The sequence below is a fragment of the Pseudoalteromonas sp. SMS1 genome, from assembly GCF_021530565.1.
Lineage (GTDB): Bacteria > Pseudomonadota > Gammaproteobacteria > Enterobacterales > Alteromonadaceae > Pseudoalteromonas.
Genome location: NZ_JAKGBI010000002.1, coordinates 288,358 through 403,700 on the forward strand (window position 1 = coordinate 288,358; position 115,343 = coordinate 403,700).

General features: G+C 43.8%; 118 protein-coding genes and 6 tRNA genes (1 of these 124 running past the window's edge). 20 read left to right on the forward strand and 104 right to left on the reverse strand.

From position 1 onward, the window contains the following. Positions 1-93: 93 nt before the first annotated feature. From L1286_RS03045 to L1286_RS03080, 8 genes are all read right to left on the reverse strand, one after another. Positions 94-1,302: an ABC transporter permease gene (locus L1286_RS03045; RefSeq protein ID WP_235405446.1), complete on the reverse strand. Its 1,209-nt coding sequence runs from the start codon at positions 1,300-1,302 to the stop codon at positions 94-96. A gap of 11 nt (positions 1,303-1,313) precedes the next feature. Then, the gene (locus L1286_RS03050; protein ID WP_235405447.1) at positions 1,314-2,579 is read right to left on the reverse strand and encodes an ABC transporter permease; all 1,266 of its coding nucleotides are present in this window, start codon (positions 2,577-2,579) and stop codon (positions 1,314-1,316) included. Positions 2,580-2,653: 74 nt separating this feature from the next. Further along, entirely contained in the window at positions 2,654-3,343 is a 690-nt protein-coding gene (locus tag L1286_RS03055; protein WP_235405448.1) for an ABC transporter ATP-binding protein, read from the reverse strand. Between the two features lie 352 nt (positions 3,344-3,695). After that, positions 3,696-4,409: an ABC transporter ATP-binding protein gene (locus L1286_RS03060; RefSeq protein WP_235405449.1), complete on the reverse strand. Its 714-nt coding sequence runs from the start codon at positions 4,407-4,409 to the stop codon at positions 3,696-3,698. A gap of 325 nt (positions 4,410-4,734) precedes the next feature. After that, a complete protein-coding gene (gene metH, locus L1286_RS03065; RefSeq protein WP_235405450.1) occupies positions 4,735-7,362 on the reverse strand; it encodes a methionine synthase in 2,628 nt (875 codons plus the stop codon). Between the two features lie 11 nt (positions 7,363-7,373). Beyond that, positions 7,374-8,396 (reverse strand): homocysteine S-methyltransferase family protein, encoded by a 1,023-nt coding sequence (locus L1286_RS03070; RefSeq protein WP_442961664.1) that lies wholly within the window; start codon positions 8,394-8,396, stop codon positions 7,374-7,376. A 58-nt stretch (positions 8,397-8,454) separates the two neighbouring features. Next, positions 8,455-9,402 carry a homoserine O-succinyltransferase gene (locus L1286_RS03075; RefSeq protein ID WP_235405452.1) on the reverse strand — a complete coding sequence of 316 codons (948 nt, stop codon included), beginning with the start codon at positions 9,400-9,402 and terminating at the stop codon, positions 8,455-8,457. A gap of 287 nt (positions 9,403-9,689) precedes the next feature. Then, positions 9,690-9,881: a hypothetical protein gene (locus L1286_RS03080; RefSeq protein WP_235405453.1), complete on the reverse strand. Its 192-nt coding sequence runs from the start codon at positions 9,879-9,881 to the stop codon at positions 9,690-9,692. Positions 9,882-10,065: 184 nt separating this feature from the next. On the opposite strand from L1286_RS03080, the gene L1286_RS03085 reads away from it, so the two are divergent. Beyond that, positions 10,066-10,956 (forward strand): DMT family transporter, encoded by an 891-nt coding sequence (locus L1286_RS03085; protein ID WP_235405454.1) that lies wholly within the window; start codon positions 10,066-10,068, stop codon positions 10,954-10,956. A gap of 164 nt (positions 10,957-11,120) precedes the next feature. On the opposite strand, the gene L1286_RS03090 is transcribed toward L1286_RS03085, so the two are convergent. The 49 genes from L1286_RS03090 to L1286_RS03325 all read right to left on the reverse strand — a co-directional run bounded on the left by L1286_RS03090 (position 11,121) and on the right by L1286_RS03325 (position 47,922). After that, positions 11,121-12,131 carry a phage late control D family protein gene (locus tag L1286_RS03090; RefSeq protein ID WP_235405455.1) on the reverse strand — a complete coding sequence of 337 codons (1,011 nt, stop codon included), beginning with the start codon at positions 12,129-12,131 and terminating at the stop codon, positions 11,121-11,123. Between the two features lie 6 nt (positions 12,132-12,137). Next, a complete protein-coding gene (locus tag L1286_RS03095; RefSeq protein WP_235405456.1) occupies positions 12,138-12,350 on the reverse strand; it encodes a tail protein X in 213 nt (70 codons plus the stop codon). Further along, positions 12,350-12,802, reverse strand: a complete 453-nt coding sequence (locus tag L1286_RS03100) for a phage tail protein (RefSeq protein WP_063371549.1) — start codon at positions 12,800-12,802, stop codon at positions 12,350-12,352. Before L1286_RS03100 ends, L1286_RS03095 begins: the two co-directional genes overlap by 1 nt. A gap of 35 nt (positions 12,803-12,837) precedes the next feature. Then, entirely contained in the window at positions 12,838-16,410 is a 3,573-nt protein-coding gene (locus L1286_RS03105) for a phage tail protein (RefSeq protein WP_235405457.1), read from the reverse strand. Between the two features lie 146 nt (positions 16,411-16,556). Further along, complete coding sequence (locus tag L1286_RS24085; RefSeq protein ID WP_268831934.1) at positions 16,557-16,682, reverse strand: hypothetical protein; 126 nt, start codon at positions 16,680-16,682, stop codon at positions 16,557-16,559. Positions 16,683-16,687: 5 nt separating this feature from the next. Continuing rightward, positions 16,688-16,945, reverse strand: a complete 258-nt coding sequence (locus L1286_RS03110) for a phage tail assembly protein (protein ID WP_235405458.1) — start codon at positions 16,943-16,945, stop codon at positions 16,688-16,690. Positions 16,946-16,948: 3 nt separating this feature from the next. Beyond that, a complete protein-coding gene (locus tag L1286_RS03115) occupies positions 16,949-17,464 on the reverse strand; it encodes a phage major tail tube protein (RefSeq protein ID WP_081227770.1) in 516 nt (171 codons plus the stop codon). Next, the gene (locus L1286_RS03120) at positions 17,464-18,627 is read right to left on the reverse strand and encodes a phage tail sheath subtilisin-like domain-containing protein (RefSeq protein ID WP_235405459.1); all 1,164 of its coding nucleotides are present in this window, start codon (positions 18,625-18,627) and stop codon (positions 17,464-17,466) included. Before L1286_RS03120 ends, L1286_RS03115 begins: the two co-directional genes overlap by 1 nt. Before the next feature lie 164 nt (positions 18,628-18,791). Next, positions 18,792-19,127: a GPW/gp25 family protein gene (locus tag L1286_RS03125; RefSeq protein ID WP_235405460.1), complete on the reverse strand. Its 336-nt coding sequence runs from the start codon at positions 19,125-19,127 to the stop codon at positions 18,792-18,794. Between the two features lie 3 nt (positions 19,128-19,130). Continuing rightward, the gene (locus L1286_RS03130) at positions 19,131-19,430 is read right to left on the reverse strand and encodes a PAAR domain-containing protein (RefSeq protein ID WP_235405461.1); all 300 of its coding nucleotides are present in this window, start codon (positions 19,428-19,430) and stop codon (positions 19,131-19,133) included. Positions 19,431-19,433: 3 nt separating this feature from the next. Further along, complete coding sequence (locus L1286_RS03135) at positions 19,434-20,249, reverse strand: phage baseplate assembly protein V (RefSeq protein ID WP_235405462.1); 816 nt, start codon at positions 20,247-20,249, stop codon at positions 19,434-19,436. Positions 20,250-20,257: 8 nt separating this feature from the next. Further along, positions 20,258-20,830 (reverse strand): hypothetical protein, encoded by a 573-nt coding sequence (locus tag L1286_RS03140; RefSeq protein ID WP_235405463.1) that lies wholly within the window; start codon positions 20,828-20,830, stop codon positions 20,258-20,260. An 89-nt stretch (positions 20,831-20,919) separates the two neighbouring features. Beyond that, positions 20,920-21,201, reverse strand: a complete 282-nt coding sequence (locus L1286_RS03145; RefSeq protein ID WP_235405464.1) for a hypothetical protein — start codon at positions 21,199-21,201, stop codon at positions 20,920-20,922. A gap of 27 nt (positions 21,202-21,228) precedes the next feature. Then, positions 21,229-22,020, reverse strand: a complete 792-nt coding sequence (locus L1286_RS03150) for a hypothetical protein (RefSeq protein ID WP_235405465.1) — start codon at positions 22,018-22,020, stop codon at positions 21,229-21,231. Positions 22,021-22,078: 58 nt separating this feature from the next. After that, on the reverse strand, positions 22,079-22,306 hold the full coding sequence (locus L1286_RS03155; protein ID WP_235405466.1) for a phage tail assembly chaperone: 228 nt from the start codon (positions 22,304-22,306) through the stop codon (positions 22,079-22,081). 3 nt (positions 22,307-22,309) lie between these two features. Continuing rightward, positions 22,310-23,119, reverse strand: a complete 810-nt coding sequence (locus L1286_RS03160; RefSeq protein ID WP_235405467.1) for a hypothetical protein — start codon at positions 23,117-23,119, stop codon at positions 22,310-22,312. A gap of 14 nt (positions 23,120-23,133) precedes the next feature. Continuing rightward, positions 23,134-23,703 carry a phage tail-collar fiber domain-containing protein gene (locus L1286_RS03165; protein WP_235405468.1) on the reverse strand — a complete coding sequence of 190 codons (570 nt, stop codon included), beginning with the start codon at positions 23,701-23,703 and terminating at the stop codon, positions 23,134-23,136. After that, positions 23,703-25,007 (reverse strand): phage tail protein I, encoded by a 1,305-nt coding sequence (locus tag L1286_RS03170; RefSeq protein ID WP_235405469.1) that lies wholly within the window; start codon positions 25,005-25,007, stop codon positions 23,703-23,705. The genes L1286_RS03165 and L1286_RS03170 overlap by 1 nt, the downstream gene beginning before the upstream one ends. After that, entirely contained in the window at positions 25,000-25,899 is a 900-nt protein-coding gene (locus tag L1286_RS03175; RefSeq protein ID WP_235405470.1) for a baseplate assembly protein, read from the reverse strand. The genes L1286_RS03170 and L1286_RS03175 overlap by 8 nt, the downstream gene beginning before the upstream one ends. 1,096 nt (positions 25,900-26,995) lie before the next feature. After that, positions 26,996-27,433 carry a hypothetical protein gene (locus tag L1286_RS03180; protein WP_235405471.1) on the reverse strand — a complete coding sequence of 146 codons (438 nt, stop codon included), beginning with the start codon at positions 27,431-27,433 and terminating at the stop codon, positions 26,996-26,998. 14 nt (positions 27,434-27,447) lie between these two features. Beyond that, positions 27,448-28,929: a hypothetical protein gene (locus L1286_RS03185; protein ID WP_235405472.1), complete on the reverse strand. Its 1,482-nt coding sequence runs from the start codon at positions 28,927-28,929 to the stop codon at positions 27,448-27,450. 9 nt (positions 28,930-28,938) lie between these two features. Continuing rightward, on the reverse strand, positions 28,939-29,157 hold the full coding sequence (locus L1286_RS03190; protein ID WP_235405473.1) for a hypothetical protein: 219 nt from the start codon (positions 29,155-29,157) through the stop codon (positions 28,939-28,941). A 9-nt stretch (positions 29,158-29,166) separates the two neighbouring features. After that, entirely contained in the window at positions 29,167-30,354 is a 1,188-nt protein-coding gene (locus L1286_RS03195) for a hypothetical protein (RefSeq protein WP_235405474.1), read from the reverse strand. Continuing rightward, entirely contained in the window at positions 30,351-32,315 is a 1,965-nt protein-coding gene (locus tag L1286_RS03200; RefSeq protein WP_235405475.1) for a DUF4815 domain-containing protein, read from the reverse strand. Before L1286_RS03200 ends, L1286_RS03195 begins: the two co-directional genes overlap by 4 nt. A gap of 8 nt (positions 32,316-32,323) precedes the next feature. Further along, a complete protein-coding gene (locus L1286_RS03205) occupies positions 32,324-32,803 on the reverse strand; it encodes a hypothetical protein (protein ID WP_235405476.1) in 480 nt (159 codons plus the stop codon). Positions 32,804-32,984: 181 nt separating this feature from the next. Next, on the reverse strand, positions 32,985-33,839 hold the full coding sequence (locus tag L1286_RS03210; RefSeq protein WP_235405477.1) for a phage tail protein: 855 nt from the start codon (positions 33,837-33,839) through the stop codon (positions 32,985-32,987). Continuing rightward, entirely contained in the window at positions 33,824-34,663 is an 840-nt protein-coding gene (locus L1286_RS03215) for a baseplate assembly protein (RefSeq protein ID WP_235405478.1), read from the reverse strand. Before L1286_RS03215 ends, L1286_RS03210 begins: the two co-directional genes overlap by 16 nt. Positions 34,664-34,690: 27 nt before the next feature. Then, entirely contained in the window at positions 34,691-35,047 is a 357-nt protein-coding gene (locus tag L1286_RS03220) for a hypothetical protein (protein ID WP_235405479.1), read from the reverse strand. A gap of 7 nt (positions 35,048-35,054) precedes the next feature. Continuing rightward, positions 35,055-35,843 (reverse strand): hypothetical protein, encoded by a 789-nt coding sequence (locus tag L1286_RS03225; RefSeq protein WP_235405480.1) that lies wholly within the window; start codon positions 35,841-35,843, stop codon positions 35,055-35,057. A 143-nt stretch (positions 35,844-35,986) separates the two neighbouring features. After that, a complete protein-coding gene (locus tag L1286_RS03230) occupies positions 35,987-36,295 on the reverse strand; it encodes a tail fiber assembly protein (protein WP_235405481.1) in 309 nt (102 codons plus the stop codon). A gap of 1 nt (position 36,296) precedes the next feature. Beyond that, positions 36,297-37,154: a hypothetical protein gene (locus tag L1286_RS03235; RefSeq protein WP_235405482.1), complete on the reverse strand. Its 858-nt coding sequence runs from the start codon at positions 37,152-37,154 to the stop codon at positions 36,297-36,299. Position 37,155: 1 nt separating this feature from the next. After that, positions 37,156-37,710: a phage tail-collar fiber domain-containing protein gene (locus L1286_RS03240; RefSeq protein WP_235405483.1), complete on the reverse strand. Its 555-nt coding sequence runs from the start codon at positions 37,708-37,710 to the stop codon at positions 37,156-37,158. A 14-nt stretch (positions 37,711-37,724) separates the two neighbouring features. Continuing rightward, positions 37,725-38,615 (reverse strand): phage tail protein I, encoded by an 891-nt coding sequence (locus tag L1286_RS03245; RefSeq protein ID WP_235405484.1) that lies wholly within the window; start codon positions 38,613-38,615, stop codon positions 37,725-37,727. Further along, positions 38,608-39,639 (reverse strand): baseplate assembly protein, encoded by a 1,032-nt coding sequence (locus tag L1286_RS03250; RefSeq protein WP_235405485.1) that lies wholly within the window; start codon positions 39,637-39,639, stop codon positions 38,608-38,610. Before L1286_RS03250 ends, L1286_RS03245 begins: the two co-directional genes overlap by 8 nt. A 74-nt stretch (positions 39,640-39,713) precedes the next feature. Further along, positions 39,714-40,016, reverse strand: a complete 303-nt coding sequence (locus L1286_RS03255) for a hypothetical protein (protein WP_211034191.1) — start codon at positions 40,014-40,016, stop codon at positions 39,714-39,716. Positions 40,017-40,018: 2 nt separating this feature from the next. Continuing rightward, positions 40,019-40,915, reverse strand: a complete 897-nt coding sequence (locus L1286_RS03260) for a hypothetical protein (protein WP_235405486.1) — start codon at positions 40,913-40,915, stop codon at positions 40,019-40,021. Positions 40,916-41,013: 98 nt separating this feature from the next. Then, the gene (locus L1286_RS03265; protein ID WP_235405487.1) at positions 41,014-41,382 is read right to left on the reverse strand and encodes a hypothetical protein; all 369 of its coding nucleotides are present in this window, start codon (positions 41,380-41,382) and stop codon (positions 41,014-41,016) included. 12 nt (positions 41,383-41,394) lie between these two features. Continuing rightward, positions 41,395-41,976, reverse strand: a complete 582-nt coding sequence (locus L1286_RS03270) for a hypothetical protein (protein WP_235405488.1) — start codon at positions 41,974-41,976, stop codon at positions 41,395-41,397. 110 nt (positions 41,977-42,086) lie between these two features. Beyond that, entirely contained in the window at positions 42,087-42,548 is a 462-nt protein-coding gene (locus L1286_RS03275; RefSeq protein WP_235405489.1) for a hypothetical protein, read from the reverse strand. A 20-nt stretch (positions 42,549-42,568) separates the two neighbouring features. Then, positions 42,569-43,345 carry a hypothetical protein gene (locus L1286_RS03280; protein ID WP_235405490.1) on the reverse strand — a complete coding sequence of 259 codons (777 nt, stop codon included), beginning with the start codon at positions 43,343-43,345 and terminating at the stop codon, positions 42,569-42,571. A gap of 66 nt (positions 43,346-43,411) precedes the next feature. Next, on the reverse strand, positions 43,412-43,678 hold the full coding sequence (locus L1286_RS03285; RefSeq protein WP_235405491.1) for a hypothetical protein: 267 nt from the start codon (positions 43,676-43,678) through the stop codon (positions 43,412-43,414). 9 nt (positions 43,679-43,687) lie between these two features. Next, positions 43,688-44,242 (reverse strand): phage tail-collar fiber domain-containing protein, encoded by a 555-nt coding sequence (locus L1286_RS03290; RefSeq protein ID WP_063359592.1) that lies wholly within the window; start codon positions 44,240-44,242, stop codon positions 43,688-43,690. 26 nt (positions 44,243-44,268) lie between these two features. Then, positions 44,269-45,279 (reverse strand): phage tail protein I, encoded by a 1,011-nt coding sequence (locus L1286_RS03295; RefSeq protein ID WP_235405492.1) that lies wholly within the window; start codon positions 45,277-45,279, stop codon positions 44,269-44,271. 3 nt (positions 45,280-45,282) lie between these two features. Beyond that, entirely contained in the window at positions 45,283-46,119 is an 837-nt protein-coding gene (locus L1286_RS03300) for a baseplate assembly protein (protein WP_235405493.1), read from the reverse strand. Between the two features lie 120 nt (positions 46,120-46,239). Beyond that, entirely contained in the window at positions 46,240-46,488 is a 249-nt protein-coding gene (locus L1286_RS03305) for a hypothetical protein (RefSeq protein WP_141685420.1), read from the reverse strand. Then, positions 46,485-46,883: a 3TM-type holin gene (locus L1286_RS03310; RefSeq protein ID WP_235405494.1), complete on the reverse strand. Its 399-nt coding sequence runs from the start codon at positions 46,881-46,883 to the stop codon at positions 46,485-46,487. Before L1286_RS03310 ends, L1286_RS03305 begins: the two co-directional genes overlap by 4 nt. Next, positions 46,880-47,299: a glycoside hydrolase family protein gene (locus tag L1286_RS03315; RefSeq protein WP_235405495.1), complete on the reverse strand. Its 420-nt coding sequence runs from the start codon at positions 47,297-47,299 to the stop codon at positions 46,880-46,882. Before L1286_RS03315 ends, L1286_RS03310 begins: the two co-directional genes overlap by 4 nt. A 13-nt stretch (positions 47,300-47,312) precedes the next feature. Continuing rightward, complete coding sequence (locus L1286_RS03320; RefSeq protein ID WP_235405496.1) at positions 47,313-47,672, reverse strand: hypothetical protein; 360 nt, start codon at positions 47,670-47,672, stop codon at positions 47,313-47,315. Then, a complete protein-coding gene (locus tag L1286_RS03325; RefSeq protein ID WP_235405497.1) occupies positions 47,647-47,922 on the reverse strand; it encodes a helix-turn-helix domain-containing protein in 276 nt (91 codons plus the stop codon). Before L1286_RS03325 ends, L1286_RS03320 begins: the two co-directional genes overlap by 26 nt. 576 nt (positions 47,923-48,498) lie before the next feature. Between L1286_RS03325 and ettA the strand changes: the two genes are divergently transcribed. The 5 genes from ettA (at position 48,499) to L1286_RS03350 (ending at position 52,895) form a co-directional block, all read left to right on the forward strand. Continuing rightward, positions 48,499-50,163 (forward strand): energy-dependent translational throttle protein EttA, encoded by a 1,665-nt coding sequence (gene ettA, locus L1286_RS03330; RefSeq protein ID WP_235405498.1) that lies wholly within the window; start codon positions 48,499-48,501, stop codon positions 50,161-50,163. Positions 50,164-50,275: 112 nt separating this feature from the next. Continuing rightward, positions 50,276-50,638: a PilZ domain-containing protein gene (locus tag L1286_RS03335; RefSeq protein ID WP_235405499.1), complete on the forward strand. Its 363-nt coding sequence runs from the start codon at positions 50,276-50,278 to the stop codon at positions 50,636-50,638. A 16-nt stretch (positions 50,639-50,654) separates the two neighbouring features. Further along, positions 50,655-51,059 (forward strand): DUF350 domain-containing protein, encoded by a 405-nt coding sequence (locus tag L1286_RS03340; RefSeq protein ID WP_235405500.1) that lies wholly within the window; start codon positions 50,655-50,657, stop codon positions 51,057-51,059. Positions 51,060-51,068: 9 nt separating this feature from the next. Next, on the forward strand, positions 51,069-51,662 hold the full coding sequence (locus tag L1286_RS03345) for a DUF1190 domain-containing protein (RefSeq protein ID WP_235405501.1): 594 nt from the start codon (positions 51,069-51,071) through the stop codon (positions 51,660-51,662). Positions 51,663-51,725: 63 nt separating this feature from the next. Continuing rightward, positions 51,726-52,895, forward strand: a complete 1,170-nt coding sequence (locus L1286_RS03350; RefSeq protein ID WP_235405502.1) for a glutathionylspermidine synthase family protein — start codon at positions 51,726-51,728, stop codon at positions 52,893-52,895. A 49-nt stretch (positions 52,896-52,944) separates the two neighbouring features. Here L1286_RS03350 and L1286_RS03355 read toward each other — a convergent pair whose 3' ends face one another. Continuing rightward, positions 52,945-53,778 (reverse strand): CheR family methyltransferase, encoded by an 834-nt coding sequence (locus L1286_RS03355; protein WP_235405503.1) that lies wholly within the window; start codon positions 53,776-53,778, stop codon positions 52,945-52,947. A gap of 17 nt (positions 53,779-53,795) precedes the next feature. Then, the gene (locus tag L1286_RS03360) at positions 53,796-54,728 is read right to left on the reverse strand and encodes a chemotaxis protein CheV (protein WP_023397114.1); all 933 of its coding nucleotides are present in this window, start codon (positions 54,726-54,728) and stop codon (positions 53,796-53,798) included. Between the two features lie 140 nt (positions 54,729-54,868). On the opposite strand from L1286_RS03360, the gene flgA reads away from it, so the two are divergent. From flgA to flgN, 3 genes are all read left to right on the forward strand, one after another. Continuing rightward, the gene (gene flgA / locus L1286_RS03365) at positions 54,869-55,576 is read left to right on the forward strand and encodes a flagellar basal body P-ring formation chaperone FlgA (protein WP_235405504.1); all 708 of its coding nucleotides are present in this window, start codon (positions 54,869-54,871) and stop codon (positions 55,574-55,576) included. A 71-nt stretch (positions 55,577-55,647) separates the two neighbouring features. After that, a complete protein-coding gene (gene flgM / locus L1286_RS03370) occupies positions 55,648-55,971 on the forward strand; it encodes a flagellar biosynthesis anti-sigma factor FlgM (protein WP_235405505.1) in 324 nt (107 codons plus the stop codon). Then, the gene (gene flgN / locus L1286_RS03375; protein WP_235405506.1) at positions 55,964-56,392 is read left to right on the forward strand and encodes a flagellar export chaperone FlgN; all 429 of its coding nucleotides are present in this window, start codon (positions 55,964-55,966) and stop codon (positions 56,390-56,392) included. The genes flgM and flgN overlap by 8 nt, the downstream gene beginning before the upstream one ends. A gap of 69 nt (positions 56,393-56,461) precedes the next feature. Here flgN and L1286_RS03380 read toward each other — a convergent pair whose 3' ends face one another. Further along, positions 56,462-56,932 (reverse strand): LPP20 family lipoprotein, encoded by a 471-nt coding sequence (locus L1286_RS03380; protein WP_235405507.1) that lies wholly within the window; start codon positions 56,930-56,932, stop codon positions 56,462-56,464. A 124-nt stretch (positions 56,933-57,056) separates the two neighbouring features. Here L1286_RS03380 and L1286_RS03385 point away from each other — a divergent pair, with 124 nt between their 5' ends. Next, a complete protein-coding gene (locus L1286_RS03385) occupies positions 57,057-58,250 on the forward strand; it encodes a flagellar assembly protein T N-terminal domain-containing protein (RefSeq protein ID WP_235405508.1) in 1,194 nt (397 codons plus the stop codon). A 56-nt stretch (positions 58,251-58,306) separates the two neighbouring features. Here the strand turns inward: L1286_RS03385 and L1286_RS03390 are convergent. From L1286_RS03390 to L1286_RS03435, 10 genes are all read right to left on the reverse strand, one after another. Continuing rightward, positions 58,307-58,381, reverse strand: a tRNA-Arg gene (locus L1286_RS03390). A 166-nt stretch (positions 58,382-58,547) separates the two neighbouring features. After that, positions 58,548-59,189 carry a FlgO family outer membrane protein gene (locus tag L1286_RS03395; RefSeq protein ID WP_235405509.1) on the reverse strand — a complete coding sequence of 214 codons (642 nt, stop codon included), beginning with the start codon at positions 59,187-59,189 and terminating at the stop codon, positions 58,548-58,550. A gap of 5 nt (positions 59,190-59,194) precedes the next feature. Further along, a complete protein-coding gene (locus L1286_RS03400) occupies positions 59,195-59,851 on the reverse strand; it encodes a FlgO family outer membrane protein (protein WP_235405510.1) in 657 nt (218 codons plus the stop codon). An 11-nt stretch (positions 59,852-59,862) separates the two neighbouring features. Next, positions 59,863-60,453, reverse strand: coding sequence for a FlgO family outer membrane protein (locus L1286_RS03405; RefSeq protein ID WP_235405511.1), 591 nt, complete (start codon positions 60,451-60,453; stop codon positions 59,863-59,865). A gap of 124 nt (positions 60,454-60,577) precedes the next feature. After that, positions 60,578-63,448: a SpaA isopeptide-forming pilin-related protein gene (locus L1286_RS03410; RefSeq protein WP_235405512.1), complete on the reverse strand. Its 2,871-nt coding sequence runs from the start codon at positions 63,446-63,448 to the stop codon at positions 60,578-60,580. 56 nt (positions 63,449-63,504) lie between these two features. Beyond that, positions 63,505-64,317 carry a fimbrial biogenesis chaperone gene (locus L1286_RS03415; protein ID WP_235405513.1) on the reverse strand — a complete coding sequence of 271 codons (813 nt, stop codon included), beginning with the start codon at positions 64,315-64,317 and terminating at the stop codon, positions 63,505-63,507. Between the two features lie 7 nt (positions 64,318-64,324). Beyond that, complete coding sequence (locus L1286_RS03420) at positions 64,325-64,828, reverse strand: DUF4402 domain-containing protein (protein ID WP_235405514.1); 504 nt, start codon at positions 64,826-64,828, stop codon at positions 64,325-64,327. Between the two features lie 6 nt (positions 64,829-64,834). Further along, the gene (locus L1286_RS03425) at positions 64,835-65,428 is read right to left on the reverse strand and encodes a DUF4402 domain-containing protein (RefSeq protein ID WP_235405515.1); all 594 of its coding nucleotides are present in this window, start codon (positions 65,426-65,428) and stop codon (positions 64,835-64,837) included. 161 nt (positions 65,429-65,589) lie between these two features. Next, a complete protein-coding gene (locus tag L1286_RS03430; RefSeq protein ID WP_235405516.1) occupies positions 65,590-66,201 on the reverse strand; it encodes a hypothetical protein in 612 nt (203 codons plus the stop codon). Between the two features lie 231 nt (positions 66,202-66,432). Then, positions 66,433-67,284 carry a thymidylate synthase gene (locus tag L1286_RS03435; RefSeq protein ID WP_235405517.1) on the reverse strand — a complete coding sequence of 284 codons (852 nt, stop codon included), beginning with the start codon at positions 67,282-67,284 and terminating at the stop codon, positions 66,433-66,435. Positions 67,285-67,522: 238 nt separating this feature from the next. Here L1286_RS03435 and L1286_RS03440 point away from each other — a divergent pair, with 238 nt between their 5' ends. Then, positions 67,523-67,717 carry a hypothetical protein gene (locus L1286_RS03440; protein WP_235405518.1) on the forward strand — a complete coding sequence of 65 codons (195 nt, stop codon included), beginning with the start codon at positions 67,523-67,525 and terminating at the stop codon, positions 67,715-67,717. Positions 67,718-67,764: 47 nt separating this feature from the next. On the opposite strand, the gene L1286_RS03445 is transcribed toward L1286_RS03440, so the two are convergent. From L1286_RS03445 to rppH, 8 genes are all read right to left on the reverse strand, one after another. After that, complete coding sequence (locus L1286_RS03445; RefSeq protein WP_235405519.1) at positions 67,765-70,914, reverse strand: efflux RND transporter permease subunit; 3,150 nt, start codon at positions 70,912-70,914, stop codon at positions 67,765-67,767. 14 nt (positions 70,915-70,928) lie between these two features. Beyond that, the gene (locus tag L1286_RS03450; protein WP_235405520.1) at positions 70,929-72,656 is read right to left on the reverse strand and encodes an efflux RND transporter periplasmic adaptor subunit; all 1,728 of its coding nucleotides are present in this window, start codon (positions 72,654-72,656) and stop codon (positions 70,929-70,931) included. Positions 72,657-72,789: 133 nt separating this feature from the next. After that, positions 72,790-73,278, reverse strand: a complete 489-nt coding sequence (locus L1286_RS03455; protein ID WP_235405521.1) for a DUF411 domain-containing protein — start codon at positions 73,276-73,278, stop codon at positions 72,790-72,792. A 142-nt stretch (positions 73,279-73,420) separates the two neighbouring features. Further along, entirely contained in the window at positions 73,421-73,750 is a 330-nt protein-coding gene (locus L1286_RS03460) for a hypothetical protein (protein ID WP_235405522.1), read from the reverse strand. 187 nt (positions 73,751-73,937) lie between these two features. After that, positions 73,938-74,732: a prolipoprotein diacylglyceryl transferase gene (gene lgt, locus L1286_RS03465; RefSeq protein ID WP_235405523.1), complete on the reverse strand. Its 795-nt coding sequence runs from the start codon at positions 74,730-74,732 to the stop codon at positions 73,938-73,940. A gap of 9 nt (positions 74,733-74,741) precedes the next feature. Continuing rightward, complete coding sequence (locus L1286_RS03470; protein ID WP_235405524.1) at positions 74,742-75,554, reverse strand: sulfite exporter TauE/SafE family protein; 813 nt, start codon at positions 75,552-75,554, stop codon at positions 74,742-74,744. 159 nt (positions 75,555-75,713) lie between these two features. Continuing rightward, entirely contained in the window at positions 75,714-78,002 is a 2,289-nt protein-coding gene (gene ptsP / locus L1286_RS03475; RefSeq protein ID WP_235405525.1) for a phosphoenolpyruvate--protein phosphotransferase, read from the reverse strand. Positions 78,003-78,017: 15 nt separating this feature from the next. Further along, positions 78,018-78,536 (reverse strand): RNA pyrophosphohydrolase, encoded by a 519-nt coding sequence (gene rppH, locus L1286_RS03480; RefSeq protein WP_235405526.1) that lies wholly within the window; start codon positions 78,534-78,536, stop codon positions 78,018-78,020. Between the two features lie 431 nt (positions 78,537-78,967). On the opposite strand from rppH, the gene mutH reads away from it, so the two are divergent. Continuing rightward, on the forward strand, positions 78,968-79,642 hold the full coding sequence (gene mutH, locus L1286_RS03485; protein ID WP_328284186.1) for a DNA mismatch repair endonuclease MutH: 675 nt from the start codon (positions 78,968-78,970) through the stop codon (positions 79,640-79,642). A 66-nt stretch (positions 79,643-79,708) separates the two neighbouring features. On the opposite strand, the gene eno is transcribed toward mutH, so the two are convergent. From eno to rlmD, 5 genes are all read right to left on the reverse strand, one after another. Continuing rightward, complete coding sequence (eno, locus tag L1286_RS03490; protein ID WP_235405527.1) at positions 79,709-81,001, reverse strand: phosphopyruvate hydratase; 1,293 nt, start codon at positions 80,999-81,001, stop codon at positions 79,709-79,711. 157 nt (positions 81,002-81,158) lie between these two features. After that, complete coding sequence (locus tag L1286_RS03495) at positions 81,159-82,793, reverse strand: CTP synthase (protein ID WP_235405528.1); 1,635 nt, start codon at positions 82,791-82,793, stop codon at positions 81,159-81,161. Between the two features lie 110 nt (positions 82,794-82,903). Continuing rightward, complete coding sequence (gene mazG, locus L1286_RS03500) at positions 82,904-83,695, reverse strand: nucleoside triphosphate pyrophosphohydrolase (protein ID WP_235405529.1); 792 nt, start codon at positions 83,693-83,695, stop codon at positions 82,904-82,906. Positions 83,696-83,704: 9 nt separating this feature from the next. Next, positions 83,705-85,861 (reverse strand): GTP diphosphokinase, encoded by a 2,157-nt coding sequence (gene relA, locus L1286_RS03505; RefSeq protein WP_235405530.1) that lies wholly within the window; start codon positions 85,859-85,861, stop codon positions 83,705-83,707. 6 nt (positions 85,862-85,867) lie between these two features. Further along, positions 85,868-87,172, reverse strand: a complete 1,305-nt coding sequence (gene rlmD, locus L1286_RS03510; RefSeq protein ID WP_235405531.1) for a 23S rRNA (uracil(1939)-C(5))-methyltransferase RlmD — start codon at positions 87,170-87,172, stop codon at positions 85,868-85,870. Between the two features lie 82 nt (positions 87,173-87,254). Here rlmD and barA point away from each other — a divergent pair, with 82 nt between their 5' ends. Then, a complete protein-coding gene (gene barA / locus L1286_RS03515; protein WP_235405532.1) occupies positions 87,255-90,023 on the forward strand; it encodes a two-component sensor histidine kinase BarA in 2,769 nt (922 codons plus the stop codon). Between the two features lie 66 nt (positions 90,024-90,089). Here the strand turns inward: barA and L1286_RS03520 are convergent, their stop codons facing one another. From L1286_RS03520 to pspA, 8 genes are all read right to left on the reverse strand, one after another. Then, a complete protein-coding gene (locus L1286_RS03520; protein ID WP_063359553.1) occupies positions 90,090-90,431 on the reverse strand; it encodes a 4a-hydroxytetrahydrobiopterin dehydratase in 342 nt (113 codons plus the stop codon). A 10-nt stretch (positions 90,432-90,441) separates the two neighbouring features. Next, the gene (gene phhA, locus L1286_RS03525; protein ID WP_235405533.1) at positions 90,442-91,239 is read right to left on the reverse strand and encodes a phenylalanine 4-monooxygenase; all 798 of its coding nucleotides are present in this window, start codon (positions 91,237-91,239) and stop codon (positions 90,442-90,444) included. Between the two features lie 214 nt (positions 91,240-91,453). Beyond that, positions 91,454-92,632 carry a trans-sulfuration enzyme family protein gene (locus L1286_RS03530; protein WP_235405534.1) on the reverse strand — a complete coding sequence of 393 codons (1,179 nt, stop codon included), beginning with the start codon at positions 92,630-92,632 and terminating at the stop codon, positions 91,454-91,456. A gap of 176 nt (positions 92,633-92,808) precedes the next feature. After that, positions 92,809-93,834 carry a YcjF family protein gene (locus L1286_RS03535; RefSeq protein WP_235405535.1) on the reverse strand — a complete coding sequence of 342 codons (1,026 nt, stop codon included), beginning with the start codon at positions 93,832-93,834 and terminating at the stop codon, positions 92,809-92,811. After that, positions 93,831-95,240, reverse strand: a complete 1,410-nt coding sequence (locus L1286_RS03540) for a YcjX family protein (RefSeq protein ID WP_235405536.1) — start codon at positions 95,238-95,240, stop codon at positions 93,831-93,833. The genes L1286_RS03535 and L1286_RS03540 overlap by 4 nt, the downstream gene beginning before the upstream one ends. 54 nt (positions 95,241-95,294) lie before the next feature. Further along, on the reverse strand, positions 95,295-95,696 hold the full coding sequence (gene pspC / locus L1286_RS03545; RefSeq protein ID WP_235405537.1) for an envelope stress response membrane protein PspC: 402 nt from the start codon (positions 95,694-95,696) through the stop codon (positions 95,295-95,297). Continuing rightward, positions 95,693-95,926 carry an envelope stress response membrane protein PspB gene (gene pspB, locus L1286_RS03550; RefSeq protein ID WP_063359547.1) on the reverse strand — a complete coding sequence of 78 codons (234 nt, stop codon included), beginning with the start codon at positions 95,924-95,926 and terminating at the stop codon, positions 95,693-95,695. The genes pspC and pspB overlap by 4 nt, the downstream gene beginning before the upstream one ends. Before the next feature lie 79 nt (positions 95,927-96,005). Beyond that, the gene (pspA, locus tag L1286_RS03555) at positions 96,006-96,665 is read right to left on the reverse strand and encodes a phage shock protein PspA (protein ID WP_235405538.1); all 660 of its coding nucleotides are present in this window, start codon (positions 96,663-96,665) and stop codon (positions 96,006-96,008) included. Positions 96,666-96,848: 183 nt separating this feature from the next. Here pspA and pspF point away from each other — a divergent pair, with 183 nt between their 5' ends. The 6 genes from pspF to L1286_RS03585 are packed head-to-tail and all read left to right on the forward strand — an operon-like array spanning position 96,849 to position 103,256. Next, a complete protein-coding gene (gene pspF, locus L1286_RS03560) occupies positions 96,849-97,934 on the forward strand; it encodes a phage shock protein operon transcriptional activator (protein ID WP_235405539.1) in 1,086 nt (361 codons plus the stop codon). Between the two features lie 14 nt (positions 97,935-97,948). Then, complete coding sequence (locus L1286_RS03565; protein ID WP_235405540.1) at positions 97,949-99,592, forward strand: ABC transporter substrate-binding protein; 1,644 nt, start codon at positions 97,949-97,951, stop codon at positions 99,590-99,592. Next, the gene (locus tag L1286_RS03570; RefSeq protein ID WP_235405541.1) at positions 99,592-100,623 is read left to right on the forward strand and encodes an ABC transporter permease; all 1,032 of its coding nucleotides are present in this window, start codon (positions 99,592-99,594) and stop codon (positions 100,621-100,623) included. The genes L1286_RS03565 and L1286_RS03570 overlap by 1 nt, the downstream gene beginning before the upstream one ends. Next, entirely contained in the window at positions 100,610-101,503 is an 894-nt protein-coding gene (locus L1286_RS03575) for an ABC transporter permease subunit (RefSeq protein WP_235405542.1), read from the forward strand. The genes L1286_RS03570 and L1286_RS03575 overlap by 14 nt, the downstream gene beginning before the upstream one ends. Beyond that, complete coding sequence (locus L1286_RS03580) at positions 101,503-102,510, forward strand: peptide ABC transporter ATP-binding protein (RefSeq protein ID WP_235405543.1); 1,008 nt, start codon at positions 101,503-101,505, stop codon at positions 102,508-102,510. Before L1286_RS03575 ends, L1286_RS03580 begins: the two co-directional genes overlap by 1 nt. Beyond that, positions 102,495-103,256, forward strand: coding sequence for an ATP-binding cassette domain-containing protein (locus L1286_RS03585; RefSeq protein ID WP_235405544.1), 762 nt, complete (start codon positions 102,495-102,497; stop codon positions 103,254-103,256). Before L1286_RS03580 ends, L1286_RS03585 begins: the two co-directional genes overlap by 16 nt. 54 nt (positions 103,257-103,310) lie before the next feature. Here the strand turns inward: L1286_RS03585 and L1286_RS03590 are convergent, their stop codons facing one another. The 11 genes from L1286_RS03590 to L1286_RS03640 all read right to left on the reverse strand — a co-directional run bounded on the left by L1286_RS03590 (position 103,311) and on the right by L1286_RS03640 (position 112,763). Continuing rightward, the gene (locus L1286_RS03590) at positions 103,311-105,224 is read right to left on the reverse strand and encodes a SurA N-terminal domain-containing protein (protein WP_235405545.1); all 1,914 of its coding nucleotides are present in this window, start codon (positions 105,222-105,224) and stop codon (positions 103,311-103,313) included. Between the two features lie 161 nt (positions 105,225-105,385). After that, positions 105,386-105,658 carry a nucleoid-associated protein HU-beta gene (hupB, locus tag L1286_RS03595; protein ID WP_063359539.1) on the reverse strand — a complete coding sequence of 91 codons (273 nt, stop codon included), beginning with the start codon at positions 105,656-105,658 and terminating at the stop codon, positions 105,386-105,388. A 210-nt stretch (positions 105,659-105,868) separates the two neighbouring features. Continuing rightward, positions 105,869-108,238 (reverse strand): endopeptidase La, encoded by a 2,370-nt coding sequence (lon, locus tag L1286_RS03600; RefSeq protein ID WP_235405546.1) that lies wholly within the window; start codon positions 108,236-108,238, stop codon positions 105,869-105,871. A gap of 124 nt (positions 108,239-108,362) precedes the next feature. Next, positions 108,363-109,646, reverse strand: a complete 1,284-nt coding sequence (gene clpX / locus L1286_RS03605) for an ATP-dependent protease ATP-binding subunit ClpX (protein ID WP_063359537.1) — start codon at positions 109,644-109,646, stop codon at positions 108,363-108,365. A gap of 235 nt (positions 109,647-109,881) precedes the next feature. Next, positions 109,882-110,490, reverse strand: coding sequence for an ATP-dependent Clp endopeptidase proteolytic subunit ClpP (clpP, locus tag L1286_RS03610; protein WP_063359536.1), 609 nt, complete (start codon positions 110,488-110,490; stop codon positions 109,882-109,884). Between the two features lie 191 nt (positions 110,491-110,681). Continuing rightward, the gene (gene tig, locus L1286_RS03615; protein ID WP_235405547.1) at positions 110,682-111,989 is read right to left on the reverse strand and encodes a trigger factor; all 1,308 of its coding nucleotides are present in this window, start codon (positions 111,987-111,989) and stop codon (positions 110,682-110,684) included. 273 nt (positions 111,990-112,262) lie between these two features. Beyond that, positions 112,263-112,339, reverse strand: a tRNA-Pro gene (locus L1286_RS03620). Between the two features lie 22 nt (positions 112,340-112,361). After that, positions 112,362-112,438, reverse strand: a tRNA-Pro gene (locus tag L1286_RS03625). Positions 112,439-112,459: 21 nt separating this feature from the next. Further along, positions 112,460-112,535 (reverse strand) — tRNA-His (locus L1286_RS03630). Between the two features lie 24 nt (positions 112,536-112,559). Then, positions 112,560-112,636: transfer RNA gene (locus L1286_RS03635), tRNA-Arg, on the reverse strand. 50 nt (positions 112,637-112,686) lie between these two features. Next, positions 112,687-112,763: transfer RNA gene (locus L1286_RS03640), tRNA-Pro, on the reverse strand. 386 nt (positions 112,764-113,149) lie between these two features. On the opposite strand from L1286_RS03640, the gene folD reads away from it, so the two are divergent. Next, the gene (gene folD, locus L1286_RS03645) at positions 113,150-114,004 is read left to right on the forward strand and encodes a bifunctional methylenetetrahydrofolate dehydrogenase/methenyltetrahydrofolate cyclohydrolase FolD (protein WP_235405548.1); all 855 of its coding nucleotides are present in this window, start codon (positions 113,150-113,152) and stop codon (positions 114,002-114,004) included. Between the two features lie 18 nt (positions 114,005-114,022). Here folD and L1286_RS03650 read toward each other — a convergent pair whose 3' ends face one another. Further along, positions 114,023-114,433, reverse strand: coding sequence for a hypothetical protein (locus L1286_RS03650; RefSeq protein ID WP_235405549.1), 411 nt, complete (start codon positions 114,431-114,433; stop codon positions 114,023-114,025). Between the two features lie 556 nt (positions 114,434-114,989). Next, positions 114,990-115,343 carry the 3' portion of a RidA family protein gene (locus L1286_RS03655; RefSeq protein WP_235405550.1) on the reverse strand. It continues 114 nt past the right edge of the window, so only the last 354 of its 468 coding nucleotides appear in the window; its start codon lies off the right edge, out of view; its stop codon occupies positions 114,990-114,992.

Consider the following 115,343-nt stretch of genomic DNA (forward strand, 5'->3'; position numbering starts at 1 on the left):
AGGAACCAAATCGTGGGAATGAGGCAATGACTGGCAGATAGTGCGTAAATGACTGATGGGAGCCCAAATACATATAGATTGGGCTCCGTTAAATTATACAGAGCGAGTCGCTTCAGCAGGTGAGATACTCGCAGCGCGAATTGCAGGTTGCAATACGGCCAAAAAACCAGCTAGGAAGATAATTACACCGCCATAAACCAAATAAAGACCAGGGACCGGTTCTAATTGAAAATGTGCCACTAACAAATTATTTGCCACCACAGCCAACACCACACCCAAAACAATACCACATAGGTTTATAACTGCATTTTCAATAACATAATAGCGGACAATGGCAATTTGGCTTGCTCCTAGCGCTCTACGAGTGCCAATTTGTTTGCGCCTTTTCAAAATAGCAAAGCGTGTCTGACCAAACACACCAAGCATCGTTATGAGTGCGAGGCCCAAAACTACCGCTTTCAATGTACTATACGCCGCCACTTGAGCACGATATGCTTTTTCTCTCGAGTCCGTCATCACTTCTAAATGATCAACGGTACGTCTGGGCTCCTGCATAACAACATCCATCACGTCCTGCATACTTTTGTCGATGTTATCTCCTTGAATTCTTACTAATATAGAAACTTCCGGGGTAATGAAAACATTTGAAAACAACACATTAAAGCTTCTATTTTTCCAAAAGCTCCATGGGCCAATTAGATGCTCCACCACCCCCCTAACCGGTTGTGCATCCTCGTCAAGAAAAATAGTTTCCCCAATAACTTGCCGCCAATCGTCTGGGTATAACTGTTCAGCCAATACCTTCGTGATTATTACACCAGACGGCACATCTAACCCGAAATTATATAACCGTCGTTCATCATTAATTGTAAATCCTTCACCTGCAATTAGCTCTAGCCCCATTGTCTCTAGCGATTGATAACTACCAGAATAAAAAGCTGCTTTTGTCACGTAACCCACCGCATCTCGCTCCAAGCGAATCTCATGACCGGCGCCTCGCTCTGAAAAAGGAATGGAGCTAAGTGCAACAGCACCGCTTACGCTATCCAGTGCCTTGATTGCGTCTAAATCTCTAAACAAACTTGTTTTCTTTTCTTCTCGCGTGCCATGTAAAGACATTTGAAACCAAAACAGTTCGTTTTCAGCCAAGCCGCTGGGCACATTAATCTCATCGCTTTTTTGCAATAACATAAATACCGCATTCACCAATATTGTGAACGTCACTGCAATTTGTAGCATGAGCAATAACGGCGCCGTTTTTGCGCGTAGTAAGGACTTGATGATAGGTTGTAGATCTTTCATTTTATCGCTCCTTACAAACTTTTTAATTGGCTTGATGGTTGAATCTGACACGCCTTATAAATTGGGTATAAGCCAAAAACAGTACTGGCCAATACAGAGGAACCAATTGTCAGTAGCATCAATGACAAGTTCATTTCCATCAATCCAGCGTGTAGGTGGCTATATACTTCGGACGTGACATACAAGCCAAGCAGCGCGAGAACTAAACCAATCGCCCCGCCAGCTAAGCCAATAATTACTGTTTCACAAAAAAATTGCCTCGCGATATCGACTTTACTCGCCCCCACAGCACGCCGTAATCCCACTTCGGCGCCTTTACCATGGAACTTTGTCATCATCAAACTCATCGTATTTAGTAAACAAGCGATAAGAAAAGCCATTGCTAACCAGACCGCGATTCGCCCGTCTTTATTGACGACTTCGTTGTACTCTATAAACTCCGCCACATTCATGACACGGTTCATTTGTTCACGCTGGAAACGACCAAGTGCTTTCTGCTCTTGAGCATACCTATTTATGTATGCAAGGTAGTCATCACGAAGTTCTGCTGAGGCTAGCTCAACCCAATAGAACAGCCATACACATTCAGATGCTTTTAATGCGTTCAAATCAATCAGGTCAGCGCCCCCCCAACAGTAAACACTCCCATCAGTACCTGAGAGCCAATCATTGTTTATGCTGGACTGAAATGGCACAAATAAACCTCTCGGTTCTGAGTAAGAGTCTGAACGCTCGGTATAAAACCGAGGTAAAGGCAGCCATTCATCTAACACCCCAACAACCCGATAAATTAAACCGCCAATAACCACTTCTCGACCCAGTGAGTTCTCACCTTGAAATAACTGTTCATTTTTCTTTTTTGATAACACAACGATCTGACTGCCTTGACTATCATCACTTGCATCCCAGGGAGAGCCATATAAAAATGGCACGTTCAGCATACTAAAAAATTCATGCGTTGTTGGCCTAAGGTACGTCATCGTTGCTTGCCCGCGGGGCTGCGCTGCACTTCTCACCATCGCTTTGTGAAAACTAATGATGGTTTGTTTATGTGCTCTTTGATCTGTATATAAGTTTGTTGCATCCTGATAGGTCATAAAGATAGGAATATCTTCTTTGCCATCTTTCATTCGATACCCGACATTTGGATCCCAACTACTAAGATGAACCGTAAAAAGTCGATCGCTTTTACCGGGTACAGGGTCTTGAGTCATCATGTAGTTAACCGTGTACGTGATCATCGTCGCAGCAATGCCAATGGCAATTGTCGCAATCATTAAAAAACTCAACAAGGGCGTTTTTCTGATGCTTAGCATCGCTAGTTTAAAATAGTAAAGAAGCATACCTGTCCTCACGCAACCACTTTCTCAACTTGTTTACTTTCGGTCAGAACACCATCTTTGATCTCAACAATACGGTCTGCCTGTGCTGCTTGTTGTAAATCATGTGTAACCATTAAAATACTTGTACCCGACGCATTTATATCTTTGAGTAAAGACATAATCCCGTCAGCCATGTTTGAGTCCAAATTACCGGTGGGCTCATCGGCCAGTAAAAAGGCAGGGCTTCCAGCGAGCGCTCTGGCAATCGCGACACGCTGTTGCTGTCCCCCGGATAATTGTTGAGGGTAATGCGTTTGTCGATTTGCGAGACCCACTTGCGTTAATGCCTCAATCACTCGACTTTTGCGTTCTTTTGCTGAAAACGTACGATAGCGTAAAGGCATTTCGACATTGTCGAATAAATTCAATTCTGGTATTAAATTAAAACTTTGAAAAATAAATCCTATTTGTTCATTTCGAAGGCGTGACTTTTGCGTGTCTGATAAATGGGTCACATCCTGATTATTAAGAAAATAGCTGCCCTCGGAGTAGTCTTCGAGTAGCCCCGCTATATTCAGAAAAGTCGTCTTCCCCGATCCCGATGGGCCAACTACCGCCACAAAATCACCCGCTTCAATATCTAAACTAAAGGGCTGTAGCGCCTGAGTTTTAACAGTATCGGTTAAATATATTTTGGCAATATTTGACATTTTTAACATAATTATTCCTTGTAACTTGTGCTTAAACTGGTGAGGACTTTCCATCGCCCAAATGTGCTCAATTGCAATTTAATACGTTGATAAAAAACAATTTTAAATCAACCATCCACATTGTTCGTAAGAAATCAGTACCGACTGAGTACCACGCCCTGAAAGATACATAAATAGAACCTTAAAGTCACCAAAATAAAACAATAAGTTAATAAAGGTTGTCATCAAAATAATTGATAACCTGCTCACCCCATTTATCAGAGCACCTGATGACATCTTTGAAAATAGCCAATCCCGAAATTGAGTAGGGTCATTGTATGTACTGTGGCCAACACGTTTAGGCGCAAGCACTTCCCATTTGTTAGCTTAAGCCGCTTTCTGTGCGCCAGCGAGCAGCATAGTGCTTCACACTGCGTTCTTTTAAGATCCCGTCTCTTATTTCAATGGTGCGCTGTGCTCGCATCGCTAAAGTGGGGTCATGTGTGACCATTAGCAACGTCATACCTTGGCGATTTAACGCCATCAATATCGACATAATTTCTTCGGACTTAGTAGAATCTAAATTGCCTGTAGGCTCATCAGCCAACAGTATAGAGGGGTTACCAACAATCGCGCGAGCGATTGCCGCTCGTTGTTGCTGCCCACCTGATAATTGATGTGGTTTGTGATCTGCTCGACTAGCCAGCCCTACCGCTTCTAAAGCGCAGAGAACGCGGTGTTTGCGCAGCTTGGCAGAGAGCTTTCTATATCTCAGAGGAACTTCAACATTGTCATAGATATTTAGTTCAGGAATTAAATTAAAACTTTGAAATATATAACCAATTTTAGTATTTCTCAGTCGAGCTTTTTGCTTATCACTGAAAGCTAAAACTGACTCTCCGTCCAATAAGTAACGCCCGTAACAAGGGACTTCCAACAACCCGATGATATTTAAAAAAGTTGTTTTTCCGGCCCCGGAAGGACCAACAACAGAAATAAAATCACCTTGCTGTATGTCTAAGTTAAATGGCTGAAGGGCTTGCGTGTGTATCGTATCTGTTGTGTAACTCTTAACCACTTCAGACATACTAAGCATAGGCACATATCCCTAACTGAATTATTCAAACTTTTACTAACACAATATCATCTTTACACAACTAATCTCGACGACTCAACTTAAAACAGTCGCCACTTTTTTAAAAAGCCCCAACAAAATCCGCGGTAGAATATGATGTTATGGTTTTAACCCCCATTGAGCTGCTTGATATACGTGGCATGAACTTGCGTTTTGCAAGTCAGGCATACTGTTGCAGGTTGACGTTCAAACACCCGTCAACCAACATCAAAAATAGCCTTTCAAGGAGGTGAGTGCGCAGTACAGTATAGGTGTTGTACTGCGTATATCAGCTGCTGTCTGTGTACTACGCGTCATACCCTAAATTAGGTGACAACCAGCGCTCAGCTTCTTCCAACGGCATATTACTGCGCTTAGCATAGTCTTCGACCTGATCCTTTTGAATAGCAGCAACAGCAAAGTACTTCGAGTCAGGGTGAGAAAAATACCAACCAGAAACGGCAGCCCCAGGCCACATAGCGTAGGAGCTTGTCAGCTTCATACCGATGCGATTCTCAACATCTAAGAGCGCCCAAATTTTGCGCTTCTCAGTATGCTCTGGGCACGCTGGATAGCCAGGTGCGGGGCGAATGCCTTGATAGTTTTCTCGGATCAACTCCTCATTTGTGAGGTGTTCATCAGCGGCAAAACCCCAGTACGCTTTGCGCACTTGTTCATGCAGATACTCCGCAAACGCCTCTGCTAATCTATCCGCAACCGCTTTGACCATGATCTTATTATAATCGTCTTGCTGCGCATCAAACGCATCCGCGAGGGCATCTTCTTCAAGCCCCCCCGTCACTGCAAAAGCGCCAAAGTAGTCATCAACCCCTTTTGGCGCGATATAGTCAGCTAAGCAGTAATTTGGAAAATCAGTCTTTTCGGTTTGTTGGCGAAGCTGACAAGAGCGTAACAATACGTCGGAGCGAGACTCATCTTTATAGATTTCAATGTCGTCTTCCACACGATTAGCAGGAAACAACCCGATGACACCAAGAGGTTGTAACTTGCCGCTGCGCTCTAGGTCGTCTAGCATCGCATTCGCGTCTGCAAACAACTTTTTAGCCTCTTCTCCGACAATTTCGTCCTCAAGAATACGCGGATACTTACCCGCCAGCGACCACGTCATAAAGTACGGCGTCCAGTCGATATACTTGCGTAAAGTCTGAATGCTCACATCCTTAAACTCAGTGATCCCAAGTTTCTTCGGCTTGGGTGGTGTGTAATTATCCCAATCAAGTTTCACCGCATTATCACGTGCACGGGCCAAAGTAACAGGCTTTGAACGCGGCTTCTTACGCGCTTGTTGCTCACGTACTTTGACATATTCGTTGGCGGTTTTCTCTAAAAATGCCGGTTTTTGTGTGGCACTGAGTAGACTAGACACCACGCCTACTGCGCGGCTCGCATTATTCACATAAATAACGCCCTTGTCGTATTGAGGTTCAATCTTAACCGCAGTATGCGCTTTAGATGTTGTTGCACCACCAATTAGTAACGGTATTTCAAAGCCACGACGCGTCATTTCTTTTGCCACATGCACCATTTCGTCAAGCGATGGGGTGATAAGACCAGACAGTCCAATTGCATCGGCACTTTCCTCAATGGCAGTTTGTAATATTTTTTCTGCGGGCACCATTACCCCGAGATCAATGACTTCGTAGTTGTTACATTGCAGTACAACACCCACAATATTTTTGCCGATATCATGTACATCACCTTTTACCGTTGCCATGATAATTTTACCATTACTGGCGCCTTCTTCTTTCTCGGCTTCAATAAACGGGTCCAGATAAGCAACCGCACGCTTCATCACTCGAGCCGACTTAACAACTTGAGGTAAAAACATCTTACCGGCTCCAAATAAATCACCAACAACATTCATACCATCCATCAAAGGCCCTTCGATAACCTGAATGGGTTTATCAAAGCTTACACGGCACTCTTCGGTATCTTCTTCTATGTATTCAGTGATGCCTTTAACCAAAGCATGCTCTAGTCTCTTAGCTACTGGCCAAGTGCGCCACGCGAGATCTTCTTTCTTCTCAGCTTGTGCCATACCTGAGTATTTGGGGGCAATATCTACCAAACGCTCACCCGCCCCAGGGTCAGTGTTAAGGACCACGTCTTCAACGGCATTTCTCAATTCAAGCGGAATATCGTCGTATACAGCTAACTGGCTGGCATTTACAATCCCCATGTCCATACCTGCTTTTATCGCATGATATAAAAACACCGAGTGAATCGCTTCTCGCACAGGATTATTGCCACGAAATGAGAATGATACATTAGATACACCGCCAGACACCTTACAATGTGGCAGATTCTGTTTAATCCGACGTGTCCCTTCAATAAATTCAACAGCGTAGTTATCATGCTCTTCAATACCTGTTGCAACAGCAAAGATATTCGGGTCAAAAATGATATCTTCTGGTGGGAAGCCCAGTTCATCTACCAATATTTTGTAAGAGCGCTGACAAATTTCAAACTTACGGTCCGCGGTTTCAGCTTGACCAACTTCGTCAAACGCCATTACCACGACCGCGGCGCCGAAGCGCTTTAAGACTTTTGCTTGCTTTACAAAAGGTTCTCGCCCCTCTTTTAAAGAGATTGAGTTAACAATGGCTTTACCCTGAATACACTTCAGACCCGCGACGATGACATCCCATTTTGATGAGTCGACCATGATTGGGACTTTAGAAATCTCTGGTTCAGAGGCGATTAAGTTCAGGAATTTCACCATGGCCATTTTTGAATCCAACATGGCTTCATCCATATTGATATCAATGACCTGTGCGCCCCCTTCGACTTGCTCTCTCGCAACTTCCAGAGCGGTTTCGTAGTCTTCTTCTAAAATTAAGCGCTTAAAGCGCGCCGAACCGGTAACATTGGTTCTCTCACCGACATTGGTAAAAATGGCTGTAGATTGCGTCATAGTGATACTTCCTAATTCAGGTTACAGGCTTCTAAACCTGATAAGCGCATACGAACGTCGAGCTCGGGCAGTGGACGAGGCTGAACACGTGCTAGCTTGTCAGCAAAGGCTTTGATATGTTCTGGTGTGGTTCCACAACACCCACCTACGATGTTAATAAAGCCTTCCTGACCCCAATCAACTATCTCTACGCTCATTTCATCGGCTTCTAGATCATATTCACCAAATTCATTGGGTAAACCCGCATTCGGGTGCACCGAAGTATAGGTTTCACATACACGCGATAATTCTTCAACATAAGGACGTAAGAGATCTGGGCCTAAAGCACAATTAAGGCCAATTGAAATGGGTTTGATATGACGAATAGAGTTATAAAAAGCTTCTGTTGTTTGACCCGACAGTGTACGGCCTGAGGCATCGGTAATGGTACCTGAGATCATCACTGGTAATCGAACACCCGCTTGTTCAAACGCTTCTTCTACCCCGTAGGCAGCTGCTTTAGCATTGAGTGTATCGAAAATAGTTTCGATAAGAATTAAGTGTGCACCACCCTCTATCAAGGCAAGGGTCGATTCAATATATGCCTCCACCAGCGCATCAAACGTAACATTACGATAACCAGGATCGTTTACATCAGGAGAGATTGAACACGTTTTTGACGTTGGACCTAACACACCACCCACATAGCGCGGTTTACCCGGGTCTTTTGCGGTAAACTCATCACATACTTCGCGCGCTAACTTCGCCGACTCAAAATTTATCTCACGGCTTAAACTCGCCATGTCGTAATCTTCCATAGAAATTGTCGTCGAGTTGAAGGTATTGGTTTCAATAATGTCCGCCCCTGCCTCTAGGTACTCTCTGTGGATCTGTCGAATCACTTCGGGCTGCGTCAAACTCAATAAATCATTATTGCCCTTTATCAGCACATGCCAATCCTTGAAGCGCTCACCGCGATAATCTTCTTCTTCAAATTTGTGTTTTTGGATCATAGTACCCATTGCGCCATCTAAAATAACAATGCGTTCTTGCATGGTTTTTTTCAGGGCATCAGATACTGCTTGGCCATCAACTGGCTCAAATGGCACGCTGTTATTCGGCATAATTGTTAGTCCTTACGTCTTGGCTAACGAGATTAATATCGTAGGGGGTTGTTTGGTACACATAGTAGTTTAACCAATTTGAGAATAATAAAAAGGCGTGACTCTGCCAGGTTTTTGAAGGCTTGACACCCTGATCATCATTGGGGAAATAGTTCTCAGGTTTAGATGCATGCACGTCGTTGAGTAAGTCTCGTTGGTATTCTTTTTGAAGTGTATCTGCATCGTACTCTGGGTGTCCTGTAATATACACTTGACTCCCAGTTTTATTTTTCATTAGGTAGGCTCCAACCTTTTGCGAGCCAGCTAAGACAACTAAATCCTTGCAGTTATTGATCTGCTCAATATCGATATGCCCATAACGGGAATGCGGTACTAAAAACTCATCATCAAAACCGCGCGTAAGCGCCCCGTGGTCAAAATACACTTGATGTTTGAATACACCACACAATTTTTTTTCTTTGAGCGCTCTTTTTAAACCATGGTGGTGAAAGAGACCTGCATGCGCAGCCCAGCAAGAAAACAACGTTGAGGTGACATGGTGCTCCGCCCAATCAAAAAACTCTTGTAATTCTTGCCAATAGATAACCTCACTGTATTCGAGGTGTGCTAAGGGGGCACCCGTCACTATCAAAGCATCATAATTCTGCGCTTTTACTTCAGAGAAGTAGCGATAGAACATGTTCAAATGCTGCTCAGAGTTATCAGAGCTACGGTGCGTGTCTAATCGTAACAAATCCACATGCACTTGCAGCGGCGTATTTGCCAGCAAACGAATAAACTGCACTTCGGTCTCTACCTTATTGGGCATTAAATTCAGTATAGCTAACCGCATAGGACGGATTTCTTGAGACAAAGCTCGACTTTTGGGCATTACAAATACATTTTCATGTCGCAGCCTTGCAATGGCAGGCAATTCGTCTTTTACGGTGATTGGCATGAGACTCTTCCCCAATGAAGCATAAATTCGCGAAAACTATCTTGCTTGCCATTATGAACGAAAGCCCAAAAAATTCAACTTCTAGATGTACAGACGTCCAAATGAAGTAATAATCAGATCCATGGAATAAGTATGTGTGCTGAATATAATGCACTTGGATGAATTCATCGGGGGCCGTAAAGGAAAGGAGCGTGTATCAAGTATAAAAAACGAAGAGCATGACGTGTAACAATCATGCGATAAAGGGTGCGCTGTGAGTCGCACCCTGAGTTTATGCAAGTAGAGGACTAACTGATATAACCGAATGCTAAAACAGCCGCAAGGATAAGGCCCGCTGAAGAAAAGATGCCATATTCTATACTCACTTTTAGGCGATCTGCGCCTGCTTGTCTTGATTCCGAAAATGCCATAATCAAACAAGACACAAACATACTAAAGCTGAACAGAATTAAGTTTACTTGAATTGCATCGAGTACCATATTGTTCTCCAATGGGTGGCAAAGCGACCACACGTTAAGCTGACGACTATATCTACAAACAAAGTGTAGCAGCAAACCTTTTAAACTTTCAATAAAAACTGAAAGTTTAATTTAATACGGTTAATTGTTGCATCCCTAAGCGAAAAGATTACAGTACGAGCAATTAAGCAAGAACAATAAGAATATGATGGGCATTGGAGAGTTAGCAGCATTCACAGCAGCGGCAGTATGGGCGTTTTCAACGCTGCTATACAAGCGCTTTAGTCACCACTTAAATCCACTGGAATTAAATGTCGCCAAAGGCGTCATTGCATCTGTGCTGATGGCCGCAGTATTACTTTTAACGTGGGATAGTCAGCTACCCACAACTCAATTCAGTTGGGGATGGTTGATAGCCAGTGGCATTGTGGGCATCGCCATTGGGGACAGTGCTTACTTTGGTGCACTTCGTAATATTGGCCCTGCACGCACGTTGGTAATAGAGTCACTCGCCCCTGCGATTGCAGGACTGCTCAACATCGCCTTATTGGGCGTCTTTTTATCCCTTAGTGCATGGTTAGGCATACTACTTACTACCTTGGGTGTGATTATTGCGGTCAAGCCTAATCGAGCGCTTCCGACAGTAGATCGAAATACGTACCACAAAGGGGTTGTTTTCGCGCTTATTGCCGCAACCTGCCAAGCAGCAGGTATGGTGTTATCCAAAGGGGCATTAAATGATCAACACGTCAGTAGCTTGTGGGCTGCAACCATACGTTTAGTGTCTGGTACACTCGCGGTGGCGATTATCGTTGCCGCATTTAAACACAGCTCGTTACAACGCGCGATCACACTTCAGGGGATAGATAGTAAAAAGTGGTTATTTGCTGCAGTGTTTTTTGGCACATTCATCGGCTTATGGTTGCAACTAATTGCTGTAAACAACACCGATCCTGCGATCGCACAAACCATATTTTCTGCTGCACCACTGATGGTGATAACCATGAGCCTCATACGCAAAGAGCATATAACACATAACATGATATTGGGTGGCGTATTGGCGTTTGGCGGGATAGTTTTACTATTGAGTGGGTAGGAATAAGTTTAGGAAAGAGGCCATCGCAGTTAGCCTATGCATAGAGCAATGCACGTGAGCAGGCTAACTGGATGACCTTGGAGGTAGGAGGTGTGGAAGGATAAGCATCGCAAGAATAGCGATGCGATATGAAATTATTCATTTATAAAGAACGCATTAAGCGTTTATTCGGCCAAAGCTTCACAGCACACATAAGAGTAATACCCTTGGCCATTGATCACGTGTTCAACTTCATTGACGTACCAACGACCGTTAATTTCGTCAGCGACGTCTTCAATTTCAACCACACCGCCAGCAACTATGTCCGGTTTTCCAAAGGTGTGAAGTTGTACTGACTTGTGACTTCGTTTTAATTGATTTAATTTGCTGTTCGCAGCGGCCTGTGCGTTTGCTTCGTTTGAGTATACGTATGGTAGTACATGGGTCGGGGCGTTAGATCCAGCACTCACTGTCTTTAGCTCAGCAATATCAAAGTCATAGAACTTTGCTTTGACTTCGCCTACAGACTTATAGTGCTGAGCATTGAGCACCCAATTTGTCAGCCATTTTGGCCCCAGTGCCACCTCAGGCAAAGCTTGCCCGGATAATGAACGGCCAGTCCCTTTATTCATGAAAATCAATTTGTCATTGACGATTTTCATAAACGCATCATATTGCTCTGCTAACTTTGAAAGTAGCTGCATGTCGCTTTCGTTTTGCTCAATATGCGGTAACTGAATCGATTGATAACTATCTGCAATACATGGAGACAAACCATATTGGCCTGCGATTTCTGAAATCACATCAGCCAACATCAAGGGTGCTTCATCTGAACTGGGCCAAGATTTGAACTTCAGTGTTTTTAAATCCTGATCCCAAAGAACTTTATTACCATGCAGTTCAAGTGCCCTAACAGGGCCAATCAGCTGATATTCACCAACGCTGTACTTACCCATTTCAACAATCGGCGCACTGCTGTCGTCAGTGCCCTGTTTGTAGCCCATGCCAATTTCAAGATCTTCAGCACCTTGTGGCGCAGTGATTGGCAAGTTTCCTAAGTTGTCAAACTTTACATAACACGTGTCGCTTAACAGCCCCGTACGAAGGGTCACTCGTACTTCAGCAATGCGATCTCGAAGCTGTGCCCCAACCTCATTGCCGTTCGCTTTTACCGAGTAATGCGCCTGTAATTCCATGACCATTTACTCCCAAATATTGATCTCTTTACGTACTTTCGGTTTTGGTAAATCGGGTAGAAAAATTTCTATGTTTTCTGGATAGATAGGACCTAGCTCGGCAAGCCCATAATTGAACTCAAGAACACGCTCCACCATCCCCGAACTACGGCCATAGTGACGGAAACAAATTAAATCCAAGCAGTCTCCATCCCGTGTGACATACGTTACACCGCTCATTACTTAGCTCCTTCGTTTCCGTCATAACGGGAAAGTTTCATCGTAAATTGGATTTCTCGAGGAATGCCATCATTTAAAAATAGGGTGCGAGTTTCATTGATATCAGTGATCACCCACTTATCTAATACGCGCCCGACACTGGGACTAGATTTACCGCTCTCTTCTACATATGTCAGTGTTAACGGCTCACCTTTTGCAGCTTCAGCACGCATTTTATCCAGTTGCTTCAAGCCATCTTTTACCAACTGAGGAAAGATAGTCCCTTCGATTTCAAGCTCCTGCTTCCCCACCCCAACAAATTGCTGTACAGGTGTCGCTTGATCAGTTTGCGTATCGAGCGTTTTCCAGCGGTACTGTGTATTAAACTGGATTTTTTGATAGGCAGCTGTGCTCACAGAAAACTTGTATTTACCTAGCTGCATCATGTAGTTGGCATGATTTATCTTTGCCATTGAAAGCCCTCTTTAAAAAGCTTAAGGGGAACCCCTTAAGCTACTTCGTTGTAATACCGCGCACGATAATCTCGCACAGCTTGTTGTTGTTGCTGTTCCAGTATTTGCTTAACTTGGACAGCAATATCCTGCGCTTTCTCATCGCCGTTAGCATTCACCGTAATATTGGCATTCACCGTGACACTGCCTGCAAACGCCTTAGATTGCACCTCGCTGGTAACTTGGGGTTGCACACTGCTTTGTTGCGCTAAAGATTCAGGCTTGCTCACAGGTAAAGCTTTTGCCGCTCCTTGCTGAGTCGACTTTTCGGCTTCATCGTCGCCAAATAAGCTCGCGAAGAAATTGCCGCCGACTTGGGACATCGCCGCATTTGTTAAATAACCAGCAATAGGCCCTAGGAACTTGCCATACTTAGGAATTTTCCCGACTAAGTGCTCTACGCCTTCTGCACTTAACGCACCTGTTAACGTGCCACCGATAGTACGTGCTTTTTCTTGAGTAGACAGGTCATCATTGGCCGCAGCTTGATAAATGGTGTGGCCATTTAAAGCATGTCCCAACAATTGCGTTTGTTTAGACAATTGCGCTGACTTGCCCGCAGGTTTGCCAGACGCAGCATCTACCGCAGCCATCGTGCCAAGCACCATGTTTGCTTCATTAATGACATTGTCTTTAACAAACTGTAGGGGTGATCCTGCCTGCGTATTGGTGGTTGCCTCTTGCGCAAATTGCGTGTCAGCTTGCCCATCAGCCAAAGCTGAGACACTCGACGTACTAGACTCACTCACCGTTTGCGAGCTATCTTCTTTTGATTCGTCATCAAAGAACCAACCGCCTAGCGTATCACCTAGCCAACTCCCTGCTGATTCTCCTCCAAATGCGCCAATCGCACCGCCCACAATCCCGCCAAGCGCAGTACCTATAACTGGCACAACAGAGCCAATCGCGGCCCCCGCTGCAGCGCCTGCTAACGCGCCGCCCATTCCGCCGACGGCACCGCCAACACGGCTGGATTTTTCTTGTTTGCTTAAGGAGTCATCACTTAACGCGGAGTAGGCATCCATGGCCCCCATTGCAACAGTCAAAGGGGCATTTAACTTGCCTAAATACTTTGCAGGCCCTTTGGCCAAGCTTGACAGTACGCCTCCTTTTTTACCCACAAACTTACCCAACTTAGAAAATACCGAATCATTTGCCGCCTTGGGCGCTTTGTATGAAGTAGGTTTTTTCGCTTTAGGTTGTTTTGCAGGCTTGTCTGCTTTACGACTGGCAACTTGTTGGCCAGCTGGTTTAGCCTTACCGCCATCGAGCACTTTAAACGCAGGCTTCGCAGACTTTTTGCGCTTTGGTTGTTTAGATTTAGATGATTGATTTAATTTTTCAGCCTTTCGCTGGCGCGTATCATCCTCGTCATTTTGGGCGCGCTTCGCGCCTTTATTTGATTTGTTTCGTTTATTGGATTTTTTACGACTCTTTTTAGATTTTTTCTTAGACTTCTTAGGTTTTTCTTCTTGTTCATCATCGCCGTCAAACAGTGATTCTAAACCTAAGTCACCTAAGCCAAACTCGGCCAATAAATCAGGCACAGCCCCGGTTAATGAAGACAAATCTCCATTTAAAATACCTTTAAAGTCGAGCTTTTCAATCAGTGCGGAGTGCTTTGAAAATAGACTCGCCGCATCTTGCAAACCGAACGCGTTAAGCAATGCCGGCGCTTGCTGCATTAAGGAGCTGAGATCACCTTCTAAAATTGCTTTAGCATCCAGTTTTTGTAGGGCAGGTAAAGCAGCATCAAGTGTTGCACCCACTTCATCCAACCCTGCCGCTTTAAGCAAACCAGGCGCTGCTGACATCAAACTTGATACATCCCCACTGGCAATGCCTTTGAGATCTAACTGCTGTAGAGCTGGTAAAGCTGCACCTAGCGTTTCTGATGCTTCACCTAACCCCGCAGCCTTTAATAAACCAGGTGCCGCAGACAATAAGCTGGAAACGTCACCGTTAGCGATACCTTTCAAGTCTAATTGTTGCAGTGCCGGTAAGGCAGCACCTAATGTTTCAGACGCTTCATTTAATCCGACTGAGGCCAGTAAATCTGGCGCGGCGGTCATCAAGCTCGATACATCGCCACTTGCGATGCCTTTTAAGTCTAGCTGCTGAAGTGCTGGCAAAGCGGCACCGAGCGTTTCGGATGCTTCATTCAACCCCACTGAGGCCAGTAAATCTGGCGCGGCAGTCATTAAGCTCGACACATCGCCACTTGCTATACCCTTTAAATCCAACTGCTTTAATGCCGGTAAGGCGGCACTCAACGTCGTTGATACTTGCTCAAAGCCCGCAGATTTAAGTAGCTCAGGCGCGATGTCAACGACCTGACTTAAATCCCCATCAATTACCCCGGCTAGATCCAATTGCGAAAGAGCAGGGATATGCTGTGCTAAAGTTTGCTGAACCGCAGCGAGATCAACTGCTTTGAGTAATTCAGGGGCAGCCTGCTGAAGACTACTTAAATCCCCAGCCATGACCGCAGAAATATCTACTTGTTGAAGTGCTGGTAATGCATTTTCAAGCGTTTGTGCTGCGCTGGACATATCCAGTGCATTCAACACGTCAGGTGCGGCATCAACTAAACTTGATAAGTCACCATTTAAGAGCTCTTTTACATTGAGCGCCTCTACAACGGGCAGTGCACCTTCTAATGTTTTTGCCGCATCAGATAAATCAAATGCATTCAAAATTTTCGGTGCCGCGCTGACTAAGCTTGTCAAATCCCCTTCCAGTACCTCTTTAACATTTACAGAGGAGATAGCAGGCAGTGTTTGCTCAACAATTGCACTCGCTTCATGCATTCCCAGTGCATCAAGCACTTTAGGGGCGCCTTGAACAAATGCATTTAAATCTTGACCCAGTGCGATGTTGTCACTGCTTTGTGACAAACTTTTGGTCGCGCTATCTAGGTACGCATTAAACTGCGTCATTCCTAGCGCATCCACCAGCACAGGAGCGGCTTGTTGAATACTGTCCAGCTGCAAAGCCAATGTACTTTGCGCATCAGCACTGTTCACTTGAGCTGTGGCTGTGGCCAGCGACTCACTCAGCGCATTAATTGGTAAGTTATCGAATAGTTTAGGAATAGCGACTTGTAATTCAGCGAGGTCACTACTGGCTGCTGATTGCAATTGCTGGAAATCCAAGGCAGAAACTTGCTGTGCCAATGCCTTGATTGCGCCACTTAGGCCAGTACCATCACCAATTTTGGCGTCTACTTGCGCTTTTAACGTGTCTGATTCTTGCTCGGTTTGCGCCGCGGCTAACATCTGGGCGCTTTGCGTTACTGCCTGATTAGACTTCGCCTGTGCAGTTGAAAACTGCGTTAAGTGTTTTGAAATTACTTGACTTGTATTGCCAAGTAGCTGGTTTACATTAACATTCGCCAATTGCGAAATTACAGCCTGCAATGCATTCGTATCTAAAGGCTTTTGCGCTTTGACTAAATTAGCCAGCATACTGCCTAATTGAACATTTGGATCAACCTGATCCTGCTTAGGTAGGCGGTACTTTACTTTGTTCTTTGAACGGCCTTTATCAGACGATTCTTGATGTTTCATAATAATACCTAGGAAGAGAAATAAGCGGGAATTTATTGATTGCGCACTGCAACAGGTTGCAGCGCGCCAAGGTTGATAGCTCAAGACCCTAAAACTGCGCTTAAGTCCTTGAGCTATCAAACTTGCGCTGGTGAAAAAAAGGCGGGTTACCCCGCCTCTGTTGCTTCTTTGTAATCAATCGCTGCCTCGAACCACTCGATGAGTTCGTCTTCGGTCAGCGCATTGAGTTCTTGCAAGCCCCACCCTGTGTACTTAGCCAGGGCAATCACCATTGCTTTTAGACGCTTGGGCGGGATACGAGAAAAGCCTGGAGCGCCTCACGCAACTTAACGAAGTCGCTCCAATCTAGTTCTTCGATGATATCGGGAGACACTTCACACAAATGTGAGAAGTAACGGATTTCGCTTTCTGATTCGCTGATATCCGCTTTATCAACCATTAACCGATCGCGCACTTTAGGTCGTCTCATATTTAGTTCTGCATACTCATGCCCATCGACCGTAATAGGGAAAGTCAGTTTAATGATTTCAGTCATAGATTAAGCTCCGATTGTCTTGCGTAGGTTCGCCATATGATCAACACCCGCGATTTCACGGATATCGTTGTATAGGTCGATGTTGTAGATAACTTCGTTGTTAACTTCTAGCTTGTATTTTTGAACAGCATACTGCAGCGTCATTTTCGCTTCTTCGCCGTCTTTCCAGCTACCCATGTCAACTTCTTTAAAGAAGCCATGTAAAGTAACAACAACAGGCTCAGGTGCCGCACCTTGTTTTTGGATAGCGCCACGTGCAGTTAGGTTAATCGTTCTACCCGTACCGCCCCAGTCACCTAGCAGCTTCAGTACATCTGCATTGTACTCAAGTAACGTGATTGAACCTTCTAGCTTCTCTAGTTGACCAACATCTAACTCGATTGGTGCTTGGAAACCTGAAGTTACTTCACGTGTTTTCACGGTCACTTTTGGTAGTGAAATTTCGTCTGCAACGCCAAGGTAACCCTTACCATCTACAAACAGCTTTGATTTCTTTAGGATTTTTGGAGACATTGCCATTATACGATTTCCTCTAGGTAGTTGTTAGTTAGAATGCTCTTGAACGTGATGTGCTCAGCAGGTGTTGGTGGCGTGAAATCAAAGCTGAAGTACACTTTACCCGCTTGAATGTTTTCAGGTGTATTTAGGTCTTCATCAGCCCAAATTTGACCACCTAAAATTGCACCTTGTGCTTTTAGGCTATCAAGATAAGCTTGAACACTTTCAGTGACGTCTTTGATGTACGTTGACGTGATATTGCGGTCAACGGCCCACATGTGTGCACGAAGTAGAGAGTCATTAATCATGTCAGCTGTACGAACAACAGAAAGGAACGCCCACTTAGGATCCGTAGAACACGTACGGTTACCCCATAACTTAAAGCCATTTTGGCGAATGATTGTTGAAACTTCTTTTTCGTTTAGTAAATTAGCACGTGCATTTTTATCGCCAAGCTGGAAGTCAACTGGACGAGCAGTACCTACAATGCCATTCATCGCAGTGTTACTTGGGCTCCACCAGAAACCACGGTCGTTATCAGACTTAGCAATCATACCCGCAACACGAGCAGATGCAGGTTCGTTAACAAGTACACCCTCTTTGAATACTTTGACGTGCGGGTCAACAACGAAGATACGGCGTGATGAACAATCACCACGATAAGTGATAGCATCTGCATCGTTCGTATTTGGACCATCAGCAATGATAACTGCACGTAAACGCTCAGCAATACCTACTAGCTCTGCAACAACTGGGTTTGCAGCACCTGAAGGACGTTGATGAGTATAGCCAGGAGCCACTAGGATACGCGGCGTAACACCTAATACAGACTCTGCGCCCAAGAATGCGTGTGCACCTTCGTAGCCACCATCAGCAGCAACGCCGCCTTGGATGTTTGTCATAACTGCATTTTCATCTGCACCATCAACACGAACAACAACGACTACTGCGCCCGCTTGGTCAAAAATACCGTCAATTGCAGCAGGTAGTGTACCCTCAGTTCCCAACAACGCAGCTTCAGCGCGTTTACCAGCAATTAAAACCGGTGTGTTAAGTGGAAATTTATCAGCATCTGCTGCCGGAGCAGTACCAATCAGACCGATTACTGAGCTTTTTACTGTTTTAATAGGGCGCGTGCCAGATTGCGCCTCGATGACTTCTACACCGTGTAGAAATTGCGACATAGATATCTCCTTTAAAGGTATGTCAATTAGCTAATAAAAAAGCCATGCAACGCATCCTGATTTTTCAAGTGCGTTGACATGGCTTAAGATGAATTTATGTCTGCTTTATCAGAGCAGAAATAAGGATTTGTGAAATAGTTGAACAAAAAGTCAACTGTGATACTTTAGAGCTTGATCCCCTCAATGGTGACCGGCTCATTATTAATGAGGTAGAGTCCCTCAATCGTAATATCTAACTTGCCTTCACCTGCTGGGTGTACAGAAACGCCCTCAAGGCGAAAGCGTGGTTCCCACTTGTCTAGTGCATTGGCTATCGACATCGTAATGTCACCCACCAAAGTGTGAGAAAATGGACTATCTAATAGTTCAAATAGGCCGCAACCATAGTCACGTCGCATGACACGACTGCCAAGCGGTGTTGTGACAATATCGCGAATGCTTTGTTTCAGGTGATCAACGCCACCCAAAGGTTTGCCTGTTTCGGCATTCATGCCAATCATTATTTATCCTCCGACGGTAAAACTCCCTACCCCTATAGCGATTTTAGCGCCACAATTGGTAGGGTCACCAAGTCTTGCAACCGCTTTACCCCCAATGGTAAATGTGGATGCACCAGCCGCAACAACCATCCCTGAATGCTTCACCTTAGGGTCTGGTATATAAACATGCTCACTGACACTGTCACCCACCCGTAACACGGGCACACCACCCACAGTAAACTTAGGCCCAGAAGCGGAAATCGTGCCTGGCGCAAACCCTGCGTGAACATCTGTAATCGCGCCATCGACTGAAATTGCAGGCATAACTCACCCCTCTTGCGCACTAATATTCGCGCCATTTAGCTTGAGCGTTGCTGACGCTCGAACATCGACGTTACTGCCAGTCGCCGTAACTGCGACCGAATCGCCTTTAAGATTCAGAGCGCCTGCGGCAACAATATCAATGTTGGCACTGCCGTTTACTGACACATTGTCGCCCACGGTAACATCAGCGGTCCCCGTCACGTCGACTTGCGCCGCACCACCGATGTTGACTGTGGCATTGTTTACCACCTCAACATTCGCATCATTTCCCACTTTAATATTGGTGTCGTTATGACACTCAACATTGATATCCCCACCGCAATAAATATTGATCTTCGCTTGCGGATCAGATTGCGGCACAAAAATATCATAAGCATGATTTTCACGGTCATATTGGATGATGGCACCATCTTGATAGCAGGTACGTTGAACATGCTCTCTAGATTCAGGAGCCACAGCTTGTAACGCTTGGACTAAGCTTCCGCCCGCACTTGTCGCATCAGTAACATGGTTCATCTTATGATGAGGCTGTTGATGCCCATTGGCATATAAACTTCCAAGTACAACACCTTGCGCAGTATCACCACATGGCGATAGCACCATGACTTGCTCGCCCACTTCTGGTGCCTGCCACGTCATATCTTGGGCTGCCTGACTCGTGAGCCATGGCAGTTTCGCTGTCAGCCACTCCCCTATTCTCACTGTCACCCTAGCTAATTCGTAGTCCACCTCTTCCACCGTGCCCACGGAGATAAGCTTGGCAAAGCGATGCTGTAAATCAGAGGCAGCCAGTTCAGACTGCTGTCGATTAACTAACATGTTTCCTCCTAGGCCGGTGCGATAGTCTTACTAATTAGCTTGTATTCGCCCCCTTTAGGACCCAGGTATACCTCTTTAACTTGAGGACCTGGCGGGTCGTCTGGATACTCAACTTGATAATAAAATGCCCAATCCAACTGAGCTTTAGCAAGTGTTGTGCTCACCTGATGACTGAATGTAAAGTCACTTTTTTCAGCGATAAAGTGCTGCCAATAGGTGGGCATTTCGTCCACCATCACAAGTGCCTCACACTGACTTATCAATTGATCAAGTCTTTGCAACAGCTGTGCGTTATCGGCATCTTCCAACTCAATTTCTAGCTGCAGCTGTAACACTCTTCTATCGAGTGAATTTGGACTGAGGTTTTTGTTATACGACGGTCCATACGTCACGCCTTTGTCGGCGCCTTTTGCCTGCAGTTCACTGGCTTGACGTTCGCCTAGCAGCTTGACTGTCAGTTGGGCTTGCTGCGTCAGATCTGGGTAGGGTTGTGTGGCTTTTAACAGCCCCACTTGTGCCACCCCTTGAAGTCCAGATGATAAGCATTCAAGCACCTTATTAATTAAGGTACATCTTTGCATGAGGTTAATTACTCTTTAAAGTTAAAACTTGTGATGGTTGTGACTCGTGGGAAATCGGTGAGTCGAGAAGGACGAAATGCCCAAACAGGTTACCCAGGAAATGGAAAGCGCGCTTTTATTTCTGCCACCTTATCTAACCAAGCTTGTTTACTTGATTCGGTTTGATCATATTGCCATTCCATAAATAACGGGTCAGACTCTACAATGTAAGCCGTTCGACGCGCTTCCAATGCTTCACCTTGAGAGTATTCAAAGGTCAATTCATTGATGGGAAGATCAATTTCATTTGCGGTCAGAAATTGTGCTACCTGCGCAACACTTAAAACATCTCCGATAGATGCAATCAGGGTGTCATTATGTTTTATTTGCATAGATTTACTCCTTGTCACATCATCTGTTTAGGGCGTCAATTCTGCACGCAACTGCGAGATCGCAGAGGATACGTCAGCAGGTCTCGAGAATTCAGGATAAACACCCCACCCCGCAGTCTCAAAATCCACATAACCGCTGACTGTACCGAATAAACAAATCAATGCTTCACCTTCTTCTAACAGTGAGGTAGACAACGCAAGCTTCGTATGCGGCGCATAAAAAGACTTGGCAGTATTGTCCGCTTTTTGGCGATAACCCAGTAACTGCCAGCCATTGTTAAAACTTTTAACAGGCTGCATGGCGCCATCAACCGTCCCTGATAGCAACTTAAAATAGCATCCAGAAGTCATTGCTCCCTGCTGATAACGAGTGTTCCAGTTGTTATCAAGTCTCGCGGGATGATTGGCGTTATTTCGCTTCCATTTAATTCTCAAAATATGAAAAGCGCCATTAACATAGCCGTTGTAAACATTGCTGCGAAAATCTCGTGCAATGCCATTGCCAGTGTGATCCGTATCATTCGCTGCCGCCGCATAAATAGTGGCCTCTTTGATAACTTCAAATCTTTCTAAACCAATGGTGGTGAACTCTTTGATTGCGGTTCCGTTATCATTGGGTTCCATTCGCTGATTTTTACTCATCAAAATGTGAGAAAGTTCAGCTCGGGCACCATTCATGTAGTTATCGAATTTTGTTTCAGCAGACTGAATAGCAGAGTTAAGCACACCCAAATGTGCATTAACTGTTTCACTCATCGCGTTTGCTCGAGCAGCAACATGCGTGAGTCGTTCAGTTATGCTCATCGTTTCGTCAGACATAATAAATCCTACTCTTTAACGGCTCTATGAGAATATCAAAGCCGTATCATGTTTATCTTTACTCAGCTAGCTGGGGCCAAGTCACTTCTTCAGGGCTGGCAAAGCTATTTGGTAAATCACGTAATGCTTGGCGATATTCAACAAGAGCCGTCGGGACCATTTGAGAAGTTTCAAGCGCCCTCAATACCAGTAAGTCTGATTCAGCCAGCAAATTATCACGCTGTGATCTCACCGTCACCCAAGATATGTCTTCACCATGAGGCTCAGTTACCACATTATTTTCCATAGATTATTGCTCCCAAGTTGGCGCAGTTTGAGAAATTCTGTCAGCACAAGGTCGACCGTTTACTGAGCTGTATTCACATTTAGCCATGAATGCGCGACCTGAGCCACAATGAGGACGCGTGTCTACCTTCAGAGTCACTCGCGCACGGCCTTTACCATAGCCCTTGTTGATCTGTCTAAAGAACACAGTTAGGGTTTTTCCTACATCCGCAGAAGTAATCGGTATTTCACGAGGCTCTTCACCAGGTTCTGAGATATATATTGAAATGGCTGTTTCGTGCATGATTTTCTTCACTTCAATTTGTGCAGAAACGCAATCATGTGAAGACGTACCATTGATGACGATGTGGTCAACATACGAAGCCATACCTCTATGTGACATGACAAAGTCACAGTTAAAAGTGTCTCCATCCGAACCAAAGTGATCTCCAATATTTTGGGCATCAAATTCGACTAAATTGACGTAATAAGGAGGCTGTGGATTGGCACAGGTGCGGTAACTAGAGTCAGGACCATCCGACGCTGCAGTATATCCTCCAGAGTTCAAGCTTGATTTGAAGGAAAAGCGCTTTGTTAGTCCTTCCTTGTAGACATCAACACCATTGATTGTCTCCACAATGCCATTTTTTAGGTTTGTAAAATGCGTATTCAAGTCACTTTTTGCTTGTGTGACTTTAGTATCTACTTCTGCAGATTTAGTGTTAAGTGTTGAGTTAATATTATCAATTTGACCTTGAACGGTGTTGCATAGCGCATTAGAACGCGTCACCACAGCTGCCAATTGTTCTGTAATTGTTGTATGTTCGTTTGACATGGATTCTCTCTAATTTAGGATTGTGCATTTTCCAATGCTAGTATTCTAAGCTCTTGATTTAATTGACGGTGCATGGTGTCTAATTGCACCAAAGTCAAATCAGCCAGTTCGTTGTCTAGCAACACATTAAAGTTGTCGATACCTGGCTTTATTTCAACGCTATCAGAAGGCAGTTGAGCAAGGCTCAAAGTCACACTTTGTAAAATCTTGACATCAGGTGTTCTGTAGCCAAGCGTTCGGTTAGGCTCAGAATACACTCCCAACAAGATCAGGTTGTCATTGCTGCCTACAGGTTCATCTATTTGAATAAACACACCCACTTCTCGAATCGCATATTCGGGGACTGATATCTGTTTATCGAACAAAGCCACAACCGTTACTTGATGATTTTCATCCGTCTCGTAGTTATCGTCACGAATAGGCTGAAGTTCCTTAAGATTTTGCAAGCTAGTTTGGGTTTGAGTTGGTGTATAGCTTGCGTCACCAAATGCCATATGGCTTATTTGTGCTTTTTTACCATTGGCTTTGGCAGCCAATAAAGCATCTAAGCCAACTTGGGTAAACTGCAGCGTTAATGCAGACATTAGGCAGCTCCTTGTAAGTTAAAATGTTGAAAAATGATTTGCCGAGTAGCGCTTACTAAATACTCATTCCCAGTACCGCCACTTGGCAGGACCCCGTCACTGAAAACACGCATATTTGCAAAAAGGTGATTAGTCATCCCACCAAAAGCGCCATATGTTCCAAGCACTTCAGCCGGCTTAACCCCTGTTGCACACATAGCTACATAGGAAGACTGATGCGTATTTGTTGCGCCCGTAATCGACTTAGGGCCCCGTGATTGGGGCGGCACAACCCCTCTACCTTCAATGGCGATGTGGGCAGATTGGCCTAACCCCGTTACGCCGGAAAGCGCATTTGCACCTTGTGAATGTGGAGGTACGACCCCTTTTCCCGCAATTGCAAAGTGCCCTGATTGACATGTGCTTTTTGCACCGATAAGTGCGTGAGATTGCACCATACTTGGGGGTTTAACCCCCTCTCCAATTGGTGCGTCCGCACGTTGTAAAATCGCGGTTGAGGCCACGCCTGTCACTCCAGTACTTTCTGAAAATGCCAGCCCCAATTGCACGTCAATATGAATAGCACCACGTTTGACTGATTCGACAATACGACGCACACGTTTTAGCATTTGGGGGGTCAGCATTCCTTGCTGATGCTCATCCAAATTACTGTTTATCAATGCCCAGACCTGAACCGTGCCTCGGGCTAATTCCTCTGGATTATCGCCCTGCCACCATTCTCTAATTTCTGTTTTAATATTGAGACTATCGAGTGCCTTTTGCAGTGCATAGGGGGTGCCCTTAACTTGATGAACAGCAAAGGCATCTGCAATAACTTGCCTTTTGAGTGATTCACTCCACGCTTCATCCCATTCATCAACAGATACGGACCAAGCGAGCCAAGGTAACAACTCTGTAGGGCAAAGAAACGGATTCCAAAGGCTTGAGATGAGTAACCTTGCATCATTTCGAACACAGGCTGACTTCACCAAAGTCCTTTTTTCACTTTCGGACGCCGCGGTGCTCCACTGCTCAATTGGAATTTGCGCCGCTATTTCATCTAACTGATTAATGCTGCAAAACTCAGGCACATCAATCAGTGCGATTAATTGTGTTGTTTGGCATTGCTTTAAACAGGCAGGATCAGCAAGTACATCGCTCGGCTGTACTTTGCATAACTTTGCCAGCCAGACTAATTGAGCGTCGCTACGCGTATTCAGTTTAAGTAATGCGCACAATAACCGGCGGACCGAATTACTTGGCGCAATCATCTCACCCAACGCTTTAGTTAATGTTGTCGCGTTTGGAGGCAGTAACTTACTCATAGACATTTTCCATGGTCACGGAAACCGACGAACAATAAGGCGCTTCTGTAGCAGACGTCACAATATCTTCAACCGGGCTTAACAGCATCACATCTTCAACCCCAGATTGATGAAGCGCTGCATAGATCCCCGCACGCGTTACTTTTTTGCCGAGGAATTGCCTAGATTGACAATACGTGATGACCGCTTGTTTTGCAGTATGCACTAATGCTTCACCAGAAGGACCGTAGAGAACCGACAACTCAGCTTGAACTGAAAAGGGCTTAATTGCCGCTTTATGAACCGTCACTCTATCTCCTAGTGGCCTAACTTTAGAGGCGTGTTCGTCCACCTTGGGTTGCGCTCTTCCTTGAGCCGCAAAATACTGTTGAACCGTTTCTATTAGCGCATCGCTCGGACGACCATTGTCTGCATGACTCAAAACCGTCAATTCGATATCACATGGCTCAGGGCTCTGCACCGATACATCCTTAATGTCAGCATCGCAAGACATTGTATGATAAATATATGATTCACTGCTTCCTGCGGTATTCAAACCATTAAATGCTAGCTGAATACGCTGTCTAAAGGCATTGTCTGATTCCTGCGGTTGCACTTTTCGCGCTATGTTGTACCTCGCAGCAACGGCATCTAAATCATTGCCCTTCGCTGAGGCCAGCATGTTGCCCTGAATCGCATCATTGAGACTTTGAGATTGCAATAGTTGTTGATAAGCCAGGGTTTGTAAAAGCAATACAATCGGATCACTTTCCAATGAAAGCGCCGTTTCATACTGTGGGTTATCAAGTAGAAATTGGGTCTTTAACTGCTCATATAAAAGTTCAAAATCGAGCGATTTAATCAAATCTGGAACGGGAACTTTCGACAGGTCCAATTTAGTAAAACCACTCATAAAATATTTCCTTAAATAAAAAACCCACACCTAGATTGATGTGGGTTTTGATTCACGGGATAACTGTGTAAGCTTTTTCAAGCTTAGGTGTATCTTACTGATTTTTAGCGATTAAAACAGGTCAATCCTGACCGCCTCAATCCAGTTTTAAGCACCCCAAGTAAAAAAGCCACAATCGCTTATATTGCTATAAACTAGGTGGCTTTTTAATTCATTTAGATTGTGTGTTGGACTTGTCTCAAGCTTAGGTGTATCTTACTGATTTTTAGGGATTTAAACAGGTCATTCCTGACCGCTTCAATCCAGTTGTAAGCACCCCAACGAAAAAAGCCACAATCGCTTATATTGCTATAAACTAGGTGGCTTTAAAATTCATTTAGATTGTCTGTTGGGCTTGTCTCAAGTTTAGGTGTATCTTACTGATTTTTAGTGATTAAAACAGGTCATTCCTGACCGCCTCAATCCAGCTGTAAGCACCCCAACGAAAAAAGCCACAACCGCTTATCTTTCAATAAACTAAGTGGCTTTAAAATTCATTTAGATTGTCTGTTGGGCTTGTCTCAAGCTTAGGTGTATCTTACTGATTTTTAGCGATTAAAACAGGTCATTCCTGACCGCCTCAATCCAGTTGTAAGTACCCCAAATAAAAAAGCCACAATCGCTTATCTTTCAATAAACTAAGTGGCTTTAAAATTCATTTAGATTGTCTGTTGGGCTTGTCTCAAGCTTAGGTGTATCTTACTGGTTTTTAGTGATTAAAACAGGTCATTCCTGACCGCCTCAATCCAGTTGTAAGCACCCCAAATAAAAAAGCCACAATCGCTTATATTTCAATAAACAAGGTGGCTTTTAAATCAACTTATAGTCTGTGTTAGGCTTTTCTCAAGCTTAGGTCTATTTTACTGATTTTAAGGTTCTAAAACAGGTCATTCCTGACCTATTTGCAATAATCAATCAAACCCCTAAAACTCAATAAAAGAAACCCACTCGGCATAACCAAGCGGGTTTTGGTTGTGGAATAACAGTTCTGTTGCTTTCTCAAGCAACATTGATACTAACCCGTTTATTGGGAATAAAACGGGTCATTTGTAACGATTTATTGTGAAATATTTACATCAAACATAAAAGTATCCAATTCTGCTTGCGTGGTGATCTCGCAAAGCGTCAACTCTGCTTTGTCACTGGCTTTACGTAAGGCCTCTCGCTCTTCAAGCAGCGTGGCAAGTTTACTATTTGCGTCAGTGACTGCGCTTTCATCACCCGCCAGCGAAGCGCTTAATGCATGCTCTTGCGCTTTCGTGACACGCCACTGCTCTTGGTTTAACTTTTGAAATACTGCCTGCTTAATTTCATTTAGCTTGGTTTGTTTTTCATACGCAAATCTTTCCTCGTCTTGCAAGATTTGCATCGTTTCATAGGTCTGGTAATAGTCCTGTACTGTCTCATCTGTCCACGCTTCTCCAGTTTGAGGGTGGACTAGCCAGTAGTTACCATCGATTTTCATGCCTTTGTCGGCAAAATATTCACAGCTCATGATTTTTCCTTAACTTAAAATGCACGACAAGTACGGCCAATACCGTGGTGGTTGTAGACATAGGACTCGTTGAGAATACCGACATGGGAGTACGGGTTGATACAATTGATTGCGCCAGCCATAAACCCAGCTCCTCGACCTAAATGGTCAGAGTAACTCTCATACTGATACGCACCAAGTAACTCTCCATCCATACTTTCAAGGCAAACAGTCAGTACACCTTCCCCATTTACAGTACCATTGGAATCAGATGCCCGATACATTTGCTGATTACATTGAAAGTAAAAGTTAACCGGTTCCAGCCTTTTTGCGGTGGTAAATCGGTAATGGGCGCTATAACTCGTGCCTCCCATTCGCACTACGTTATTCACCACACCAAAATAACCATAGTAGTTGTATTGCTCATTACTCATTGCCTGTACAGAGTGGTTACTTCGGTTTGCACCGGCCGTAAAGCTTACGTTATTAAATATGAAATTTACCGTCGTAAAATCGCCAGCGTCGACATAGGCTTGTAATTCTTCCGCATTGGCGATTGCGGTATTTGAAATGACGTTACCATCACGGTATTTTTCGATAATTCTCGATGTACCCGAATCGACCAATACCAAGCAATGCTTTTGATTGTCATACAAAACCGCCGCTCTGTTATGTGCGTGGCTGGTGATCGTTGGTACCCCATATTGATCTCGCGCATTCAAGTTCAATTTAGGCGCGGTAATAGTGGTAAAGCCCGCTGACTTTGTAAAGATACCCCCATAGTTATTCGTAGAGGTGTTTTGCGAGTCTTGAGAGCTATACACTATCTCATATTCAATACTGGAAGGGTTATCTTTGGATGCCAGTGGTAAATATGCACTCAGACCATAATGATAAATTTTGCTACTTGGGTTTTGCTCAAACACATTCGTATAAACAAAACTAGTGTGCGTCGTGGTTTTACTTGTGCCTTGATTATTGAGCTTTAAAAACTCCAACCGGCAGCTTTCAAGCGTGTTATTGTGGGTATAACTAGGTCTCACCGCAAAGGTTTCGCCGTTACTATCATATACGGCGAAAATCGCTTGGCTACGGCGGTTATTAGCGCTGGTGCTCGCGGGTTCAATGCCAGTCACCCCCATTAACTGACGCACTTGCATCGCGTTATTTCTTGATTGCAAAGATTCGACTCTTTCGAGATTGGGCGCCATGGTATCCAATTTATCTAACTTGGTAGACTTTGCCTCTAAGCTGTTGCTAGTTTGAACCAATGAATCTGTCGCACCTTGTAACGCAGCCCCTGTCGATTGTGAGACTTGTTGCAGGCTATTTTTCGCATCATTAATATGTGACTCGGCAACCGCCACAACAGCCTGCTCAAGTTTACTGTTGTCGGTTAATTTAGTAATTGCATTGCTTACGAGCGCTTGTTCTTCAGCAGAAAGTGGCTGATTGCCCTGCATATCGGCAACGAGCTTATCTACCATCACTTGCACGGCATTTTGTATGCTGGCCATAATGTCCTCTTATATTGTAAAAAGTTGTTCACCAAGAATTTGATTTAATTTGGCTTTTCTGAGTCGTTCGTTTAACAAGTCATCTTGTTGTCGACGAAGATTCGTTTGGATATACAGCAATCTGTCTAGACCTGTAATGGCAGTTTTGATCCGAGTAACATCTTGCTGCAGTAAATTGTCTGGGTGGGGTAAAGGCAAAGAGAAAAACGTTGTTTTATCTTCAATCATAATCCCTCCTTACACCGAGAATGCACGCAAAGAGCGCACACGTGGTCTATCTATGTGTGTACCTGATAAAACAAGTTTTACCCGCGCTTGTGGGTCAAGTAGATTCGCCAACTCATAATTACACAGTAGCCATCCCTCGCCCTGAGCTTGGGTATTTTTAAGCGCCACGGCCTGCCATTGACCTTGCTGCTCAATCAATACATCCACCTTTGCACTGCCAGGTAATTGAGCTTCAAAACTCACTTTTAAAGTACCACCAGCTTGACAAGGAATTGCACGTGTAACGTAGTCGGCTTGATTACTGACTTTACCCAATGCTGTTTGCACGCTGTCGAATAACACAGGGGATTGCGTCTCAGTACCGGTTAACTTAGCTCGAACCTTCAGTGACTCTGTCACTTTGTTGGCAAGTCTCAGTGGCTGCGACTCTTGTAGGTTAAAGTCACCACTTTGGGGGCCACTAAATTCAAAATGAAGCTGCGTTTCACTGCTTGGGCGCTCAATGGCAGCCATTGCTAAAATATCACTGTGTTCTTCTAACGCAACTTCCCCTAACTCGACCGTGTGTTCTGTTTGCGTAAATTTCGCCGCTTTCAATCGAAAACTAAGATCTCTATTTTGATGAGGTGTCCAAGTTGATGCATTGCTCGAAGAAAGTAGCACACCAACCTGATATGGTTGGCTCGTTACCCACCCACTGCTGCGATCAAATTTACCGAGCTCTGCAATGGCAACTTCATGAACGGCATCATCACTCAAAACGACAATCGCATATTCTTGACCAGCATTGAGCGAAATCGGCGTAAATTCAAATAACGTCGGGCCAGTCGCTTGCAATTGAGAAACGGGCAACGAAGCTTCGGCAATCACCGTATCATTAGGTATACCCAGATCAGTTTCTCTGATTTGGACGCGCACGGGTTGTTCACCAATTTTCTTAAACCATAGCTCCACGCCCGCAATGAAGCGAAGTTCAGGCAAAGTAAATGTTTGTGCCAATGGGTCAAAACGCCACTGCAAAACATTGTTCACTCGACGCACCGTTTGCGTGCGTATTGTGCCACTACCGGTATAGGTTGCTTCGCCTCTGGAACCTTGAGAACCGGTAAAACGTACTGATTTACTCCCGACAGGAACATTACTCGGGATATAGAATCGGCCGGATAGTCGACCTTGTGTATCGGCTTTTATGGTCATTGTGCCTCCGGTATTAGTGTGATGCCATCAAAAGTCAGTTGCTCTATCGTCTCTCCCTCGTCAAACCCAGATATCGAGAAGTTGACCCAACGCCTTCTTAAAAACTCTGCGCTGCGCGTTGAGCTACTCAATACCTGCGTTGTACTGACAGTTTGCGTACTCACGCGTGCTCCGTTGCCACCCCAAAATCTACGCGTGATAGAACTAGCGACATTGGTATGCGTTTGAGTCCAATGATCGACACTGGGGGTTAGGCGAATATCTGCTGGGATCGGCTCAAATGCCATATAAGGGTTGATCTTCATGCTACCCGTTTGTTTAGGCTGCTCTAGCACATCTTCAAGCACATAAGGTAATGTGAGCGCGCGTTCATCTGGGACTTGAAGTTGATGAATATCAGCCTCAAGCGGAAGCACTAACTCCCCCCCAACAATCGCCGCAGTTTGTTCAATGCCCGCATCTCTCATATCATCGTCGATGAATGGATCGACAAAGACACCATATTTGCTGGTGGGATCCTGGCTATTTGCATCATTTCTGAGTCGTTCGATAGCAAGCAGCTGATACAAATCTCCGATCTGGCTCTGCATTTGCTCAAGCTGTGACATAGACACCGCACGAATTGCCAAACTTTCAATACTAGGTGCTTGGTTGTTGAACCAAAATTGAGTCACCTGTGCCAAGGCAAGATGATGCGCAGGCGCTTTTGGTGGCACTGGCGATTGATGAACCGCTTGGCCTTTTATACGTTTGATATGACCAAACCTATCTAATACAACCAAATCGATGCGTGGTCGATACCACTGGTAATCAATCGTTACCAACGTGTTTTCTACTAACTCACCTCCATCTTCTAGCTGCTTTGATAAGCTAAAACCTCGCTCATCATATTCAACGGTCAGTTGCTTACGGTAGCGATAAACAACATGATATTGACTGCCACCAGCTGGTTCTTGACCACTGAGCTGCCAACTAATGTGATTACGCAAAAAGATAAAGTCTGTACCTTGCACATAAACAGTCTCACCTTGAGTGATAGAGAGTATCTCAAGCACAGACTCATCGGGTAAAAGGTCATCTCCCCCAGACAATTGACCGCGCGTTAACTGAGCGCCTTTTTCAACAGTAACGTTGACCTCATCAATTGACTTAACCGGGAAAAAATCCGTATCCATGCGCATCATGTCTTGCGCATCGGCTTGAAATGTTTTTGGCTCTTCTTTCACTTCACCGATGTCAGGATCATAATTGAATTCGGCTGTCCTAGAAGTCGCGAACGCCACTTCATAGCCTTCAATATGGGCTTTCCCTTCTTCTAAACTAAAGCTCTGCTTGCCCTGCTCTGCACCTCGATAACTTAGCGCCATACCTTGTACAACATAGCTACCACCATTTGCTTCTCGGTCATATCTGGCAAGAGCTTGTGTGACGGCATCCAGTTGAGGAGGAGGTTGTTTAATAATTAAAGTGCCTTGCTCGATTCGATGAACTGGGTAAAATGCTTCGTCTGGACCTAGGGCATCACTGAGCAACCCCCATTGGCAGATTTGCTGCAAGCGCGCAGCGCCAGGTTCGTCAAAATTAATCGCATCGACAGCAGGATCTCGTAAACTGGGATCTTGCTCTTCGGTGATCACTTTGTGTGTTAGCCATACACCCACATCGACGGTCGCATTTAAATCAATGGGTACAACCCCACTTGTGACCGGACGTACTTGCCCAGCCATGTACACATCCCCTGGCGTGATCAATGCGCTTGCGGAATCCGTATCAACGACTAATTCGCCGCCTTTTACTAAGTCACCATCTTTAAGCAAAACATCTGCGACACCTTTAAGATGATGGCCCACTTGCGATTGTAGGTCGTTTAATTCCCTACTTTGCAGACCTTTTCCGGCTCTAAACAGCAGTCGCTCGTAGCCAGAGTCTGCATGAAATTTTTCATAGTAATCATCAAGCATAAATACCTCTAAAAACTCACAACAAATTCAAAGCTCTCTCTCACACCTTCTTCTCGCACTAGAGGTGCACGGTGCTCGAGCAATAATAATGTTCCAGATGATGCCACTTGTTCAGGCAACAAGTAGGACAGCCCAGGAGGTAAGTCCGGCTGCTGTTGCGTGCCTGACATTAAGCCCAGCTCACGAACGGTTTCCCCTACACCATCGGCAAAATCAAAAGTAAATTCGCAATACAGGTGTTGAGTCGGTTGCTCCGATAAGCTAAAACGTCCACCTTGAAGGTGTATATCGCCTTGCTCATTTGGAAGACAAAACGCAACTTTTTTAGCTTTCCGATAGCCAATCGGCGCGGCAAGCTCAGTTGCGACTATGGGTTCGGCTGGAGGGGATTGCCACGGCGTTTCTCCGCGCCCCCAAGCCAAATAAATAGGAGTTTGTGCAATTGTTTGGGCAAACAACGTCCGCCCTGCACGAGTAAGAATAGCCAAAGTGTTTCCTTATTTTACCTACTCCGATTTGGTAGATTCACGTATTCGCTCTGCTCTAGCGTGTACTCTCAGCCCAAGTTGCAAAAAACACCGCTCAGGTCATTACGATTGCTAGGCAAAAAATTGCGAGTGAGTTACGACAATAAACCGAATATAGGTTAATTAATGGTGAAATATTGAATCAGCGTAATGCTTGGTACGACGTAATAACTTGAGGGTATCGCATTGTGGACCAAGAAGACGCTTGCCAATGACCAAACCATTGAGCTTGGCCGAGGGTATAAGCACGGCTAGTTTGACGACTATGCGCGGCCGCCATGCTAAAACTGTGCACAACAGGTTCACTTAATCTCAAACTACCAAGTACTTGGGAAGAGTAGCTTTGCCAACCACAGTTTAACTTGCGCTTACGAGCGACATCTGAAGCACCTTCAGGATTAACAATGGTTTCATGCGCACGCTGTGTACTAATGCGCAGCAATTTACCATTTTTTAATCTATGCCTATAACCCGAGTGGTCACTCAGCAACGTACCGAAGTGACTTGCTGAAAGTTGCAGCTCTCTAATATCTAGGTTGTATGTAATACGAACAAGCTCGCTACGCGCGGGGGCACTTAGCTCCGCTAACTGTGCCATACGCTCAGCATCATTAAGATCTGGTAATTGCTCTAAATGACACTGATAGCGATAGAAATGCCGATAAGACTTGGACTCTTCAACTTCTGACAGAGAAAATCCGAGCCAATCAAATGCCATTTCTAAGCTTTTTTGTGTTCCACGGATCCTTTGCCAAGCGAGACCTTGCTGTAAGACTTGATCTAAATCATCAAGATACGGGACCAAGGCGCCTAAACCGTATTCCCATATAAGCCAAGGTAATAGAGATTGTTTGGGATGGGACTTAAAGCCACGCAAAAGCTGAACTCCTTCACCCAATACAACCTCAAGCTGACCATGTTTAACAATGTCGGCTTGTAGATCACTGTGATTGAATGGGAGTAACGCGTCGCTATCAGTGTTTAAGTGATGAGACATAATTGAATTTGCCCTAGTTGAGCATATTGATTGGAAGCTATATCAATCAAAGAGTCTGGCGTATGTATCTCTACATGCTTAACACCGTCTACATGAAGTTGCGCGCTTAACCAGCTCGGCGTCATTGCAATGCCAAGGGCCATCGTCTCCTGCCAAGCTTCACGTAATTTGCCTTCTAATTGGGTAAACACCCAATTTGGTACATTATCTTGTAGATAAATATCGGCTTTGACGTCAATTGGTACTTCTTCAGCGTGATTCACCTCAACCTGATCAGTTAATACTTTAACCTGATCGCTTAATACGTGGTTTCTCACTTGCTGCAACAGTACATCTGCCTGTTCTTTGTCTTGAAATAAAATAGAGACGCGTACACGCCCCGGGATTGGGCTATCCACTTCAACATCTTGGATAGTATTTGGCGCAGCGGTTAATGCTGCGTTGCGGTAGTGGTCTTTGCTGCCGGCAGTACTGGACGCCAATGTTTTTTGCCGAATGCGAAGACGGTAATTACCGTCTTCTTCACCCTCGGCACGCACCAAACCATAAAACACACCAAGCTGGTCTAAATCACTGCCTTTTGCAGTCGCCAATAAGTTAGCATACGCCGCTTCATTAATACGTTGACGCAGCAGTAACTCTCGATAGCTTTCCACTTGCAGACATACCGTCAATGGATCGCTTTCAAGCTCTAATGCATCAGCATATTGTGGAGCAAGTGATATAAACCTGTCCTTGCGCGCTTGGTAAATTGTTTCATAGTCCAGTGGCTCAATGATGTCCGGCGCAGGCAGCGCAGAAAAATCAAAGTACTGGGAGTTCATAGTGGTTTCTTGGATAAGTTAAAATCTTTACGACTGGATAATATCGGCCACGCCTTGCGCACGAGCTGAAATTTCACCAAATACATTGTCAATGCCTTTGTATTGATAAGGAAAAGTCAATTGATTGGCAATCTGCTTGTCTAACAATGGTGCAAATAAATCAGCCGAAGGTTGTGCGGCAGCTTTGACTTCTTCAAGCGTAGTCGCCGCAGCAATGGCCTTAGTTAATTTTGCAAACTCTACTAAGAGTAGATGCGCGGTGTCTGAAGTTGTACCAATTAAAGAGTCTGAGTCTGCAACAGCGTAATGAATGCGGCTACGTTGCGCTTCTTTATCGTATACAACCGAAGTATCTTTAAATTCAGATTCTGTATTTTCTAACATGATTCACCTACACAGGGATTCTTGGGTAGTTAACAACGCGGTCAATTGCAAAATTACAACTGCCACCAAATTGAAGAATATTCTGAGGTTGTTTACCTGTCGGATCTGTGACTCCGTCAGATACCACGTTGACCAATCTTACAAACAAACAACTATAGGCGTGCACGCCAGAGATCTGCATCGAAGGAATGTCTCTCACTGAAGAGCCATTCCACCATCCGCCGGTATTTGAGATATTAATATCAACACCTTGAGAGGTAATATTTTCGTTGATTTGCTCACTGGTTGCCTCAGTGTTGGTCAGAATAAACTGCATATATGTGCGGCTCCAATCTCTTGCATATTTATCAGGAGATTCACTGTAGCCTGGAGAGTAAGAATAACCAGCTACTGTATGAAGTTTTGTCATTCTACTTGCCGCTGCATATGTGTGGAAACCACTCCAGTCACCACCGGTGGGGACTTTGATCCAAATTGACTTGGTTTCATCATTAGGGTCTGCAATTAAGCCATGATCTTGTACTAACGTGTCTTTTGTATGCACTTTACGATCATAGTAATTGATACGCATATCCGCATGACTCTGCGCCAAATTCAGAACTGCTTGACTTATTCGGCTATCAGCAGTCGTGATGGCAGTGTTTACTTCAGTTTGAGCGTTGGCTAGTGCTGTATCAATTGCCCCCATCTTATTAACAACAGTACTCGTCAGCTCATTGTTCGCTGTGATAAGTTCACCATTGGTAGAATGCAGCTCAGTGATTAGCTGTTCAAGCGTTTTTGCTTGTGTAGACATCTATAAGTTTCCTTTCTAAAAAATTCTAAGGTAGATTTCGCCGTTGCCATTCCCTGCTCGCACTTGTTGAACGATATTCAGTAATGAAGGGGTGGTCTGGAAATCAAAAAACGGTTTATATAAGTAGGGTTTGACTACATCTGTTATTTATTCGCTGCATCAAGTGGCGATATTGGCCAGATAACATCGGCAGCTGCAGTATAATTTTGAGGTAGCGCCCTTAACTCTTTTCGGTATGCAACCCAAGCAAGTTTTTCACTGTCACTTAGGTCACTATCTGGCATTTGAGTGTAATCTGATTCAGCGAGCAGACGATTCCTTTTTGCTCTGATATCCGCAAATAGGCCCAAATTTATAATTTGATCTTTTTGCTCGGCAGTGAACTCTGGCCATTCTTGTTCGGTATCAAAGTGCATGTACTTCTTACCGTTATATTCAAAATCAATCAGCATATTAAGATCCCACTAGATAAACACCTTTGGTACCAACTTGTAGGGTTTGGTACGTAGGGTGAAATAGGTTGGTATTCGCACCGAGTGTAATGTTGTGAGTGGTTACAATCATTGAGGACATGTAGTACGTAGGTGCAAAAACATAAAAAGGCGAATCAGCCGTCGCATTCGCACCGTCAACCTCACCCGTGAATAAGATGTTACTATGGTGAGACCCGGGTCCTGATACATCCCCTCCTGTATACACCTGTAAAAATAGTGCTTCAGAGCCCGTTGCTGGAACAAGTTTGGTGCAATTGAGCCGAATGTCACCTGAGTAATGAGAGATGCCTTTTGGTACTGACAAATTAACGGCAATCAATGGATATGAAAATCTAAGTAGCGAACCATACACCTCCAAAATTGCATTGAGGTTGAGTGTCGCGCCTATCAATCTACAAACGACTTTCTTGTTTGAAATTTGAATACGCTCATTCACGTCGATTCGCTGACCCAATGGGCCAAAGATAATAATGACAGATCCCATAGGAGCTGAGTCAATTAACGCCTTTAACGTTTTAAACGGCGCACTCGCTGTACCTGGATTACTATCGTTACCGTTTGCTACATCTAAATAAAGGTGCAGCTCCATTCGCTCATCAATGCGTTCAGGTAAAACACTGTCTACTTGCTCAAACACCTCATCAGGTAAACCAGTGATTTGGTTTTTAATCGCTTGATTATCAACTGCAATTAAATCGTTTGACGCTTTAAGCTCTGAATTCTGAGCAATAACTGCTGCTGTGAGCTCGCTCACAGTGGTAGCAAGTTCGGAATTAGATGTTTGAAGTATGCCTAGTTGTGTACTCAACGAACTCATTTTAGCCTCCTAAGCTCAAAAGCCTTTCATTGAACTTAATTTGACGCAAGTTTGATTCGATCTGTGCCGTTGCCATTTGGGTCTGAGCAATTGTCATCGCTGCAAATTCATCCGCATAGTAAATGCTCAAATCCCCTGTTACGTTAAAATCAAGGCTATCTGGCGGTACAGCTGACAGTAATAAATCAAATCCTTGGACTATTTTTGCAATCGGCGTCTGATAGAAAAGTACATTTTCAGGGTGAGACCAGACAGCAAATAGCGTTCTTTGGCTTTCATCCGCATGATCGTTTAAGAAAAAGCCGACTTCTTTAACTGCATACTGCTTGTCATCGGTAAACTCGGCAGTTACATGAAACTGGCCATTTCCAACTACCTCAGCACCTGATACTGGCGCCGTATTTTTTTGGCTTTTGAGTGCAGTTTGATTTCTATCGGGTGTGTAGCCCGAATCCCCAACTGCAATATGGCCAATTTGGATTTTAACCCCTTGTTCAAGGGCACTCACCGCTGCATTGATCCCTTCTTGGGTCACAACGGGTGTATATACATTCATATATGTACCTCAGATTAAAAATTAAGCGTAATATTTTGAATTGAAACGGTGTAAGCACCGCCCGCTATTGAACTACTTGTCGTAAAACTTGCTTTGGGAGAGTCTTGTAACAGCATATTTGATACATGCGTTGACATTGCTGTTGCAGAAACCGTTGATGACGAAGAAAAATTTGCGCTTGGTGCATCTTGAAACCGATCAACCCCCACTTGGGTTGCGAAACCCTTTGCCAAGACTTGCACTTTGCACACGTCAAAATCTAGGCTTGGACTGTCACCAAAGCGTATTGTTTGCACACCGCATGATTGCGCAGCTGAAAAGGTACCCACTCCAACAGGAGAAAAGTTAAAGATAGGGTCATCTTGATATGAAGCAGCTTGCACTGTTGCACTTTGTGCCCCGCCGAAGACCTGAATATCAGCACTTAAGTTTACACCAATAGTAAAATCTACTTGCGTTCGCATCGGTTTGGTTGCCACCACAGATTGCCACATCTGTGCTTGCAATTTAGGGCTTAAAAACGTGTCGCCATTACTGTCCAAGTTTTCTTTTGCTATCGCCAGAAGCTTAGCGCTGTGAGGCACCCCGCCATATTCCCACCACTCTTGTAGCTCAACGCTTGCATTAAGCACCGTAAGTGAGTTTTTGACCGCACTAACTGTGCCTTTATACCTGTGCCTTGGCACACTGTCGGCTATCACTTTACGTTGAATATGCTCGGGCCAACTGCTGTCCCAAACATCTACACTTAACGCGTCCGCTAACCACGGGAGAAAATGAGTAGGACATTGAAATGGATCCCATAACTGGTGAGTCTTCACAGGGATTTTTAGGATTCGGTCGCTACAGTGTTCTAGGGCTAGCTCAAGCTCTGTCGTATTCCCTTGTAGAGAAAAGTTAGACATGCTCTTCTCCTACCTCAATATTCATCCCTTTACAAAATACCGCCTGATGAGCGTGCGCAGTGATATCCCATTGCGGACTTCGCAACTCAACTCGTTGGACACCAGCTTGATGAAGCACCGCATACAAGCCTGATAAAGATATATCATGCCCCAATTTATGATGCTGCTTTAGCCAAGTTGTTAAGCTATTTTTTGCTTCTAACACAATCGCTTCACCATCCATTCCCGGATAGATGTGTAATGTGGCATCTAGGTCAAACTCAATAATATCGGCAGACTTAATAAGTACTCGATCGGTTAGTGGTCGAACACTGTCTTTGTTCAACTGGGCCTTAACATCATCAATAACCTCCTGCGATGCGTGACCACTGTTTTGGCTAGACAGCAATGTAAGTACGACGTCTCCAGGCATTGGTTCAGACGGTTGTAAGCCGGCCAACACATCAGGCGTAATGCCAGCATCATCCGTGCACACCAGTAACTTGGCACTAGGTGGCAACAAATTAGTCACTTGTTCAGGCAAATCGGCGTAGGCAAATTGCGGCGCATCTACAAATACATCTTTTACATATTGAGAGCCTTTTAATGCGTGAAAAGCATAAGCGCCAGCTGGTCCTGCAGTACTAAACCCCTCTAACGCGAGCGCAATTCGCTCACGAAAGCGTTCATCACTCTCATATACCGCTTTCTGGGGTGGGAGTATGCTGTCATCCCCAGGAATTAATAGTGCTCTTTGCACACCAAAGCGATTGCCCAAGTAGTCTAGTTCGCTACTTGTGGCATTTGCCAAAAGCACGCCATGCGCACTTTCATTGATGCGCTGACGCAACAATAGTTCTCGATAAGCAAAAGACTCAACTAGCTTTATGACAGGGTCACTAACTAAGTTCAATTCAGCATCTGGAAATCTTGTTTTAAAATCTTCTAAAATCTCAGCCCTAATCTTTTCATAGCTTAGAGGTTCAATGAGGTTTGGCGCCGGCAAACGGCTGAGATCAATGGCGCTAAAGTTTGTCAAAGACATAACTAAGCTCTTGAGTAAAGTTTTGAGAAATGCCTGACTACCAGTTAGCCAGGCATATAGCGGATTTTACGGGATTATGACTTTGGAAAATTTGCTTTGACACTTGCTCTGGCATCTAACCATGCCTGTTTCGCGTCAATAGTAGCCTGTGCTGAGTCTCCTAACTCCGTTAGGTTAGCCATGTAATCGATAAACAAATGGTCGCAAGCTTGTGCATATCCTTCTCTGCGAGAATCTAAAATCTCTTTTTCAGAGAAAATAAGCTGATAATCCCCTTCAGCTACGCCTGCATTTTTGGCCATTTTCTTAGCGCTTGCTTGGTTTGTTAGGCCACCAGCAACAATACGGCCTGTTGAAATCTGTTTTAAAACTGCCATGATTACACTCCTACATATCCGGCTGCATCCGTGTGTGTATATGGGAATCCAACACTGTCAGCCCAAACCATATTGTCACCATGATTACCCGTACCTACATAAGGTAAGCACATAGCAACTTTCATTTTGCCAAGCCCACTGAATAACGGTTGGTGGCACCCTCCCCAGCCTGATCTGACAGCATGTTTGTATTGCCAACCTTTACCAAGATCTGAATGATTACACTCAATCGTTGCCGAACGATTTGAAGACGGATAAAAGCGCATTGTATCCGCACATTCCAATACATTTATCCAGCAACTGGCTTGAGTAAGGAACTCTCCTCTCCCCCAACCAAAATGCGTGTCACACCCCTGTGACAATACAAAAAAATTGCCATTGTTTGCATCACTGTTGCGCCCCTTAGTGATCTCAATATCAAACAGTAGAACACGATAATTTGAGCCGTAAAAAGCTTCTCCACCATGGTTTTTGTAACCTATACCTCGGTTTTGAAAGTTTTCATTTGGTGTCAGGCCGTACTCGTCTAATTTATCTAAACTTACACGAGTAACAGTGCCAGTCCCTTCAGAACCATCATGTAAAAACGCCAACCATGGTGCTTTGTGCGCAGTCAAAACATCGGTTGGGGTGTTGTTGGCTTCGCAAATTGAATTGAAAAACTTAGAATCCACGAGCGTATTCGGCGCAAGTGGTAACGCCTTTTGAAAATCTCGAATTTTGGCATCAACCGCTTGTTCTTTGGCAGTCAAACGGCTTTCAACCGCGGCATTTTTTTGGTCAATCTCAATGGCCTTCTGCGCCACGCGATTGTCGATATCTTCAATTTTTGTATCCACCACATCACTGAGCTTTTCTGACGCTTCAACGACGCGGGCAATGTCTTGCTCTAAAGACATACTATACCTCCGTTTTAAAATAAAAAGCCCACCTAATCGGTGGGCTGGGTTTGTTTTGGTTTTTAATATTGCTTTATATATAGCGAATTAAATCAGTCTTATTTTAACAAGCTGCTGACACCATGGGCACGTACTAGCGCTTCATCTAAAGCAACAGCCTGACCTTTGATTTGATAAGGTAAATCCACCTCACCGCTGGCTACTTTGCTCTCAACCTCGCCAATGGCATTTTTCAATGATTCAGTGGAAGCGCGCATTTCAGCCAGAGAGTTTGCTTGTGATAATTTGTTGGCAAAGATACTTAATTCATGAAGTAGAATATGAGAGATATCTGACGTTGACCCAAGCAAACTGCCATCATCCGCAATGCGATTATTTATTTTTTGCCTAGTTGCTAAGCGTTGATTGTTTTCTTCAATGATTGTCAATAACTCTGCTGTTACTGGTGTTGCATTCTGATTATCCATATTTATTTCTCCTTATAGTTTTTCAGCAGGGTTAGATATAATTGTTACGTCGCCAACGCCCAAAACGGTGCCGTTTCCGACTCTGATAGAGTCAACACTGAGTGTTAAATAATAGGTACTGCTAAAAGTCAGTCGTAAATAGATATGATTATCGCTGCCAACGTATGAATCTGGTTCATGAGTCCCTAGGTTTTGTGTGTGGATGAGGTTATTGCCATTTTTATAGCAGTAACCCACAAAAGTAGAATCCACGACTTTTGCTTCTCCATAGGCATACCCATTCACCGAGACATGGAACATGCAGTTATGTGTATCCAACGTATAAGGCAATTTAATATGGATGTTAGTGGTCTCACGGACATTCGTGAAATAACCAGCAATTGCAAAGCTTTTAGTGCCTTGACCACCTTCGCCAATAATATGCTTATTGTTTATTGCACTATCAATTCGAGTAACTTGCTGAGAAATCGTTGAATCCATCTCAGACACTTTGCTATTCACAGTGCTGTTAATATCTTCGATTTTCGTATCCACAATGCCAGTGAGTTGCTCTGCTGCACTGACTACATTTGCAATGTCTTGCTCTAAAGACATGATTTACCTCCAAGTAAAAATTAAAAAAGCCCACCAAATGGCGGGCTTTGCGTTTAGGTTTAAAAATGAAAAATCAATCAGGTGTGCTCAATACCCAATTGATACCATATTTACTGCGCTTTGATGACGGCGTCGACGCCATTTGCACGCGAAATAATGTCAGCCATTACATCGCTTTGGCCTTTCGTTTGGTAAGGGAAGCTAAGGTCACCATTAGTCACTTTTGTTTCCACATCACCAATCGCCGTTTTAAGCGATACGGTAGAAGCTCGCATTTCTGCAAGCGTTTGCGCTGAGCTTAATTTATTCACAAAGCCACTCAACTCATTAAGCAATAAGTGTACGGTGTCCGATGTCGTGCCAAGCAGTGATTCTGAATCAGCAACTTGTTGCGCAAGTGCAGAGCGAACAACTTCGCGGCCTTGTTGCAAAGCCTCTTCGACAGTCAGCTCCACTGAAAATGTACTCTCTTCACCGAAATTTTCTGCCACCAGCTGTGCAACAGCATGCTGCGGCATGTTTGCATCAAAAAACTGCTCTACAGCTTGTCCATTTACAATTAGTTTAGCCATTTAAGTTATCTCCCTTGACCTTATGCGATCACATCGTAGGCACCATCGCCAATATAGGCGAACTGACCCCAAGCTTTATCGATGGGTACATGACCCGTTACAACGGCAGGTAACGCAACTTGAATTACACCGGTTTGATCTGCAGGTAAGTTTTTACCTGGTACATATGGGTGACAATGCGTATAGTGATTTCGGCTACTGTGCTCGATATGCACACCACACACCTTTGCAGCCTCACCCGCTTTTAACCCAGTACACCAAAACCCTGTCGGCACAACACCACGAATATGTTTCACGATTGCACCCGCCGTAATATGTGTAGGCCTTCTCAAGTATTGGTACATTAAATACGCATCAACATGGCTGTTTTCACCACCTCGGTTAGGTGCATACTCCAATTCCCAAATATTAAAATTTTGTGCAAACCATTTGGTGTCGGCATTAATCGCCTGTAAAAACTCTCTCGCAAGAGGCGTACGCTGATTTACCTCAACACCCGTTTGCACTTTTTCTAATAGCGTCGCTTTAGTGACAAAACCGCCAGCCCACGCCTCTGGGAAAGAGCCCGCCTGGTTTGCAACCAAAGCCTGGTTTTTGGTGACTCGAAAATGCGATTGGCGCTCATTATATGAACTAAGTAACGCATCTGTGCTGGCAAGGTGCGCATCTACCTTCGTTTTTGTCTCAGCCACGGCTGAGTTCAATTTATTGGTGATCTCACTGATCTGATTATCAACTGTTGCCGTCAAACCTTCTGTGGCTTCAACAACGCGAGTTATATCCTGTTCTAATGACATTAAATATCTCCACTATAAACAAAAAAGCCCACCATTCGGTGGGCAAAAGCACTATCAAAAAATTAATTAGTCATGAAATTTAGGATAACGAGCCTGCACCGCTTTTCGAGCAAAAAGCCACGCCTGTTTCGCTTCATTTGCTTCCAAGCTTTGCTCGCCATATTCTGCCGTTGCGGCCAAATATTTAAACGCGAGGCCATCACTTTGTTGTTGATAACCTAAAATTCGAGCAGCTTGGCACTGAGCTTGCTGTTGCAACACTTTAGCTTCTTGCATCAACTTTAGCGCTTCTTCTGCGAGCGTCTGTGCACGCAAGTTATCTTCTTTTTTCATAGACCTTCCTTACAAAATTCCTTTGTCAATTAATGCAAACTTTTGTTTTAAGTGACGATACATATTCATAATTTGAGAACGCGCCATTTTGGCAAGCTCTGGTGCGATTAAAATATTGAAATCTACGCCTTTGTCGATAATGGTAATGGCATCGCCTGGCACACCCGTCAAAGTCAAATCAAACGCCAACAATAAGTCTATGTCATTAGACTTATAGGCAATTGGCTCGTTTGCTGAGTAAACCGCAAACAGTACGTGACGAACTTGGCCATTTACCTCTTCTTCGGTATAAAACCCAACCTCGTTGACAAAGAAACCATCGTCAGCAACTTTTGAGTCGTCTCGAACAGTCAAATGTAACTGCTTTTGATCCTCAAAATACTCTGCATGGTCAATGTCTAGACGGTACTTTTCATCTTTTAGATTCGTCGTATTTTCATCAACTTGATGAACACCAGAACCTATTCCTATTTTTGTGATCTTGGCTTTAAACCCTTTTTGCTGTGCCCTGAACACAGCAGCAAGCCCCGCTGAGGTGATCACCGGCTGTAAAATCGTGCTCACTATTGCACTCCTTGTTTTCGAAATGTTTAAGTTGCAGTAACTGCATTAAGATACAAACGACGCACGGTCGTTTGCTTTGCACTTTTCGAGATTGCACCAGCCATCTGGCAACTAAACTCAATAAAGCGCGAAGGCATTGTTTGTTCACTACGGATGTACGTTCTAACAACCTGCCCTGAACCTGTTGATAGTGCTGCACCAAAACCCAGTTTTGCGCGTGCACTTAAGCTGCGTACATTCGCAGTACTCACACGCTGGCGACTAATCAAAGGCACTTGTTTTCGAATGACAAGGGCGCACCCTGGCTGAGATTTTGCTGTGATAGCACGCTCAGATGAAGATGCTGCATAGTGGCGGGAAGCGGCTGTGCGATGCCCAGAGATGGCACCAGCGAGTGAGAGTGTGTTGCTGCCTGCACGATGCTTCTCATGCGGCATAACTTTGGCATAAACTCGACTACTCGCAAATCCGTGTGCTGAACTACCAGCGACGGCTTGCGAGGACATTTTCATACCAACTAAAAAATCAAAATGTGCGCGCTGTGGTTTGGTCTGATTAGTGACTCTGTAAATAGCATCATAGAGTTTCTGATCTAATACCACTGCGCGACTGGTATAAGGTATTTCGTTTGCCCACGCGATAAAGGTAAATGTATGTGGTTCACCACTGTGATGCGGCGCGAGATAAACATCATCAATATCCTCGAACCACTCGAAAAACTCGATTTGCAAACCAAGAGACTGTAAGGCTCTTTTAACCGCGCCAACGGTGCCTTTATGCTTGTGAATAGATACCGACTGAGCAATCATAGAACGCTTAGTTTCTACCGACCAAGCTTCATCCCATTCATCTACAGAAAGCGCCCAAGCCAGCCAAGGTAACAGACCCTCTGGACAAGTCAGCGGATCCCACTGCGAACCAATGCTCTGGGGAATAATTTGCTTGGTATCAAACTGTGCTCTTTTTAATGCAAGACTCTGTTCTAATTCACTTTCCAGTCGCGTTTTATTCACAGGTAATAACGATGGAGTACGCATCTGTTACGCCTCCTCTGGAAAAGCTAGGTCAAGCGTCAGACGATAAGCTTGATTTACACCAGGTTGAAGATCCTCTGTGGGCGTTAACAGTTTTACTTTTCGTACTCCCGGTTGATGCAGTGCATCAATAATACCCGAATGTGGCACCTCGGTCCCAAGCTTAAAATGGTTTAAAATAAACATGTCGAGCGCTTGCATAATCGCCAATTCAACTTGTGCTTTATTCGCGCCCACATTTAGATAAATTTGAGCTGATAAGGGGATTAACGTCGGCATAACCCAATTGACGATAACTTTATCGGTAATGGGTCTGATATCCTCATCATTAAGTCGCGCTTCTATCTCACCTTTCACTTCATTCGCTTGAGTCTCGCTCATTGTATCTAATAAGGCATATACGTTGACACGGCCTGGCTGCTCAGAGTCAACATAGACATCATGCACAAAATGACTCGCTGAATAGGTATGAAACTCGTAGGCTCCACGTGTGCCTGCCATGCTATAACTTTCTAGTGACATGGGGATCCGTTGGCGGTAACGTTCATCCTCTTCTTTTTCATCCCGTCCAATACCAAACAATGCACCTAAGTGATCTAAATCATTTCCAGTGGCAAAAGCCAACATCACTGATTTGGCGGCATCATTGATACGTTGACGCAATAGCAATTCTCGATAAGCTGACAACTCTAACAATTTGATGGCGGGATCTGACGCCAACAAAGTGTGTTCAGGGATTTTTTCCAGTAGAGCTTGCTCAATTTGCTGATAAATCTCCTCATAACTAAGCGCTTCAATAACCTGAGGAGGTGGCAATTTCGCTAATTCTATAGCAGTACTCAAAATTCGTCTCCTTGCTAAATTTTTTGCACTCGAAAACACACTCGACCTCTGGGCCAGTGTAAACTATCTGCAGTGCTTAATTACAAAGGTGGATTAAAATGGAAGGCTCTGTAAATTACTTTACAGACCGTTACGTTTGGCACTTAGTAAAGCATCCAGCTTTTCATCGATAGAATCCAAACGCTTCTCTATGCGCTTTTGGTCTTCTTTACGAATTTGCTTTAAATGCGCAAGTTCTTGCTTATTGGATGTAATCCGCTTATCCAAATCATTTAAATATAAAATTCCAGAAACCACCAAAGCGATTGTTGTTAAAATATGGGCTAAATTTAACTCCTTTTTCATTTGCCAATTATCAGGCTGTCTCACTTCGCGACTCCTTTTATTTTTTCAATGGTTCGCAAACCAGCTAAACCCAACATACCCAAAGTTAACTCTAGCATGACGTCTAGCGGTAATTCAGGAACTCCATGCTCTGGCAATAACCACTGCAATATCGGGTTAATAACAAAAGCGAATAAAAACCCAAAACCACATACCCACATCAAAAAAGGTCTTGCCCCTGCGACAAATACACTGCGATGACTGGCCTGAACTGAATTGATCTGCGCCTGAATTTCGCTTCGTTTTGTAAGTAGGCGAGCTTTTAAGACTTGCTGCTCCAGCACTTCTTCTTCGCTGGTATAAAGTTCATCAATAATGTTACCGACGACATTGAGTGGCTCACGAACATCTCCCATAAATAAGCTGGTAAACCAACTCATGATTGCCACTCTCCACTTAACATTTGCTGAGCTAATTCTTGCACACGATTAGGGACCTGCCTCGCCCAGCGACTATCAAGCATTTCAAGTGCTGCCTTTTCAAATTGGCCCTGTTCAACATGTTCCAACATCCTTTTAAAGCCCATGACGCCTTGCAAACCAAGGTTAAAAGCCATATTGGTTAGCACGGCAAGCCTTGCTTCATTGCAATGACTCACGTTAATGCGTCGTTTTACACCAGCCAACGCATTCTGCACATCTTGTGCTAGTAAGTACTCAGCTTCTTCTTGGTCAATGCCTTTACCATCTAAGTTTCTACCATAACCAATTGTGAGTTTGCCTCCTGTACAATAATAGGGGTAACGCCGGTACCCCTCATGCTTTTTTATTTGCTCCACTGTGTTCATAATCGACATTTAATTTCCTATTCTAATAACTAAGCTCCAACATTAATGCTCTTTCAGCTTTTATTAACCAAAACTCGGCCGAACGTTTGGTATCAAAGCCAAGCATTTTGGCAGCTTGGCCCAGCTCCATGTCCAACAAGTATTTGGCACGTATTGCACGAATACACTCTGGTCGCAACTTAGCTATTAATTGTCCTATGAGTTCAATTTCCTCAGGGACACTCATCATATCGCTAGAAAAATAGTTGCTTCGCCCACCGCCTGACTGCTCTGTCACAGCTTGACGGCTAAACCCTTTACCAAGTTCGCGTTGACGCCAGAATTTACCCCAGCGTCTGAGTGCACTTCTAATCTGTTTAATGGTTATCTGAGTTGCTATCATTTAGCTTTCCTATTACTTCTAAAATATCTAATGAGTAAACATCTTCTACCAAGCCAACTACATCATTCCATTTAGGGCTGTATTCCCTATTTTCCCAGCGCCGCAAAGTGCGCTCTTCGATACCGTAGCTAGCTGCAGACTCTGCTTGAGTGTATCCACGTAAACGTCTTGCAAAACGGAGTATTTCCGCACCTAATGGCGCTCTTCTTTGTTTAAAAATCCTGTTTGATGAGTAACTTAATTGTGTCATAGCCGTCCTTACCGAGTTTTTCCGATGAGCTTATGATTATTATTATTATTGTTATTTAATTGATGTTTTCCGTTTAAAAAGGTTCGAAAATAACCTTATCCATGAGGTTATTACGACATAATCTTCCGACTTATTAAGGTGAGGTTTTAGTATGTTAAGGTGCGTTTAATCGTAAAGGGTGATTCGACCTACTATTACATTTTGTAAATTAATTGACGGGAGCTTGCATGCATTAAAGTGTAACAACTTTATTTCATAGCTTTGCCGAGCATAGGTAAATAATACCTTTTTTCTGGGATTAAAACAGGTCAAAAATGCCCTAAGAACAAGGGGGTTAAGAAGTTTAAGTGTTCGTTACACAAAGGGTAGTTCAAATCAGCGCAGTTACAAATTTAAGTAAACAACTGACTAAGTCCGTATTGAATATCCCCTTAATAGGAATAAAAATTTCCACCTCTACTTTTAAAATTGAGAAAATAAAGTCGGACCTAGGTCATGATATCTCTCTTGCTACGTTGAATGCTCTGTAAGTTGTAACTACAATAGCGGAAATTAAAAATTAGTTGGACTATATAGATGGCTCAATATATTTATACAATGTCGCGGGTGAGCAAAGTTGTTCCACCTAAGCGCACAATTCTTAAAGATATTTCTTTGTGCTTTTTCCCAGGCGCTAAAATTGGTGTTTTAGGTTTAAACGGTGCCGGTAAATCAACGCTGTTGCGTATCATGGCTGGCGTTGATACTGAATTTGAAGGCGAAGCGCGCCCTCAACCAGGTACAAAAATTGGTTACCTACCCCAAGAGCCGGTCTTGGATGAGAGCAAGACGGTACGTGAAACCATCGAAGAGGCAGTCAGTGAGGTAAAAACAGCACTAACTCGCCTAGACGAAGTTTATGCTGAATATGCTTTAGACGGTGCCGACTTTGATGCACTAGCCAAAGAACAAGGTGAACTCGAGGCTATTATTCAAGCCCATGACGGTCACAACTTAGATAATGTATTAGAACGCGCTGCCGATGCGCTGCGTTTACCTGAATGGGATGCAAAAATCGAACATTTATCAGGTGGTGAGAGACGCCGTGTCGCAATTTGTCGACTGCTGCTCGAAAAGCCAGACATGCTACTACTTGATGAACCTACCAACCACTTGGATGCAGAATCTGTTGCATGGCTTGAACGCTTCCTTCACGACTACGAAGGTACTGTCGTTGCAATCACGCACGACAGATATTTCCTAGACAATGTAGCAGGCTGGATCTTAGAGCTTGACCGAGGCCATGGCATTCCGTGGGAGGGTAACTATACTTCTTGGCTTGAACAAAAAGATGCGCGCCTAAAACAAGAAGAAAAGTCTGAAAAAGCTCGTCAAAAGTCAATTGAGAAAGAGCTTGAATGGGTTCGTTCAAATCCAAAGGGCCGCCAAGCGAAATCAAAAGCGCGTATGGCTCAATTTACTGAGCTTCAACAATCTGATTACCAAAAACGTAATGAGACCAACGAACTATTTATTCCACCAGGTCCTCGTTTGGGTGATCAGGTGATTGAAGTAAATAACCTTAAGAAAGGGTTTGGTGATCGAGTTCTGATTGATGACTTAAGCTTTTCAATGCCTAAAGGCGCCATTGTAGGTATTATCGGTGCCAACGGTGCGGGTAAATCTACCTTATTTAGAATGCTCAGTGGGGAAGAGCAACCGGACAGCGGTGAAATCAAACTCGGCGAAACCGTTGAGCTTGCTACGGTAGAGCAGTTCCGTGACAACATGGACGACAGCAATACCGTGTTCCAAGAAATTTCGGATGGTCAAGATAATCTAAAAATAGGCAATTTTGAAATTCCTAGCCGCGCCTACGTGGGACGCTTTAACTTCAAAGGTAATGACCAGCAAAAGTTTGTTAAAGAGCTGTCTGGTGGTGAACGCAATCGCCTACACTTAGCTAAGCTGCTCAAAGCTGGTGGCAACGTTATCTTGCTGGATGAGCCAACCAATGATCTCGATGTTGAAACACTGCGTGCACTTGAGAACGCTATCTTAGAATTCCCAGGCTGTGTTATGTGTATTTCCCACGACCGTTGGTTCTTAGACCGTATAGCCACGCATATTTTAGATTATCGTGACGAAGGTCAAATTAACTTCTTCGATGGCAACTATACTGAATACGAAGAATGGTTGAAGAAAACGTATGGCGCAGATGCGGCTGAGCCCAAACGTATTAAGTACAAAAAAATTGGCTAATGTTTAGCACAATGAGTATTCGAAGCCCTGAATCTGTTCGGGGCTTTTTTATATCTGGTTAGTCGGGAAAAAAATGACTAAACTCTAGATAACAAAATGACGAGAACACCTTATGAAAGAACGCAGAAAATTTTCCCGAGTCCTTTTTTCAAACCAAGCCTCACTCATGACGACAACCGGGGACTATAGTTGCGAAATAATCGACTTGTCATTGAATGGGTCACTGATCACACTACCTATCGGGTTAACGCCATTGAAAGGACAACCTGCCAGCTTAAAATTCAACCTGCCGGGCAGCGATGTCGAAATATGTATGGAAGTTGAAATACGTCATATTGAAGAGGCACATTTAGGTTTGCACTGTGCTCAAATCGACTTAGATAGCGTCACCCACTTAAAGCGTTTAATTGAATTAAACATTGGGGATGATGATATACTCCATCGTGAGTTAGAACATTTAACACTTCACGAATAACAATAAAGGATGCCCAATGCTGCTGGAATCTCTTCAAGGATTTATTCCTTTTATCGCGTACTTTGCGCTCGGCTACGTACTTATTCTGACATTTTTATTTGTCTACACCAAGGTGACCCCTCACTGTGAGTGGAAATTAGTTAAAGAGAATAACCCTGCGGCAGCCGCCGCTTTTTGCGGCACGCTAATTGGGTTTACCTTGCCTATCGCCAGTGCTGCGGTCAATGCCGTGTCATTAATTGATTTTGCTTTGTGGGGTGTCATCGCGGGTGTGATGCAGCTGGTTACATTCTTTTTAGTTCGTCTTTATATGCCCAAGTTGTCTGATAAAATCGAAAACAACCATGTTGGTGCAGGACTATTTTTAGGGGGCGCGTCACTGGCAACTGGCATTCTCAATGCTGCCTGTATGACATATTAAGGAGTGAATATGAAACGCAGTAAGCATATCAAATTAACCTTAATGATGGGCGCTGGCGTAGGTTTAGCTGGGTGCGGCGAGCAGGATGAGTCAGCTCTGCTTTTTAAAAATGTTGATGAATGTACATCTTATGGTGTTGAAGAAGATGCATGTGAGTTTCAATACCAGCAAGCTCAGAACAGCCACCTCTCTGAAGCTCCTAAATATGCGACAGAGCAGTTATGCGAGAGCGACTTCGGCTATGAGCAGTGTGACAATAATGGCGGAATATGGCGACCAATTATGGCTGGCTTTATGATTGCCGCCATTGCCGAAGCAGTGGATGAAGGTCTAGACGCACTCAAAAAACGTAAACGCAAAAAAGCGGCATTTTTAAGTGGTCAATATTATTCAGGTGCAAAACCTTTATATAGAAGCAAAGACGATTTCTTTAAATATCGTAATGCGCAAAATGCGGTTGTTGCCAGTACCATTACATCTGGCACCACCAAAGTGAAAAGCTCCACCATTCGTTATCAGTCTAAACAGGGCAAGTTTGTCAGTAGAACAAAAAGTCGAGGAGGCTTTGGTCGCAGCGCAAGTAGTCGAAGTTGGGGAGGATAATCCCCAACTCTCAAATTTCATTCTCTATTCGAACTAATTATTCAACTTTGTAGTACATTTTCTATGATCAGAGTGCCTATTACAGAAAGACCTGATTGGCGTGAACAGGCAACAGCGATTGGGTTTAAATTTCATACCATGCACGGCGAACCCTACTGGGATGAAAGGGCTTACTATCAATTCACGCTCAAACAAATAGAGCAAGACATAGAGGCACCCAGCAGCGAACTTCACCAAATGTTAATCCATATGGTTGACAAGATCTGTGATGATGATGAATTAATGCGGCGCTTTGCCATTCCAGAACCATTCTGGCAGATGATAAGGCGCTCGTGGTTACGAAGGGACCCACATCTGTATGGCCGCTTTGATTTATGCTACGACGGCACACATAGCGCTAAATTACTGGAAGCCAACTACGATACCCCTACCTCTCTATTCGAAACAAGTTATTGGCAATGGATTTGGCTTGAGCAACAAGTCAATGCAGGCTTGTTACCGAGACAAAGTGATCAATTTAATAGCTTACAAGAACAATTAATTACGCGATTTCGCTACTTACACAAACTCAACCGTACAAAAAACTTGTATTTGAGTTGCTGTCAGGGGAGCGAAGAAGATAAAGGTACCATTGACTACCTAAAAAGCTGCGCAATTGAAGCTGGCGTACGCAGTCAGTTTTTGTATATCGAAGAGATAGGAATTGACGACTATGGACATTTCACAGACTTAGAAGATCGCACGATAGATTGGTGTTTTAAACTCTACCCTTGGGAGTTCATGTTTGAAGACGAGTATGCCAGCGCCCTCTTGAAGTGCGGTACGACGTGGTTAGAGCCTTCTTGGAAAGCACTCCTGTCAAACAAAGCCATTTTACCGCTTTTATGGCAGCACTTTCCAAACCACCCTAACCTACTCCCTGCATTTTTTGCCGATCAAAGACACCGATTATCGTCGAAGCAAGGTGTTGTTAAAAAACCGATTTTTTCTCGTGAAGGTGCAAATATTGAAATTCGAAAATCAGGCCAAGTCATAGCTCATTCTTCGGGGTGCTATGGGGACGAGGGTTATATTTATCAGGCCTATCACCCACTCCCTAAATTTGCTGACGAACACATTGTGGTGGGAAGTTGGATAATCGGTGATGAACCTGCTGGCATGGGCTTGAGAGCGGATAAAAGCCTAATTACTCAGGACTTAAGTCGCTTTGTACCACACATTATTTTAGCCTAAGGTCACTTTAGCAAAATAAAAAAGCAGCCAAGTGGCTGCTTTTTTATTTTTAAGACTTCTTCTGATAAATAATGCCGGGGTTACACCGCAACATTTCAAAGTCATCGCTCAATCCCGCCATGGACTCAGAGGCACCTAAAAATAAATACCCGTTAGGATTTAAAGCTTGGGCAAACTGCGAAATAATTTTCGCTTTGACCTCTGGAGAGAAGTAAATCAGAACGTTACGACAAAAAATAACATCAAATTTACCCAGTAATGCGTAAGAGTCCAGCAAGTTTAAATGGCGGAAGTTTACCATTTTGCGGATGGGGTCAACGACCTTTGCCATCCCATTACCGCTGTCCATGAAAAACTTTTTACGCCTTTCCGGTGATAATCCTCTCGCCAACGCCAGCGCATCATACTCGGCATTTTTACACATATCGAGCATAGTGTTCGATATGTCTGTACCAATCACCTGTGCGCCCATTTTCAACCCTCCCGGGTTTTGAGATTGGTATTCACTTGTCGACATCGCAATCGAATAAGGCTCCTGACCAGACGAACTAGCCGCAGACCAAATTTTAACAGGCCTACGTAAGTCTTTAAATTCTGGATATATTTTCTTTTTCAGCAATTCAAATGGGTATTGGTCACGGAACCACAAGGTTTCATTTGTCGTCATCGCGTCTACAACAGCTGCTCGCAGTTGACGTTCATGCGGACTAAGCGTTTTACTCACCAATGAAGACAAAGAGTCTACACTAAACCGAGACATCAAAGGCGCAAGCCGACTCTTCACCAAATATAGCTTGTTATCTCCAAGCACAATACCGCACTGTTGTTCTAAAAAAGTGCGAAATTGATCGTACTCGCTTTGCTCAAGATGTTTATTTTCCAAAGTTTTACCGCCACTTATCAATCACAATGAACCCATTTCTTCACAGCAGATGCCAGCTCATCAGGGTTAAACTTAGCGATAAAGTCATCTGCACCGACTTTTTCAATCATAGCCTGATTAAACACGCCACTGAGAGAAGTATGTAATATAACATGCAAAGGTGCTAATTTTGGATCAGCTTTAATTTCAGCCGTTAAGGTGTACCCATCCATTTCGGGCATTTCAACATCAGAAATTAAAAGCCCAACACGCTCTGTTATGTCGTTTTGGCAGTCCACCTCAGCGATTTCTTTTAAGCGAATGAGTGCTTCTTTACCATTTTTAGCTAATTCAGTTTGCACGCCCAGTGGTTCAAGCGCGCGTTTAACTTGGTTTCTTGCTACCGCAGAATCATCGGCAATAAAGACAATACGCTCGCCAAGGTCTTTTTGCATTTCCCCATCAGCGACAATGTCTTGGCTGACTTCTGTGTTAATTGGGCATATCTCATTGAGTATTTTTTCTACGTCGAGAATTTCGACTAATTCTTCTTCGATTTCTGTCACGGCGGTTACATAAGAATAACGGCCCGCGCCAGACGGTGGAGGCATAATGCGCTCCCAGTTCATATTTACGATACGTTCTACCGCACCAACCAAAAAGCCCTGCACTGAACGGTTATATTCTGCGATGATAACAAAACAATTTTTTATGTCTTCAATCGGCGGCCCGCCTACAGCGAGTGACATGTCAATAACAGAGATGGTCTGACCACGAATGTGTGCCACTCCGCGCACATACGAGTTTGATTTTGGCATGGCAGTAAGCGGTGGGCACTGTAGTACTTCTCGTACTTTAAAAACATTGATACCGAAGCGTTGGCGCCCTTTCAAACGAAAGAGTAATAGTTCAAGTCGGTTTTGACCCACCAACTGAGTTCGTTGGTTAACTGAGTCTAAAATACCTGCCATTTCATTCTCCTACTCAAAATACAGCTTATCGGAACAATGTTTGCTTGTTAATTAGCATTCAAAGTTGCCCTTGAAGCGGTGAAGCAATTCACGCAAAATCTTTATACCTTGTTTCACCCCATAAGCATAGTCGAAACATCATGAGTTTGTTAAAAAATACAGTTGCGGTTCAATTCTTTCTTATTTTGGCATATTTTTTAGCCATGCCAGCCGTTTATGCTCAGACCTATGAGTCAGAGCAAATTCAGAAACTCGCAATAAAGTATGTAGAAGCACATACGATTCAAGAAACTAAAGGTGAGATCAATATCAAAGCGCTTCCTTTAGATACACGTCTCCCAAATAGGGCCTGCCCTTCTCCTCTCAACGTGTCCAGCAAAGCAAAGCCTCCTTTCACGCGTCAGGTCACCGTCCAAGTTCGTTGTGATGACAGAGAAAGATGGGTACAATTTGTGCATGTAAAAATTGAGGTGCTATTCCCTGTTATCGTAAGCGCCCAACAATTGGATAAAGGCGTTGTATTGCAAGCAGAAGACCTGAAAATTGCGATGCGGCCTAAACACTTCGTACGTGCTTCCAATATTGATGATGTCACGATGCTAATAGGGAGTAAAACAAAGCGGCGTATACAAGCTGACAAACCGATTATTATGCGACATATCTGCATGGTTTGTAAGGGCGATACCGTTATTATCGTGGCAGGCAATGAACACTTTGCTATTAAGACACAAGGGATTGCTTTGCAAGATGGTAACTTAGGCGACCAAATCCGCGTCAAAAACACGAAATCGGGAAAAACTATCCGCGCGCGCGTAAAAGATGTTGATTCTGTTGCAGTCAATATTTAAAATTTTTGCTAAAGTAAATAGAGGAACGGTCGATATAAAGACTGAATCAACTTTTTTAACGGGTCAATGTCATGGTTAATAACATTAACGGTCAAAATCAGCCGAATAGTGTTGCTAATAATGTTAAGCAACAACGTGCTGAATTGCAAAGAAATGATGCAAATAATGCGGCAACTAAACCTGCTGCTCAGCAAAAAGCTGCGGCAGATTCTGTCAGCTTAACACCACAAGCGCAGCAACTTAAAGGCTTGCAAGAAAAAGCACAGCAAGCGCCAGCTTTCGATAGTAAGAAAGTCGAAGAGCTAAAAAAAGCCATTGCTGAAGGCAAGTATCAAGTAGACTCAGAGAAGCTGGCAAAGAATATTGCCGCGTTCGAATTCGATTTGTATGGATAATAAAACAGAGCTGTGTATTCAGCAATTAAACTCCCAAATTTCCTCGCTAGAAGCTTTGACCCAGCTTTTGGACGAGGAGTTGACGGCGCTCAGTTCAAGAAATGGGGATGGTTTAAAAGACATTGCACGGCAAAAAATTACCTACCTGAATACGATTCAAAAAACTGACAAAGACTTGTCGACACTCCCTGTGGAAATATTCAACGACCCTAACATCACGCCTTTAACCAAAAAAATCAATGACCTTCTTTACAAATGCAAAAGTAAAAATGAGGTCAATGCCAAAGCCGCGCACTTAGCAAACTTAACCGTTCGTGAGCTAAAAGAAATCTTAATTGGCACTCCTACTTCAACGACGTATACAGAAGAAGGGAGCGTGGTTGAAAATGTCGGCGAGTTAGTAAAGAACCTCAAGGCATAATGCATAAAAGTCGATTACAAAAAAGCACGCTTCATTGGGCGTGCTTTTTTTGTTTTGTTTAATTGTGACTTAGTAATAAGTAACGCGCTGAATTTTCTTGGGTTTCACTTGGCCAATATATAGGTCGTAGACGGTCTTCATATCTAGCTCTAACTCCGTGGTATAAATGTCTCCGACAGCATATGACTTAAGTACTCTTGCACCACGAATAACGCCCTGCACCTGACTTTTCAACCCATCATTTTGCGCCACCACGCCTCTCACTGTTGTCGTTGCATTAAGCTGATGTCCGTATACTTGCTCTGCTAGCTCTCGGTAAGCTTCCAATTTAGATACCTTAATCGCCATAAGCATTTTTTCACTGTCTGTGGTACCTGGCTGCGCATCTAAAGGGGCATACCCTATCGCTTTTAAAACTGGGTAGCTATCCGGTTGCACATAGCTATACTCTACATGTTTGTCGACAATGGAACTGCACCCAGCTAGGCCCAGTACAAAACTTGCAGCAAGTACTTTGCCGAATTGATAAAACTTTTGCATGTGCTACCGACTCCTAAAACACCAATTAACGTTCGTCATATCATATGCACAAATTAAGCCAATACGATTGGCACAAGACTTGCCTTTATCCTATAAGTTAGGTTTTTAATACGGTAGTTGCGTAATGAACAAAATAAGTTGTCTGGCACTTGTTACAGGTGTATTAAGCTTTCCAAGCCACGCCGAATGGTTTGAAGTTACGGGCTATGCGAATGCCTACACCTCAGATAGGGCGGCAGCGAGGCAAGAAGCAGTCCAAGATGCCATCACCCAAGCACTGATATTCTCAGGTGCAACAGTATCAAGTGTGCAAACGCTTGCTGACGGTGTTTTGGCGCAGGATCACATCAAAATAAAGAGCCATGGTGAAATCCAAGAAATAAACTTGGTTTCAGAAAACACCAAAGATGGAGTAATGAGCGTAACCCTTCACTTGGATATTTTTCCAAAACAACAAAAGTGCCCTGAAGAATCATTCAATAAGCAAATCACGATTACACAAAGTCAGCTCATTCAGCCTCACCAAGCGCGACTAGGTCAAATTTTTGACATTCATAAATCTTCCAGCGAGCGTTTATATCAAACTCTCATGCAAAGAAACATGACCATCAAACCGATCCCGTTTATTGATAAAAGCATAAATGTGCGAGCTTTTTTCTCACAAAATTTTGATTACGATAATCAACTTATCGAAAGCTTAACTGCCACCAGCAACAGTCAATATGTCTTGTTAAGTCAAATTACCGATTTGGCGAGTACGCAACAACTCAACAATGACTATGCATTTTGGCAAGATGATGAATACGTGCGCAGTTTTAAAATCGATTTTGTTGCCTTTGATGCGCTGAGTAAGGATAAGGTTTGGCAACAGCATTATAGTGTCACGGGTATTTGGCCTTTTGAGAAAACGAAAATTGTTGACGTCTACAGTGATACTTTTTGGCATACCGATTATGGGAAACGCATTCAAAGTGTATTCAATAGCCTAGCTCAAGATTTAGATCAAGCATTCGCCTGCATGCCTACCAAAGGTAAAATTCTACATAAAGACCAAGATCAACTCGTAATTAATTTAGGGCGCGCACATGGTATTAAAGAAGGGCAAGTCCTCAGCGTTGCGCATCGAAGTGATGTGGCAGGTGAGAGAAATCAATTTTTCACACGTAGTATTCAGACCATAAACCGGGTGAAAGTCACGCAAGTTAATGCACAAAATGCCATTGCAAAGAACATTCAAGAGCGCCCAATGAACAATATCCAAATAAATGACATCGTAGAGTTGATTATTGCGCCGCCAGAAGATTTTGCTTTAGACTAAAAAACGCATCGACACAGGAAGAGTATTAACTTTTGCACAGTGAATTGTACTTAGATTGGCGTCCCCGGTAGGAATCGAACCTACATCAAAGCCTTAGGAGGGCCCCGTTTTATCCATTAAACTACGGAGACTAACTAAATAGTCTTTTTACTATTTATAACAGCTTAAACGACTCAAACACAAGCAAATTTAATCAATTAGATGAGGCCTTTACTGTTGCTTACAGGTGTGCTTTGTTGGACATTGAAACAGCCAAAATAAAGCGCACATCTATTGCCAGATGCACGCTTTATTTGATTAATATGTAGCTGTAGCCTGTGGGCTAAGGATAAAGTATGGGATCACAACATGGCTGCTGGCAACAACTAAACGACTATCAAAATTTAGCAGCCGTGTATTGATCTCAACACCTCGGTCTCGATAGATCATTGTGCCGGTCAGAACATGACTAGGCGCAGGTTTTTTAGGTAATTGCTTTGCATTTCTGGATAAAATGAAGTCACCATTCGCCGTTACTGCAATACCTCGATGCGATTTAAAATCTAACGCAGGATAGCCCATCTTTTGAAACTGGTGGATCATTGACTCTGCTAATTGATTGCCCAGCTGATTGCTGCGACGCAAGTTATTGTCAAAGCTTACAAAGCTGGTGATCGCAACGGCGCTTGGCACCACGCCAGACAAAGAGTCCGAGAGCTCCAGTGCAATTTGTCCTGCGTAATTGGCTATCTGTTTATTGTGTTCATAACTCATGAAGCCAGGGTTTACATACTCAACACCCGATATGGTATCAAGGTCGTGTGATAGCTGTGTCAACTGTCTGACCTGTTGAGCAGCTTTTGACTCGACTTGCTGCGCGGGCACGATTTGGCTATGTGAGGCAGACTCACAGCCGCTCAATGCAGCAAGGCAAGCTAAAATAGCGCCACTTCGTTTCATAATCATTACCTACTTGCTCTTTCCAACCGAATGCCATCATGGCCAATGCCATCTCTTAGCGCATTGACAACGGCTTGAGGTAAAAAGCCTTGCGCGGTACCTACCACAGCTTTACTTTTAACGCCTACAATGCGTGCATTCACCAGTACTCCGCCCTGATGATTAGCCAAGGTACCAGCTAATACGTAATTGAACGTGTGTTCATCTGACAATTCCAAAAAGTCACGACTAAAAATGTAGTCCCCGGTTTTAGTGACACGCATAAAGTCAGTCGTTTTAAAATCAACGACTGGGACTCCAAAATTATGCAGTTCATGGATAAAGCTTTCAGAGAGCTGATTACCAAGCAAGGAACCATAGTTGTAATCTTCATCTAAAAACACAAAAGTCGCGACCGCAATGGGCGTTCTATCATTCACGTAACGCAAGTTACCAATCATATCTTGCATCAAATTTTGCACATAGTGGGTCACATTACGACTCGCCATTTGCTGTGAGACTGTCAAACCATGCATGCCACTTGGATGTGCCTGGAACTGGCTTTCTGGGGTAGCAAATGCGTTTTTTTCTACCACAATGACATTGCGGCTGCTGGTTTCACCTTCGGTCAGCGAGCAACCAAACAACAGGGGTATAATAAGCCCAAGTGCGTACTGTTTCATATTTCTCTCCGTCAATATTGGCCGCGATGTAGTAAACCATCACGCATTTGCACCTGCTCTTCACCCCACAATGTGGCTTTTGGCAAGCTGATGGACGCAGCTGACATAGTTTTATTGTTTACCATATCAATCAAACGAGCATGTATCGTATACGAATCAAAGCTTTCGCTGACTGCCCCCGTCAATATCAGGTCAAATTTATGGCGCGATTTAAGCTTTTCGATATCACGGCTAAGTATGTTATCGGCATCATTGGATAAACTTATAGCTTTTTGCATACGAAATTCGACGACCTGCAACCCCATTTGCGTCAAGTAAGTGATAAAACTCTCTTGAACTTGGTTACTCAGCCCCTCACCTTGACTGTGAATGGTATCCACACCTAACTCGCTGTCTTTATAAAAACTGGTAACAGCAACTGAAGCGCCGGGCTTTAACGGTCTACTGTACTGGCTAAGCTGAGCTGCCAACTCCCCGACATAACTATGAACGGTTCTCATAGGTGGTGTATTTTTTGCTGTAGGTTGGCTTTGGGAGTCCATAAATACACTGGAACTACACCCTGTCATAAAACCGATTAACACCAATAATAAAATTCGCATACTCTGCACCTCACAATTATTGAGTTGAGAAATGCAAAAATCGAACCAGAATAGTTTTTGTGTTATAGATTGGCAAACTTGGGCTGAGCTGTTGTACTCTCCACATCAGTGGGTTACAGGTGCTTTATAAAGCAAGGGTGACCGCTTCAACTGTACACTTTACCTTATTTTCTTTCATCTTTAGGCAAGCTTTTGCCGCCTGCTCAGCATTTTCATGAACCGTAAACCCGAGAAGGTAATTATCCTGATGTGTGTCAAACACGTAAAAGGGCTTAGTGGAATATAAATGCGGCGACTTCCTTTTTAATATCCGAATGTATGTTTTTAATATGGACAAAGAATTAAACCGTCCACCACTGGCTATCACCCCTTCACGGTCTTGCAGTTGCGCCACCACCAGATCAACGTCAAGTAACACATCTCCTCTTTCTGATAACGTCACCTCGACTTTCTCTTGTTGTCGAATTCTGTCTTCTGGTCGCGCTTTGACTCGGGCTTCGTAGCTACCCGGGCGAAGGTTGCTAAATACATAGTATCCATCAAATGCCGTTTTGGACTGTGCCACAACCTGATTTCTCTTATCCACTAATTCTATCGTGGTATAGGGTAAAGGCAGAGCATTTCCATCTGGGCGCTTTTTGTATGCAACCCCTTCGATTTCTCCTGAATGGACTACCGGGTACTCCAAGTATGCAATAAAGCCTCGACGTGGCGTCACTGAGCTGCCATCCTGTGCCGGTATGTAAAAAGGGTCCGGCAAAGAGTTGACGTCAAGTAGAATGTCTGTTTTACGCTCCAGAGGCAGATTGCTCAAAAGTGCGATGCCTCTCTCATCCGTTTGCGCCTGTGCGAAGCTTTGAACTGACTTTACCCTAACCCCTTGCAATACTTCGTCTCCTTCGTCAAAAATAGCATTATTGTTATTGTCCAAGAAAACTTTCACCATAATTGAGCCTGTGCTAGCCAACCGTCGGTCTGTCATTAATAAAACGTCACTTTGATCGGCATAACCAAGACTAAACTGACTTGATAGCCCTACTTGCCAAGTGTCGTCTTGTAGATAGCTCACATCCCCAATCAGGCGCAATCTGTCATTTTGCCAACTTAAGCCGACACCAACCTCATAGCCATCATGTAGCAACGACTTTGTATAATCAAATTCCACGTCGAGATCAGACCCAATTGATTGACTCGCCTGCAATTGATAATCAGTGAGCTGTGCTAGTGGTTCAAGCTGATAACCCAGACTCACACGGCCATAGGTTTTCCCGATACGTCCTTGCCAGCGAAAACTACCATGTAGTTCGGAGTCAGACAGGTTAGAGTGTCTGGTGTAGTTAAGTTGGTTGCTCAATGTGCCATAGCGGGTTGTCATTGCCAGCATATTGGTTGCCATAAAGTCCGTCTGCTGCTCAAACTGCTCCCACCTAAATGTATATTGGTAATTTACCCTGACAGATCCATGGCTATATAGCTTACCGGAAGTACGTAAATAGGCCTCCTGAGAGTGTAATTTAGAAGCCTGTTCATGCGTAGGCTGACGCCTTCTATCGTTGACAACCATACTAAGTGAGTGCCCACCCACTTCCGTCCTAGCTTGTATTTGGGCTAACTGGCTCCCCAAATCATCTAGGCTAAAATCTAAGTTTATTAGTCCTCGATCCCACAAATCGAAGCTGAACCCTGTTGCTATTTGGTACTGATTCGTTAACGCTTCCAGTCCAAACCTTAAACCCGAATAAATAGCGATATCATCACTTAACCCATAATCAAATCGCGTCAGTATATTCCACCCTGAGGTCTCTGTTTCAGTGGGATCGGAGTCCAACAGAGTGCTGCCGTTGTCAATCACTGATGCATCAAAGTAATGCTCACCTTTAGCCACTGAGTTTCCGGTAACATAGTATGATCGCACGTCTTGCATTATCTGGCCTTGTGGACCGTACAGCACCACTTCAAACTCATTGCTGCCAAAATACAATTCGATATTATCAAAGTCATATAACCCAGATTGGATGTCTAACTGCTGCCCAATCATCAACCCATTATGATAAAGCTCCGCATCCCAATTAACTTGCACTTCACCGCTGATCCTAACTCGCTGGGTGTCGACCTCTTTGTACAAAGGCCGATCGGTCATTCTGATACCCAGAGCATGAGCAGACTGATAGCTTCTACCAATCTGCGTGCCCAATATATCTCCAACTTCCAGTTGATTTACTGCTAATGGCCCTAGATTTATTGATTCTTGATACCCTCGCCGCGCTTGCAACCGACTTTGTCTAATTAACTGATGCTCATTACCTCGTATGAAGTAATTGGTATTCCATCGAGCGATATCGTGGCTACCTTGCATGGTGTAGTCTGCATGCATGCCACCTTCTGTGGCTTTAAAACCCACCTGAAAATCGAGTAATGGCGCACTCCAAGTTAGATAGGGACTCGCTTGCCATGGTAAAACGGACTGAGGGTGTGCTGACTTAGTAGCAATTGTGCGGTTTTTTCGTGCCAATCGCTGTTCAATTGGTAACGTTTGCTGGCTGTTAACCTGCACCGTGAGATCCTGATAATCAATCACAAAATTAAGTCTAAACCAATGAGCTAACAGATTGGCATCGACAAAAATTTCGCCCTCTAGATTGCGCCATTGTGAATCATTAAAATGTACAGTGCGACCCTTAATAACCGCCTGGTTCGCACTCAAGTTCAACAAAAAAGAGTGTTTTGGCTCAATAAACCAACCAAGGTATTGTGGCGGCGTTGTGCCTCGTTGCGGGGTGATTGCAAAATCCAAACTAGAAAACAAACTTGGCAGCGCTATCTGAATACTGTCGTGTGTTTTAATTGCGAAGACTTCTGCGATATAGTGCTCTTTTACATACAGAGAAAGTAACAACTCTTCGCCTGTTGTGATACGTGAACCACCAATATGCTCAACACCAACATCAATATGCATGGCGCCAGTGGTTGTTTTAGCGGCCACGTGTATGCTCATGCAAAGCACTATCCCCCACACATACAGGGTGCTTAAGTATTGCAACATTACTTCACTTATTGTGACAGGGTGAGTGCAAAAATCCTTTGCGCCAATGTTTTACCTGCGTATTCTTCCTGTCCATCATACGTTACTTTTAGCTGACCGCGACCCGCTATTTTCTTGCCAGATAGTATATTGAGCTCAATATTTGCTTTCGCGACTTCAGGGTAAATTGCAAAATTGTTTGCAACCGACACCCGATGCCATTGCTCCGAGTTATGCGCTTTCCAATAAGCCTGTATTTTGCCAAATGCACTTGCATAACCCTGTCGGCTTATATCCACATGGATTACTTGCTGACCAGCACTATTTAGCTTTAGATGTGCACCGCCAATCGTGACAGTCGGTATAGAGGTTTGCTTTCGGTACATAATTGGAATGCTATAACTCAAAATCATATTGAGATTAATGCCAATGGCTTGGGAGACTCGATGTTGTTCAGTGGGTAATGCTTGAAAAAACAAGTGAGAGCGGTACTCACCATGTGTCATATCTTTTTTGCGTCTGAGTGCCAACTTGACAACTTGCCTTTCTCCAGGCCCGAGGTGAACCTGTTTTGGCGTCATTCGTACCATATGACTCAACTGCCAGGGGCCAACCTCATCAGCCGCTAAATCCCTATAACCTCCAGCTGCCAACGCCTGTTTTTCTTTCCACCCTAACCGATAGGTTTTTTCTTCTTGGCTGTTATTAATCAAGAAAACCTTTGCGGTGCGTTGACGTTCATCAAATACGACCCTTGTAGGTGATATCATTAGGCTAGCTTGGACTAAATTACTGAGTAAACCTGCAACTAAAAGACCAGTAAAAACAAATATTTTTTTCATATATCAATCAGTAATTAACTTCAATATTTGCCCATACCCGATACGTGCCATCTGGGTATTGAGCTGGGCTTGGGGTGATCTCAATAGTGCCGCCAATGTTAAGTTGTGCATTGCCGAGGGTATCGCTGAACACCCTATCTGTATGTTCCAGCTGGATCAGGTTAACCCCTGAAACGGCCAAGTTACTGTGAGACATGTGAGGTGTGATGATACTGGTACTGACAGCAATATTTGTTTGCGCAGGCAATGAAGACAACACAATACTCGCTGCTTGAGCACCAGTGACCAGGTGTACACCGCCATTGGTTGTACTTTGGCCATTGGCTCGCACCTGAACACGACTCACTTGTGCATGGTCAGCGATTAAAATTGTGCCAAAGTCTAACGGTCTTTCAACAATTATACGTGCATAACCCTCAAAGCTCATCGCTGCACTCAGCCCAACTGCGCCAATTAAAAGCACACTTTTTTTGCGGTACTTCTGTGTTAGTGCGGCACTATTCAAGTTCATCTACACCTAGTAGCTCACTTCAATGGTAAAGGTGCCACTGTAGCTGCCATCTAGATAATTAGCGGTACCGCCGGTTGTTGTTTTTAACGTAGCGCCAATGTTAAACAAGGCTTCACCTTTATCATCAACCTGTATTTGATTACCTGTCACATCCTGTTGGCTCAAAGCCCCTGTTTCGATGTAATAAGTAAATGTATCCATAGTGAAGCCTGCGGCATTTGGATTACCTCCTGATAACACAATATTGGTTTCTACCGGATCAGTAATCGTCAATGTGGCAAACGGCACCACACCAGAAATTTTAAATTGCGCTGGCGCTCCCGCTTCGAGAATAGAGATCTCCGCTTTTGTGATGTCTGTTGACGTGACACTCGCGGATTTACCGGTATCTGCGGGAATAATTAGTGTTGCGGTATCTGTGCCCGTTGTATCTGCTTTCGCACGAATGGTACCAAAGAGTAAGTCAGATTGCTTTTCAAGTTCAAAAGCATTTTTAACCGTTACTTTGGCTTCAAATGTTCTTTGCTCACCCGCGTTTGATGCACAAGCTATTAAAGCCAACGTGCTAACAAAGCTGATTTTTCTAAAATTATTTTTCATCGTGTTATCCTTTAAAAATCACTTTGGAAGAACTTGTGATTTAAAAGTACTTCTATTATTAAGCCCAAAAAGAGTATAAGCTCTAAAAAAATATCAAAGTTCCTTTTTTAACAAGCTACAATCTACATACCCTGCATATACAAAATTCAATCTAATTTGATTTATAATTGCCGACAACGTTTGGCGATATTAGCCATTGCTTTGCAAAATACGCTCGCTTCTTGTAAAGAGGCAAACCCAGTTGCTGTAACATAGTAAAGGTGTTGCTGCTCGTCAGGTTCTACAAGCTGGGGGCGCACAGCGCTAAATACCAAATGGTAGTGCTGCCTCACTTTCGTAAGTCGCGCTTCAATGGTGTCAACCTGACGCAAAGCCATGTCACGTTTCATGTGAATACCTAGTACCAAGTCCGGTATTATCACCTCTTTTTCTGCGACATTTTGTTCTCTGGCCAACTGTGTAGCGTGTACTTCACTATACGGTGCTGCATGTCTAATCGTTTCTTGCTCTGGGTTAAGATGAGTTTGAACGTCTGTCACCTGTGCTTCTGCAGACAACAGAGCAAGTAATTGACCCAAGTCTCCTTCCATCTTTGCAAGGCGCTCAATACTGGCTTTATTTTTATCGTAAGAAGCAATCATGCTTTTATGCGCCTGTATTGCTTCTTGCTGAGCTATTTTTTCTTCTAATGAAAGCGTCGAGCTTACACACCCAGACAATCCCAAAAAAATAAACAATAACACCCCATTTTTAGACCACGGTGTGGTAAACATACTGCAAGACCCAAGCTAAGATATTTAACAAGACATACCAGTCTTTATGTAGGCCTTTAGACTGACTAAAAAATGCTTATTTGTCCATAAAAAAGGATAAAAAGCTTACCTTTCGATTAAAAAACAACCTAAAAGTATGTTATTGAGCAAAAAAACAAACTTCTTCTTTGTATTTATAAAGGAACAAAAGGGAATAAAAAAGCAGCACACCAGTCCTGCTTTTATGATTTTTTATACTGAGAAAGGGTATTGGATTGCGTCGTGATGTTGATAGTTTGTAACTTCAAAGTCGTCCAAAGTGACCCACGTTTCTAAATCTTCAAACGTTTTAATATCTGGGTTGATATGTAACTGCGGAGATTCAAATGGCGTACGCTTGAGCTGTACATCACGCATCAACTCTAACTGGTCTTCATAAATGTGCGCATTTACAATTTTGTGGAACGCCTTGCCTGGTTTTAACCCCGTAATTTGTGCCACTAACTTTAACAGAGTAAAAACTTGAATAGCGTTAAAGTTACCACCTAAAGGCACATCTTGACTGCGCTGATAACTGTTAAGATATAACACCCCATCCAAGATTGAAAACTGATGTTGAAACATACATGGGCGTAAACAGCCTAAATGGAAAGAGCCAGGGTGATAGAACGTGATGATTTCGCCTCGATTATCGATTCCCTTTGATAAATCGTTGATCACTTGCTTAACCAAATCAACGCTTCCGCCGTCTGGTTTAGGGTAATTTCTCGCAACAGCACCATACACAAAGCCCATATCGTCTTCACCTTTACGATTAGGGTTATTGAGCCAATCTTGGTTATCATTTGCGTTGGCATTCCATGTGTTACAGCCTAACTTTCTGAATTGTGCTGCGCTGTCATAACCACGCAAATAACCCAATAGTTCTGCAATTGCAGCTTTCCAGTAACTTTTTCTTGTGGTGACCAGTGGAAATTCATTGTTATCAACGTGATAGGTCAGATCAGCGTTGATCACGGTTAGGCATCTTTTACCAGTTCTGGTGTTTTCTACCCATTTGCCTTCATCCACGATACGCTGGCATAAGTCCAAATATTGCTTCATTTATGTAACCCTATCACTTAGCTTAATTCTAATGGGCGATATCATACACTGCCTCCCCGAATGACACCAACATTGTCACCGTGAGTTTCACTTAAGTTCGTTCAACTTTAACGGAAACAAGGTGCGACACACCCTTTTAAAATAAAAAATTCCAAGTTTTTATAATAAACAATTAACTAATTTATATTCAGCTGATAGATTAACCATGGAAAAACAATAATTAGATAAGGAAAGTAATATGAAGTTAGTAATTAAAAAGAACAATCTAAAACGCTTATCGGGCGAGAAAGCCATGAACTCACAACAAACTCAATTGGTGGCTGGTGGTGAGCCTGACCTCTGTCCCACTGTAGGTAATGCAGCCTGTATGGTGGCACAAAATAACAGTGGCTGCTTTACCGCTCGAGAACAAGATTGTCCTGTTGAGTTTTAAACGCTCTCACCGAAGCAATACCAAGAAGGTATTGCTTCAAAATAGAGTTAGCTTTTGGTGCGTAAGGACCTATTAAATCGTTCAATTTCACCGCGTTTAAGTAAACTATAAACGGCAGGCAACACAACCAGTGTTAGCAGCACTGCACTACTCATCCCACCAACCATAGGCGCCGCAATACGACTCATTACTTCAGAACCTGTTCCCGTGCCATAGAGGATAGGGAGTAAGCCGATAATAATCGTTGCAACGGTCATCATTACCGGACGTACACGCAACCCCGCTCCCTGTAATAATGCTTGAGTATAACTCTCCTCTGAGATGGGTGTAGACGTTGACACCGCTTTTGCCTTTAAACCCGCTAGCGCTTGGTTTAGGTACACAAGCATGATCACACCGATTTCAACCGCAACCCCTGCTAACGCAATAAACCCAACGCCCGCAGCCACCGAAAAGTTGAATCCTTCCATATACATTAACCACAATCCCCCAATTAAGGCCATCGGAAGCGTGACAATGATTAGGGCGACTTCGCTCAGAGCTCTGAAGCTCATATATAAAAGAATGACTATGATGGCCAACGTCAAAGGCAACACATATGACAACTTAGCTTGCGCCCTTTGCATATATTCATATTGACCAGCCCATGTTATTGAATATCCGACCGGCAACTCAAGCTCCTGCGCCAAATATGCTCGCGCATTGCTGACATAACTGCCGATGTCGACGCCGTCGATGTCTATAAACGTCCAGCCATTGATACGTGCATTTTCACTTTTGATGCCTGGGGGTCCATTTTCAATATACACACGAGCGATATCCCCCAGTGCGATTCGTTGCCCAGTGGGTGTGATCACTGGTAACCGAGATAGCTGTTCAGGTGAATCACGGTAATCCTGCGGATATCTGACATTGACAGGGTAGCGCTCTTGTCCTTCAATCGTTTGGGTTACATTCATCCCGCCAATAGCGGTAGAAACCACTTGTTGTACGTCTGAAATATTAAGCCCAAACCGGCTTGCTTTGTCACGGGAAATATCAACTTTGATATAGCGCCCCCCAGCTACACGCTCAGAGTAAACTGAAGCGGTGCCTTCAACATTGGGTAAAATCCGCTCAATTTGCTGCCCAATATCTTGAATTATACTCATATCTGGGCCCGCAACTTTAATACCCACCGGCGTTTTAATGCCTGTAGCAAGCATGTCTATACGTGTTTTAATCGGCATAACCCAAGCATTGGTGACACCCGGTAATTTAACCAATTGGTCAAGTTCCGCTTTCAAGCTTTCTGTGGTGACTCCCTCACGCCACTGTGATTGTGGCTTGAGTTGAATGAAGGTTTCAATCATTGTCAGCGGAGCCGGATCGGTGGCGGTTTCTGCCCGACCGACCTTGCCAAACACATTGTCGACCTCTGGCACTGTGCGAATCAATTTATCCGTTTGTTGTAGCAGCTCTCTCGCTTTACCAATTGAGATCCCTGGGTAAGTCGTTGGCATATACATGAGATCACCTTCGTCCAATGGAGGAATAAATTCGCTGCCTATTTTATTGAGTGGATAAAAACCAATCGCAGTGACAACAACAGCAACTAAGACTGTCAGTTTAGGGAATCTCATGACTTGTTTTAGCACAGGTAAATATAGTGCAATCAAAGCCTTATTCAGAGGGTTTTTACCTTGAGGCACGACTTTGCCGCGAATGAAGTAGCCCATTAAAACTGGCACTAGGGTGATAGCTAACCCAGCTGATGCGGCCATCGCATACGTTTTGGTATAAGCCAAAGGCGCAAACATACGGCCCTCTTGTGCTTCCAATATAAACACAGGTAAAAACGATACGGTAATGATCATCAAGCTAAAGAAAAGTGCGGGGCCTACTTCAGAAGCGGCCTTGGCAACAATTTGCCAGCGGTTATCTTCTGTGAGCGGGGTTTTCTCCATATGCTTGTGCATATTTTCAATCATTACTATGGCGCCATCGGTCATGGCACCGATGGCAATCGCTATCCCTCCTAACGACATGATATTGGCGTTAATACCTTGGAAGTGCATAATAATAAAAGACACAAGGATCCCTAAAGGCAGTGTTACCACTGCGACAATGGATGAGCGCAGATGAAACAAAAACACCACGCATACCAACGCAACAACGGCTAACTCTTCAAGTAGCTTGCTCCATAAGTTGTTCACCGCACGCTCAATCAGTTGAGAACGATCATAAACAGGCACAATCTCAACGCCTGCGGGCAGCGATTTCTTTAGTGAAGCTAATTTGGCCTGCACTCCCTTTATCGTTTGCTGCGCATTCTCGCCATACCGCATCACAACGATGCCGCCAACCACTTCGCCCTCTCCATTGAGTTCAGCAATACCACGTCGCATCTGTGGTCCCACTTGTACATTGGCCACATCGCCAATCGTCAGCGGAGTGCCTTTTATATTAATACCCAGTGGTATGGCTTCAATATCTGCAACAGATTTTATATATCCTGTCGCAGCCACCATGTACTCAGCTTCGGCCATTTCAACCACTGACGCACCAGTTTCTCTGTTACCTTTCTTCAAAGCGACTTCAATCAGGCTTAATGGCACATCATAAGCTCTTAATTTATCTGGATTTACTTCAACTTGATATTGTTTAACCATGCCGCCCACAGCTGCAACCTCGGATACCCCAGCAACCGTTTGCAATTCATATTTTAAAAACCAGTCCTGAATACTGCGCAATTGGCTAATATCATGGTTACCCGAACGATCTGTAAGTGCATAGATATAGACCCAACCCACACCTGTCGCATCAGGACCTAATTGCGGCTTTGCGGTGTCAGGTAGGCTTGCTGAGACTTGGCTTAAATACTCTAGTACACGACTGCGTGCCCAGTACAAATCCGTATCATCATCAAAAATAATGTAGACATAAGAGTCGCCAAAAAAAGAAAAACCACGTACCGTTCTGGCGCCTGGAACCGACAGCATGGCTGTCGTAAGCGGAAACGTCACTTGGTCTTGAACCACCTGTGGCGCTTGACCTGGGTAACTAGTCTTAACAATGACTTGTACATCTGACAGATCTGGAATTGCATCAACAGGTGTATTTTTTAACGAATAAACACCGCCCAGTGCAACGATCACAGTCACGAGCAACACAAAAAAGCGATTCATCAGTGACCATCTAATAATAGACTCAATCATACTCTAAACACTCCCTAATGATGACTGTGCTCACGATGCCCGGTGTTATCCACTTGGGGCTGTTCGATATTCGTGATCACTAACTCATCTCGGACTTCGAAGGTAAAAGTGATTGTTTCACCGACATTTAATGTACTCAACTTCACATTCTTAGACACTAAAAAGTCCATTGTGGCCGCATTGCGGTGCCACTTTTCTATTGCATCACGGCTGATATTCAGAATGCGCTGTTCGTCGTTGATTTGATTGACCACCCCATTGACCGTCGCGGTTGGATAAGCGGGTTCAGAAACAATATGGATTTCTGTCACGGTATACCCGCCAGACGCAAGTTCTGTCACCTGAAAGTGAAGAGTTTGACCTGATTTTATCGCCGCGATATCCACATCATCTGCAATATCAAAATCCATGGTCATTGCTGGCCATCCCCAAACTTCGACTGGTGCGTGAGTAATGTTGGCTTTATGATACTGCGCATCAACCTGATTCACCGTCCCCTGCATCCATACCATCTGAGGTTTTTCTGTCACACTCATACGCTTGAAGTCAGAATTTTTGCTCGATTCTGAGTCAATTAAGAATTGCGCTGATGTCACAATTTCGTCGCCTTCACTGAGCCCGCTCAGTACCTCAATGTATTCACTGCTGACGTGCCCTATCGTCACTTCGATAGATTTAAACTGTCCCTCTCCTACGACCAAAACAACCCTATCTTGCTGACCGGTACGAATGACCGCTTCTTTTGGCACAGTGATGACTTGATCTAATGGGTTCGCATGAATAGACACTTGCGCAAACATATTGGGCTTTAATGCTAGATCGCCATTGTCAAATCTCAATCTGGCTCTCAAAGTACGGCTTTTTGCATCTAGACTCGGGTAGACATAATCAACATCACCTTGCCATGTTTTACCCGGCAAGTAATCCAACCGCATCGTGACTGGTAACCCAGCCCGAACCAAGGCAGCGTCTCGCTCAAAGATTTCAACTTCAACCCAAACTTGTTCAAGTTGCCCAATACTCATCATCGTGGTATCGGGTTGAACATAAAACCCTTCACGAATATTTAAGTTTTCAATAACCCCAGACTGCGGAGCGTAGAAGGTCACGGTTTGGCTCACTTCTTTGGTTTTAACCAACTGCGCAATAAATTGGGGCGACATTTTTAGGGCTCTCAAGCGTTTTTGCGCTGCTTTTATCAATTGTTGGTCAGTCTGCTTCAAAGCGACCAGCACTTCCTTTTGCGCATTCACTAACTCTGGAGAATACAGCTCGTATAAAGGCTGACCTTGAACGACTTTTTCCCCCATTGATTTGATATACAACTTATCAATCCAGCCATCTACACGTGGATGAATATGTACGAGCTTATCTTCGTCATACATCACATACCCCACAGTGTCTATTTGTGTATGGATCCGCTTCGCTTCAACCAACGCCGTTCTAACTCCCAAGTTATGCACGATATGAGGAGCGATTTTGACAGTTCCAGGACCAAGGTCATCAGTCGCTTGCTCTTCGTACACTGGTATTAGGTCCATGCCCATCGGAGACTTTCCAGGCTTATCACGGCGATAATTAGCATCCATGGGTGCCACCCAATATAGCGGTTTTTTCTCAGCAGTCTTTGCACTGTCACCTGTTGGCACACCTGCATTGTGTGAGACCAATAGGCCAACAGCCCCGCCTCCGATTAATACCCCCACTAATACCGCCACGAGGTTTTTTCTTATCGACAACATTGAAGCGCTCCTATGTTGTTCTGATTAGGTGTGAGCACCGCCTGGCTCAAGCCAGCATGAGTACTAGCATCAAGGTGAAATGATTGCTGGCCACTGTCTTGCTGCACTGTTCGCCTTATTGATAAATCGCGCATTAGAATTGCTCCTCATAGCTTTTTACCTCAGCATATATCTGTGCACTGCCGTCATTCATAAGCACCAGTACTTGGTATGGGTGAAAATGCTCGCCGAATTCCATGCCCACAGATCCCAAAGGCATCGCAGGAACAGTCAACCCTATTGCACCTTCCATTGGTGCTGACACAAACTGTTGTATAAATTTTGCAGGGATATGACCTTCAAATACATATCCATGCTCACTGACGCCAGTGTGGCAAGACTGGTATCTTGGCAAAATACTCAAACGCTTTTTAGTTTCACTTAAGTCACTTAAATCAAACGCGGTGTAATCTATGCCTTGTTTGTCGAGGTGTGCTAACCATTTACTACAACAACCACAGGAGGGGGTTTTATAGACTTTCAAGTGCGTAGATACGGTACTTTGTTGTGCCACTGTATAAAAAGGAAACATAACAAAATAAGCTAACGCCACTAACGGCAACACTAATTTTAAATATCGCATTCTGGATCTCTTACAATTTTTTGTTGGATCACCTGCATCACGGATAACAACAGCAAACTCTGCTGCGGGTTTAACGAAATCAGACTGTGATACAGATTACTTAATAATCAAAAGCCCAAATTTTGGGCGCAATTGTGCTGTACTAAGCCAGAATGGGGGGTTTGTAAACGAAACTGATTGTACCTTGTGGTACACCAGTTAAGCTTGAGAAAGGCTTGTCTGTGAGAGGCATATAATTGTATAGCTCACCGACAGAGCTAGTAAAAAGTGAGAATGGGGCACACATAGTCGTCGGGCAAGTGCACTCCGTTTCGCAACACTCCATCGCGCTTGCATTGTGCATATGCTCAGAGTGTAACATTGTATGCTGGTGGTCCATACGCTCAGTGCTCATGTCCATTGGCATCTGCGTTGACGCCATCGTGTGTGAACATACCATCGCAGCCTTGGCCACTGGTTGCACGATAAACATAACCACTACAACTGCAATCAACAATAGTTGAGCAGTCAGCTTGGTGTGTTTTGTTGTGCTAAGTATTTTCACAAGAAGTAAAGTCACTAAAGTTAATGGTTAACCGCTACTATAATCGTAATTAGGTGTTTTGCAAAGTCTCAATAAATGAGCGGCATGCCGCTCACCTCAAAATATAACAGTTCAATTACGCAGTGCGCACGGCGTCTCTGCGGTGTGACCAAATCATTAACCCAAGACCACCGATGACCATAGGTAATGACAAGATTTGGCCTTGGGAAATTACACCTGCATACAATCCGATATGCGCATCAGGCTCACGGAAGTATTCAATTGCAAATCTAAATGTCCCATACCCCAACAAGAATAGGCCAGCGATACTCCCCGCAGGACGAGGGTGCTTGCGGTACCAAACCAAAATTAAAAACAATACGAACCCTTCAAAAAACGCTTCATATAGCTGAGATGGATGTCTAGGTTCATCTCCCCCAGTTGGAAAGACAAACGCCCAAGGCACATCTGTTGTACGTCCCCAAAGCTCACCATTGATAAAGTTCCCAATTCGGCCCGCTAATAACCCCACAGGTACCATTGGCACGACAAAATCTCCCACTGCTAGCGGTGATTTATTAGTTCTCCAAGCGAATACAAAAATGGCTGTAATTACACCCAGAGCACCACCATGGAAAGACATTCCTCCTTCCCAGACTTTAAATAAAGTCACAGGATCAGCGAGAAACTTATTGAAATTATAGAACAATACATAGCCAATACGCCCGCCAAGAATCACACCAAGCATGCCGTAAAACAGTAAGTCGCTTACCTGCTCTTTGGTCCATCCTGAATTGGGCTTTTCAGACTCTTTATTTGCCCACCACATTGCAAACGCAAAGCCGATTAGGTACATCACACCGTACCAACGTACACTTAATGGTCCAATTGAAAAAATGATTGGATCTATTTCTGGAAACTGCAAAGCCATCGCTTTCCCTCAATAAAATAACATTTTGCCTGCAATCACGACGAGTATGAATGCAAACACCTTTTTAATCGTTGCGACAGGTAAATATTGTGTCGCCTTTGCGCCTAATGGTGCTGTAAACCAAGAAGTCAATACAATGCCAAACAGCGCTGGTAAGTATACATAACCTGCAAACCCCTGTTGCAATGACAGCTTCTCGCTGCCCGAAACAATATAACCAATACTACCGAATAACGCGATCACTATGCCACTGACCGCTGCACAGCCAATTGCCTTTCGCATATCGACTGAAAAAAAATTCAGCAATGGGACAATCAGTACGCCCCCACCAATTCCGAGCATCGCCGAAAGTGCCCCCATAGTGCTTGTGATCGCACTTATTACAGGCCCTGTTGGCAGCGTCCTCGATACAGTCACCTCTGCACGGTTACTTGCATACACCATCTTAATTGCAATCAATACAACGCACACAAGGAAAACCCACTTAATGATTACCGCAGGGATTAAAGTCGTGAGAAAGCCACTGATCAATGCGCCCACTGCAACACCGATTATCACCCAAGGAGTAATTGACCAAGGCACATTATGGTTTCGATGATGGGCTAATGCTGAGGAGGTGGAGGTAAATAAAATCGACGCCAGTGATGTCGCTATCGCCACCACAATGACCTGTTCTGCCGGTAATACAGAAAAGCCAATCAAGATCGCGGATAAAATTGGCACAATGATCAGTCCTCCGCCAATCCCTAGCAAGCCAGCTAAAAAACCAACTACGCAACCTAGCGCGGCACAACACACAATTAATGATGTGCTAAAAAACATATTGATACTCATGGTTTTAATTGTCGGCTATGTTAACGCATCTAATTGGCGCCTGCACCTTGTATCTTTCAACACCCACCCACTGGCATGGTGTGGATGTGTTAAGTCAACTCCAAGAGCACAGGATCAGAAGAGATAACGTTGTGACTCGCGGCTTAGTTATGACTCAGAATTGGGTGACGAGTGCGTGTAAAGGAGCTCCTCTAATTGATGGCTGATTAAAAACTCACGAATAAAACGATGCACCTGTATCGCATTTGAAGCGGCAAGACACTTATCGAGTAATGCTTCCATATCTGTAACTTTAAGGCGCCTTAACACCCATTTAACTTTGTTCAACGCTGAAATGTTCATACTCAGGCGCCGATAACCCATTGCCACAAGTAATATAGCGCCTTCATACTCCCCCCCTAACTCACCACATAAGCTGAAGGGCAACTCCAGACTTTCACAGTCTTTGGCAATTTTATATAAGGCTCGCAGTACACTTGGATGATAGGGCTCAAATAATTCGGCGACCCGCGCATTCGCTCGATCAACAGCCAACAAATATTGCGTTAAATCGTTACTCCCGACTGAGCAAAAGTCGACTTTATCAGCCCATTCAGGCAGTAGGAATAAACTAGATGGCACCTCTAACATCACGCCGATTTCAGGCTTGTCAATTTGATAAAACTGATCAGCCCACTCTTCTTGTAACTCAAAGTAAGCTTGCTCGAGTAATAAAAGGGCATCATCGACTTCTTCCGTATGACTCACCATTGGCAGCATGATTTGTAAATTGCCTAGTCCTGCATTGGCCTTGATCATTGCCTTTAACTGATCTAAAAAAAGTTCAGGATGATCCAAGGTCACCCTAATCCCTCGCCACCCCAGAAATGGGTTTTCTTCTTCAATATCAAAATAGTCGAGGACTTTATCGCCACCAATATCGAGTGTTCGCATAACGACGGGTTCTGGGTGATAACGTGATAACACTTCTCGGTAACATTGTTCTTGCTCTGCTTGAGAGGGAAATTGACCTCTTTGCATAAACCAAGACTCAGTCCGATACAACCCAACACCATCACAGAAATTGGCACTTATGTGCTCAGCAGATAAGTCTAAACCTGCGTTTAGCAATAAGCTAACGCGCTCACCATCAAGGGTAATAGGCGGTAAGTCATGTTCAGCTTCAAAGCGATCATGTAATTGCCCGTCTTTTAACTTGAGTGCCTCATACTCTTGAGTTAACACCTTTGATGGCGAAATATACACACGCCCAGCATACGCATCCAATATAATCGGCTTATCATCGAATTGTAGTAATGGAATATTCTCAATGCCCCAAATAGCCGGGATCCCCATTGCTCTGGTTAAAATCGACGCATGGGAGTTGGCCGAACCATGGACACTTACAACCCCAACGAGTTTATGCTTAGGTACTTCAGCCAACATGGCTGGGGTAAGTGTATCGGCAATAATAATGGTTTGTTCATGATACGACTTGGTAATACTCTCTGTACTCACTAGATGATGCAACACCCGCAGGCCCAAGTCTTTTACGTCAACGGCACGCTCTTTAATATACGGATCTTGCATCGCTTCAAACTGTGTTATCAAGTCGCTGATCACATGCTTGAGTGCCGATTTCGCATCCCATCCTTCCTCGAGTTCTTTGTCTACTTTCTCTCCTAGGCTGCGTGCATCGAGTAACTGTTGATAAACTTCAAAAACCGCTAACGCTTCTTTAGGTAGCGTAGCCGACAAACAATTTGCAAGAATATGAAACTCCTGACGTGTCGCAGCTACTGCTTGCCTAAACAGCTGTCTTTGCTCACTAATGTTATCGTTTTTTGCCGACTCGATACTCGAAAATTCAAGCTTAGGTAAAACCACATATGCTTTGCCAAGCGCAATACCCGACGTACTCGGGACCCCCTTCAAAACCGAAGTCTTATGCGTTGAGGCTTCTTGTTTCAACACGGTTTGAATTTCTACGTGCGCCAATTGCGAAGCCAACTGGGCAGACAAAGTAATTAAAAAGGACTCTTCATCATCACTGAATACGCGCGTTTTTTTTTGTTGAACAACGATGACACCGAGTACTTTTCTTTGATGAACAACTGGCACTGACAAAAACGCATTAAAGCCTTCTTCGTTGACTTCTGGGGCGTGTTTAAATCTTGGGTGACTTTGGGCGTGGGCTATATTGATGGGCTCTTCCCTTTGCGCAACAAGCCCCACTAAACCTTCGGTAAAACCGATTCGAAACTGGCCCACCGCATTAGGGTTTAGGCCATCACTGGCCATTAATACGAAATTATCTCGGCTGTAGTCCGCAAAGTAAATGGAACAACACTCTGTTTGCATGGCTTCTTTTACCATAGAAACAAATAAGCTCAATGCATCGTCTAGGTTATCTTGTTGAGATACAGCTTCAGCAATTGATCTTAATGTTGCTAACACGATTGTTCCCTTATGCTATCGTCTACGCCAATGGTCTTTGTGCCCATGCTCTTTTCGATTGAAAGGCATCGCAAAAGGAGCAAACTCTTTCATGACTCTTCGATACACGTCCCTTTTAAAAGACACTACCTGTCTCACAGGGTACCAATAGCTTACCCACCGCCAATCATCAAACTCAGGGTGGTGAGTTCTGAGCAAATCAACTTCCTCATCTTTGCACCTCAATTTGAGCAAAAACCATTTTTGCTTTTGGCCAATGCAAACTGGGCTGGAGTCTTTGCGAATTAATCGTTTCGGTAATTTATACCTTAACCAATGTTTAGAACTTGCTACAATTTCAACATCTTCAGGCCTTAAGCCCACTTCCTCGTGAAGCTCTCGGTACATGGTTTGTTCAGGTGTTTCTCCTTCGTCCACACCCCCTTGAGGAAACTGCCAAGAGTGCTGGCCATAACGCCTAGCCCAAAATACTTGCCCTTGGTTGTTACATATCACAATTCCCACATTGGCACGAAATCCTTCGGCATCAATCACCTTAGCGCCTCATTCTTATATCAATTTAATCTGATTGTTCCATATCTAAGAGACATCAGCAAACATTATTCCCCCTTTTGCTCAAGTTACCCACAGCTTGTGCATAACATCTCTATTTCGAGCCTAATTTACAAACAAATCCACAGATACATAGTAAAAAAGTCAACTTCTCCACAGAAACTGTGGATAATATTGTTCATATATCTGTATTTATCCAATAATTAACTTTCAATGACTAGAAAAAAGATTGCAAAAAACCTTTAAAACCCATAAATATCATTAAGTTACAATATTCACACCCCTACTATTAAGCGGTTAAACTTCAACCAAGAACAACCAGGTCAAAAAACACACAAGCTGGACTTAATCCACATGTGGGCACTTATCTGATAGTATTGTCATAGAATAATCAGGTATATGAGTCAATCTACGTGCAACGAGTTTCCCCCCCACTTTCCATTTCAGAATTAATGCAACGCGTTGAAGCCATTGCAGGCACCACACTTGGGGAATTAGCGGCTCAGTTTGAGTTTAAAAGTCCGGAGGATTTGCTCAAGGAAAAGGGATGGCCAGGCCAATTAATTGAACATGTTCTCGGAGCAAGCGCGGGTTCAAAGCCCGTGCCTGACTTTGAACATATTGGTGTGGAGTTAAAAACGCTACCTATTAGCTATCAAGGAAAACCCTTAGAAACGACTTATGTATCCATTGTGCCACTCACAGATTTAACGGGGTTAAGTTGGCATCAATCCAGCGTAAAGAAAAAACTTACCCATGTTTTGTGGTTACCTATTTTAGCCGAGCGTGATATCGCCCCCGTAGACAGAACAATAGGCACCGGCTTTTTGTGGCAGCCTTCAGTAGAGCAAGAAGCCCAACTTAGAAGAGATTGGGAAGAACAAATTGAACTTATCGCCTTAGGCCGGATCCAAGAAATCACGGGACATTTGGGTGAGGTGATGCAGATCCGTCCAAAAGCCGCAAATAGTAAAGTCTTGACCGATGCTATCGGACCGAATGGGGGACTCGTTAAAACTTTACCCAGAGGGTTTTATCTTAAAACCCAGTTCACGCAAAACATCCTCATGAACCACTTTTCAAATTAGTTGTGAGTAAATAAAAAAGCCGCTGAAGATAACTTCAACGGCTTTTTTTAAGATTCAATAAGTAAATTACTGACCTTTAATTTCTGAACGACCTTTGTAAACTGCTTTTTCACCTAGCGCTTCTTCAATACGAAGTAATTGGTTGTACTTCGCAACACGGTCTGAGCGACAAAGTGAACCAGTCTTAATTTGACCCGCTGCAGTACCTACCGCTAAATCAGCAATGGTTGCATCTTCCGTTTCACCTGAACGGTGAGAAATAACCGCTGTGAAACCTGCATCTTGTGCCATCTTGATCGCATCAAGAGTTTCAGAAAGAGAACCAATCTGGTTGAACTTGATTAAGATAGAGTTACCGATGTTCTCATCGATACCACGCTTTAAGATCTTCGTGTTAGTCACAAATAAATCGTCACCTACGAGCTGAACTTTCTCACCGATTTTATCCGTTAAGATTTTCCAGCCAGCCCAATCGCTTTCATCTAAACCATCTTCGATAGAGACGATAGGGTAACGTGCTGCAAGATCAGCCAAGAAGTCAGCAAAACCTTCAGAGTCGAATGCTTTGCCTTCACCGCTTAGGTCATACTTGCCATCTTTGTAGAACTCAGAAGAAGCACAGTCTAGTGCTAAAGTAACATCTTTGTTCATTTCGTAACCCGCAGCAGCAACCGCTTCAACGATAACTTCTAACGCTTCCTCGTTTGACTTAAGATCTGGCGCAAAGCCACCTTCGTCACCAACAGCTGTATTTAGACCACGTGCACTGAGTACTTTTTTCAAGCTGTGGAAGATTTCAGCACCCATACGCAGTGCTTCACGGAAGCTAGACGCGCCAACAGGCTGAACCATGAACTCTTGAATATCAACGTTGTTGTCGGCGTGCTCACCACCGTTGATGATGTTCATCATTGGTACAGGCATAGAGAACTGGCCAGAAGTACCATTAATGTCAGCAATGTGCTCGTAAAGTGCAACGCCCTTCTCTTGCGCAGCTGCTTTAGCCGTTGCTAGAGAAACTGCTAAAATTGCATTTGCACCTAGTTTTTCTTTATTTTCAGTACCGTCTAGGTCAAGCATAACTTGGTCAACAGCACGTTGTTCCAAAGCATTTTGACCTTCTAGCGCCTGTGCAATTTCATTATTTACAAAATTAACTGCTGTAAGTACACCTTTACCTAAGTAACGAGACTTATCACCATCACGTAATTCAAGTGCTTCGCGAGTTCCTGTTGATGCACCAGATGGTGCACATGCGCGGCCCCAAGCGCCTGAGTCTAAATGTACGTCAGCTTCAACAGTAGGGTTACCACGTGAGTCCATAACTTCACGGCCAATCACTTTTACGATTTTTGACATCTTGATTCCTCTTTTCCCAAAGTGGTGAGTGTTTTTATATCTGCTTAATTCGCATTGCTATACAACCGACTATGTGTGTTTCAGTTGCATAGCAATGCTGCCGACATGGCAGCCCATACAAACAAAAAAGCCGTGCACTCGTGCACGGCTTTCTCATTTAAGAGTTTTCTTTTTGGTGACTAAATGCTGCACCTACAAACCCTTCAAACAATGGGTGACCATCGCGCGGGGTAGAGGTGAATTCCGGGTGGAACTGTGCAGCAATAAACCAAGGGTGATCTTTGTTTTCAATGATCTCCACCAGCTTTTTATCTTCAGACAACCCGGTGAAAGCAAGGCCTGCTTGTTCAAGCTTTTCTACGAAGTTATTGTTCACTTCATAACGGTGACGGTGACGTTCCGTAATTTCAGCGTTGCCATATACTTCGCGAACTTTTGAACCTTCTGCTAAATGACACAATTGTGCACCTAGACGCATTGTACCACCGAGATCCGATTCTTCCGTACGTGTTTCAACGTTACCGTCAGCATCTAACCACTCCGTGATCAAGCCAACCACTGGGCTTGGCGTATTCACGTCAAACTCTGTTGAGTTCGCGTTTTCAAGACCTGCAACATTTCGTGCATATTCAATCAATGCCACTTGCATCCCCAAACAAATACCTAAGTAAGGTACTTTGTTTTCACGTGCATATTGTGCAGCCAGGATTTTGCCTTCAACACCACGGTTACCGAAACCACCAGGCACCAAAATAGCGTCTAGGTGAGCCAGTAGCTCAGTGCCTTTGCTTTCGATATCCTGAGAATCAACGTATTCGATATTCACGGTAACGCGATTTTTTAATCCGGCATGTTTCAGTGCTTCATTCACTGACTTATATGCATCAGGCAGTTCGATGTATTTACCAACCATACCAATTGTCACTTCACCCGTAGGGTTAGACTCTTGATATAAAACCTGCTCCCACTCAGATAAATCTGCTTCTGGACAATCTAAGTAGAAACGACGACAGACTAAATTATCCAACTCTTGAGATTTAAGAAGCGCTGGGATCTTGTAGATGCTGTCTACATCTTGTAGTGAAATAACCGCTTTCTCTTCTACATTAGTGAATAGCGCGATCTTCGCTCTTTCATTTGCTGGTAGCTTGCAGTTCGAACGACACACAAGAATGTCTGGCTGAATACCAATCGAACGTAGCTCTTTCACTGAGTGCTGTGTCGGCTTAGTTTTAACTTCACCCGCAGCGCCAAGGAATGGCACAAGCGTTAAGTGCATGAATAATGCGTGCTCACGACCTAGTTCAGTACCTAGCTGACGAATTGCTTCAAGGAACGGTTGTGACTCGATATCACCCACAGTACCACCAATCTCGACGATGGCGATATCGTGGCCTTCAGCACCTTCTATCACACGACGCTTAATATCATTAGTGATATGTGGGATAACCTGAATCGTTGCGCCTAGGTATTCACCTTTACGCTCGCGACGAAGTACATCTTCAAACACTCGACCTTGCGTAAAATTGTTACGGCTAGTCATCTTGGTACGAATAAAGCGCTCGTAGTGACCAAGGTCAAGGTCTGTTTCCGCCCCGTCTTCTGTTACGAAAACTTCACCATGTTGAATTGGGCTCATCGTGCCTGGGTCAACATTGATATAAGGATCCAGCTTAAGAATTGTCACATTAAGGCCACGGGCCTCTAAAATCGCAGCCAATGATGCAGCTGCAATACCTTTACCCAAGGAGGAAACAACTCCGCCCGTTACGAAGATAAATTTTGTACTCATGCGAACCCTAGAATATCAAGGAAAATGGAATTTAAATAAGAATCAAGACGGGGCAATAGTATAGCAAAAGCCCAATTAGCAATCCAGCAAAATTATTGGGCGAATGCTGTTTAAACTTTAGACTGTTGTTTTATCTGCTCCCACGCAGCATCCATCTGCTCTAAGGTTGCATCATTTAAACTGATATTTTTTTCTGCAAGTGCAGATTCTACCTGCACGAACCTATGGGTAAATTTATTACTCGCCTGACGCAATAATTGCTCGGGGTCACGCTTGGTATGGCGAATGACATTAACCGTGGCAAATAACAAATCGCCTAGTTCTTCTGCGCTGTGGTCTGAATAAGGGTCTTCGGCTAATGCCTCATTAACCTCTTGAACTTCTTCTTCCACTTTTTCAAGCGCCCCATGATAACTGGGCCAATCGAAACCCAGGGAGGCTGCACGCTTTTGAATTTTTTTAGCTCGTGTGAGCGCAGGTAAACTCGACACAATATCAGCGCCGAATTGTAATGCTTTGCCATCCGCAGCTCGCTCAGCCTGCTTTATCGCTTGCCACTGCGCGTCGAGTTCAGCTTCTGACAAAGAAACAGACTGCTCAAAAACGTGAGGATGTCGGCGGATGAGCTTTTCATTCAAGCCAGCCACGATGGTATCAAAGTCAAATAACTCAGCTTCTTTACCCAACTGTGCGTAAAATATAACTTGAAATAACAAGTCTCCAAGTTCGTCTTTTAACCCAACAAAATCTTCTTTTTCAATGGCGTCTGCCACCTCATGCGCTTCTTCTAACGTATGTGGCACAATCGTCTTGAAGCTCTGTTGTTTATCCCAGTCGCAGCCTGATTCAGGATCACGCAACTTTGCCATTATGGTGAGTAACTGCTGTAAATTTTGGCTCATAATTTTACCTTAGTGCTGCCTTTTCGCTTCAAATACACCTTCCGTTTGCAACAGTTTAGTGAGCAGCCGGTTCATGGCAGACAAATCTCCCACTTCTATTTTCATTGTGAATATAGCGACGCCCTGCTCATGTTGTGTCTGTACATTCATATTTAGCACATTCACTTTTTCATTGGCTAAAACGGCACTAATATCACGAATTAACCCTTGCCTATCATTTGCTTCAATGCGAATCGTTATCTCATAAAACGATTGCACATCTTCAGACCAGCTAACCGCAATTTCTCGCTCAGGATGTTGCTCAGTGATGTGTGCAAATGCATCGCAATCAGCACGGTGTACAGCAATTCCCCGTCCTTGCGTGATATAACCGACAATGTCATCACCAGGTACTGGCTGACAGCATTTCGCAACATGACTCAGTAAGCTCCCCACGCCCTCCACCACAATGCCATTTTTATCACCTTTGTGTTTCTTGCGTGTGCTGAGCTTTAGCTGCGGCTCAACTTCTGGCTTATCTTGAATAAAATTCAGGAATTGATTAATGCGCACATCACCTGCGCCAATCGCGACCATCAAGTCATCTAGTACTTTAAAATTAAAGCGCTCGATTGCAGGTTCAAGGTCTTTATAGCTGATATCCAGTTTTTGCAGGTGGCTGTCCAATATCTCTTTGCCAGCCTGCAAGTTCTTATCTCGGTCTTGTTGTTTAAACCAATGATGGATCTTGCTTCGTGCGCGCGATGAGTGAATATAACCCAAAGACGGATTTAACCAGTCTCGACTCGGCGATGGGTTTTTCTGCGTGAGTATTTCAACTTGGTCGCCAGTAGAAAGCTTATACGTGAAGGGAACTATCTTGCCAAACACCTTCGCACCAATACAGCGATGACCCACATTGGAGTGAATGTAATAAGCAAAATCCAAGGGAGTGGCCCCTAACGGCAAATCAAAAATATCACCACGCGGAGTAAAGACATATACACGGTCTTCTACAACCTGATTTTTGAGTTCTTCAGCAAACTCACTGCCATCAACCACCTCTTCTTGCCATTGCAGTAGCTTTCTTAGCCAACTGATTTTTTGCTCGTAACCAGAGCCACGACCAGGCAATGCACCTTCTTTATACATCCAGTGCGCAGCAACGCCCATTTCAGCATCTTTATGCATTTCGTGTGTGCGGATCTGAATTTCAACCGTCTTCCCTTCCGGACCAAATACCACGGTATGGATAGACTGGTAACCATTCGGCTTTGGCGTTGCAACATAGTCGTCAAATTCTTTATTAAGGTGACGCCAATTTGTATGCACAATGCCAAGTGCGGCATAGCAGTCTTGTATTTCATCTACGACAATACGCATTGCGCGGATATCAAACAACTGCTCAAAAGCATAATTTTTCTGTGCCATTTTTTTGTAGATACTAAAAATGTGCTTTGGCCGACCATATACTTCAGCTTTAACATTAGCATCAGCGAGTTTTTGCTGAACCGACTCCACCATATTGACCATGTAAGCTTCTCTGGCCAAACGTTTATCAGCGAGCTTTTTAGCAATCGTTTTATAACTGTCTGGGTGCAAATAGCGAAAAGAGAGATCTTCTAGTTCCCACTTTAGTTGGCCGATACCAAGGCGATTCGCTAAAGGCGCAAAAATATTAGCGGTTGTTTTTGCTGCCACGACACGCTCTTCTTCACTGGCGTCTTTTACACTGCGCAAGTAGCAAATTTGCTCAGCCAGTTTGATTACAACGGCACGGACATCTTCAACCATAGCCAGCAACATGCGACGAATCTTATCAATTTGTACATTACCCTTGCTTTGGTGTGCTAGCGTACTGATTGACGCCATTTGATCGACGCCTTTTAAAAGCAACGAAATATTTTCACCCAGTGATTTTTCAACAGCTTCAAAATCGAGCTGTTCAGCAATAAAGTAAGGTGTCAAAAAAGCACTTGCGAGAGATTCGGCGTCAAAATTAAGCTCAGCTAAAATCTCCACCATCTCAATGGCCTTCTCAAGCAGATCAGCATCGGCTTCCTCGGGGCATAACGCATACGCTTCATTGAGCCGAAGAATCTTGTCTTCGGACAAGTTAAGTAACGCCAGCCGCGCATCAAAGTCTGCGGGAAGTTTTGCGTGATGAGATTGGCGAGTCGCGACCATATTTGACTACCTCCTTTGGAACAACGCCATAGTTTCAATATGCCCCGTGTGTGGAAACATATTCATCAATGCGATTTGGCTCACTGTAAATCCAGCTTCAACTATCAGCGCACTGTCTCTTGCCAAAGTAACAGGATCACACGACACATAGAGAACCTGTTCAAACTGTGCAAGCGGTAGCTGCTTGAGTACTTCATAAGCACCAGTGCGGGAAGGGTCTAACACGAGGGTGTTAAACGCCTTGTTAAACCACGTTGCCGACGTCATATCTTGGGTCAGATCAAATTGGAAAAACTGAGCATTATCGATGCCATTAGTTTGCGCATTTTGAGTGGCCATTGCAACAGAAGAAGCAACCCCTTCAACACCAATTACGTGCTTTGCGCGTTTTGCCATCAACAATGAAAAATTACCAATCCCGCAAAACAGATCCAATACTCTATCGGTGTCTTTTAGCTGTAACCAATCCATTGCCTGAACTAGCATAGCGTCATTGACTGCTGCGTTCACCTGTATAAAGTTGTTAAGTCTAAATTGAAAGCGAATATCGTCGACTTGATACTCTGGAAGCGCGTCGTAATGCACCTCACCTGAGCCGTCATCCCAAAGCACTTGCCAAGGGAGCTGCGCTGATAATATTTGTTTTACCTTTTCTTCAACCGGCTTGGTATGGCGCAATAAAATAAATGGAAAGTTGTCCGCTTCGCATAATTGAATGTGGCTAACACTTTTAAATTGTGAATGACGATTGAGGGCATCCCTTAGCAATGAAAAGACCTCTTGGTACACCTCATTTAAGACTGCACACTGTTGAACCTCGACGATTTTTTTCGACTTTGCCGCGCGAAACCCTAATTTTAAGGATTTTGTACTCTTATCTAAATAGGTTGCGATTCTGCCAGCGCGGCGATAATGAAGACTTTCACTGGCAATTGCATCGTGCCAAGGTAATGCTCGGATCCTCGCAAACTTTGCAAAAAGCTTCTCAACAGCAAGCTGTTTGTGGCTTAATTGCGCGCGCTTTTCTAAATGCTGCAACGAACACCCACCACATTCTCTGTAATGCGGGCAAAATGGCTTTACTCTGTCCGCACTTGGCGTGATCACTTTTTCAATGACCCCTTCAAAAAGCTTAGCTTTTTGTTGCAGAACACGCACTTTAACCTGCTCTGAAGGCAGTGCACCTTCTATAAAACCAACCTTTCCCTGATGCTTCGCCACACCGCGTCCAGTGTGATCTAAAGACTCAATTGAAACTTCAAAGACTTGCCCTTTTCCCATTGTCTTTTTAGCACGAAAAAATTGTGCCATGTATCGCCCCTTTTACATTGCTAAACACCAGTGAACTCGCTACTCTAGAGTTCATAATTATCAAAGTTTTATATCGCTAAATATGTCTAAATTGAGCTTACGCGATAGCGTTTTATTGCTTACTCTGATCCCGACGGTGTTAATCGGTCTAATACTTGGTGGGTATTTTACTATAAATCGTTACGTAGAGCTTGAACAAATACTAAAGCAACAAGGCACCAGTATTGCCAATGCGCTGGCGATGACGGTTGAACAGCCGCTCGCGACCAAAGACAAAGCTAAACTGCATGGTATTATCACCAAAGCACACAATCAGCACGCAGCCTTAGTGAATAGCATCGCGGTGTTTGATAAGCACAATCAGCTTATCATGACCAGTAATTATCATGGTGATTTTAGTAACCTCCACTACAGAGGAAATGTGGTTGCTCTGCATGCTACCGAAGTCCAAAAGCTGCATAGCAATTACGTGATATTTGCGCCCGTTAAACACTATGGTACTAGTGACACTTGGCAAGAAGCCCATGCGCAAACCACCGCTGTGCTGATGGTAGAGATTAGCCAAGACCAAGCCATCATCGGACAGCAGAAAGCCTTGCTATTTAGCAGTGCAATTATCCTCGTTGCACTGTTTTTAAGTGCGCTTCTTTCGACACGGCTGAGCCGCATGTTTTCAACACCATTGTCACAGCTACAACTTGCGACAGATAAACTTATCGAAGGTAAAACGGATATCGGTGTCAACAACCCCATGCAAGGGGAGTTCGACATGATGCGCCAAGGCCTGATCACCATCAGTGAGAAAATGGTTGGACAGCGGGACGAAATGCAAAAGCACATCGATCAGGCAACCAGTGATTACCGAGAAACACTTGAACAGTATGAAACCCAAAACATCCAGCTAAATATCGCTAAAAAGGAAGCTCAAGTAGCAAACCGAGTCAAATCAGACTTCCTTGCCAAAATGAGTCATGAGTTAAGAACGCCTTTAAATGGCGTAATTGGGTTTACTAGACAACTGTATAAAACGCCACTCAACAAACATCAAAAAGACTATCTAGACACGATAGAGCTTTCAGCAAACAGTCTGTTAACCATCATCAGCGATATTTTGGATTTCTCTAAACTCGAGGCCGGTGCTATGGAGCTTGAGAACATTCAGTTTCAACTGCGTGATGCGGTAAACGAAGTTATGACTCTGCTCGCCCCCAGTGCGTATGAAAAACAGTTAGAGCTCTCTATTGCCGTTAACCATCAAGTACCAGACAACTTAGTTGGAGACCCAACGCGCTTTAAACAGGTACTTATTAACCTCATCAGCAATGCCATTAAGTTCACTGAAAAAGGCTCTGTGAAAGTAGACATAAGCCACCGCCTAAAAGGGGATACACAAACTTCCTTATTGGTGTCAGTCAGCGATACAGGCCTTGGTATTGCGCAAGAAAAGCAAGACACGTTATTCACACCTTTTGCGCAAGCTGACACCAGTATCACACGTAAATTTGGCGGTACAGGCCTTGGCTTAATCATCACCAAGCATATTGTTGAGGTAATGCAGGGCCGCATTACTTTAAACTCAGCACTGGGCAATGGTTCCTGCTTTACCTTTAACGCTATTTTCAATTTACCTAACCGCCTGTTCAACGAAGACTTACCTTGTAAGCCTTTGGAAAATAAACGTGTACTTTATTTCGAACCGCAAGAACATACGCGAAATGCGGTCTGTGCTCAAATAGAAAGCTGGCACATGCAAGTCACCGTATGTGATAGCGATGATGCGTTCCAGCATGCACTCGCACAAGAATTTAGCTACGATATCTGCCTAGTCGGTAACATGGCCACAGTTGACGATATGCAAACAGTCAAAGGGTATATAAATCAAGCTCGAGATAAAGCCGACTATTTGTATTTAATGGTCAATACTATCTCTCACAATATGCGTGAGTCACTAATTGGTAGTGGTGCAGATGCTTGTATCAGTAAACCTCTTCACCATAGAAAGCTTTGTGAAATGCTGGCTGCACCATATCGATTGGATCATCCGGATCTCTCAATTGAGAACGATAATCCAACTCACCTGCCACTCAAAGTGCTTATTGCGGATGATAACGATGCCAACCTAAAGCTCCTTTACACTTTACTTGAAGAGCAAGTGGAAACCATCGAGACTGCTCACAATGGTGCACAAGCTGTTGGGCTATGTAAAACCCATAAATACGATTTAATCTTTATGGATATTCAAATGCCTATTATGGATGGTATCACCGCATGCAAGAGTATTAAAGAATCGTCGATGAACGATGATACACCCATTATTGCCGTGACAGCGCACGCGCTAGCCGGGGAAAAAGAGCAACTGGTCAAAGATGGTTTTAGCGGATACATGACCAAACCTATTGATGAGGATATGCTCAAACAAATTATTTGTGATCACAGTGCGGCTTCACCAGTAGAAAGAGAGCAAAAAGAAGAACAATTGGTCAGTAGCGTTGCCCCATTTGAAAGCCATCTACTCGATTGGAACCTTGCGCTGCAACGAGCGGGCAATAAACCTCACTTAGCGCTCGAAATGCTCAACATGTTATTGCAGAGTGTGCCCGAAACCATCGATTTACTGAACACCGCGAGTGAGCACGAAGACCCTGAGCAATTACTAAAAATTGTCCACAAGTTCCATGGTGCTTGCTGCTACACAGGTGTACCTAAACTAAAACAGCTTGCCGAAACCATCGAAACAGCTTTGAAACAAGACAAGGGATTCAGCTATGTAGAGCCTGAAGTACTTGACTTAATAGATGAGCTGACCAATCTAAATCAAGATGCTGAAATCACCTCTGTATCCAGCCTATAGCTTGCTTGGTAAGAGCCGAAAAATAAAAAAGGCGCCCTAGGCGCCCTTAACATTCCGAATTTTCAATTATAATGCTGCGAATACTTCGTCAGTTTTCGCGGCACAAATGAAGTCATTCTTGTGAAGACCTTTAATTGAGTGGCTCCACCAAGTCACAGTCACTTTACCCCATTCAGTCAGCAGACCAGGGTGATGACCTTCTTCTTCTGCCATATCGCCTACTTTATTAGTAAACTCTAGCGCCAGTTTAAAGTTTTTAAACTTGTACACTCTTTCTAATTGCATGATCCCATCACGCACTTCAGGTACCCAGTCAGGGATCTGCTTAATCAATACTGCTAACTCTTCATCTGACACTTTAGGCGCATCCGCACGACACGCTTCACATTTTTGTGCACTTAAAGACATGGATGGTTCCTTAACTTGCTAATTTGTTTTTAGGTGGAAATTTCGGTTCAAACAGACCCAGTTCTTTTGCTCTTTGTACCAAAGCCATAATGTCCATTTGAGAAATATCAAATAGATCATCAATTGAGTTTATGGTGTAGTACAGGGGCTGCATTATATCAATTCTATACGGTGTACGAAGTACATCTAACGCTTCTAATTTGTTGATTTCTGGTTTGTCCGAATAGACGTATTGTGTTTCGCCTGGACTCGACAGAATGCCGCCGCCATAAATACGTAAACCATTTTCGGTTTGCATTAAGCCAAACTCAACTGTAAACCAGTATAAACGCGCTAAATATACACGGTCTTTTTTCTCAGCGGCATAACCAAGCTGACCATATTTATGTGTAAATTCCGCAAACGCAGGATTTGTAAGCATCGCACAGTGACCAAAGATTTCATGGAAAATGTCTGGCTCTTGTAGATAATCAAACTCTTCGCGAGAGCGAATAAAGGTTGCTACTGGGAATTGCTTGTTAGCCAATAAGCGAAAGAATTCATCAAAGTCAATCAGTGCAGGTACTGGCGCGACTTGCCAGCCAGTCTCTTTCTCAAGTACTGCGTTAATCTCATGAAGCTGTGGAATACGATCATGAGGAAGATTTATCTTTTTCAGACCTTCCATGTACTCATCACACGCTTTACCTTCAATGCACTTAAGTTGTCTAGCAACCAATTCGGACCAGATCTTATTTTCTTCTTCGCTCCACTCAATAACGCCTTGCTCGTTTGGCTGCTTGGAGGTGTATTTACTAGATTTAGCCATAGTAACCTTCTTAAATTTTGATCCCCACTTCTGTTGGTGGAGCCTTCAAACCTGTTATCTGGATACTATGTAAAAGTGAGCAAAATATTAATAGTAGGGACGTAAATGCCCCCACTAAAAACCAGTATTTTCGTAAACTATAAATTACATCACTGAGCAAAAAACATTACACCCCTTTGCAAATAAGCAATTCATAGCCATTTATCGTAAATATTTATATACACAAAAATGCACTTTCAAGGTCTGAAATAATATCTTCGACGGCTTCTAGCCCCACAGAAATTCGGATCAGTCCATCAGAAATACCTGCCGCTAATCGTTCTTCTTGTGTGTAAGGCGAATGTGTCATTGAAGCGGGATGCTGGATCAATGTCTCTGGGTCACCGAGGCTAACGGCCAATGTGCATAACTGTGTTGCATTGATAAATTGCTCCCCATCAGCCAACGTGCCTTTGATTTCAAAGGCAATAACACCACCTGCCGACTTCATTTGATTGCCTATAAATCGATGCCCAGGATGAGACTCAAGGCCTGGATAATAGACGCGCTCTACTTTAGAGTGAGATTCTAAATACTCGGCTACTTTTTGTGCGCTTTCACAATGCCGCTGCATGCGAATATGTAGGGTTTTTAAACCACGGTTGATGAGCCATGCATCATGTGGGCTGATTGTCGCACCGATATCTTTTAACACCGTAAGTTTGACGGTCTCTATATGCGCTTTACTCCCGCACACGACACCCGCTACGACATCACCATGACCATTTAAATACTTCGTTGCGCTATGTATGACAATATCAATGCCAAAATGCTTTGGTTTTTGCAGTAAAGGTGTCATGAAGGTGTTATCAATCACACTAATTAGCCCATTTTTTTGAGCAAACTGACCCAGCATAGACAAATCAAGTACCGTCATGTTGGGGTTGATTGGTGTTTCAGCAAACAGCACTTTACTGTTTGGTTTGAGTGCTGCTTGAAGCGCATCAAGATCGGTCATATCGACAAAACTCACTTCAATGCCAAACTTCGGCAGCATGTGGGCAAATAGCGCAAAACTACAGCCATATAGCGCACTGGAAGCAATAAGGTGATCGCCTTGCTGCAAAAAGCTCAATACGGAAGCGGAAACAGCCCCCATACCTGTGGCTGTCGCCGCCGCATCTTCCATCTCTTCTAATTGTGCGAGCTTTTCTTCCAATTCTCGGGTTGTTGGGTTACCAAGTCGAGTATAGATGTAACCCGCTTCCTCTCCAGCAAACCGCGCGGCACCTTGCGCTGCATTCGCAAATTTGAAAGTGGAGCTCTGGTATAATGGGGCGGTCAACGCGCCATGCGGATCTTCAAAATGATTTGGACCGTGAATACAGTTAGTTTGATCGTGTAACTTCTTCATTGCTTGCCTGTTGTTATTATTCAAAATTAAAATACCTTATGTAATTAGATATTCTATGAATGATAATTGCACAAGCATGCCGGAAGTTCAGATGGCTATGTGAGAAAGATTAATATTGGAAAGCTGTACACATATCTTGTCACCTCTGCGGGCGCAAGGTATGTGTACGTTGTGAATTAATTTTGTTTAAGCAGTTGATTTGTCAATCTTTTAGCTAACGTACTGAGGAAATTTGCTTTGTTTTCCAATCGCGGGATAGGTCTACATAGCTCCATCGCTTTGTATCCCAGCCTTGCAGTAAATACACCCGCACTGAGTCCCTGTGCAGAACGCGCTGACAGTTTACCCAGTAACTCTGCACCAAGGCTTGTGGCAGCTAAATCACTCAGCAATTCAGCGGCACCCACAAATACAATTTGTTTGGCCAAAAGTTTATATAGCTTAATACGACTGCGGTACCCGAGTTCAATCCCATAGTGCGCACTGAGTTTTTCAATTAAGCTCACACCACGCCAAAGTACGGCTAGCATATCAGTAATGGCCATAGGGCTAAGTGCCACCATTAAAGCCGAAGTTGTTGCATATTCTGCAATTATTTCTTTAGCAGTATCATCTTGGCTTTTCAGTATACTTTGCTCATATAACTGAATCACTTCTTTGTCGGTGTAGTGGCTTTTTAAACTGGCTTCAAATGTATTTACAGTCTCTTTTGGTAATGTTTTGAATAGGGGCGCAAGCCAATTTTGTGCTTCACCAATTTGATTGCTACTGAGTAATCTTGACGCTTGCTCTCTTCTGGCTTCAAGGCGCTTTAACTTGCGTAGCGCAACAACTTCCTTAATTAAAAATTGCCCTCCCCAGCCCAATGCAGACACGACACACACAATGTAAATGCCCGCGAGCACGATGCTTTGCTGTAACGCTGTATAAATCGCTATCCCCATCTCAATGGGGAGCAGCACCAGCAAGCTTAATAATAAAACATGGCGCCAGCCGAGTCGCCTGTTTGTACCTTGAAAACTGGCTTGGACTTGCTCATCAAACGCCTGACTCCCCATCTCTTGCACTTCTGAAATAGAGAATGCTTCCGCGTTTTCATATCTTTCGCTTTGACGATCAAACTTTTTTTCTGGGACCAAGGCTTCAGCGCTTTGTTCAGTATCAATTCTTCGACCTGCCTGCCATTGTTTTGATTTCGTCATCTGAGTTTGTCTCCAATCAAAAACTCCAACGTGTGATCAAGCCGAATATGCTCCAGTTGACCTTGATAGGCCGGAAATGGATAGAATGATAAAAACTCAAAGCCGTGCTCTGGCCAGCTCGACGGAGGCAATACATGATCAGGTGGTTCCGGTGGTAAAAATGTGATGAATTGAGATTCGTTTAATGGTTTTCCATACACGCAATTCAAGGTTTTGCCTTGATCTTGTATTTGCTTGTGTTGACAACTTTTCACTGAAGAAATCGTCATAGTGTCCACCTCTACACCTGCAAACTTGAGCTCATTTTCATGTTCGCAGAGAAGTTCGTGCAATAATCGTGTTAAGTTGTCTTGCTCCGTGATAGCCACCGCATCGCACTTGTTAGCTGCAAATAAAACCTTATCAATTTTAGGTTTGAACAACCTCTGCAATACACCACTTTTACCATGATTAAACATCGCCATGGTCTCTCTCAACGCATGCTGAGTCTGGGTCAGTGTCGCTGGTCCATCATTCAAAGCCCCAAGCAAATCAACTAAGACTAGCTGCCTATCAAATTCACAAAAGAATTCCTTATAAAAAGGCTCAATCACTTGTTTTTTATAGGCTTCAAATCGCTGTTCGAGCTGCTGGTACTGCGTTCCATCTTTATCGATTAGATCATGAACAGGTATTGGGAAGAATTGGATGATTGGTGCACCTGCCAAATCACCCGGAATCAACATTCGACCCGGCTGCAACTTAGCCACCTTGGTTTCGCGCTTTAGAGTTTGCAATAGCGCACAGTACTGCTCTGAAAGCGTATTTAAAGTATTTGAATCAACAGGCGCCATAACATCAAACGTACTTAACTGCGATAATAATGGCTGGCTATATTGGCTATATGCTGGCTCTGATAAAACGGCTAATTGAGCACGGCTCCATTGCTCAAAAGTCATATTTAGCATCGGTAAGTCCATGAGCCACTCACCCGGATAATCAATTAACTCTAAGTAAACCGTGTGATCCGCTGAAAAGTGTTGGCGAATGCCACTATTACTTTGAAACTTAAGGGCCAAGGTCAAGGTATTGATCCGCTCTGTAGAAGCCGGCCATGTGGGCATTTCTGCCAATAAGCAAGCTGCTGCATTTGTATAGTCAAAAGTCGGGATATCTAACACTTTTTGTGGGACTAGTTTACACGCAATTAAACGCTGCTCTCGCACCACTTCAAAAAAGGGTAAATTCTGACTATTGGCTTGTGTTGTGAGGTGCTTTACTAAGGCAGTGATGAATGCGGTTTTACCGCTGCCACTAAAGCCCGTTACGGCAAGTTTGATATGTTGGTCAAGCGAACGTTGGATCGTTTTTTGCGCTTTTTGATGAAACTTTTCAAAGGTTTTCTTGGTTGCTAATTTGACGCTCATTTAACACTAAATCCCTAACTTAGTTGGCGTGGCGACCATACTCGCCACTTGCCATTAAAGCTTGTTAATTTCCCTTTTAACGGTGAATTCAGGGGACGTCACGTGACGCTCCATATTTTGAATTCGGTTGTCTAATCTACCCAGTCTATCTTTCAGATCAAACAAAGCTTGTCGAGGCGGCTCGCCTTTTTGCCAAACCTTAAACTTAACCGAAACAGGATCGCTATTATGTTCATGAGTCACATGTTCAGATTCAGGCTCTTTTCTATCTAAGATAAACCAGCACGCAATATAAATCACAACAAATAGTGGTCCGCCCGATAACAAAACTGCGGTAACGAATAAGATACGTACCAACCACAGCTCCATATTGAAGTAATCGCTTAGCCCTGCACACACCCCGGCTAACTTACCTCGCTTTGGGTCACGATATAGCTCTCTTCGTTTCTGACTCATACCTTGCGCCTCCACTCTGGTGACTCTTGATCCAATAGTGCCTCTAGTGTTTCGACACGCTCAGCCATTTTTTCAGCCTTGTGCGCCAGTTCTAGCAACTGACGATGCTCGTGCTCACTTAATCCTTGGCTCAATTGTTTTTTGCTTTTGTAATGAAGAATGAGCCACAGCGGCGCTACCACAATTAAAAATAAAACAACTGGGGCAACTAGTATTTCTGCGTCAAACATAATCTTCTCCTGTTTATTTCGGTCTTGGCAGCGTAGTTATTATTTTTAGCACCTACTTTAACAGTAGGTGCATTTAGGTTCACTTATTTGCCAGCTTTTTCTTTAAAGCTTCTAGCTCGTCATCTACTTTTTCATTTTTTTGTAGATCCGCGATTTCATCAGACAGTGATTTCTTACCAAGGTCGTATGCCTCCACCTGAGACTCTAATCCATCAATTTTGTTTTCATAGCGTTCAAAACGATTCAATGCGTCTTCAACTTTGGAGCTGTCTAGCGCCTTTTTAACGTCTAGCCTAGATTCAGCAGAACGCTGACGTAAAACGATCGCTTGTTGACGCGCTTTCGCATCAGCTAACTTCTCTTGAAGCGTTGTTACTTCTTGTTGCAATTTTTCGATGTGCGATTCAACATGACTCAATTCATCTGCAACACTTTGCGCGGCATCAGACGCCTTTTGCTTTTCAAGTAACGCAGCACGCGCTAAATCTTCGCGCTCTTTAGTCAGTGCCAACTCTGCTTTTTCTTGCCAATCATCAGCTTGCGAATTTAACTGTGCAACTCTTCGCTCTAATTCTTTTTTCTCCGCCAGCGTTTTTGCTGAAGTTGAACGCACCTCTACCAGAGTGTCTTCCATTTCTTGAATGATAAGACGGACCATTTTTTCTGGATCTTCAGCTTTATCTAAGATGGCATTAATATTAGAATTAACGATGTCAGCAAAACGTGAAAAAATTCCCATAATCTTTTACCTCGTTGGTTATGATTTATATTACTGGATTGTATGTATCAAATAGCTTGCCAACTTTACAACTCAATTTAAGCGTTATATTTCAATAACTTATAAATATAACAAAAAGCTTCCTATCATAATTTTTTTCAAATAAACTATAACTTAGTCAAATACACTAAGAGTTAGGCAATTATGAGTCAGTTCCGCCAACAAGATAATTTATTGGGCCAATCAGACAGCTTTTTAGCGGTACTGGATCAGGTTTCCCAACTTGCGCCGCTGGAGAAACCCGTTCTCATCATTGGAGAGCGCGGTACTGGTAAAGAACTTATCGCAGCCCGTTTGCACTTTCTTTCAGAAAGGTGGGATCAAAATTACGTCAAACTCAACTGTGCAGCACTGAATGAAAACTTATTAGAAAGCGAACTATTCGGACATGAATCGGGCGCATTTACGGGAGCAAGTAAACGTCATGAAGGCCGCTTCGAACGTGCAAATGGCGGAACCTTATTTTTGGATGAGCTAGCCAATACTTCCGCGATGGTGCAAGAAAAGCTTTTACGCGTTATTGAATATGGCGAATTTGAGCGAGTGGGTGGTAAACAAACAGTGAAAGTCGATACAAGACTCGTTTGCGCTACAAATGAGGATCTTCCAAGCTTGGCTGACAATGGCGAGTTTAGACACGATCTATTAGATAGGCTGGCATTTGACGTTATCACTTTACCGCCTCTTCGGGCACGCCAAGAAGACATATTATTATTAGCTGAACACTTTGCAATAAACATGGCGCGTGATCTCGGTTGGTCACTATTTAGTGGTTTTACCCGCAAAGCAACAGACACACTATTAGATTACGGGTGGCCTGGTAACGTTCGTGAGCTTAAAAATGTCATCGAACGTAGCCTCTATCGCCATGGTAATGAACATCTGCCCGTGCACCAAATTAACTTTGATCCCTTTGACAGCCCTTATCGCCCTCACCAACGCATCAAAGCTGTGAAAAATACAGAGGTCGATATCCATCAACCAACCCCTAACAATACGCAGCAATCGATCCATGAACTTGAAGACGCAACCTCCCCTAGCATCGCATTTGACTTTCCGTGTGATCTAAAGTCGCTTTCTAGTGATTATGAAATAGAGTTGCTCAAAAAAGCGCTTGAATTTAGTCAATTTAATCAAAAGAAAACTGCACAAAACTTAGGATTAACGTATCATCAACTTAGAGGCTATTTGAAAAAATACAATTTGTTAGACTCACAACAAGAGGTTTAACTGTGGTCACTGTGATGACTAGTTTATTATCGAAACATCAACTGAACATAAATCATCTATGGATCTCTGCATTGGCACTGTTTGCCACGGCTTGTAGTGATATAGAGCAAGTTGAAAATGCGAGCAAAACACAGGGCATCGTCTATTGCGCTGAGGCAAACCCTGTGTCTTTCAACCCACAGGTAACAACCACGGGGTCAACAATAGATATCATCGCCAACCAACTTTATAACTCGCTCATTAGTATAGATCCAGTGAGTGCAGAGTTTAAACCTGAGTTAGCAACCGAGTGGCATATTAGCGATGATGGTAAAAAAATCACCTTTAAGCTTCGCAAAGGCGTCCAGTTTCACTCAACCGATTATTTTACGCCGACGAGAGCGATGAATGCGGATGATGTGATTTTCTCATTTAGCCGTTTATTTGATGTTTATAACCCCTATCATTTTGTACAGGACGCCAGTTATCCGTATTTTCAGAGTGTCGGAATGGATCAACTGATTAGGAAACTTGTCAAAGTTGACGATTACACGGTTAGGTTCGAGTTATTTAGTGCCGAAAGTAGCTTACTCTCAAATATTGCCACGGACTTTGCAGTTATTCTGTCCGAAGAGTACGCCATACAACGTGCATCAAGCAATGAGAAACACTTATTTGACAACATGCCGGTGGGCACCGGTCCCTATAAATACAAGCACTTTTTACGCGATAATTTAGTGCGCTTTCATAAGCATGAAAACTACTGGAAACATGACCATGCAGTGGATCAGCTGGTCTATGACATCACAACAAACAACACCACTCGCATCGCAAAAATGTTAACCAAAGAGTGCGATATAACGTCTCACCCCAGCGCGACTCAGCTTGAAGCCCTCGCCACTCGAAAAGACATTGTCGTTGATAAAGCAGTGAACCTCAATGTTGGATACTGGGCATTCAATACGGAAAAGCCTCCATTTAACAATGTATTAGTTAGAAAAGCGCTCGCCCACAGCATTGACTTCAACAAAATTATGCAAGCCGTTTTTTATGGCAATGGCATTCCTGCTAAATCAATATTACCACCCTCTTCGTGGGCATTTGCAGCTCAAGACATGCCCGTTTATGATCCAGCCAAAGCAAAGGCATATTTGACGGAAGCAGGTTTTCCAAACGGCTTTGAAATGACCCTCTGGGCCATGCCCGTATCTCGGATTTATAATCCCAACGCGCGAAAAATGGCAGAGCTTATCCAAAGTGATCTCCGTCAAATAGGCATTCGAACTCGTATTGTTGAATTTGAATGGAACACATTTATAGAACGCATTGGACGTCATGAACATGACAGCGTGCTGCTTGGTTGGGCCGCTGACACCCCTGATCCTGACAACTTTTTTAGCCCATTATTGAGTTGCACAGCCACTTTTACAGGTAAAAATCCAGCGAATTGGTGCAATCCAGAATTTGACTTATTGCTGACACAAGCATTGGATACGAATGAGCTAACCATGCGTAAAAAATACTATTTACAAGCGCAAGCCATGCTTATTGAAGAAATGCCTTTGGTTCCGATTGCCCATGGTGTTCGATTTCAAGCTCGAGGCTCTGATATTGAGGGCGCAGAACTCAGACCATTTGGCGGAGTTTCGCTTGCCAATGTAAGAAAGGTCGAAAAGTAATGCTTGATTATCTTTTACGTAGATTTAGCCTACTCTTGTTTATGCTCTTCGCATTATCTGCGTTTACCTTTGGTTTGAACTACCTTTTCCCCGGTGATTTACTAACCAACTTTAGCGGACAAATTAATACCAGCTTTAGTCAATCACAAATGCTGGAAGAGAAATACCGTATCAATGAAAATATCTTTATCCAGTATGGCGCCTTTTTAAGTCGTTTATTAAATGGGGACTGGGGAGTTTCTCTTTCCTCAGGGCAAACCGTATTTTCTCATATTGCACTGTTGTTACCTGCTACATTAGAGCTGTGTTTTTACGCCCTCGTAATGGCCGTATTACTGGGGATCCCAGCCGGGATTATAACCAGCGCTTATCATAAAAAATGGCCAGATAAGGTGATCAGCACACTGACGCTATTAGGGTTCTCTATCCCAGTGTTTTGGCTGGCTTTATTACTCATCATGGTGTTTTGCCTAGGTTTTGGTTGGTTCCCTATGTCTGGAAGAATAGGGCTACTTTATGAAATACCCGCCGTGACCAATTTTATTTTGTTGGATATTTGGTTACTCGATTTCCCTTACGGAGGGCAGGCATTTATTGATGCGCTACACCATTTAGCTCTGCCAACTATTGTACTGGCCATGTATCCAACCACGGTGCTAACGCGGTTTACTAGAGATTCAATGCTCAATGTACTCGAACAAAACTACATTAAAACAGCTAGGGCAAAAGGCCTTAACCGCAGACAGATAATATTGGATCATGCTCTTCGTAATGCATTGCTGCCAGTTATTAAACAGATAGGCCTGCAATTTAGTACGCTAATTACTCTCGCAATGGTAACTGAAGTGATTTTCTCTTGGCCAGGCATTGGCCGCTGGCTCATTGATAGTATTTATCAACGTGATTACCCCGCTATTCAAGGCGGGCTGTTGGCTGTGTCAATGTTTGTTATCTTCGCAAATATGCTAGCGGATCTCACACACTCGCTACTCGATCCGGTATCTAGGAATCAGTCCCATGGCAAAGTTTAGCTTATACAGCGAAGAGTCGAACCGCTCTCCTTTATCACGTCTATGGCGGAATTTTAAGGCAAATCACTTAGCCCTTGTGGGGTTATGGATGTTTATCGGGTTAACGCTGCTGGCTATGACTGCCCCTTTGCTAGCTCCCTATGGCATTGACCAACAGCACAGTGACGCTTTATTACTACCACCATCCTGGCATGACGAAGGCGATGTGCATTTCATTTTGGGCACAGATGATTTAGGCAGAGACGTACTGTCTCGACTCATGAATGGTGCAACATACACCTTTGGTTTATCTATTATTGCAGCGCTGATGACAACCATCATCGGCGTTATTTTGGGCACACTCGCAGGGATTAATCGAGGCTTTAAATCTAGCATTCTAAATCATTTACTAGATATCACCTTGGCCATCCCCTCTTTATTATTGGCGATTATTATCATTGCTATTTTAGGCCCTGGCTTGCTGAACACCGTTTGGGCCATTATTTTGGCGCTTTTACCACAGCATATTCATTCAGTCCGCAACCTCGTCGTGGAAGAGTTAAATAAGGACTATGTCGGTGCATATCGACTAGATGGCGCAAACAAGGTACATATCTTATTTAAAGGGGTTTTTCCCAATATATATGAACACATTGTGGTTATTTTTACATTGGCACTCTCTACCGCAATACTAGATATAGCTGCACTTGGTTTTTTGAAACTTGGCGCACAACCCCCGACCACTGAATGGGGAGCAATGCTAGCAGAAAACCTTGGATTAATTTACATTGCGCCATGGACCGTTGGACTACCGGGTGCATTATTGTTTTTGTCGGTCTTAGCCACTAACCTAGTTGGTGATGGGCTCAGAAATGCGCTACAAGCAAGAAAGGCAACCTAATGCAATTATTGGATATCAAAAACCTGACCATAGAGCTACCAACTGAAGATGGCATCATACGCGCTGTAGATAAAGTAAACTTAAGCCTCAAAGAAGGTGAAGTACATGCGTTAGTCGGTGAATCAGGCTCGGGAAAAAGCCTCATAGCTAAAGCCATTGTCGGTGTATTGAATGCTCGCTGGCGCGTTACCGCAGACAGGATGCACTGGCAAGGCGTTGATTTAATGCGCCTAAGCCCTGAAAAACGCCGTAAGATAGTTGGTCGAGATATGGCCATGATTTACCAAGAGCCACGACGAAGCCTAGATCCAACGGCTAAAATTTTTGAGCAAGTGGCCGAATCTTTGCCTGATGATTGCTTCAAAGCGGGGTTTTGGGGCCGTAAAAAAGAACGTCAAACTAAGGTAAAAGCCCTGCTTCACAAAGTTGGTATTCGGGAAGATGAAAAAGTATCGAGTAGTTATCCTCATGAACTTTCAGAAGGGGTTTGTCAGAAAGTAATGATCGCAATGGCCATCGCCAGAAGCCCAAAACTGTTGATTGCTGATGAACCAACCACCGCCCTAGAAAGTACCACCCGCGCTCAAGTATTTAGGCTTCTGAAGAGCTTAAATCAGCTTAAAAATATGTCTATTTTGATGATTTCTCATGAGCTTGAAGAAATCACGCAGTGGTCACATGCTATGCATGTACTATATTGCGGGCAAATGGTGGAAGCTGGTCCAACAAAAAAAGTGTTCACCGGCCCATACCACCCCTATACACAAGCCTTGGTTAAATCACTGCCCGATTACGCACACGGAATTGGTCACAAGGCCCCTTTTTACGCTCTAAAAGGAACCATCCCTCCATTGCAGCACTTACCAATAGGTTGCCGGTTAGGACCGCGTTGCCCACAAGCTCAAAAAGAGTGCGTTGCAACCCCAAAACTCGTCAAGTCTCACGGTCACTCCTATGCATGTCACTTTCCACTAAATAGAGAGAAAAAGAAATGCAACCCGTGCTAAAAGTGCAAGCGCTCAACAAGTCATTCAAGACCCGTGCAGGACTATTTAAACGTCACCAGATTCAAGTATTGAAAAGCGTTTCTTTTGCGGTTACGCCAGGTCAAACACTGGCCGTGATTGGTGAAACAGGATCAGGCAAAAGTACACTAGCGAAAGTACTCGCTGGTGCGGAAGACGTTGACTCAGGGCAAATACTATTAAATGGCAATATGATTGTAGATAACGGAATTAAAAACCGAGAATGCCGTCATATCAGGCTGATATTTCAAGACCCCACCCGTTCTTTAAACCCTGGTCTAACCATCGGAGAAATGTTAGATGACTGCCTACGATTTAACACCAAACTCACAGACCAACAAAGAGAGAGTAAAATTGAACTGACCCTGTCTCGTGTTGGTCTTTTATCTGAACATTACGATTACTACCCTCATATGTTCAGTGGCGGTCAATTGCAACGCGTTGCCCTTGCAAGAGCACTCATTCTCGACCCAAAAGTCGTGGTACTAGATGAAGCGCTTTCTTCGCTCGACCCTTCTGTTCGTGCTCAAATTGTTAATTTGCTTTTAAAGCTGCAAAAAGAAACTTCGCTGAGTTATATCCTCATTACGCACCACCTCAGTCTCGTAAAACACATGAGTGATAAACTTTTGGTATTGGATAAAGGAGAGGTTGTAGAATATGGCGTCAGCGCGACAATATTTAGTAACCCTAAATCGAAAGTTACTCAAAAACTCTTGGCTGTGTAAGCCAATCGTTGAGACACACATTTACGTATTAAAAAAGGCGCCTAAGCGCCTTTTTTAATTTTCTTCCGTCACTTCGAAGGAACTTGGTTTATTCACTTCAGCTGTACTTTCCAGTGCACTTAGCAATGCGAGGTAGTTTTTGTTTACCTGTGTTCTGGTAATACTTTGTTTTTGCTGAGGTTGAATCTCACCTGATACCTCTGCCAGCTTTACTGATTTAACAACAAGCAGTGCAGAGTCGCCATTGCCTAGCTCAACCATTGCTTTTGATGCATTCTCGACCGTAGGGTGAGGCAGCTTAAATGCTTGGCTAACAAGTGCCGGCTGAACAGCATAGCTTTGGCGCGCCAATGCTTCTTCAGTTTGTACTTCTAGAGATTGCTCAGCTGCAATATCTGCAAGAGAGGTGCCTTGATCCAATTTCGCAAATAAGTCTGCCGCTTTTTCTTTAGTAAGCTCAGCCGCACGCTCATTCTCTAAACGAGACTTAATTTGTGCAGTAACCTCTTCAAGCGGTTTCACTGTTGCAGCTTTGTAATCCGCAACACGCACAACGACCATATGCTCAGGTGCAACTTCGATCACCTCTGAGTTAACACCGTCTTCTAATAGTTCAGGCGTAAAAACAATATTCGTCACAGCAGGCTGATTAAGTGGTGCAGGTAACATGTTGCGCGCGACAAGTGCCGTCTTTTTCACTTCTAGATTTGCAGCCACTGCAGCATCTTCCAGTGAATCGGAAATTTCAAACGCAAGTTCACGAATTTCTTCTTGCTTACCATAAAATGCGTCAATCTTGCCATTTTGCTCTAATTCAGCACGTAACTCGTCTGCAAGCTCTTCATATGATTTACTCTGCTGAGCTTGTAAGTCAGTCAGCTGAATGATGTGGAAACCGAATTCCGACTCTACCACAGGTGAAAAATCACCGACACTTTCTAGTGCAAATGCAGCCGTTTCAAATTCTGGATCCATCATATCGCGCTCAATCCAGTCTAAATCACCGCCAAGTTCTCCACTTGCGATGTCATCTGATTGCGTTTGCGCTAACTCAGCAAAATCCGCTCCACCTTGTAATTGCGCATACAAATCTTGCGCTTTCGTTTTTGCAGAATCAGGATCATCACCACTTTCAACAAGGATATGAGAAACTCTGCGTCTCTCTTCTTCTAAATACTGTGCTTTGTTCTCTTCATAGTAAGCTTTAACATCATCTTCAGAAATCGCTTCATCTAACACAATATCAGACGCTTTAAGCTCCAAATAGCTTAATGCAACTTGCTCTGGAGACTGGAATTGTCCTTGGTTTAGGTCATAGTAGTCTTTAACTTCTTCATCACTAACCGAGACTTGCTCTTTTACTGAATCTTTGCTCAGTACGAGGTAATCTACATCGCGCGTTTGCTGTTGTAGAGAAAGCGTATGTTTCACTTCGTTATCAAGCACAAAGTCAGAACCAGCTAATGCCGAGACTAATTGGTTTCGTGTCATTTCTTCACGAAGGTACTCGCGAAACTCATCTGGTTGGAAGTTCATCTGGCGAATAAGTTGTAAGTAGCGGTCATTGCTGAATTCACCACCTATTTGAAAGTATGGCATTTCAAAAATGGCTTGTTTAATTTGCGCATCACTAACACGTAAGCCAAGCTCTAGTGCTAATTGGTTCTGAAGCTCTTGTTGTACTAGTCGATCTACAACACCTTGACGAATTTGCGCCATGTAGGTTGGGTCAGAGGCAATTTGCTCAAAGTACTCACCAAATTGCTGTTCTAGTCGTCCACGTTCGTTTTCAAACGCCCTAGAAAACTCTATTTGGGTAATTTTAACACCGTTGACCTCTGCAACTGGCTGCTCTGTGGTTTGACCTAGGTAACCACCGATCCCTGCCAGCGCAAAAGACAAGATAACTGCACCAAGAACGATCTTGGCAGCAAGGCCCTGCGAGCCCTCTCTAATCTTTTCAAGCATTTGTTCTATCTCTTATCTAAGTCAAAGCACCTGGGTACTTTGCATCAGTTAGCTCATGTAAAAAAAGCGTATCTTACCAGATACGCTTTTTATCTTGAAGCTTATCGCGTTCAATTACATCTGTTTAACAACAGCGTAATTGCAATTTGTATAAGCTAATCTTAGTTAACCGCGTCTTTTAGAGCTTTACCAGCTTTAAAAGCAGGGATGTTAGCCGCAGCAATGTCAATTGCTGCACCCGTTTGAGGGTTGCGGCCTGTGCGTGCAGCGCGTTCACGAACAGAAAAAGTACCAAAGCCTACTAGCGCTACTGAATCGCCGTCTTTAAGCGCAGTGGTAACTGACTCAATGAATGAATCCAGAGCACGACCAGCAGCGGCCTTAGAAATATCAGCATCAGCTGCGATTTGATCGATTAATTGAGATTTATTCACAATATCATCCTCTTACATTGTTATTATCAAGAGCGATGGTGTTTTAAAACTAACATCACTTTTGTTGTTAACTTCGAGAAATCTTTCGATTCTCTATTTGCTTAAATGTATTACAGCCTAGATACTACGGGGCTTCCCGAGAACTAGGCTTAAATCCAGTGCTTAACTTAGCACACCACTGGGATTTGAAAACCCTTTTTATCGACTTTTTTAAGCTTTCGCAGCAGTTTTTTGCGTTTCAATGGAAAAACTGTCCACTGGCTGAGCAAGCGCAATCGATAAAACGTCTTCAATCCAAGTCACCGGGTGAATTTCTAGCCCTTCAAGCACATTGTCAGGGATCTCTTTCAGATCTCGTTCGTTCTTCTTCGGGATCACCACCGTCTTTATGCCACCACGATGAGCTGCTAATAGCTTCTCTTTCAAACCACCAATCGGCAACACTTCACCACGCAACGTAATTTCCCCCGTCATGGCGACGTCGCTGCGTACAGGATTACCGGTCAGGCTTGAAACAAGGCCCGTAACCATCGCGATACCTGCACTTGGGCCATCTTTAGGTGTTGCACCTTCTGGCACATGCACGTGAATGTCGCGCTTTTCGTAAAAATCGTCGTTGATGCGAAGCTTGTCGGCACGGTTTCTCACGACTGTCATCGCCGCTTGAATAGACTCTTGCATTACGTCCCCCAAAGAGCCCGTGTAAGACAATTTGCCTTTACCTGGTACCGCCGCACTCTCAATCGTGAGTAAGTCGCCACCGACCTCTGTCCAGGCTAGACCTGTCACTTGCCCAACACGATCACCGTCTTCAGCTTTACCGTAGTCAAAGCGTTGAACACCTAAGAAGCTCTCTAAGTTATCACCATTGATAACGACTTTCTTTTGTTCTTTATCGAGCAAGATCGCTTTCACCGCCTTGCGGCATAGCTTCGACATTTCACGTTCTAAGTTACGTACACCAGCTTCACGGGTGTAGTAGCGAATCGTATTGATGATCGCACTGTCTTCAATATCGATTTCACCCGCTTTCAATCCATTGCGTTTAATCTGCTTCGGAATTAAATGCTGCTTTGAAATGTTAAGTTTTTCATCTTCGGTATAACCTGAAAGACGAATGACTTCCATACGATCTAACAATGGGCCAGGGATGTTGAAACTGTTCGACGTTGCCACAAACATAACATCAGATAGATCATACTCGACTTCAAGATAGTGATCTGCAAAACTGCTGTTTTGTTCAGGGTCTAATACTTCAAGCAATGCTGATGCCGGATCACCGCGCATGTCCGAAGACATTTTGTCGATTTCATCAAGCAAAAATAGTGGGTTTTTAACCCCAACTTTACTCATGCTTTGAATTAGTTTGCCTGGCATCGAACCAATGTAAGTACGGCGATGTCCGCGGATCTCCGCTTCATCTCTCACCCCACCTAACGCCATACGCACATATTTACGACCCGTAGAACGAGCAATAGACTGACCTAAACTGGTTTTACCTACACCAGGAGGACCAACGAGACACAAGATGGGTCCCTTAAGTTTGTTGGTACGCTGCTGCACTGCTAGGTACTCAATGATGCGTTCTTTTACTTTGTCTAAACCATAGTGGTCCGCATCTAAGATTTTTTGTGCATTGGCTAAATCTTTTTTAACCTTGGAACGCTTCTTCCAGGGAACATTGATCAGAGTATCAATATACGAACGAACGACTGTTGCCTCTGCAGACATAGGCGACATCATTTTAAGCTTGTTAAGTTCTGATGTCGCTTTTTCTTCAGCCTCTTTTGGCATTTGAGCTTCACCAATGCGCTTCTTAAGCGTCTCGAATTCATCAGGTACGTCATCTAACTCACCTAATTCTTTTTGAATCGCTTTCATTTGCTCGTTGAGATAATACTCACGCTGTGATTTTTCCATTTGCTTTTTCACGCGAGAGCGAATCTTCTTCTCAACTTGAAGCAAGTCTATTTCGCCTTCCATCAGTGCCATTAAATACTCAAGGCGCTCTGTTACGTTATATAACTCAAGCACTTTTTGTTTTTCTGGCACCTTAATCGGCATATGTGCAGCCATGGTATCTGCTAAACGCGCTGTCTCATCAATACCCGATACAGAGGTCAGTACTTCAGGTGGAATTTTTTTATTGAGTTTTACATACCCTTCAAACTGACTTACCGCACTGCGAATGAAAATATCTTGCTCTTGTTCAGGGATATTTTCCGAAGCAATAAACTGCGCTTGCGCTAGAAAATAATCATCCGTAACCAAGAACTCATCGATTTTTGCTCTTTGCGTACCTTCAACAAGTACCTTTACCGTGCCATCTGGTAATTTTAGCAACTGCAGTACTGTTGCCACTGTACCAACATCATAGATATCGTCAGTACTAGGATCATCAATTGAGGCTTCTTTTTGAGCCACTAAAAATATTTGCTTGTCATTTTCCATTGCAGCTTCAAGACATCTAATAGATTTCTCTCTGCCAACGAACAGCGGGATCACCATATGAGGGTAAACAACCACATCACGCAGTGCCAACACTGGAATTTCAACTCGATCCGTTCTCTCAAGCGTCATTATGTTCTCTTCGCACTTCATTTATTTTTTAAGATTACAGAGGTATATGGGGATGCCCTCTATAAAGTTCAACTCTTCGACAAAAAAAGGAGCACGAGGCTCCTTTTCTAATTGTGCTGACTGACTATTCAGATGCCGCTTTGTCTTGACCACTGTTTTCATAAATTAAGATAGGGTCTGACTCCCCCTTAATGACAGTGTCGTCAATGACCACTTTACTAACATCTTCAATTGAAGGCAGTTCATACATAGTTTCTAGAAGTACCGCTTCTACAATTGAACGCAGCCCTCGAGCACCAGTCTTGCGCTCCATTGCTTTGTGTGCAATTGCTTTTAAAGCATCTTCACGGAACTCTAATTCAACACCTTCCATCTTAAACAGTGCACCATATTGCTTAGTAAGCGCATTTTTGGGCTCATTTAAGATTTGAATAAGCGCATCTTCATCTAACTCGGTCAGTGTCGCTACCACAGGCAAGCGGCCGATAAACTCTGGAATTAGACCATACTTAACGAGATCTTCAGGCTCAACATCTTTAAATGTTTCACTCAAAGAACGTTCGCTATCAGAGCTTTTTACCTCTGCGCCAAAACCAATGCCTGTATTAGTATGACTGCGTTGCTCGATAACTTTGTCTAGACCCGCAAAGGCTCCACCACAAATAAACAGTATTTTAGATGTATCTACTTGTAAAAACTCTTGCTGTGGATGCTTGCGGCCACCTTGTGGTGGAACTGATGCAACCGTGCCTTCGATCAGCTTGAGAAGCGCCTGTTGCACACCCTCACCAGACACGTCTCTGGTGATCGATGGGTTATCAGATTTGCGAGAAATTTTGTCAATCTCATCAATGTAGACAATACCACGCTGTGCTTTTTCTACATCATAATCACACTTTTGCAATAGCTTTTGAATGATATTTTCTACGTCTTCGCCCACATAACCAGCCTCGGTTAATGTGGTTGCATCAGCCATTGTGAATGGCACATCTAATAGCCTAGCTAACGTCTCTGCTAGCAGCGTTTTACCACTACCTGTAGGGCCAATCAATAAGATATTACTTTTACCAAGCTCTACCTCAGTTTTGATGCCTTGGTTTCTAAGACGTTTGTAGTGATTGTAAACCGCTACTGACAACACCTTTTTGGCATGCTCTTGGCCGATAACATAATCATCTAAATGGTTGCGGATTTCTTTAGGCACCGGCAGTTTATCAGACGAATCATGCTGCGGCGCAATATCCTTGATTTCTTCCCTAATGATGTCGTTACACAGTTCGACGCATTCATCACAAATGTAGACTGATGGACCAGCAATTAACTTGCGTACTTCGTGCTGACTCTTACCACAAAATGAGCAGTACAAGAGTTTGCTATTCTTGTCGCCGTCTGTAGGAGTGTCTGACATTCAACTACCTCTTAAATTTGGTGAGTTACCATCACAGTGGTAACACAATACATGCTTTAACTATACCAAATAAAATTTCAGTTGGCATAACTAAGCTGGCTCAAAATGAAAACTACGCGTATAAAAGTCATCATTTTGGCAATAAACTTTAAAAAACTTGGACCTCACTAAGATATAGATCCAAGTTTTATTATTTCAAGGTGTATGTTGTCACCTAAAATAATCATTGTAATTATTAACGACTAGTATGTACCGCATCCACCAAACCGTAATCAACCGCTTCTTGCGCATTCATGAAGTTGTCTCGGTCAGTATCATTGGCAATTACATCATACGGTTGACCGGTATGGTCAGCCATCAACCTGTTTAATTTTTCTTTAATTGTTAGAATTTCTTTTGCGTGGATCTCAAAATCAGAAGCTTGGCCTTGGAAACCACCTAGAGGCTGATGGATCATAACGCGAGAATTTGGTAAACAGTAGCGTTTGCCTTTTGCACCACCAGATAGCAAAAATGCCCCCATACTTGCAGCTTGTCCAACACACACGGTGCTCACATCTGGTTTGATGAAGTTCATTGTGTCGTAAATAGACATACCCGCCGTGACAGAGCCACCAGGGGAGTTGATGTATAAATAAATATCTTTGTCTGGGCTCTCTGATTCAAGAAACAGCATCTGTGCCACAATCAGGTTGGCCATATGGTCTTCAACTTGACCTGTTAAAAAGATAATTCTCTCTTTTAGCAAACGAGAGTAAATATCATAAGAGCGCTCACCTTTAGCTGTCTGCTCAACAACCATAGGTACTAAAGCGTTAAGAGGATCTATCATACCGTCATTCATATTATTGGTTCCTTTATATGCGAGGCAGGTTTGCTGCGCAGTTCAAGCGCTATCTATTGAACTCGCCTTAGTTTTATTTCGTCATAATAACGAAAAAGGCTCGCAGCACTGCAATTAACAGAGCATTACGAGCCATTTAAGCGTTAGCTTAACAGTAAGTCAATGCTTTCCTCAAAGACGAGGTAAGAAACTTACTCTGCAGCTTGTTGAGGGTTCATGATGTCGTCAAAAGACTTTTCAACATCAGTCACCGTAGCGCTTGAAAGTACAGCTTCAACTGCTTGCTCTTCCATTGCTACATTACGCATCTGCTGCATTAGTTGATCATTTTCTTTGTAGTAGTTAACTACTTCAGAAGGATCTTCGTATGCTGACGCTACTGTCTCGATTAGTGATTCAACTTTTGCGTCATCAACTTTGATGTCGTTTGCTTTGATCACTTCACCAAGAAGAAGACCTGTTTTAACGCGAGTTACAGCTTGCTCATGGAATAGCTCAGCTGGAAGCTCTGGCATGTTTTTAGCGTCGCCACCGAAACGTTGCGCAGCTTGTTGACGAAGTGCATCGATTTCTTGGTCGATAAGAGCCTTAGGCACTTCAACTTCGTTCGTTTCAAGAAGACCTTGGATTGCTTGCTCTTTAACCTTTGCTTTAACAGCTTGGTCAAGCTCACGGGTCATGTTCTTCTTAACTTCTTCTTTAAGACCGTCTACACCGCCTTCAGCTACACCGAATTTAGTTGCAAATTCGTCGTTAAGCTCAGGAAGTTCTTGAACTTCAACTTTCTTCACAGTAATTGTGAATTGTGCAGGCTTACCTTTAAGGTTCTCTGCGTGGTACTCTTCAGGGAAAGTTACGTCAACCACAACTTCTTCACCCGCTTTTTTACCAACGATACCATCTTCAAAACCAGGGATCATACGACCTTGGCCAAGTTCAAGAGGGAAGTCTTCAGCTTTGCCGCCTTCAAACTCTTCACCTTCAACAGTACCTAGGAAGTCGATTGTAACGCGATCTTGCTCACCAGCAGCCGCTTCAACTTCAGTCCAAGTAGCGTGTTGCTTACGAAGTGTTTCTAGCATGTTAGCTAAGTCGTCAGCTGTCACTTCTACAACTGGCTTCTCAACAGCAACTTTATCTAGGTCTTTGATTTCAACTTCTGGGTAAACTTCAAAAGTTGCTTCAAACTCAAGATCTTTACCTGCCTCTAAAGACTTAGGAGCAAAGCTAGGCGCACCAGCTGGGTTGATCTTCTCAGAAACGATTGCTTCAATGTAGTTACGTTGCATTAGGTCGCCAGCCACTTCTTGACGAACAGCTGCACCGTAGCGCTTGTTGATTACAGAAACAGGTACTTTACCAGGACGGAAACCGTCAATACGCTGGGTTTTAGACAGTTGTTGTAAGCGTTTTTTAACTTCAGTCTCAACGTTCTCTGCAGGAACGGTGATAGTCAGACGGCGCTCAAGGCCTTGAGTCGTCTCAACAGAAACTTGCATGATATACCTCAATTTTCATTTTTGGCGACAACGCGCCTTCCTTCACAAACAAGTCGACACTGAAGTGTAATTAGAATTCAAGCGAAATGCGCTTATGACCTACCAATTACATGCCAGACTTGCTGCCTGCCCCATCAGGGCACTATGTTAAACATTAGACGCGGCATTATAACCTATAAAACGGTAGAGTCGAGCAATCAACTGAAATAAATGACATATAAGGTAATGAGTGTAAATTTAAGGAGGTATTTTGATATTAAATAAAGAGGGAGATGGTCGGCGATGCAGGATTTGAACCTGCGACCCCTTGGACCCAAACCAAGTGCGCTACCAAGCTGCGCTAATCGCCGATAATATGTATTTTTTTGAAAGTGGTCGGCGATGCAGGATTTGAACCTGCGACCCCTTGGACCCAAACCAAGTGCGCTACCAAGCTGCGCTAATCGCCGAAACATATTTTAGAGTGTAGATGGGGCGACTGATGGGGCTCGAACCCACGACAACCGGAATCACAATCCAGGGCTCTACCAACTGAGCTACAGCCGCCACTACATGTGGACATAATTTAAATGGCGCACCCGGAAGGATTCGAACCTTCGACCCACGGCTTAGAAGGCCGTTGCTCTATCCAGCTGAGCTACGGGCGCAACACAAACAACACTTGTGTGCTATCCACCCACCTCATCAAGTGAAGAAGTGGTCGGCGATGCAGGATTTGAACCTGCGACCCCTTGGACCCAAACCAAGTGCGCTACCAAGCTGCGCTAATCGCCGATTTTGTTACTGACTTAGAATGTTTTTGTTTAACACCCCTCGTTGGCAACGGGGTGCATATTAGAGATTTGAGTTGTTGAGGTCAAACATTTTTTTTAAAAAATCTTTCAACTGCCTATTTTTACCTCAAAAGGGTTAAAATTCAGCTCAAACAATCAAAAATCATTCAACTTCCCCCTTCAAGTCGTTCATTGATTCTGCTTTATCGTGGGATCCAGCTTGGCTAATCACTTCAATTTTGCGAAAATGTACGCAGAACAGTGATAGTGCTCATTCAATCTCTATTTTTATTGAATGTGACTATAAACTGCCATGTTTACATAGAGTGACCCCTTTTTAGCTCTATAATCGTTCAAGTAACTAACCCTTATATATAAAGGTCACCCATGACGGCAAACATCATAGATGGCAAAGCCATTGCGAAACAAGTTCGCAGTACAGTCGCAAAACGTGTTGAGCAGCGTGTAGCTGAAGGACTTAGGGCCCCAGGATTGGCGGTCGTACTTGTCGGGCAAGATCCTGCCAGTCAAGTTTATGTCGGCTCGAAACGAAAGGCCTGTGAAGAAGTTGGCTTTGTTTCTAAGTCATACGATTTACCCAATGATACGAGTGAAACGCAGTTACTCGAGCTGATTGATACACTTAACCTTGACCCTGAAGTGGATGGCATTCTTGTTCAATTGCCTCTGCCAGACGGGCTGGACGCTGAAAAAATTCTCGAGCGTATTCACCCCAGTAAAGATGTAGATGGATTCCATCCTTACAATGTAGGCCGACTAGCACAAAGAATGCCTGCGCTAAGACCTTGCACACCCAAAGGCATTATCACACTATTAGACTCGACTGGCGTACGTTATAAAGGTATGCATGCTGTTGTTGTCGGTGCTTCAAATATCGTTGGTCGACCGATGTCTTTAGAGTTATTACTCGCAGGGTGCACCATTACAGTCTGCCATAAATTTACTCAAGATTTAGAAGCGCACGTACGTCGCGCGGATTTATTGGTCGTTGCCGTTGGCAAACCTGAATTTATTCCTGGTGACTGGGTTAAAGAAGGCGCTATTGTTATTGATGTAGGTATCAACAGACTAGACTCAGGTAAGCTTGTAGGTGATGTGCAATATGATAAAGCAGAGCAAAATGCGAGCTTTATTACCCCTGTACCTGGTGGTGTTGGCCCCATGACGGTAGCAAGCCTAATTGAAAACACACTAGAGGCTTGTGAAAACAGCAAAAGCTAGCAGCGTGAGAGGAGCACTTTAAAAGTGCTCCAATTTATTAGACTGTTTTTCCGTTTCTTCCGTTGATTTTAATTCTTTTGCCATCATCGACTCTAACATCTCCATTTGTTTATCAAAGTCCGCTTTATCAATGTCACCCTGTTCTAATAGACTCAACAGCGCTTCCATTTTAGCCCTGATCTCTTTTACTTTTTCCTCGTTCACTCCAAGACGATTAAAAATCAAAGTTTGCTGCACCTGAGATAAAAAGCGCTGATTCAGGTTAGATGTCGATAACTCTTTTTGCCTTAGAGACCGAGACAACTGCGAGACTGGACTTTGGTTACTGAGCTCTTTTGCGAAAGCGTCGCCGCTTTGTGGTTGAGGTGCACGAGTGCTTGCCTGTGAGAATTGCGATTTAGAGGTCGTGGTGGCTTTATGTAATAGCATTTAACTCTCCTTTTAAAAGGCATACCTTTGCCGTTTAATCATTACCTTTAAAGTTAAGCAAACTGCATGCCTTGTCACCAGAAAATGCATAAAGGTGTTGAGCTTGTATTCTCGAGTACACTGAGCAAAGATTGGGTAATACACCCGCTATTTGCAAGTTGGCTTGATAATTTCCTGTTGACACATAAGCGCTTGTTGGCCATTGTTAGCAAGTACAACTGCATGGTCTACTTTTGCAATTTTACATTTTTTGCTCAAGGCTTTATCCATAAGGTAGACTTTGTCTTACTGTGACTGGACAACACCTTCAATGGCAACGTACTCAGTTTTATCTTGAGGCTCTGCATCCCTATTCATACGATGCGTCTTCGTTCACTTTACATCCAGCCAATATAAATACCGCACAAGCGGTGTCCACAACTAATTTCATACTGCGATACTTTCAATACAACGTTAAAAACGTACAGGTACCACAGCAATAAAATCATAATATTATATAGAATTGCTTGAACACTAGAGTAGCGTCAAAACTTCAATGACGCTTGGCAAGCGGTCCTTAAGCAGGTACCGTTGCAATGCATTCGACCTCTACACGAGCGCCCAAAGCAAGCCCGTTCGTAGAAAATGCACTTCTTGCAGGGTATGGGCGACTAAAAAACTTGGTATACACTTTATTAAATTCAGGCCACTCTTTTATGTCTGCCAACATAATCGTGCATTTAAATATATCTTTCATACTCAAGCCGTGTGCATTTAAGCTTGCGCGTATGTTTTCCATTGTTTGCTTGCTTTCAGGCCCAATCCCTCCTGCTACCAATTTAGTTGTACCGGGTTGAATACCTATTTGACCTGAGAGATATACCTTGTCGTTCACTTTGACAGCCTCAGAAAAAGGCAAGTTGTGCCCTGC

Coding starts and splice junctions, on each gene's coding strand:
- L1286_RS03045 (WP_235405446.1), bottom strand. CDS start 1,302: ATGAAAGATCTACAACCTATCATCAAGTCCTTACTACGCGCAAAAACG.
- L1286_RS03050 (WP_235405447.1), bottom strand. CDS start 2,579: ATGATTGCGACAATTGCCATTGGCATTGCTGCGACGATGATCACGTAC.
- L1286_RS03055 (WP_235405448.1), bottom strand. CDS start 3,343: ATGTTAAAAATGTCAAATATTGCCAAAATATATTTAACCGATACTGTT.
- L1286_RS03060 (WP_235405449.1), bottom strand. CDS start 4,409: ATGCTTAGTATGTCTGAAGTGGTTAAGAGTTACACAACAGATACGATA.
- metH (WP_235405450.1), bottom strand. CDS start 7,362: ATGACGCAATCTACAGCCATTTTTACCAATGTCGGTGAGAGAACCAAT.
- L1286_RS03070 (WP_442961664.1), bottom strand. CDS start 8,396: ATGCAAGAACGCATTGTTATTTTAGATGGCGCAATGGGTACTATGATC.
- L1286_RS03075 (WP_235405452.1), bottom strand. CDS start 9,402: ATGCCAATCACCGTAAAAGACGAATTGCCTGCCATTGCAAGGCTGCGA.
- L1286_RS03080 (WP_235405453.1), bottom strand. CDS start 9,881: ATGGTACTCGATGCAATTCAAGTAAACTTAATTCTGTTCAGCTTTAGT.
- L1286_RS03085 (WP_235405454.1), top strand. CDS start 10,066: ATGATGGGCATTGGAGAGTTAGCAGCATTCACAGCAGCGGCAGTATGG.
- L1286_RS03090 (WP_235405455.1), bottom strand. CDS start 12,131: ATGGAATTACAGGCGCATTACTCGGTAAAAGCGAACGGCAATGAGGTT.
- L1286_RS03095 (WP_235405456.1), bottom strand. CDS start 12,350: ATGAGCGGTGTAACGTATGTCACACGGGATGGAGACTGCTTGGATTTA.
- L1286_RS03100 (WP_063371549.1), bottom strand. CDS start 12,802: ATGGCAAAGATAAATCATGCCAACTACATGATGCAGCTAGGTAAATAC.
- L1286_RS03105 (WP_235405457.1), bottom strand. CDS start 16,410: ATGAAACATCAAGAATCGTCTGATAAAGGCCGTTCAAAGAACAAAGTA.
- L1286_RS24085 (WP_268831934.1), bottom strand. CDS start 16,682: ATGGTGATTGCCCTGGCTAAGTACACAGGGTGGGGCTTGCAAGAACTC.
- L1286_RS03110 (WP_235405458.1), bottom strand. CDS start 16,945: ATGACTGAAATCATTAAACTGACTTTCCCTATTACGGTCGATGGGCAT.
- L1286_RS03115 (WP_081227770.1), bottom strand. CDS start 17,464: ATGGCAATGTCTCCAAAAATCCTAAAGAAATCAAAGCTGTTTGTAGAT.
- L1286_RS03120 (WP_235405459.1), bottom strand. CDS start 18,627: ATGTCGCAATTTCTACACGGTGTAGAAGTCATCGAGGCGCAATCTGGC.
- L1286_RS03125 (WP_235405460.1), bottom strand. CDS start 19,127: ATGATTGGCATGAATGCCGAAACAGGCAAACCTTTGGGTGGCGTTGAT.
- L1286_RS03130 (WP_235405461.1), bottom strand. CDS start 19,430: ATGCCTGCAATTTCAGTCGATGGCGCGATTACAGATGTTCACGCAGGG.
- L1286_RS03135 (WP_235405462.1), bottom strand. CDS start 20,249: ATGTTAGTTAATCGACAGCAGTCTGAACTGGCTGCCTCTGATTTACAG.
- L1286_RS03140 (WP_235405463.1), bottom strand. CDS start 20,830: ATGCAAAGATGTACCTTAATTAATAAGGTGCTTGAATGCTTATCATCT.
- L1286_RS03145 (WP_235405464.1), bottom strand. CDS start 21,201: ATGCAAATAAAACATAATGACACCCTGATTGCATCTATCGGAGATGTT.
- L1286_RS03150 (WP_235405465.1), bottom strand. CDS start 22,020: ATGTCTGACGAAACGATGAGCATAACTGAACGACTCACGCATGTTGCT.
- L1286_RS03155 (WP_235405466.1), bottom strand. CDS start 22,306: ATGGAAAATAATGTGGTAACTGAGCCTCATGGTGAAGACATATCTTGG.
- L1286_RS03160 (WP_235405467.1), bottom strand. CDS start 23,119: ATGTCAAACGAACATACAACAATTACAGAACAATTGGCAGCTGTGGTG.
- L1286_RS03165 (WP_235405468.1), bottom strand. CDS start 23,703: ATGTCTGCATTAACGCTGCAGTTTACCCAAGTTGGCTTAGATGCTTTA.
- L1286_RS03170 (WP_235405469.1), bottom strand. CDS start 25,007: ATGAGTAAGTTACTGCCTCCAAACGCGACAACATTAACTAAAGCGTTG.
- L1286_RS03175 (WP_235405470.1), bottom strand. CDS start 25,899: ATGAGTGGTTTTACTAAATTGGACCTGTCGAAAGTTCCCGTTCCAGAT.
- L1286_RS03180 (WP_235405471.1), bottom strand. CDS start 27,433: ATGAGCTGTGAATATTTTGCCGACAAAGGCATGAAAATCGATGGTAAC.
- L1286_RS03185 (WP_235405472.1), bottom strand. CDS start 28,929: ATGGCCAGCATACAAAATGCCGTGCAAGTGATGGTAGATAAGCTCGTT.
- L1286_RS03190 (WP_235405473.1), bottom strand. CDS start 29,157: ATGATTGAAGATAAAACAACGTTTTTCTCTTTGCCTTTACCCCACCCA.
- L1286_RS03195 (WP_235405474.1), bottom strand. CDS start 30,354: ATGACCATAAAAGCCGATACACAAGGTCGACTATCCGGCCGATTCTAT.
- L1286_RS03200 (WP_235405475.1), bottom strand. CDS start 32,315: ATGCTTGATGATTACTATGAAAAATTTCATGCAGACTCTGGCTACGAG.
- L1286_RS03210 (WP_235405477.1), bottom strand. CDS start 33,839: ATGTCTCATCACTTAAACACTGATAGCGACGCGTTACTCCCATTCAAT.
- L1286_RS03215 (WP_235405478.1), bottom strand. CDS start 34,663: ATGAACTCCCAGTACTTTGATTTTTCTGCGCTGCCTGCGCCGGACATC.
- L1286_RS03220 (WP_235405479.1), bottom strand. CDS start 35,047: ATGTTAGAAAATACAGAATCTGAATTTAAAGATACTTCGGTTGTATAC.
- L1286_RS03225 (WP_235405480.1), bottom strand. CDS start 35,843: ATGTCTACACAAGCAAAAACGCTTGAACAGCTAATCACTGAGCTGCAT.
- L1286_RS03230 (WP_235405481.1), bottom strand. CDS start 36,295: ATGCTGATTGATTTTGAATATAACGGTAAGAAGTACATGCACTTTGAT.
- L1286_RS03235 (WP_235405482.1), bottom strand. CDS start 37,154: ATGAGTTCGTTGAGTACACAACTAGGCATACTTCAAACATCTAATTCC.
- L1286_RS03240 (WP_235405483.1), bottom strand. CDS start 37,710: ATGAATGTATATACACCCGTTGTGACCCAAGAAGGGATCAATGCAGCG.
- L1286_RS03245 (WP_235405484.1), bottom strand. CDS start 38,615: ATGTCTAACTTTTCTCTACAAGGGAATACGACAGAGCTTGAGCTAGCC.
- L1286_RS03250 (WP_235405485.1), bottom strand. CDS start 39,639: ATGTCTTTGACAAACTTTAGCGCCATTGATCTCAGCCGTTTGCCGGCG.
- L1286_RS03255 (WP_211034191.1), bottom strand. CDS start 40,016: ATGGCAGTTTTAAAACAGATTTCAACAGGCCGTATTGTTGCTGGTGGC.
- L1286_RS03260 (WP_235405486.1), bottom strand. CDS start 40,915: ATGTCTTTAGAGCAAGACATTGCCCGCGTCGTTGAAGCGTCAGAAAAG.
- L1286_RS03265 (WP_235405487.1), bottom strand. CDS start 41,382: ATGGATAATCAGAATGCAACACCAGTAACAGCAGAGTTATTGACAATC.
- L1286_RS03270 (WP_235405488.1), bottom strand. CDS start 41,976: ATGTCTTTAGAGCAAGACATTGCAAATGTAGTCAGTGCAGCAGAGCAA.
- L1286_RS03275 (WP_235405489.1), bottom strand. CDS start 42,548: ATGGCTAAACTAATTGTAAATGGACAAGCTGTAGAGCAGTTTTTTGAT.
- L1286_RS03280 (WP_235405490.1), bottom strand. CDS start 43,345: ATGTCATTAGAACAGGATATAACTCGCGTTGTTGAAGCCACAGAAGGT.
- L1286_RS03285 (WP_235405491.1), bottom strand. CDS start 43,678: ATGAAAAAAGAAGATAACTTGCGTGCACAGACGCTCGCAGAAGAAGCG.
- L1286_RS03295 (WP_235405492.1), bottom strand. CDS start 45,279: ATGCGTACTCCATCGTTATTACCTGTGAATAAAACGCGACTGGAAAGT.
- L1286_RS03310 (WP_235405494.1), bottom strand. CDS start 46,883: ATGAGTTGGTTTACCAGCTTATTTATGGGAGATGTTCGTGAGCCACTC.
- L1286_RS03315 (WP_235405495.1), bottom strand. CDS start 47,299: ATGTCGATTATGAACACAGTGGAGCAAATAAAAAAGCATGAGGGGTAC.
- L1286_RS03320 (WP_235405496.1), bottom strand. CDS start 47,672: ATGATAGCAACTCAGATAACCATTAAACAGATTAGAAGTGCACTCAGA.
- L1286_RS03325 (WP_235405497.1), bottom strand. CDS start 47,922: ATGACACAATTAAGTTACTCATCAAACAGGATTTTTAAACAAAGAAGA.
- ettA (WP_235405498.1), top strand. CDS start 48,499: ATGGCTCAATATATTTATACAATGTCGCGGGTGAGCAAAGTTGTTCCA.
- L1286_RS03335 (WP_235405499.1), top strand. CDS start 50,276: ATGAAAGAACGCAGAAAATTTTCCCGAGTCCTTTTTTCAAACCAAGCC.
- L1286_RS03340 (WP_235405500.1), top strand. CDS start 50,655: ATGCTGCTGGAATCTCTTCAAGGATTTATTCCTTTTATCGCGTACTTT.
- L1286_RS03345 (WP_235405501.1), top strand. CDS start 51,069: ATGAAACGCAGTAAGCATATCAAATTAACCTTAATGATGGGCGCTGGC.
- L1286_RS03350 (WP_235405502.1), top strand. CDS start 51,726: ATGATCAGAGTGCCTATTACAGAAAGACCTGATTGGCGTGAACAGGCA.
- L1286_RS03360 (WP_023397114.1), bottom strand. CDS start 54,728: ATGGCAGGTATTTTAGACTCAGTTAACCAACGAACTCAGTTGGTGGGT.
- flgA (WP_235405504.1), top strand. CDS start 54,869: ATGAGTTTGTTAAAAAATACAGTTGCGGTTCAATTCTTTCTTATTTTG.
- flgM (WP_235405505.1), top strand. CDS start 55,648: ATGGTTAATAACATTAACGGTCAAAATCAGCCGAATAGTGTTGCTAAT.
- flgN (WP_235405506.1), top strand. CDS start 55,964: ATGGATAATAAAACAGAGCTGTGTATTCAGCAATTAAACTCCCAAATT.
- L1286_RS03380 (WP_235405507.1), bottom strand. CDS start 56,932: ATGCAAAAGTTTTATCAATTCGGCAAAGTACTTGCTGCAAGTTTTGTA.
- L1286_RS03385 (WP_235405508.1), top strand. CDS start 57,057: ATGAACAAAATAAGTTGTCTGGCACTTGTTACAGGTGTATTAAGCTTT.
- L1286_RS03395 (WP_235405509.1), bottom strand. CDS start 59,189: ATGAAACGAAGTGGCGCTATTTTAGCTTGCCTTGCTGCATTGAGCGGC.
- L1286_RS03400 (WP_235405510.1), bottom strand. CDS start 59,851: ATGAAACAGTACGCACTTGGGCTTATTATACCCCTGTTGTTTGGTTGC.
- L1286_RS03405 (WP_235405511.1), bottom strand. CDS start 60,453: ATGCGAATTTTATTATTGGTGTTAATCGGTTTTATGACAGGGTGTAGT.
- L1286_RS03410 (WP_235405512.1), bottom strand. CDS start 63,448: ATGAGCATACACGTGGCCGCTAAAACAACCACTGGCGCCATGCATATT.
- L1286_RS03415 (WP_235405513.1), bottom strand. CDS start 64,317: ATGAAAAAAATATTTGTTTTTACTGGTCTTTTAGTTGCAGGTTTACTC.
- L1286_RS03420 (WP_235405514.1), bottom strand. CDS start 64,828: ATGAACTTGAATAGTGCCGCACTAACACAGAAGTACCGCAAAAAAAGT.
- L1286_RS03425 (WP_235405515.1), bottom strand. CDS start 65,428: ATGAAAAATAATTTTAGAAAAATCAGCTTTGTTAGCACGTTGGCTTTA.
- L1286_RS03430 (WP_235405516.1), bottom strand. CDS start 66,201: ATGTTTACCACACCGTGGTCTAAAAATGGGGTGTTATTGTTTATTTTT.
- L1286_RS03435 (WP_235405517.1), bottom strand. CDS start 67,284: ATGAAGCAATATTTGGACTTATGCCAGCGTATCGTGGATGAAGGCAAA.
- L1286_RS03440 (WP_235405518.1), top strand. CDS start 67,523: ATGAAGTTAGTAATTAAAAAGAACAATCTAAAACGCTTATCGGGCGAG.
- L1286_RS03445 (WP_235405519.1), bottom strand. CDS start 70,914: ATGATTGAGTCTATTATTAGATGGTCACTGATGAATCGCTTTTTTGTG.
- L1286_RS03450 (WP_235405520.1), bottom strand. CDS start 72,656: ATGTTGTCGATAAGAAAAAACCTCGTGGCGGTATTAGTGGGGGTATTA.
- L1286_RS03455 (WP_235405521.1), bottom strand. CDS start 73,278: ATGCGATATTTAAAATTAGTGTTGCCGTTAGTGGCGTTAGCTTATTTT.
- L1286_RS03460 (WP_235405522.1), bottom strand. CDS start 73,750: ATGTTTATCGTGCAACCAGTGGCCAAGGCTGCGATGGTATGTTCACAC.
- lgt (WP_235405523.1), bottom strand. CDS start 74,732: ATGGCTTTGCAGTTTCCAGAAATAGATCCAATCATTTTTTCAATTGGA.
- L1286_RS03470 (WP_235405524.1), bottom strand. CDS start 75,554: ATGTTTTTTAGCACATCATTAATTGTGTGTTGTGCCGCGCTAGGTTGC.
- eno (WP_235405527.1), bottom strand. CDS start 81,001: ATGTCAAAAATCGTAAAAGTGATTGGCCGTGAAGTTATGGACTCACGT.
- L1286_RS03495 (WP_235405528.1), bottom strand. CDS start 82,793: ATGAGTACAAAATTTATCTTCGTAACGGGCGGAGTTGTTTCCTCCTTG.
- mazG (WP_235405529.1), bottom strand. CDS start 83,695: ATGAGCCAAAATTTACAGCAGTTACTCACCATAATGGCAAAGTTGCGT.
- relA (WP_235405530.1), bottom strand. CDS start 85,861: ATGGTCGCGACTCGCCAATCTCATCACGCAAAACTTCCCGCAGACTTT.
- rlmD (WP_235405531.1), bottom strand. CDS start 87,172: ATGGCACAATTTTTTCGTGCTAAAAAGACAATGGGAAAAGGGCAAGTC.
- barA (WP_235405532.1), top strand. CDS start 87,255: ATGTCTAAATTGAGCTTACGCGATAGCGTTTTATTGCTTACTCTGATC.
- L1286_RS03520 (WP_063359553.1), bottom strand. CDS start 90,431: ATGTCTTTAAGTGCACAAAAATGTGAAGCGTGTCGTGCGGATGCGCCT.
- phhA (WP_235405533.1), bottom strand. CDS start 91,239: ATGGCTAAATCTAGTAAATACACCTCCAAGCAGCCAAACGAGCAAGGC.
- L1286_RS03530 (WP_235405534.1), bottom strand. CDS start 92,632: ATGAAGAAGTTACACGATCAAACTAACTGTATTCACGGTCCAAATCAT.
- L1286_RS03535 (WP_235405535.1), bottom strand. CDS start 93,834: ATGACGAAATCAAAACAATGGCAGGCAGGTCGAAGAATTGATACTGAA.
- L1286_RS03540 (WP_235405536.1), bottom strand. CDS start 95,240: ATGAGCGTCAAATTAGCAACCAAGAAAACCTTTGAAAAGTTTCATCAA.
- pspC (WP_235405537.1), bottom strand. CDS start 95,696: ATGAGTCAGAAACGAAGAGAGCTATATCGTGACCCAAAGCGAGGTAAG.
- pspB (WP_063359547.1), bottom strand. CDS start 95,926: ATGTTTGACGCAGAAATACTAGTTGCCCCAGTTGTTTTATTTTTAATT.
- pspA (WP_235405538.1), bottom strand. CDS start 96,665: ATGGGAATTTTTTCACGTTTTGCTGACATCGTTAATTCTAATATTAAT.
- pspF (WP_235405539.1), top strand. CDS start 96,849: ATGAGTCAGTTCCGCCAACAAGATAATTTATTGGGCCAATCAGACAGC.
- L1286_RS03565 (WP_235405540.1), top strand. CDS start 97,949: ATGACTAGTTTATTATCGAAACATCAACTGAACATAAATCATCTATGG.
- L1286_RS03570 (WP_235405541.1), top strand. CDS start 99,592: ATGCTTGATTATCTTTTACGTAGATTTAGCCTACTCTTGTTTATGCTC.
- L1286_RS03575 (WP_235405542.1), top strand. CDS start 100,610: ATGGCAAAGTTTAGCTTATACAGCGAAGAGTCGAACCGCTCTCCTTTA.
- L1286_RS03580 (WP_235405543.1), top strand. CDS start 101,503: ATGCAATTATTGGATATCAAAAACCTGACCATAGAGCTACCAACTGAA.
- L1286_RS03585 (WP_235405544.1), top strand. CDS start 102,495: ATGCAACCCGTGCTAAAAGTGCAAGCGCTCAACAAGTCATTCAAGACC.
- L1286_RS03590 (WP_235405545.1), bottom strand. CDS start 105,224: ATGCTTGAAAAGATTAGAGAGGGCTCGCAGGGCCTTGCTGCCAAGATC.
- lon (WP_235405546.1), bottom strand. CDS start 108,238: ATGACGCTTGAGAGAACGGATCGAGTTGAAATTCCAGTGTTGGCACTG.
- clpX (WP_063359537.1), bottom strand. CDS start 109,646: ATGTCAGACACTCCTACAGACGGCGACAAGAATAGCAAACTCTTGTAC.
- clpP (WP_063359536.1), bottom strand. CDS start 110,490: ATGAATGACGGTATGATAGATCCTCTTAACGCTTTAGTACCTATGGTT.
- tig (WP_235405547.1), bottom strand. CDS start 111,989: ATGCAAGTTTCTGTTGAGACGACTCAAGGCCTTGAGCGCCGTCTGACT.
- folD (WP_235405548.1), top strand. CDS start 113,150: ATGACGGCAAACATCATAGATGGCAAAGCCATTGCGAAACAAGTTCGC.
- L1286_RS03650 (WP_235405549.1), bottom strand. CDS start 114,433: ATGCTATTACATAAAGCCACCACGACCTCTAAATCGCAATTCTCACAG.